We start from the raw sequence: 113,519 nt of genomic DNA, 5'->3' as shown, positions 1-113,519 counted from the left end.
CTTTGACGATGTGCGCCGGAACGATGTTGTTGAACAGTTCCCGCCACGCCGGGTACGGCTTGGCGAAGGTGACCACCACCTGCTTGCCGCCTTCGACGGAATGCACTCCGGTGATCAGGTCATAACCCGCCGGGTCGACGACACCGGGCTGGGTGACCATCTGCTGCCACAGGTACCAGAAGTCGTCGGCGGCGATCGGCGCGTTGTCGGTCCAGGAGGCCTCGGGCCGGATTCGGTAGGTCACCGTGAACGGTGCCTCGGAAGTCACGGCGGCCGACACCAGCAGCGTCGGGTCCATCTCCCACCGCGAACCGGTGGGGGTACTGGAGTCCGGGACTGGCCGAAACGCGCTGGGCAGCACCAGCGCGCTGATCGCCGCGGTGACCGCCGACAGGTCCGAACGCAGGTGGGGGTTGAAACCGGCCCCGATGGAATCGATGCCCATGATGATCTGGCTGATCCGCGGCGGCGGCGGGGCTGTGACCTTCGGCGTCTCGGTGCTCTGCGGCGCCGGCGGCGGGTTCACCGTGCACGACGAGATCGCCTGCGTCAGGACCAGCATGGTCACCGAAACCAGTGCCCCCGCCGTGACATGGGCGCGGCGGGCTGGTCTCGGCACGACTACCAGGGTATCCGGGCGGCGATTTGGGCGCGCAGACCGTCGAGCAGCGCGCAAAGCCGCGCCCAACCCTAGAGGTTCTTGGCCCGGGAGCGGCTGCGCGCCCGCAGCGTGGAGTCCAATTCGACCTTGCGGACCCGGACCACTTCGGGGGTGACTTCGACGCACTCGTCGGCCGCGCAGAACTCCATCGCCTGCTCCAGATCGAGCTCGATCGGACGGGCCAGCGTCTCCATCACATCGGCCGTCGACGACCGCATGTTGGTGAGCTTCTTCTCCTTGGTGACATTGATGTCGAGATCCTCGGCCCGAGGATTGATCCCCACCACCATGCCCTGGTAGGTGTCCTGGCCCGGCTCGACGAAGAACTGCCCACGGTCGGCCAACTGGATCAACGCGAACGGCGTGATGGACCCGGCCCGGTCGGACACCAGCGACCCGGTGTGCCGGGCGCGGATCTCGCCGGCCCACGGCTGGTAACCCTCGAACACCGCATTGGCGATACCGGTGCCGCGAGTCTCGGTGAGAAAGTCGGTGCGCCAACCGATCAGCCCGCGACTGGGGATGATGAACTCCATCCGCACCCACCCGGTGGTGTGGTTGGCCATCTCGGTCATCCGGCCCTTACGGCCCGCCGCCAGCTGGGTGATGGCGCCGACATACTCCTCGGGGCAGTCGACGGTCAGGTGCTCGAACGGCTCGTGCACCTTGCCGTCGATCTTGCGGGTCACCACCTGAGGCTTACCGACGGTCAGCTCGAAGCCCTCCCGGCGCATCTGCTCGACGAGGATGGCCAGCGCCAACTCGCCTCGGCCTTGGACCTCCCAGGCGTCGGGGCGACCGATGTCGACCACCCGGATCGACACGTTGCCGATCAGCTCGGTGTCCAGACGTGACTTGACCATCCGCGCGGTCAACTTGTGGCCGGAGACCTTGCCCGCCAGCGGCGAGGAGTTGGTGCCGATGGTCACCGAGATCGCCGGCTCGTCGACGGTGATGCGCGGCAGTGCGACCGGAGCGGCCAGATCCGCCAGCGTGTCGCCGATCATGATGTCGCTGATCCCGGCGACGGCGACGATGTCGCCCGCGCCGGCCTCTTCCGTCGGGGTACGTTCGACACCCTCGGTGACCAGCAGTTCGGTGATCTTCGCCGTGGTGGTCACCGGTTCACCGTCGACCTCACGCATCCAGGCCACCTGCTGGCCTTTGCGGATGCGGCCGTTGTAGACCCGGATCAGGGCGAGCCGGCCCAGGAATGGCGAGGCATCGAGGTTGGTGACCAACGCCTGCAGCGGCGCCTCCGGGTCGCCCGACGGCGGCGGGACGTGCTCGAGCAGCACGTCGAACAGCGGGTCGAGGTTGTCGGCATCCGGAATCTGGCCGTCGGCGGGCGCGGTGGTGCTGGCCACCCCGGCCCGGCCGGAGGCGTACAGCGTAGGCAATCCCAGGGCGTGTTCGGCAGCGGCCTGCGCCTCGTCGTCAAGGTCACTGGCCACGTCGAGCAGCAGGTCGTGGCTGGCGTCGACCACCTCGGCGATGCGGGCGTCGGGCCGATCGGTCTTGTTGACCACCAGGATCACCGGCAGGTGCGCGGCCAGCGCCTTGCGCAGCACGAATCGGGTCTGCGGCAACGGCCCCTCGGACGCGTCGACCAACAGGACCACGCCGTCGACCATGGACAGCCCGCGCTCCACCTCCCCGCCGAAGTCGGCGTGACCCGGGGTGTCGATCACGTTGATGACGGTGACGGTTCCATCGGGGTGGTGGCGATGCACGGCCGTGTTCTTGGCCAGGATCGTGATGCCCTTTTCCCGCTCCAGATCCCCCGAGTCCATGACGCGCTCTTGCGCCTCACCGCGTTCCTGCAGGGCGCCCGACTGGCGGAGCATGGCGTCGACCAGAGTCGTCTTGCCGTGGTCTACGTGCGCGACGATGGCGACGTTACGAAAGTTCACCGGGCGATTCTGCCAGCGCACCCTGTCAATCGCGAAAACGTGAAGCCTAGAGCAATGAAGGTCACAGCCCCAGAGGGGACTCCGCGGAGAACCTCTCGAGCTCCTTGAGGTGCAGTTCGGTCAGCGACTGCAGACATTGCGCCGCCGTTTCGGTGAGCTGCAGCCGGATCACCCGCTGGTCGTCGCTGTCGCGGACCCGGGTGACCAGGCTGGCGGCTTCGGCGCGCTGGATCAGCTCTCCGGCGCTGTGGTGGCGCAACAGCAGGTAGTCCGCGATGTCGCCGACGGTTGGCCCACGCGAGTCGCTGTGGCCGCGCACCGCCAGTAGCAGCTGGTGCTGCGCGGGGGTGAGTCCGGCCGCTTGCGCCTGGTCGGCGCTCCACCGCTCAAAGCGCCGCAACCGCGTGCGGAACGCAAGCAGTCGGGAATAGACCTCGTCAGGCAGTGGCACGTCTGTAACTTTATGCCGAGCACCGCCGACGCGCCCAGCTCAGCTCAGCCTGCTCGGGAACCACGACTTCATCGTTGTTTCTAGGCGCCGCTGCGCACCAACTGATCGGGGCAGTACAACTGGGCGGCGATCCCCACGAACTGCGAGCCGTGCTCGGTCGTCAGGCCCGGGTTCCGGGCCTTGAGGCCCTCGAGCACCTGCGGGCTGGGCTGGCCCTCGGCGATCAAACCGCACACCATCTTCGCGGTGACGATGGCCTGGTCAGCGTTGTTGTAGGTGATGCCGGCCGCCCGCAAAGACACCAGGAAATTGGTGTCGGTCTCGGAGGGATCGGCCTGAGCCGGCGCCGCCAAGCAGACACAGCCGAGCGTGCCGAGCAACGCCGTGCGGATCCTCACCAGCCCCTCCGTTGCGGTCGTGAACCCATCGGCTGATTCCTCCTAGCGACGTCGCGGCTGCGGTAGACGATGTACGGCCGAAACAGATACCCGATCGGCGCGCTGAATGCGTGCACCAGACGAGTGAACGGCCACAGCGCGAACAATGTCAACGCAATCATGACGTGAACCTGGAAATACAGCGGCGCCTGCAGCATCAAATCGCCCCGCGGATCGAACGTGAAGATCGACCGGAACCAGACCGAGACCGTCTGGCGGTAGTCATGCGCCTCGCCGTAGGCGGTGGTGCCCATCAGGGTGCAACTCATCCCGGCCACCAGCGCACACACCAGCACCGCATACATCAGCTTGTCGTTGACGCTGGTGGCCTTGAACACCGAGCGCTCGGTGCGGCGACGGTAGATCAGCAACCCGACCCCGATCAGGGTGGCGATGCCGGCGGGCAGGCCCAGGACCAGCGCCTGCAGATGGTAGAGCTGGTCGCTCATGCCCAGCGCCTCGGTCCACGACTCCGGGACGAAGAGTCCCATGATGTGTCCTGCGATCACCACGAAGCTGCCGAAGTGGAACATCGGGCTGCCGATCCGCAGCAGCTTGGACTCATACAGCTGAGACGAGCGGGTGGTCCACCCGAACTTGTCGTACTTGTATCGCCACCAGGTGGCGACGCCGGCGATGGCCAGTACGAAATACGGCACGATGTCCCACCACAGCTCGGCGGGGTTGATCAGGGTGACGTCCGTCATCGGGTCGGCACCTTCGGCATCCCGAGCGAAACGGCTGCCGTGAAGGGTTGAAGCCCAACAGCTTCCGCGGGCGGCCCGGATGCCATCAGCTGACTCACGTTCTGCACCTCCTGATCGGTTGCCGAAGGGAGCGTCTCGCAGACTGCGCCCACGGCGAAGGCATACGGCGACTTCGCTTCACTCAACGCACGGTGCAGCACGTCGATCGGTGTGCGGTGCGCCAGCAGCAACCGACGGCCGGCCTGCGGATCCACCGTCGCGGCGAACTCCAGGACCACCGGCAGGTGGTCGGGCGCCTCCCCCACGGGCGGCTCGGCGCCGGCTTGGCGGTAGGCGGTGGCGAAGGCCAGCATCTGCATCCCGCGGTTGCGGGTGTCGCCACCGGTCCAGTAGGTCAGAAACATCGTCGAGCGCCGCCTCATGTCGAAGGTTTCGACGTAGTCGACTGCGGCCGTCATCGGGTCAGCTGCGCGCAGCGCGGCGACCGTGCGCCGCAACAGATTCGCCGTCGACGAGTCGGCGTGGGCCAGCAGTTCCTCCACGGTGTCGAGCCGCTGGGACAGCTGCTCGTCGGGGTAGGACAGCAGCAGCGACGCCGCCTGCCACACCGCCCGCTCGGCGGGTCCACCGGGCGGTCGTCGTAGGGAATGAATGAACCGCTTCACTGATGCTCCGGGAACATCTCCGGCACGGCCCGCTCCCCGCCACCCCAGTTGAGCAGGTTGGTCCGGCCCGGTGGCCGCTGCGCGTGCCCGTTTTCGACCAGATGGAACGATGTCTTCGCGACGTCATCAGAGCCGACGAATGGGTCCTCATACCCTTCAGGTCCGCCGGTGATCGAGCAGCCCATGTGTTCGAGGTCGTGCGCCTGCTGGCTGTAGGCGGTGGGAATGACGTAACGCTCTTCGTATTTGGCGATCGCGAGGAGCCGGTACATGTTGTACATCTCTTCCTCGGTCATGCCGACCGAGGCGGGTATGTGCGGTTGGGTCTCGCGGCCCAGACTGATGTCGCGCATGTAGGAGCGCATCGCTGCCAGCCGGCGCAGCACACCCTCGATCACGCCGGTGTCACCGGCGGTGAACAGCTCGGCGAGGTAGGCCATCGGGATACGCAAGGCGGACAGCGCCCCGAACAGGTTGCCCAGGTCTTCGCCGTCGTGCCCGTCGCGGCCGACGGCATCGACCACCGGGGACAGCGGCGGGATGTACCAGACCATCGGCATGGTCCGGTACTCCGGATGCAACGGCAATGCCACCTTGTAAGTGTTGATCAACGCGTAGATGGGCGAACGCTGCGCGGCCTCGATCCAGGCGTCCGAGATCCCCTCAGCGCGTGCGCCCGCGATCACCTCCGGGTCGGTCGGGTCCAGGAACACGCCGCGCTGCGCCTCATACAGGTCAGTGTCGTTGTCGACCGAAGCCGCCTCGAGCACCTTGTCGACGTCGTAGAGCACCAAGCCGATGTAGCGCAGTCGGCCGACGCAGGTCTCCGAGCACACCGTCGGCAAGCCGACTTCGATACGCGGGTAGCAGAAATGGCACTTCTCGGCCTTGCCGGTCTTGTGGTTGAAATACACCTTCTTGTACGGGCAGCCCGAAACGCACAGCCGCCAGCCACGACAGCGGTCCTGGTCGACCAGCACGATGCCGTCTTCTTCACGCTTGTAGATGGCCCCGGTGGGGCAAGACGCCACGCACGACGGATTCAGGCAATGCTCACAGATCCGCGGCAGGTAGAACATGAAGGTCTCTTCGAACTCGCTTTTGACCTGGTCACTGACCTTCGCCAGAATCGGGTCGTTGACCAGGGTCTCCGGCGCCCCGGCGAGATTGTCGTCCCAGTTGGGTCCCCACTGGATCTTCATCGGCTCGCCGGTGATCGAACTCTTCGGTGCCGCAACCGGAATGGTGTCGCCCAACGGGGCAGCGGTCAGGTTCTCGTAGTCGTAGGTCCACGGCTCGTAGTAGTCCTTCAAGCCGGGCAGGTTGGGGTTGGCGAAGATGCTCAACAGCTTGTGGAGCCGGCCGCCGGCCAGCAGATGCAGCCGGCCTTTGCGGTCCAGCGTCCAACCGCCCTTCCAGCGATCCTGGTCTTCATAGGTCCGTGGATAGCCACCGCCGGGGCGCGTTTCGACGTTGTTGAACCAGACGTACTCGGTGCCCTCACGGTTGGTCCAAGCCTGTTTGCAGGTCACCGAACAGGTATGGCAGCCAATACATTTGTCCAGGTTCATCACCATGGCCATCTGCGCCATTACTTTCATCGTGCTAATACCTCACGTCCTGGCTGCGGCGCCGCACCACCGTCACCTCGTCGCGCTGATTGCCGGTCGGTCCCAGGTAGTTGAATGCGAACGCGTGCTGGCCGTAGCCACCGGCCAAGTGGCTGGGCTTGACCCGGATCCGGGTCAACGAGTTGTGGGTGCCGCCACGTTTGTTGTTGGTCTCGGCCCGCGGAGTGTCAACGGTGCGCTCCTGGACGTGGTAGACGAACACCACCCCGTCCGGCATCCGCTGACTGACGATCGCGCGGCCGACGAAGACGCCGTTGACGTTGACGGCTTCGATCCAATCGTTGTCCTTGACACCGATTTTCGCGGCGTCGCCCGGGCTCATCCACATGGTCGGGCCGCCGCGCGAGAGCGACAGCATGTACAGGTTGTCCTGGTAGGTGGAGTGGAACGACCACTTCGAGTGCGGAGTCAGGTACCGCACGGTGATCCCGATGCCGTCACCGGTCTCGCCGAGTTCGGGGGCGTCGAAGAGCCGCGCCATGTCCAGCGGCGGACGGTAGACCGGCAGATGTTCGCCGAGTTCCTCGATCCAGTCGTGCGCGGTGTAGAAGTGCATCCGGCCGGTCAGGGTGTGGAACGGCTTGAGGCATTCGATGTTGATCGTGAACGGGGCGTACCGCCGTCCCCCGGTCTCGCTGCCGGACCACTCCGGGCTGGTGACCACCGGCACCGGCCGCGCCTGGGTGTCGGCGTAGGTGATCCGTTTTTCCTCACTGCCCTCGGACAGGTGCGCCAGTCGCTGTCCGGTGCGTTTCTCCAGCTCCCGGAAGCCCTCCGTCGCGATTCTGCCGTTGGTGGTGCCCGACAGCGCCAGTACCGTGTCGGCCATCCGGGTGGCGGTGGTGAGCGCGGGGCGCCCGGCGCCGGCGCCGGATTTCATCACCCCGAACTTGGCGGCCAATTCCTCGACCTCTTCGTGCGGAAACACGGTGTAGCCCTTGGTGGTCATCCCCAGGGTGTCCACCAGCGGGCCAAGTGTCTGCCACATGTCACCGATGGCGGTGTAATCACGCTCCACCACAGTCACTTTGGGCATGGTCTTGCCGGGAATCGGCGTCTCGCCGTTGCGCAGCCAGTCACGCTCGGTGCCGTCGGGGTAGGCCATCGCATCTGCGGTGTCGTGCTGCATGGCCGTCAGCACAACGTCTTTGCGGACGCCAAGGTGCTTGACCGCCAATGCGCTGAACGTTCGGGCGATCGCACCGAACGCTTCGTAGTCGCTGCGGGTCTCCCAGGGCGGGTCTATCGCCGCGCTGAACGAGTGCACGTAGGGGTGCATGTCGGTCGACGACAGGTCGGCCTTCTCGTACCAGGTGGCGGCCGGCAGCACGACGTCGGACATCAGCGTGGTGGATGTCATCCGGAAGTCGATCGACATGAGCAGATCGAGCTTGCCCTCGGGGATGTCATTGGACCAGTTGACATCCTGCGGCTTCACGCCGCCGGCGGGCACCTCGCCCAGCACGCTGGCGTCGGTGCCCAGCAGGTGCTTGAGGAAGTACTCCCCGCCCTTGCCAGACGCACCGATGAGGTTGGCCCGCCACACCGTGAGCACACGCGGCCAGTTCACCGGGTCGTCCGGATCGGTGACCGACAGCTTCAAATCACCGGCTGCGAGTTGCTCGGCGACGTATTCTCCCGCGTCCCGTCCTGCTGTGTCGGCCTCGTCGGCCACATCCAGACTGGAGCGGTCGAACTGCGGGTAGAACGGGCTCCAGCCCATCGCGGTGGCCGACGCCAGGATGTCCATGGTGTGTCGTCCGTCGAATCGGCCGCGCCCGAGCGGGGTGGTCAGCTTCTCCGCCCCGTACGCGTCATAGCGCCATTGGTCGGTGTGGGCATACCAGTAGGAGGTGCCCGGCACCTGACGCGGCGGGCGCGTCCAGTCGCTGCCGGCAGCCATCGTCTGCCAGCCGGTCAGCGGACGCACCTTCTCCTGGCCGACGTAGTGCGCCCAGCCGCCGCCGTTGCGTCCCATCGAGCCGGTGAGCATCAGCAGCGCGAGTACCGCCCGGTAGGTGGCGTCGCCGTGGAACCACTGGCAGATGCCGCTGCCCATGATGATCATCGACCGGCCGCCGGATTCTTCTGCGTTGCGCGCGAATTCGCGCGCAATCCGGATCGCCTGGGCGGCCGAGACCCCGGTGATCGACTCCTGCCACGCCGGGGTGTTGACCTGTGTGCCGTCGTCGTAGCCGGTCGGCCATTCGCCGGGCAGCCAGGGCCGTCGTACCGAGTAGTTGGCCAGCATCAGGTCGAACACCGTGCAGACCAAGTGCTCACCGACCTGGCGCACCGGCACCCCGCGCTGCACGACGGTGCCGTGACCGGTCACGGTGTCGAAGCCGGGCAGTGAGACCAGTGCGGCGGGCTGATCGCCGTTGAGGAGCTTCGGGTTCTTGACGGTCAATGCCGGCCGCAGCTCGCCCAGGTCCAGGTTCCACTTGCCGATGCCATCGTCGCCCCAGCGGAAGCCCAACGAGCCATGGGGTACCACCACGGTGTCGGTGGCCTCATCCAACAGGGCCGGTTTGAACGCCGCGTTCTCGACGTCCGCCAGTTCCCCGCCCAGGTCGGCGGCGGTCAGGTTCTTTCCGGGAACCAGTCGCCCGTCACGCTCTTCCAGCTTGATCAGGAACGGCAGGTCGGTGTAGCGACGCACGTAGTCGGTGAAGAACGGCACCTCCTGCTTGACGTAGCACTCGGTGAGGATGACGTGGCCCATCGCCATGGCCAGTGCGCCGTCGGTGCCGGCCGCACACGGCATCCACTCGTCGGCGAACTTGGTGTTGTCGGCATAGTCCGGGCTGACGGTGACCACCTTGGTGCCGCGGTAACGGACCTCGGCCATCCAGTGCGCGTCAGGCGTGCGGGTGATCGGGACATTGGAGCCCCACATCATCAGGTAGGCCGCATCCCACCAGTCGCCGGATTCCGGCACATCGGTCTGATCGCCGAACACCTGGGGTGAGGCCACCGGCAGGTCGGCGTACCAGTCGTAGAAAGACGTCATCACCCCGCCGAGCATCTGGATGAAGCGTGACCCGGCGGCGAACGACACCATCGACATCGCCGGAATCGGAGAGAACCCCGCCACCCGGTCCGGGCCGTAGGTCTTGATCGTGTGTACATGGGCGGCAGCGATCATCTCGGTGGCTTCGGCCCAGCTCACCCGTACCAGACCGCCCATACCGCGGGCCTGCTGGTAGCGCCGGCGACGCTCGGGGTCGGCCTGAATGTCCGCCCAGGCCAGCACCGGATCGCCCAGGCGCGCCTTGGCCTCCCGGAACATCTCGACCAGCGCCCCCCGCGCATAGGGGTAGCGCACCCGGGTGGGCGAGTAGGAGTACCAGGAGAACGAAGCGCCTCGCGGGCAGCCGCGGGGCTCATATTCGGGGCGGTCCGGGCCCACCGAGGGGTAGTCGGTGGCCTGGTTCTCCCAGGTGATGATGCCGTCCTTGACGAAGATCTTCCAGGAACACGACCCGGTGCAGTTGACGCCGTGGGTGGACCGCACCACCTTGTCGTGACTCCAGCGGTCCCGGTAGAACAGATCGGCCTCGCGTCCGCCCCGGCGGGTGACGGTGCGCAGGTCCGGCGAGACCTGGCCCCGGGTGAAGAACCGGCCGCTGCGTTCCAGCAGTTCCTCGAGTGGGCCACCGATTCCGGGCGGTCGCGCTGCGCGTGTCATTACGGATTCTCCTTCGCGGGTCGCCGCGCTCCGACGGATTTCAGGAGGCCGGAGCCGCCGCCGCACGCCATAACAGCCCGAAACACCAGCGTAGCGGGATATATCGCCCGACGACCTAATCCTCCGGCAAGAATTAACAGAGCCTTTTCACCAGAGTGCCCGAGCCAGCTCCGGCAGCCAAGCTCGATCAGCAGGTACCCAGTCAACGTCCGGTAGTTGTACAGCCGTCACCCAGCGAAGGGCTTGATGGTCATGGGGCTGGGGCTCGCCGCGCATCAGACTGACCAGGTAGGCGCGCAAGGTCATCGCCGTGTCCAGCACCACGTCAGCGCCGAGGCGCTCCCCCACCGTGATGGCACCCGGGTCCAGCCCCAGCTCTTCGCCGAGTTCGCGGGCCAACGCGGCGGGCTCACTCTCGCCGGGCATGACCTTGCCGCCGGGCAGTTCCCAGCGACCGGCCAGCTCTGGCGGGCGGCGCCGCTGCGCGATCAGCACCGTGCGCCCGGCCGCGGTCTCGGCGAGGACGGCTCCGGCGACGACGATCTGAGGCGACATGGCGTGTGAGGCTATACCGTCCTACCGTCGGGTATGGCTTTGTTGACTGACGATCAGGTGAATGCGGCGCTGCCCGAGCTCGAAGGCTGGGAGCTCGCCGACGGAACGCTGCGGCGCTCGGTCAAGTTCGGCTCTTTTCTGGCCGGCATCGACGCGGTGCGTCGGGTCGCCGAACGTGCCGAAGCGGCCGATCACCACCCCGACATCGATATCCGCTGGCGAACTGTGCTGTTCGTGCTGGTCACGCACTCCGAAGGCGGGATCACCGACAAGGATGTGGCGATGGCGGGCGAGATCAACCGGGTTCTCGCGGCGTGACCCGCGTGGTCGCCATCCAGCCCAAGGTGACCAGCGCGCCGACGATGTAAACCAGGCCGGCCCATGCCAGATACCACGGCCGGCCGTCCTGCCAGATCGTCGGCTGGAAGAAGCTCAGCAGCCACGGCACGCCGATGAGGGTGAGCGTAAGCCAGACCCAACCCAGGGTGCGGGCGCCCGGGCGATCCGAGGACGGCCCGTAGAACAGCCAGATCATCAGGGGCAGCAGCCACACCCAGTGATGGGTCCAGGAGATCGGTGACGCCAGCAGCCCGAACAGCTCGACGACCAGCAGCGAGCCCAGGACGTCGGGTCCGGTGGGAGTACTGTTCAGCGCCCGCCAGGCGAGCACGGCCAGCACCGCGGTGACGACGATCGCGACCAGCACCGGCGGGCTGTAACCGGCGTCGTGTCCAAGGATGCGGGAGATCCCGCCCCGCCAGGACTGGTTGAACGACGTTCCGATCGGGCCTACCCGGTGAGCGTCGCCCAGCAACTCGGTGAAGTAGCGGCGGGCCTGATCACCGGTGGCCCACACCGACACCGCGATGGTGCCGGCGAACACCACGGCCGAGAACACCGCGGCGGCCCAGCGCCGCGCTCCGGCCAGATAGACCCCGGCGATCGCCGGGGTCAGCTTGACCCCGGCGGCCAGTCCGACCAACAGCCCCGACACCCACCACCGCCGGCTGTAGACCGCGTAGAGCACCGCCAGCACCAGGATCACGTTGATCTGGCCGTAGTCGAAGGTGCTGCGCAACGGTTCGGTCCAGATCCCGGCTGCCGTCCACAACATCGCGGCCCGGCGGTTCAGCGAGGCTCGACGAAGGAGAGGCGAAGCTGGAACCGCCGCATCAATTCCGCGGTTCAGCGAGGCTCGACGAAGGAGAGGCGAAGCTGGAACCGCCGCATCAATTCCGCGGTTCAGCGAGGCCGACCCGCCGAGCAGTCGCTGGCACAGCCGCACCACGCCGTACAGCGCGGCCATCGTGCCGATCTGCCACAAGAGCGCGACCAACCCGAACGGCAGGAAATGCAGCGGGTAGAACACCACCGCGGCGAACGGCGGGTAGGTGAACGGCAGCGGGAAGTCCGGGGTCTGGTCGGCGTAGACGTAGTCATACAGCGCGCCGGGCTGTGTCAGCGCGGCCGCGCCGCTGATGTAGACGTGCAGGTCGACGAAGTTTGCGCCGTGTGGAGTGAGGTAGGTCCACGCGAGTCGCGCCGCGATGCTGACAACCAGCAGCAAGGGTGCCCACGCAGTCAGGCGAGTCGTCAGCGAACGCGCAGGCGGGGTGTCGAGGGTGGTGTCTACCGGCACAACATTAGCGAACGGGCGCCAGATCACCGTCGCGGTTCGGCTCCGTAACGGTTCTATAAATGACACACGTGTCACTTGAGCCTCACCAGCAACAAGCTAGCTTCAGTTTTCAGCAAGCCATTGCCGACGATTGGGGAAGTCATGTCGCGCCTCCGGACGCTGTTCGCCACCACGCATTTCACGACGCAGCGTGCCACCGCCGCCAAAGCGGCCGTCGCAGCCGGGTCATCGGCCCTGCTGGTCTTCGGCAGCCTGGGGGTGGCCAGTGTGGCCACAGCCGACCCGGCCATGCCGGCGCTTCCGTTGCCCACCGCCGGATTTCCCGGGCTGCCCGCCATCGAGCAGTTGAGCCCGGTGATCCAGCAGGCCGCCGCCGACCCCGCCGGGGCGACCTCGCTGCTGATGGCCGCGGCCGCCGCGTTCACCGGCAACTCCAACACGCCCGCCGGCGCGCGGCAGGTGGCCGACTCGGTGGCGCAGTTCGTGCAGTCGCCGCCCGAGGCCCTGCCGAGCAATCACGTGCCGACGGCCGGATCAGCCCCCGGACTGGTGGCCCACCTGCCCAGCGGCGTCGACCCGGCCAAATCGGTGGGACCGATGCCGCAGGCCGCACCGAATGCGCCCGAAGCCCTGCCCGCGCCCGCCGAGGCCCTCCCCGACGCGGCCCCGGCAGCCCCCGAAGCCGCCTTCATCGCCCCGGCACCCGACGCGGCCACGGCTGCCACGGCGGCCACTCCCGGATTCGGCCCCGACGCCCCGCCGACCCAGGACTTCATGTACCCCTCCATCGGCCAGAACTGCCAGGCCGACGGCGGCAACGTCATCGCCACTGCGCTGTCGGTGGCCGGCCCGGCCACGATTCCGACCCCCGGCCCCAAGCCCGGCCAGACCGCCTACGTGTTCACCGCCATGGGAACCCCCGGCCCGGCCGAGACGCAGAAGCTGCCGCTGAACGTCACGTGGGTGAACCTGACCACCGGCAAGTCCGGGAGCGCCACCTTGCAGCCGCGCACCGACATCAACCCCGAGGGGCCGACGACGCTGACGGCGATCGTCGACACCGGTTCGGGCAGCATCATGTCGACGATCTTCGGTCAGGTCAGCACCAAGGACCACCAGTGCAACTTCCTGCCCACCATCGGCTCCACCGTGGTGCCCTGACCAGCTGATTCTGCGCGTCGACCCCGGTCCGAGCGGCGATAAGGTTGTGGCCATGACCGTCCCCCGCACGTCGGCGACGTGGACGTTGTTGATCGGCTTGGCTGCCATGTTGGTCCTGGCGATGAGCGGTTGCGCCGGGGGCCGGAACTCGGCGGAACGGTCGCCGTCGGATGCCGCGGTGTCCGCGCCGGCGCCGATGAGCCCGCCGAATCAAACCGTGCAACGGGATGTCGTGACCACCGGCAGCCTCAACATCGCGGTGACCGACGTCGGCGGGTCGGTGGACCGGCTCATCGATCTGGCCACCGGGCTCGGCGGCCGCGTCGATGACCGCACCGAAAGCACGGCCCCGGGTCGTTCCCACACCGCCGAGCTCACCCTGCGCATACCGTCAGCAAAGGTCGATGAGTTCCTCGACGGTGCAAGGCAACTCGGGGATGTCTCGTCGATCGCGTTGCGGCACGACGACGTCACCGGGCAGCGTGTCGACCTCGATGCGCGGGTTGCTGCCTTGCAGGCGTCGGTGGACCGGTTGACCTCGCTGATGAAGTCCGCCTCCACCACGGCCGATCTGCTGCAGGCCGAGAAGGAGCTGACGTCACGGCAGGCCGACCTCGACAGCCTGCGGGCGCAGCGCACCCAACTCGGCGACCAGATCAGCTACGCGACACTCACCGTTTCGCTGGCCTCCGAGTTCGAGTCGACCGCACCCGGATTCGTCGCGTCGGTTCGCCACGGCTGGCATGCCCTGCTGTCGTTCACCCACGGCCTGGTCTCGGTCGCAGGCTTCCTACTGCCCTGGCTGCCGGTGATCGTGGTGATCGCGGGCGTCGTGATGGTCCTGCGCCGCAGGACCCGACGTCGGCGTCAGTAGGCCATGAACAAGATGGCGTCCCGGTCATAGTTCATGCCGGGATGCGCATCCGCAAGGTGCTTCTGGGTCAGGTCGACCAGATCGTCTTCGTCTTTGCCGACGATCGCCTCGCCACACGGACAGTTCAGGTGAGTTTTCATGTCGTCGCCTTTCCCTTACTGACTTGGGCCTGTTTCGCAGCCAATTTCTGGGCCTTCTTGGTGGACCGCACCTGCTGCAACGACGACGCGTCCACGACGTCAGCGATCGACAGGTGTGTTCCAGGCTCACCGTATGCCCCGGCAGCCTCCCGCCACCCCGACGGGGTCACGCCGTACTGCTTGCCGAGCAGGGCCAGAAAGATCCGGGCTTTCTGCTCCCCGTAGCCGGGCAGTGCCTTGAGGCGTTTCAACACCTCGGCGCCGTCGGGCTCACCGGCGGTCCACAATGCGGTCGCGTCGCCGTCGTACTGCTCGACCACCGCTTTGGCGAGCGCTTGAACCCGGCCCGCCATCGACCCCGGAAACCGGTGCACCGCAGGCTTTTCAGCGAACACTGCGGCGAACTCGTCCGGGTCGCGTGCGGCGATGTCGTGCGGGTCCAGTCCGCCCATCCGTTGCGCGAGCTTCTGCGGGCCGGCGAACGCGACCTCCATCGGAATCTGCTGATCGAGCAGCATTCCGACCAGCAGCGCGAACGGGTCTCCCGAGAGCAGCTCGTCAGCCTCGGGGTCTTGAGTGAGGCAGAGTTTCGGAGTCACCAACCACCTCTCGACAAGGAGCGGACGGTCCAACGTCCGCGTTACACCACTGAGAGAGATGGTAGCCATCCTCGAATGCGTGACACTGCCGTCCCGCTTTTTCGGACCGGTCCCGCACCCCCAGGACCGCAACCACGGAGATAGGAGCATTCGACCTGAAGCCCCCTTGGGGGAGCGCACAGTTGGTCATGGCCGGTCTGCACTCACTCGGGGTCTTCGTCATCCCAGATGCTCTGGTTCGGCCTCAAACCACCGGGTGCATACGGGCCGGTGTTGAGCGAAGCGCAGGTCCCGAACGGGCCGACCCAGCTACCGCTTTCCGGGCAGTAGGTCCGGCTCCCGAAATCGTCAGAGCACAACCGGGCATCGAAGCAATACGGCTCAATCGGATCTGCGCCGGCGACCGCAGCCGGTGTAATGGCGACAGCGGCCATGGCTGTGAGGATCAACCCGGTAAGCAAACGTTTCATAACCGTCTACGCCCATCCTTCGAAGTAGCCACGCTCTGCCCCGCGGCCCAGCAGGTACCGCAACCCTGCATCAAAACAGAGCTGCCGTCGACTTTCCTCTGATGCGGTTAACCATGCCTCCCGCTTGACCTGGCCGGCCTCCTCGATCATCCACCCCAAAGCTCGACTCGGCCTGGCTGCTAGCTGATCGCGTTTGGCGACCCGAGCCCTGCCGCGCATGGGTGACCTCCGACGCTTGTCGGACCCAAGGTTCACAATCGCGGGCACCCCCATGAGCGCGAAAGAGGCCCACCAGATGCTCAGAGCTATTGCCGCCCTAGTCCTTACCGCCGCAGGGCTGACACTGCTGCCGGCACCGCACGCTGAAGCCGTACCCTGCCTGCACCGAGGCAGGCAGCACGTCACCCAGCACGCCAACGGAAACACCGACGCCGACTCGCGACGGCACGTCCTACTCGGTGAGCGTCCGACGTGCAGCACCGACGGGGGCTCCAAGGACACCGACGACACCTGGACGCGTCGACAAGATGACATCGACCGAGAACGTCACCGCTGGTGAAGACCGTCCGCAGCGATAAGAACTGCCCCGGGCCCCGCGAACTGACCTGTCGCCGGCGGCCCGGCCCTTACCTGTCGAGGCCTGGTCGACCCGTGGGGTCCACCCCAGCCGACCAAAACGTTCCGGTGGTCTGTGTCAGTGGCGTGTGCAACGGTAGAGGCCATATCCAGCGAACGCACCCCTGCAGGAGAAGGACCATGAGACGTGTAGCGGCAGCACTGTTCACCGCGGTGGTTTCCGCCGTAGCCCTGGCCGCCACGGCCGGGGCGATACCGGAGCAGGGCACCCCGGAGTTCGACACGTACATGCAAGGCCTGGAGCGCAACGGGTTCAACCTCAATCCCGACACCGCCTGGCGCGTAGCGCATCAGGCGTGCGAAGGCGGACTTCCCGGCTTCATCGGGTGGGAACTCATGGCACAAGGAGTCGTCGGGCCCGGAGCGGACCAGCGGCTGATGGACGTGGCCCGCAAATACGCCTGCCCGGTGCAGTAACTGCCCGAACTAGCCGCTCTTGCGGCGGAACTCCCGGCGGCTCTCCACCGGTCCGTGCGACCGCGACTGCTTGGCGCCGCCGTCCTTATGGTCGGAGCCGCCCGCCGCCTTCGCCTTCTTACGCTCCAGCGCCTCCCGGAACTTGCGCTTGTTCTCGTCTGCGGCGGAATCTGATTCGGGCATACCCGGGAGCCTAGCTCAGCGCCGGGCATACCGGTGGGAGATGTTCAGCGCACTCCCGGCGGCATGCCGTAGAGGTGCTGGATCGGCAGTGTCACCAGCACGCGGCGGTCGGTCACCATAGCCTGGCGGTACTCGTCCCAGTCCGGATGCTCCCCGGCGATATTGCGGTACAACGCAATCAGTGCCTCGACGGTGTCGTCATCGGGCGCAGCGGCCGGCGGCGTCAGCTGGGCATCTCCCTCGGCGACGGCATAAGACCAGCCGTCGTCGGAATCGACCAGCAGCGACGCTCTGGGGTCACGGCGCAGATTGCGGGTTTTGGCCCGCGGTTCGGTGACCGACACCTGCACCACCAGCGACCGCGGGTCGAAGTAGTACTTCACGTTCGACAGTTGGGGGCGTCCGTCTTTCTTGAGGGTGGCCAAGACGCCGAGCGAGTTCCCGCTGATCAACGCAAGCAACTTGTCGTCGAATACCTGGCGTCCCATGATCGAAGCCTACCGACGTGTCCGCTTATTGCCAGCGTTGTTCCACCGATTGGAGGCCGTCTCATGACCCGGTATGCCCTGTTTCTGCGCGGCGTGAATGTCGGCGGGGTCAACCTCAAGATGGCCGAGGTCGCTGCCGCGCTGACCGCTGCCGGATTCTCCGAGGTCCGCACCCTGCTGGCCAGCGGCAACGTGCTGCTGGACTCGCCCGCCGATGCCGCGGCGGTGCGCGCGACCGCCGAGGCAGCGTTGCGGAAGCGCTTCGGCTATGAGGCCTGGGTGCTGGTCTACGACGTAAACACCGTGCGCGACATCGTGGCGGCGTATCCCTTCGAACCTGAGGTCGCAGGCGTGCACTCCTATGTCACGTTCGTCGCCGACGACGCGGCGCTGACCGAATTGGCGAAACTGGCAGCAGATGCCGACGACAAGATCGCCCCCGGTGGCGGGGTGATGTACTGGCAGATCCCCAAGGGCGACACCCTGACCAGCGCTGTGGGCAAGACGATGAGCAACAAGCGGTACAAATCCGCCACCACCACCCGCAACCTGCGCACGCTGAACAAAATGCTGCGCTGAGCCGCACACCGGTAAGGTCGCAGGCGTGAGCCAGGCACACAAAGTCACCCTGACCGGGGTCTCCGAAACCGCGTTGCTGACCTTGAACGCTCGGGCCAGAGAGGCCCGCCGTCCCGACGGGATCATCGAAGACCCGATGGCGATCAGCCTGGCCGAGTCGATCGACTTCGACTTCGCGAAATTCGGGCCGACGCGCCAGGACATCGCGCTGCGCGCCTTGGCCTTCGATGAGCAGACCCGCCAATTTCTGCGCCAGCACCCGTCGGGCACCGTGGTGGCCCTGGCCGAGGGTTTGCAGACCAGCTTCTGGCGGGTGAGCGCGAGCGTGCCCGACGCCGCGTTCCGCTGGCTCACCGTCGATCTCCCGCCGATCATCGACATCCGCGCCCGGCTGCTGCCGGCGTCGCCGCAGATCTCGGTGTGCGCCCAATCCGCGTTGGACTACAGCTGGATGGACCAGGTCGATCCGGACAAGGGCGTGTTCATCAGCGCCGAGGGCCTGCTGATGTACCTGCAGCCTGAGCAGTCGCTCGGGCTGATCGCCGAGTGTGCCCGCCGCTTCCCGGGCGGGCGGCTGCTCTTCGATGTGCCGCCGCCGTTGATGGCGATGCTGATCCGCCGCGGGGTGTGGACCTCGCTGCGGTACAAGGCGCCGCCGATGCCGTTCAACCTCTCGGTGAGCGAGGCTGCTGATCTGGTGAACACCATGCCCGGCATCCGGGCCGTTCGAGATCTGCCGTTGCCGGCCGGGCGCGGTTGGCTGTTCAACACCCTGCTCTCGAGCGCCTACCGGCTGCGCGTCCTGGATCCGGTCCGTCCGTCCCTGACCCTGCTCGAATTCGGCTAAGAAGCACCGCTTCCGGCGCTGTCGAAGGCCGTGTCGAGGTAGCGCAGCGCATCGGCCTTGCCTAAACCGACCGCGCGGGCCGTGGCCACGAAAGCGGCCGCCGCCTGGGTCATGGCCGCCTCGGCCGGGTCGCTGCTTGCCACGAAGGTGCCGAATCGGCCTCGCGTTTCGACGACGCCACCGGCCTCCAGCTCGCGGTAGGCGCGTGCGACGGTGTTGACCGCCAAGCCCAGTTGCTTCGCCAGTTCGCGCACCGTCGGCAGCCGGGTTCCCGCGGGCAGTGATCCGGCCCGGACCGCCTCGATCAGCGCAACCCTGATCTGCTCGAACAGCGGCACGTCGGCATGCACGTCGGTTACCAGCAGGTCGGCAAAGTCCATTTGGCCAGTATCCCGCTATCTTGGTGGCGTGCGGGTGGTGGTGTTCAGTGGCGCAGGGATCTCAGCAGAGAGCGGGATACCTACCTTCCGTGACGACGAGAAGGGCCTCTGGTCGCAGTACGACCCTTACGAGGTCTCCAGCATCGACGGCTGGAATCGACAGCCAGAGCTGGTCTGGGGCTGGTATGTGTGGCGCTGCCAGCTGGCCCGCCGCTATGAGCCGAACCTGGGCCACACCGCGATCGCGGATTGGGAACAGCACGCCGACGTCCAGGTCATCACCCAGAACGTTGACAATCTGCACGAGCGCGGCGGCAGTTCCTCGGTTCACCATCTGCACGGCCGGATGTTCACCTTCCGCTGCTCGGACTGCGAGCAACCGCACGACACGCAGCTGCCGGAGCTGGCAGAGCCGGTACTCGAAATCATGCCCCCGCAGTGCGAGTGCGGCGGCTTGATCCGCCCGGACGTGGTGTGGTTCGGCGAACAGCTACCCGACGAGCCGTGGAACGCAGCGGTCGAGGCTGTCGACGCCGCCGATGCGCTGATCGTGGTCGGCACATCCGGCGTGGTCTACCCGGCGGCCAGCCTGCCCGAACGAGCGCTGGAACTGGGCAAGACCGTCATCCAGGTGAACCCGGAGCCGACGCCGCTGTCGGAGCGGGCCACGGTGTTTCTGCAAACCACCGCCTCGGCAGCACTGCCGGGAATGGCACAGCGGCTGCCGTTCCTGTTGGGCTGACGCTGATTCAGGCCGGGCGGCTGGCCGAGCCCAGGGCGAACTCCGATACCGGCACCGGGGCCCATGCCGGGAATTGATGCCCGCGCCGCGCCCGGTCGACGACGAAGCCGGCAGCGGTGATCATCTGCTCGGTCTCGCGGTGGGTGTGGCAGTTGCCGAACAGTCGGGGCCAGAAGGTGGCGTCGGCCAGCCGTTGCAGCCCGCCGCGCACCCCGGCGCTGGCGACATGCTCGAAGTAGCGCAGCTCGCCGCCGGGCTTCAGCAATGCGAACAGCTGACGCAGCACTTCCTCGGGACGGTCGACCGAGCACAAGACCAGCGAGCACACGATCGCGTCGAACCGCTCCCCGGAGTCCAGGGCCTCGACGGTGCTCGCCAGCACGGTGATCGGCACCGGCGCCGCCGCCGCGGCAGACACGGCGGCATCCCGCAGCCGTGACTCCGGTTCGGGGGCCACCACCTCGGTCACGGTGTCGGGGTAGAAGCCGAAGTTGCTCCCAGTGCCGGCTCCCACCTCCAGCACACGCCCGGACAGACCTTCCAGGTTCTCCCGGCGGCGGTCCCGCAACCAGTCGGTCTCGCGGCTGGACATGAAGGTCCAGATCCGGGCGAACAGCGGGTTGTCCAGGGTGTCCGATGCGCTCATGGCAGCCACCCTAGCCGGGCGCAGCGGAGGCGCACACAGCTCCTGCAGCGCCGGCCGCACCAAACGCTACCGGCCAGTAATATTGCCACCATTTCCCGAAACGTGACTCAATGATTCCTTAATAGCGGCCCATAGGCTCAGGGTCATGTGGATCGACGACTCAAGTGCCGACGTCATCAAGGTCGACTTCGAGGCCCTGTACCACGGCGATTTCCTCGTCGAGGGCGACACCTCGGAGCAGGTCGAAGGCTTGCATTCGCTGGCCAGCTGATTGATCGGCGCCGCGACAGCGGCGCCTTTCACGGTCACGCTGTTGCGTGGCGATGGCCGCCCCCTGTAAGCGGGCCGCCCTCTTTGAGTCATCCCATTTCTCTGACATTCAGACTCGGTTCGGCCGTGCCGTAAACGGACAACGCCGAACGTGTAATCAGGCCGGAAAATCTGCGGATTTCCGGCCTGATCGCACGTTCGGCGTCGTTAAGCCCTCAGCCGCCCTCGTCAGGCGACGTTCTCCTCGTCGTCGTCCTCGACCATGTTGCCCAGCCGTCCGAGGATGATCTCCTCGGCCTCGGACACCATCCGCGACACCAGCTCGTCGACGGTCGGAATGTCGTTGATGAGCCCCATCGCGGTGCCCACCGTCCAGATCCCGGCGTCGACGTCGCCTTCGTCGAAGACGCGGCGGCCGCGCACACCGGCCACCAGCTCTTGGACGTCGGGGAACTGACCGCCGTTGTTGAGGATCTCGACCACCTCGCGGGACACCGCGTTGCTAGCCACCCGGGCGGTGTTGTGCAACGACCGGAAGATCAGCTCGGTGCCGCGCTCGTCGCCGGCGACGATCGCTTCCTTGACGTTCTGGTGGATGCAGGACTCCACGGTGCACATGAACCGCGAGCCCATGTTGACGCCGTCGGCACCCAGGGCCAGCGCCGCGACCAGGCCGCGGGCGTCGGCGAAACCGCCGGAGGCGATCATCGGGATCTCGATCTGCGCCGCGGCGGCCGGGATCAGCACCAGGCCCGGGATGTCGTCCTCACCCGGGTGGCCCGCACATTCGAACCCGTCGATGCTGATGCCGTCCACGCCCAGGCTCTGCGCCTTGACCGCGTGCCGCACCGAGGTGCACTTGTGCAGCACCTTGATTCCGTTGTCGTGAAACATCGGCAGATGCGGCGCCGGGTTGGATCCGGCGGTCTCGACGATCTTGATGCCGGCGTCGACGATCACCTGGCGGTACTCGTCGTAGGGCGGCGGGTTGATCGCCGGGAGGATGGTCAGGTTCACCCCGAACGGCTTGTCGGTGAGATCCCGGGTCTTGGCGATCTCGTTGGCCAGGTCGGCCGGCGTCGGCTGGGTGAGCGCGGTCAGGAAACCCAGCGCCCCGGCGTTGGCGACCGCGGCCACCAGCTCCGCGCGACCCACCCACTGCATGCCGCCTTGGGCGATGGGATGCTCGACCCCGAACGTCTCGGTGAACTTCGTTGTAATGGCCATAAGGACTCCTAGCTCTGCTTAATGCTCTTCGCGCAGGAACTCATCGGGGTGCCATCCGGATGGCACCGTCGAGGCGGATGACCTCGCCGTTGAGCATCGGGTTGTTGATGATGTGCTCGGCCAGGGCGCCGTACTCGTCGGGGTCACCGAGCCGCGACGGGTGCGGCACCTGCGCACCCAGCGACTTCTGCGCCTCCTCGGGCAGCGAGCCCAGCAGCGGCGTCTTGAACAGGCCCGGAGCGATGGTGCAGACCCGGATCAGTTCACGCGACAGGTCACGGGCGATCGGCAGCGTCATACCGACCACGCCGCCCTTGGACGCCGAGTAGGCGGCCTGCCCGATCTGGCCCTCGAACGCCGCGACCGAGGCGGTGTTGATGATGACGCCACGCTCGCCGTTGATCGGCTCGGTCTTGGCGATCCGCTCGGCCGAGAGCCGCAGCACGTTGAAGGTGCCGATCAGGTTGACCTGGATGATCTTGCTGAAGGCATCCAGCGGGAAGGCGCCGTCCTTGCTCAGCGTCTTGATCGCGTTGCCGATTCCCGCGCAGTTGACGTTGATCCGCACCGGGCCAAGAGATTCCGCGACGTCCAGGGCCGCGCTGACCGCCTCGGGGTCGGCCACGTTGGCCTCCACGAAGCGAGCCCGGTCACCGAGCTCATTGACCACGTCCTCGCCCTTGAGGTCGATCACCACCACCTGGCCGCCGGCGTCCAGCAGGCGTTTTGCCGTCGCCAATCCCAACCCGGAGGCACCGCCGGTGACAACGGCTACCGCGTCCTTGATCTGCACTCTCTTGGCCCCTCTCGATCCCAACCGTCTGGTTGGTCGGGACTATACCCAGTCGCTCCGGATGGACTCGTTGTCGGCTCCCAGAACGGCCGGCGGGGTCGGGACATCGGGAACGCTGCGGGAGAACCGCGGCGCCGGCATCGGCTGCAGGTAACCGTCGACGTCGTAGAAGGTGTCGCGCTCGGTGATGTGCGAATCGGCCTGCACCTCGTTGAACGCCAACACCGGCGCCACACAGGCATCGGAGGTGGCGAACACCTTGGCCCAGTGGTCGCGGTCGTGGGCGGCGAACGCCGCGGTCAGCTTCTCCCGCAGCACTGGCCAACCGCTGACGTCGTTCTGCGCCGGCAACTCGGCGGGGTCCAGCTCCAGCTTGGCCAGCAGTTCGGCGTAGAACTGCGGCTCGATCGAGCCGACCGAGACGTACTTCCCGTCGGCACATTCGTAGGTGTCGTAGTAGGGCGCACCGGTGTCGAGCATGTTGACGCCACGCTCGTCGCTCCACAGGCCCTGCGAGCGGAAGCTCCACATCATCGCCGAGAGCACACTGGCCCCGTCGACCATCGCCGCATCGATCACCTGCCCCTTGCCGGAACGCTGCAGCTCCCACAGCGCGGACAGGATGCCGACCAGCAGGAACATCGACCCACCGCCGAAGTCACCGGTCAGGTTCAGCGGCGGCACGGGGCGCTCCCCCTTGCGACCGATGGAGTGCAAGGTGCCGTTCAGCGAGATGTAGTTGATGTCGTGGCCGGCCTGCTGAGCACGGGGGCCGGTCTGTCCCCAGCCGGTCATCCGGCCGTAGATCAGCCGCTCGTTGACCTTGGCGCAGTCCTCCGGGCCGAGGCCGAGTCGCTCGGTGACGCCGGGCCGGAAGCCCTCGATCAGCACATCGGCCTTGGCGACCAGCTGCAGCACCAGGTCGCGGCCTTCCTGCGACTTCAGGTCAGCGGTCACCGAGCGCCGGTTGCGCAGCATGGTGTCCTTGCTGGGACCGCCGCCGAATTTCGGTGGCCGCTCGACGCGGACCACATCAGCGCCCAGGTCGCCGAGGATCATCGCTGCGTGCGGACCCGGCCCGATCCCGGCCAGTTCGATGACCCGCAGCCCCGCCAGTGGTCCCGCCATATCTGCCTCCTCGTCGTGTGCCTGTGTGATGTGCATCCTAGGGTGAGGGCCATGACTGCAATCGACTCCGGCATCGACTCTGTGGCCCCCGTGGCCGGACTTTCCGTCACCTTGGCCGATGGGGTGCTCTCGGTGACCATCGACCGACCCGACAGCCTCAACTCGGTGACCACCGGAGTGCTGGCCGGTATCGCCGACGCCATGGAAGCCGCTGCGCGTGACCCCCGGGTGCGCGCGGTGCGGCTCGGCGGCGCGGGACGCGGTTTCTGCTCGGGAGCGGGGATCAGCGCCGAGGACGCTACCGACGGCGTTCCCACCGAGATCATCGTCGAGGCCAACCGCGCAATCCGTGCGATGGTCGCGTTGCCGCGGCCGGTGGTGGCCGTGGTGCAGGGTCCGTGTGCCGGTATCGGCGTGTCACTGGCCCTGGCCTGCGACTTGGTGGTGGCCTCGGACAAGGCCTTTTTCCTGTTGGCGTTCACCAAGATCGGGCTGATGCCCGACGGTGGCGCCTCCGCGTTGGTGGCCGCGGCCGTGGGCCGGACCCGCGCCATGCGGCTGGCGCTGCTGGCCGAACGACTGTCCGCGGCCGACGCCCTGGATTGGGGTCTGATCAGCGCGGTGTACCCGGCCGAGGAGTTCGACGCCGAGGTGGACAAGCTGCTGGCCGGCTTGCTGGCCGGACCCGCCGCAGCGTTCGCCAAGACCAAGCACGCCATCAACACCGCGACCCTGACCGAGCTGGACGCCACCCTGGACCGCGAATACGTCGGGCAGTCAATCCTGTTGAACGCCCACGACTTCCGTGAGGGAACCCGCGCTTTTCAGGAGCGCCGTTCGGCCAATTTCACCGACTCCTGAGATCGGTGCCTACATCCCGAAGACCGGGGGCAGCGCCAGCACCATCATCAGCCCCCACACCAGGTGGGTCAGCACCGGAGCCAGCACGCCACCGGTAGCGCGGCGCTCGAAGGCACAGACGGTACCGAGTATCAGCGCGGCCAACCCGACCATGAGGTTGCCCGCGGCCATCATCGCCGCGACGTAGAGCAGGGTGGAGAACACCAGCGGGGAGCGACGACCGAAGGCGCTGAACAGTGCGCCGCGGAAGAACAGCTCCTCGGCGATCGCGTTGACAAGTGCGATCAGTACTACCAGCCGCCACGAAGCTTCGGTGGTGTAGGCCAGGATCGCGACCACCTGATCGGCCAGCGGCGGAATGCCTTGCACCGCAAGCCCGCCCAGCAGGAACACGCCGCCCAGTACCAGGCCGACGCCGGTGCCGGTGAATACCGGCCGCTCGTTGCGTCCACGGAACCGCAACACGCCCAGGTGCAGCGGTCCGGCCACCACCGCCCCCACCGTCCAGACCGCGGCCAAGACCAGCGAGAGCCAGTAGAACGACGGGTCGCCGGGAAGCTTGCTGTGCATGGCGACCAGTACCGCTGCGCCGATCAGCACGACCACTCCGACCACGGCGCGCCGCCGCTGCACCACTGCCCGTGGTTCGTGATAGGGCGGGGCGACCCGGCTCATGATGTCGGTGATCTCACGCAGCAGGCCGGGGCGAGTTGGACTGATCTGGGTCATAGGAGGACGTCCCCTCAGCGGCGGGTTGAGCAACGTCCCTAAAACGTAGCGGCGAAACGGCGGCCGGTGGCCCAAATGCGTTAGTTCGCTCGATGGACTTCGATCAGTCGCCGGTATGCCGCGGCATTGTGCCGATTGTTGCGGACCTCGGCCTCGCTCAGGTCGCGCCGCACCCGGCCCGGAACCCCCGACACCAGTGACCGCGGCGGCACCACCATCCCCTGCGGGATGACGGCACCGGCCGCGACCAGCGAGCCCTCCCCCACCACGGCGCCATTGAGGACGATCGCTCCCATGCCGATCAGGCAGTCGTCCTCAATGGTGCAACCGTGCAGCACCGCGTTGTGCCCGACGCTGACGTGCGCCCCCACCCGACAGGGGAACTCCTTGTCGACGTGGATGGTCACGCCGTCCTGGATGTTGGTGTCGATGCCGATCTCGATCGGTTCGACCTCGGCACGCAGGGTCGCCGAGTACCAGACGCTGGCCCGGGCGGCCAGGCTGACCTGGCCGATCAGGCTGGCGTTGGGCGCCACCCAGGACTCCGGGTGTAGCTGCGGGGCGCGCCCGCGGATGGAGATGAGAAGCGGCTCGGGCACGCCGCTCAACGCGCCTTCCACACTGGTGCACGCTTCTCGGCGAACGCCCGGGGTCCCTCCTTGGCGTCCTCGGACCGCAGCACGGCGGAGAACTCCCGGCCGGTGCGAGCCCAACCGTCGACTTCGCCGGGGATGGCGCCGTCATCGACGCCGTAGGCGATCCGCTTGCTGGCCCGCACCGACAGCGGCGCGTTGCTGGTGATCCGTTCGGCCAGCTCGAGTGCTGCCTGCAGCGCCCCGCCGTCCTCGACCACCCGGTTGACCAGTCCCCAGCGGGCCGCGTCGGCCGCCGAGATGGGCTCCCCGGTGTAGAGCAGTTCCAGCGCGATCTTGCGGGGCAATTGGTCGACGATGCGGAACACCCCGCCGGCACCGGCGATCAGGCCACGCTTGACCTCGGGCAGCCCGAACTGGGCGCGCTGCTCGGCGATCACCAGGTCGCTGGCCAGCGCGATCTCGGTGCCGCCGCCCAGCGCGGTGCCGTTGACCGCCGCGATGACGGGCTTGTCGATGAAGTGCTGCACGAAGCCGGCGAAACCCCACTCCGGGTGCTCCGGGTGGTAGATGTTCTCCCGGTTGGCGATCGCCTTGAGGTCGGCTCCGGCACTGAACGACTTGTCGCCGGCGCCGGTGAGCACGACCGCGCGTACCTCGTCGTCGTCTTGAGCCTGCGCCAAGGCGTCACCGATGCCGGCACTGACGGCGCCGTTGATCGCGTTGCGGGCGTCGGGCCGGTTGATCGTGACCACCAGTACGCCGCCGTCGCGCCGTTCTACCAGAACGGCCTCTTCACTCACAGCGGCTTCCGCACTCACAGCAGCTCCAAGATGGTGGCGTTGGCCTGGCCGCCGCCTTCGCACATGGTCTGCAGTCCGTAGCGAATCCCGTTGGCGCGCATGTGGTAGAGCATGGTGGTCATGATCCGGGCGCCGGAGCCGCCGAGCGGGTGACCCAGTGCGATCGCCCCGCCGTTGGGGTTGAGCTTCTTCGGGTCGGCACCGATCTCGGCCAGCCACGCCATCGGCACCGGGGCGAACGCCTCGTTGACCTCGAACACCCCGATGTCGTCGACGCTGAGGCCGGAGCGCTGCAGCGCCTTCTGGGTGGCCGGGATCGGCGCGGACAGCATCATCACCGGGTCGGCACCGGCCAGTGTCGCGGTGTGCACCCGTGCCAGCGGGGTCAGGCCCAGTTCCTTGGCCTTCTCCGCCGACATGAACAGCAGCGCGGCCGAACCGTCGGAGATCTGGCTGGAGTTACCGGCGTGAATCACGCCGTCCTCCTTGAAAGCAGGCTTGAGCTGCGCCATCTTCTCCAGGGTAGTCCCCCGGCGGATGCCCTCGTCCGCACTGATGACGTTGCCCTCGGGGTCGGTGATCGAGACGATCTCGTCCTTGAAGGCGCCGGCGTCCTGTGCGGCGCCGGCCTTGTCGTGCGACGCCAGCGCGAACTCGTCGAGCGCGGTGCGGCTCAGGCCCCACTTGGTGGCCATCATCTCCGCACCGATGCCCTGGTTGGGGGTCTGGCTGTAGCGCGCCTTGAAGGAGTCGCCGTAGGGGCGCCCGCCGTTGGCCAGCGACGAACCCATCGGGGTCCGTGACATCGACTCGACGCCCCCGGCCACCACGACGTCGTAGTGCCCGGCGACCACACCGGCCGCGGCGAAGTGCACCGACTGCTGGCTGGATCCACACTGGCGGTCCACGGTCACCGCGGGCACCGTCTCCGGCCAGCCCGCGCTCAGCACCGCGGTGCGGCCGATGTCCAGGGCCTGCTCACCGGCCTGCATGACACAGCCCCAGATCACGTCGTCGACCAGCGCCGGGTCCACGCCGGCCCGGTTGACCAGCCCGTTGAGCACCTGGGCGGACAGTTCGGCCGGGTGTACCCCGGACAGTCCGCCGTTGCGCTTGCCGATCGGCGCGCGCACCGCTTCGACGATGACGGCTTCAGCCATGGGTGCTCCTTAGTTCGTTCGGGGTCTTGTTGCCTCGATTGTCGACGGGCGCGCCCGGCCGGTGTCAGCGGGGGTCACTCCGGGCTCCCGCGTACCGTCGATTCCATGGCACGCATTGTGATCATTGGTGGCCACGGCAAGGTCGCCCTGCTGCTCGCCCCGATTCTTTCCCAAACCCGCAACCAGGTCAGTTCGGTGTTCCGCAACCCCGACCACGCCGAGGAGGTCGCGGTCACCGGCGCGGTCCCGGTGGTGGCCGACATCGAGCAGCTCGACACCGACGGCCTGGCGCGGCTGGTGGCCGATCACGACGCGGTGGTGTTCTCCGCCGGCGCCGGTGGCGGGAACCCCGCCCGTACCTACGCCGTCGACCGCGATGCCGCCATCCGCACCATCGACGCCGCCGCGCAGGCCGGCGTGCGGCGCTTCGTCATGGTGTCCTACTTCGGCGCCGGCCCCGATCACGGTGTGGCCGAGGGCGACCCGTTCTATCCGTACGCTCAGGCCAAGGCCGCCGCCGACGCCCACCTGCGCGCCACCGACCTGGACTGGACGGTGCTGGGACCCAGCCGGCTGACCCTTGAGCCGGCGACCGGCCGGATCGCCGTCGGCCCCGACCCCGGCAAAGGGCAGGTCTCCCGCGGCAACGTCGCGTTGGCGATCGCAGCCTGCCTGGCCGACAACTCGACCATCGGCCGCACCATCGAATTCAACGACGGCCAGAGCCCGATCCCGGAGGCACTCGCGGCCGGCCGAGCCGAGTAACCTCGATCACGCAACTGGTTTGCCGTTGTCGCCGCCAGGCGGCCTCGGCATCGAGCGCACCGCGGTTTACGCAGTTTTCCGTGGAGCGCAAGAGGGAACCCGGTGAGAATCCGGGACTGTCCCGCAGCGGTATGCAGGAACGACCGCCGTCATAAGCACTGGTCACGGGTTCGCCCACCGACTGGGAAGCGACGGCCATTAGGAGCACCTCGGTGCGTGCCTGCGAGTCCGAATACCTGCCCGTTGTGCTGGGCGCGCCGCGCCCGGCGGATCAACGCCTCGCGGAATAGGCGTCTGGTTTTGAGGGTTATAGTGCTTTATATATAGGCACGGGACCGGATCAGCTGGGCGGCTGCTGGCGTTGACCCACCCTCGTCGATCGAAGGATCAAATCGTGACCGTTCAACCTTTTACCGCCACCGTTCTCGGCTCACCGCGAATCGGGCCGCGACGCGAACTCAAGCGCGCCACCGAAAGCTACTGGGCCGGACGGATCGGCCAGGACGAACTGAAGAAGGTGGCCGCCGGCCTGCGCCGGGACACCTGGGCACAGCTGGCCGCCGCGGGGCTCGACTCGGTACCGGTGAACACGTTCTCCTACTACGACCAGATGCTCGACACCGCGGTACTGCTGGGCGCACTGCCGGCCCGGGTGGCCGGCGTCGCCGATGAGCTGGACCGCTACTTCGCCGCCGCCCGGGGCAACGCCGAGATCGCTCCGCTGGAGATGACGAAGTGGTTCGACACCAACTACCACTACATCGTTCCCGAGATCGGCCCGGACACGAAGTTCTCGCTGAACCCGGCCAAGGTGCTCTCCGAGCTCGCCGAGGCCCAGGAGCAGGGCATCAACGCTCGTCCGGTGATCATCGGGCCGGTCACCTTCCTGCTGCTGAGCAAGGCCGTCGACGGTGCGGACGCACCGATCGCCCGCCTCGATGAGCTGAGCGACATCTACGCCGAGTTGCTGGGCAAGCTGGCCGACGCCGGCGCACAGTGGGTGCAGATCGACGAGCCGGTGCTGGTGACCGACATCTCGGCGGACGCCCCCGCGTTGGCCGAGCGGGTCTACAACCGTCTCGGCGGGCTGAGCAAGCGGCCGGCGATCTTCGTGGCCACCTACTTCGGTGACCCCGGCGCCGGGCTGCCCGCCCTGGCCCGCACTCCGGTCGAGGCGATCGGCGTCGACCTGGTCTACGGCGCGGACGCCAAGATCGCGTCGGTGCCGGAGCTGGCCTCCAAGATGCTGGTTGCCGGTGTGGTCGACGGCCGCAACATCTGGCGCACCGACCTGCAGGCCGCGCTGGCCAAGCTGGCGTCACTGCTGGGCCCCGCCGGGGCGGTGGCTGTCTCTACGTCGTGCTCAACGTTGCACGTGCCCTACTCGCTGGAGCCCGAGACCGGCCTGGACGACGCACTGCGCAGCTGGCTGGCGTTCGGCGCCGAGAAGGTGACCGAGGTCGCCACGCTGGCCCGTGCCCTGCGCGACGGCCGCGAAGCCGTCGCCGAACAGATCGCCGCATCCAACGCCGCGGTCGCCTCCCGCAGGACCGACCCGCGGCTGAACAACGCGGCACTGCGCGCGCAGATCGCCGAGATCACCTCGGCCGGCGTCCAGCGCGGCTCGGCTCAGGAGCGTCGCGCCGCCCAGGACGAGCGGCTGCACCTGCCGCCGCTGCCGACCACCACCATCGGTTCGTTCCCGCAGACGGTGGAGATCCGCAAGGCGCGCGCCGCCCTGGTTGCCGGGGAGATCGACGACGCCGAGTACACCAACCGGATGAAGGCCGAAGTGGCCGCCGTCATCAAGCTGCAGGAGGAGCTCGGCCTGGACGTGCTGGTGCACGGCGAGCCCGAACGCAACGACATGGTGCAGTACTTCGCCGAGCAGCTGGAGGGCTTCTTCGCCCCCAGCAACGGCTGGGTGCAGTCCTACGGCAGCCGCTGCGTGCGTCCGCCGGTGCTGTTCGGTGACGTCACACGCCCCACGCCGATGACGGTCGAGTGGGCCACCTACGCCCAGTCGCTGACCGACAAGCCGGTCAAGGGCATGCTCACCGGGCCGGTCACCATCCTGGCCTGGTCATTCGTCCGTGACGACCAGCCGCTGGCCGACACCGCCTATCAGGTGGCGCTGGCGATTCGCGAGGAGACGGTGGACCTGGAAGCTGCCGGCATCGCGGTGATCCAGGTCGACGAGCCGGCCCTGCGTGAGCTGCTGCCGGTGCGCGACGCCGACAAGGCGGCCTACCTGGAGTGGGCGGTCGGCTCGTTCCGGCTGTCCACCTCCGGCGTGTCCAACGCGACGCAGATCCACACGCACCTGTGCTACTCGGAGTTCGGTGAGGTGATCGGTGCGATCGCGGACCTGGACGCCGACGTCACCTCGATCGAGGCGGCCCGCTCGCACATGGAGGTGCTCGACGACCTCAACGCGATCGGGTTCTCCAACGGTGTCGGGCCGGGCGTCTACGACATCCACTCGCCGCGTGTTCCCAGCACCGACGAGATGGCGTCGTCGCTACGCGAGGCACTGAGTGCCGTTCCCGCGCAACGCCTCTGGGTCAACCCGGATTGCGGCCTGAAGACCCGCAAGACTGACGAGGTCACCGCGTCCCTGGCCAACCTGGTCGCTGCAGCGAAGGAAGCCCGCGCCGGCCTGTGACCGTCTGACATGTTGCGCCCCAGAGCTTTTCTGGGGCGCAACATGTCCGTTCCCCTCTTGAGATACGGAGTTCCCTGGTGCCGCTGAACACCATTGCACTGGAGTTGGTGCCGCCCAACACCGACCGCGGGGTCAAGCAGGCCCGCGAAGAGGCCCACAAGGTCCTGCAGTTATCCGCCCAAGCGGGCATCGCGGGCCGGATCGGTCACGTCATGATCCCCGGGTTGATCCCCGAAGACGACGATCGGCCGGTCGAGATGCACCCCAAACTCGACGTGAGCGACTTCTGGTCGGTCATCGGTCCCGAACTGCCCGGAGTGCGCGGACTGTGCACGCAGGTCACCGCCTTCCTCGATGAGTCCGCGCTGCGCACACGACTGTCGGGGCTGCGCCAGGCCGGGTTCGACGGAATCATCTTCGTCGGTGTCCCCCGCACGCTCAACGACGGAGAGGGCGGCGGCGTCGCACCCACCGACGCCCTGTCCAAGTTCGACGATCTCGTGGACAACCGGGGAGTCATCCTCATCCCGACCCGAGACGCCGAACAGGATCGCTTCGCCTTCAAATGCGAGCGGGGCGCCACGTTCGGGATGACGCAGCTGCTCTACTCGGATGCCATCGCGGGATTCCTGCGCGACTTCGCCCAGGCCAGCGACCACCGGCCCGAGGTCCTGTTGTCGTTCGGCTTCGTGCCCAAGATGGAGTCCAAGGTCGGGCTGATCGACTGGCTGATCCAGGACCCGGGCAATGAGGCCGTCGCCGCCGAACAGGACTTCGTGCGGACTCTGGCCGCGGGCGAACCCGACGCCAAACGCCGCCAGTTGCTCGATCTCTACAAGCGGGTGATCGATGGCGTGGCCGAATTGGGGTTCCCGTTGAGCCTGCACTTCGAGGCTCCCTACGGTACTTCGAAGCCGGCTTTCGACACCTTCGCCGAGATGCTCGCCTACTGGTCGCCGCCGGCATAAACCGGAGGAGGCGGCCCAGATCGGTTGGAAGGGGCAGTAATTCACCGACACTTCAGGTCGAGTCTCGGCGGCGTTCAGCCGACAGCTGCTTACCGGCCCTAGCCTCGGACGCGAAGGGGAGTAGTTCCTACCCGCCACACCGGTGGTGGATGTGAATGGTCGTCAATACGGCGGTTGCACCCGCCCGGTCATTCAGCGGACCTGGACTTTCGCGAGCGAGACCTTCGGACGATCAATCATGTCGACCGAAGGTTCCGCGGGCTGTCTCCACGGCTTCGGTCGCCGAGCGAAGGAGACCGATGCCCCCCTCGATAGCTGCCTTGGCCGACGATGTCGAGCCGGACTATGAGGTGGTTGCCGACCCACCGGCGGAGGCCGACCGCCCACCCCGACACCTTCGCCCGGCCCCCGAACCCGGCGATGGTCTGATCGCGGTCAGCAGCGCCGCGATGGCCGGCATCAATGCCGTCGGCCTGGGTCTGGCAGTTGCCAGTCGCGTGCTGCGGTTTCGCCGGTTGCCCTCCAGCCTCCAGGGCGCGGTGATCACCCTGGACCACCAGCCGCAACTGCGCCGCATGCTGGAGGAACGAATCGGCAAGCGCGCCACCGCCACCGCGTTGGGGATGGCGACCACCGCCGTCAACGCCCTGGCCGCGGCGCCGTCGATGCTGGCAGTGGACCTGGCGATCAACACCATCAGGGCCGCCGAAGCGCGCGCGGACACCCGGGCCTGGGCGCGGCGCGAGCCGGAACTGGCCCGCCCGGCTGCCCGGCCGGCCCAGCGCACGACCGAATCCCCGGAGAGCTCGGTCGACCACAACCTCCAGCGCGGGACCTGGATTCAGGCGATCGGCGCCGCCGTCGTCGCCGCGACCAGCCGCGACCCGGAACTGGCCGGCAATGCCGCGTTGGTCGCGGTGCCCAAAGCCACCCGGGCCACGCACGAATCATTCGCCGCCACATTGGGCCGCGGGCTGGCCAACCGGGACGAAGCACTGCAGGTCGACCCGGATAGCCTGCGTCGACTGGACCGCATCGACGTGGTGATCCTCGATCCGCGCGTGCTGCGGACCGCAGCGCTGCGCCTGGCGGGACTGCGCGGCACCGACGAGAAGGATCTGACCGCCTGGGAAAGCGCCCGGGAGATGCTCGCGGCAGGTGACCTGCGGCCAGGGTGGCATCCCGTCCCCGGCCGCCCCGGCACCGAGGCACTGGTTGCTCCGTCGCCGCATCCCCTGGCGGCCGCGACGCTCGCCGAGACACAGCGCGCCCAGGTGCGCACGGTGACCGTGGACGACTCCACCGGCCTGGGAGTGCTGCGGCCCGCATTCGACGAAATCGCTCCCCTGACGGGCGATTCGATCGACGTCACGCTGCTTCATGCGGTGCGCGACTACCAGCAGGACGGCCACACCGTGGCGGTGGTCTCCTCTGCGGCCGCCCAGGCGCTGTCGGCGGCCGACCTCGGGATCGGCATCCTGCCCGACGACGGCGAGCCGCCGGTGGCGGACCTGATCGTCGATGACCTGTCCGGGGTCTGGCGGGTATTGCATGCCCTGCCCGCAGCCCAGGAGGCCACCCGTCTGGGTATCGCCTTGTCCACCGGCGCTTCGGCATTGGGTTCGATGCTGCTCATACCCACGGTGCGAGGACGCGGTCCTGAGCCGGTGGCGCTGGGCGCGGCCGTGGGTCTGGTGTCGGGCTACTGGACGGCCCGCCGGGTGATCACGGCGCCGCTGCCCCGGCCGGTCCCCGTCGAGGAGTGGCATGCCATGTCGGTCGAGCAGGCGCGTGCCGCCCTGAGCTCGCTGTCGCGGCCCGACGTCGCGCCGGACACCGGCATCGCCGGGCGGCACGTGGTCTGGCAGTTCCTGGACGCGGTGCGTGATGAACTGTCCGATCCACTGACACCCGTCCTGGGACTGGGCGCCGCTGCCACCGCGCTGCTGGGCGCACCCCTCGACGCGCTCATGGTCGGCTCTGTCCTGGTCAGCAATGCGGTCCTGGCGGCCGGTCAACGGTTGAGCGCCGAACTGCGGCTGGATCGGCTTCTGGCCGAGCAGATCCCGCCCGCCTGGAAGGTGACGATCCGGCCCGATGGCACCCGCGACCGCGTCCAGGTGCTTCCCGAGCAGCTGCAGCGTGGCGACCTGATCGAGGTGGGTCCCGACGATGTGGTGCCCGCCGACGCCCGGTTGGTCGAGCTGGAGAAGCTGGAGGTCGACGAGTCCTCGCTCACCGGTGAGTCGTTGCCGGTGGCCAAGCAGATCGATGCCACCCCGGGCGCCGAGCTGGCCGAGCGTCGCTGCATGCTGTTCGCGGCCACCACCGTGGCCTCCGGGAGCGGTCTGGCGCTGGTGACCGCGGTGGGCCCCGACACCGAGGTGCGGCGCGCCGCTGACCTGGTCACCAGCCGGCACGGGGATATCGGGCTGACCCATCAGCTCGGACAGATCACCACCCGGACTTGGCCGCTGAGCCTGATGGCCGGCGGTCTGGTCAGCGTGCTTGGCGTGTTGCGGGCCACCCGGCTGCAGCAGGCGGTGGCCAACGGAGTGTCGGTGGCGGTGGCCGCTGTCCCCGAGGGCATGCCGGTGGTGGCGACGCTGGCTCAGCACGCCTCGGCCCAGCGTCTCACCAAATCCGGTGTGCTGGTGCGGGTGCCCCGCTCCGTGGAGGCCCTGGGCCGCGTCGACGTGGTGTGTTTCGACAAGACCGGCACCCTGAGCGAGAACCGGTTGCGGGTCACCGAGGTGCGTACGGCGGCCGATCATTCCCGTGACGAGGTACTGCGGTGCGCGGAGCGTGCGACGGCGTCGGCCAAGGGGCAGAGCCATGTCGACGCGACCGATGCGGCGATCGTGGCGGCGGCAGCCCAGGTGCCCGGAGCCGTCGCTTCGGGGACAGCCGATGCCCATCTGCCGTTTCGCTCCGGGCGGCCGTTCGCGGCGTCGGTGTTCGGCGCCGAGTTGACCATCAAGGGTGCACCGGAGGTGGTGTTGGCCGCCTGCGGTGACGTCCCGGCCGACATCCACGATGTGGTGGAGCAGCTGGCCGACGAGGGCCTGCGGGTGCTCGCGGTAGCACGACGCGAGCTCAGTTCCGCTCAGGTGCAGTCGCTTTCGGCAGATCCGGACGATCCCGAAGCCCAGCTCGCGACGCTGGCGCAGCAGTGCGCCGACGGTTTGACGCTGGTCGGGTTCGTCGGTATCGCCGACACGCCACGCGCCGGGTCGGCGGGGCTGCTGGCCGAGCTGGACCGCCGGCAGGTGCCCATTCGGATGATCACCGGCGATCACCCGACCACCGGCCGTGCGATCGCCCGCAAGATGGGCGTGCAGCTGTCCGCCGATCAGGTGATCACCGGCACGGAGTGGGAGGCGCTGTCGGGCACGGAGCAGGAACGCGCGGTGTCCGAGCGGGTGGTGTTCGCCCGTATGTCGCCGGCGAACAAGGTGCAGGTGGTTCAGGCACTCGAGCGCAGCGGCAAGGTCTCGGCCATGGTCGGTGACGGCGCCAACGACGCCGCCGCCATCCGGGCCGCCACCGTCGGGATCGGTATCGTCGCGCAGGGCAGCGACGCCGCCCACACGGCCGCCGACGTGGTGCTGCTCGACGGGAAGATCGAGACCCTGCTGGACGCCCTCAACGAGGGCAGCCAGCTGTGGCAGCGGGTGCAGGCCGCGGTGGCGGTGCTGCTGGGCGGCAACGCCAGCGGCGCGTTGTTCGCGATCATCGGCAGCGCGCTGACCGGTCAGGCACCGTTGACCACCCGCCAGCTGCTGCTGGTCAATATCGTGACCGACGCGTTCCCGGCCACCGCGCTGGCGATCAGCCAGCCTCGGCGTCCCATGCCGTTCGGGGGACGCGGGCCCGATGAGAAGGCGCTGCTGCGCGCGGTGACCCTACGGGGCACCACCACGGCCAGCGCCACCCTCGCGGCGTGGTTCATGGGTCGGCTCACCGGTTTGCCACGGCGCGCGTCCACGGTGGCACTGGTCGCCTTGGTGAGCACCCAGTTGGCGCAGACCCTGCTGGAGTCACGCTCGCCGATGGTGCTGGCCACAGCCGGCGGGTCGTTCGCGGCGCTGGCCCTGCTGATCAGCATCCCGGGGATCAGTCAGTTCATGGGTTGCACGCCGCTGGGCCCGATCGGCTGGGGTCAGGCGTTGGGGTCGACGGCGGCCGCCATCGCCGGGGCGGCCATCGTGCCCCGCTTCTTGTCGCGCGCCGAGGCCCACTAGCCTCGGGGCGATGGAGTTCACCACGCTGCGCCATGAGGTCGAAGACGGCATTCTCACCGTGTATTTGAACCGGCCGGACAATCTCAACGCCTTCACCGTCGAGATGGCCGAGGAGCTGGAGCGAACTTTCGTCGACGTCAATAACGACGACGCCGTCCGCGCGGTGATCGTCACCGGCTCCGGGCGCGCCTTCTGCGCGGGCATGGACCTGTCCAGCTCCGGCAACGTGTTCGGCCTGGATGAGTCCAAGTCGCCATCGCTGGCCGACATGGCCGACCTCGACGACCCCGAGCTGGCCCGGGTGCGCGACACCGGCGGTCGGGTGACCTTGGCGATCTACAACTGCCGTAAGCCCGTGATCGCCGCGGTCAACGGGCCCGCGGTCGGGATCGGGGCCACCATGATGCTGGCCATGGACGCCCGGCTGTTCTCCACCAAGGCGCGTTTCGGTCTGGTCTTCGGCAAGCTGGGTATCACTCCCGAGGCGTGCTCGACGTGGTTTCTGCCCCGGATCGTCGGCATGCCGACCGCCCTGGATCTGCTCTACCGCGCCGACATCCTCGATGCCGAGGGGGCACTCGGCTGCGGGATCGCGGGGTCGCTACACGAGCCCGAAGCACTGTTGGCTGACGCGCGGGCGCTGGCCGATGCCTGGACCAAGGGCCGCTCGCCGGTGTCGTTCGCGCTGATCCGTCAGATGCTCTACCGCAACTCCGCGCAACCGGACCCGGTGGAGGCGCACCGGGTCGATTCACTGGCGATGTTCTACACCAGCATCGGCGACGGGGCCGACGGGGTGCGGGCGTTTTTGGAGAAGCGCGACGCCCAGTTCACCGGCCGGGCCTCGCAGATGCCGCCGTTCTACGACGAGTGGGTCACGCCCGGCGCCTAAGCTGCCGGTTGCCATCCCGGGCCGCGAAAGAGGTGGCCCCACACCGCACGCCAACTGCGAGCCGCACGGATGTCGCGCCAGATGGCCACGTATTCGTGGGTGGCCACTCGCACCGGATTGAAGGTGTCGATGTTCTTGGTCAAGCCGTAGACGACGCGCTCGTCCTCGGGCTGGAAGGTGCCGAACAGCCGGTCCCAGACGATGAGGATTCCCCCGTAGTTCTTGTCAAGGTATTGGGCGTTCGCCCCGTGGTGCACCCGGTGGTGCGACGGGGTGTTGAAGATGAATTCGATTGGCCGCCAAAGTTTTCCGACCCGCTCGGTGTGGATGAAGAACTGGTAGAGCAGGCTGACCGACTGCTGCAGCAGGATCATCCACGGGGCGAATCCGGCGAACGCCAACAGTATCCAGAACGGCACCGCGGTGAACGGTGTCCAGGTCTGGCGCAGCGCGGTGGACAGGTTGTAGTGCTGACTGGAGTGGTGCACCACGTGGCTGGCCCAGAACACCCGGATGGTGTGGTGCGTGCGGTGGTACCAGTAGTAGGCGATGTCGTCGGCGACGAACAGTGCGATCCAGGTCAGTGGGTTGCTGGCCGGCAGGTGAACCGGTGCCAGCAGATAGGCCCCGCTGAAGATCGCCAGCACCACCAGCTTCCAGCCGATGTTGATGATGACGTTGCCGATGCCCATCGTCAGGCTGGTGCCGGTATCGCGGAGTTCGTAGCCGCGCTCGTCGTCGTCGGGCCGCACGGCGAACGACACGGCTTCCAGCAGCAGGCAGAGCACGAAGACCGGGATGGCGTGCGCGATGAGGTCGAACATACGGCTACTCCTCTCCCTCGGTGCCGGCCTGGCAGGCCGTGACGAACCGGGTCAGCAGTTCGTCGGCGAGGCGGTACGCCGCGTCCTCGTCGGCGGCTGCGATCGCGGCGGCAAGGTCGATGTGGGAGCTGCGGTCGGCGAACTCGGCGGCTCCCAACGCATAGATGGCGTCGCGGCCGATCTCGTCGTAGGCGGCGACCAAGGTGTTGAGCGCCAGCCGGTAGGCAATATTGCCGGATGCGTCAATTACGGCGATCCAGAACGCCAGGTCGGCGTCGCTGACCGCCGCAAGGTCCCCGGAGATCGGGTAGTCCGCGGCGGCCGCGGTGATCGCGGCCCGCTGTTCGGCCGAGGCGTTCCGCGCGCAGAGTCGTGCGGCGTCCGCGGCGATCGAGCGGCGCATCACCGCGACGTCGCCGATGATCTGGCGCGCCGGAATCGCCCCGGCGACCGCCAATCCGGTCAGCGCGTCCAGGCCGGCGCTTTGCCGCCAGTCCAGCACCCGGGTCTTTCCGCCGTGGCTGATCCGGACCAGTCCCGCCTGCTGCAGCCGCTTGAGCGCTTCGCGCACCGCGTGCCGGTTGACCTGCAGGGTCAGCGCCAGTTCGCGTTCGGACGGAAGCGGCCCGCCGGCAGGCAAGCGTCCGGTCAGGATCTCTTCGACGAGCCGCACGAAGATCGTGTCGGAGAGCGCGGTGCGGGAGATGGGCGCCAGATCCATGGTCTCCATGGTCAGGCGCCCACCCCCACTGGTCAACTGGTTGGACCAGTTATCTAGGTCACACCGAGGCGGCGCCGTCGACGTAAATCGGCAGATCGTCCTGCCATGGCTGGCGCTCCAGCATGTCGGCCACCTTGACGTGGCCGCGCTCGAACTCCCCGGTGGCGGCGTCCACCAGCCGGTAAGCCTGGGTCTGCCGATGGATCGGCTGCGCATCGAGAATCACCACCCGCACCTCCCCCGGCTCGAATCCACAGCGCTGCTGCAAGGCCTCGATCAGCTGCTCATTGGTCATGTGGCCGTCGCCGAAGTTCCAGCCGATGGCCGTCGAACAGATCCGCTCGCCGTCGGTCAGCGCGTAGTCGCTCTCGTCACCGTCAGCCATCGCCCGGTGCGCCAGGCTGAACAGCGCCCGGCCGTGGGTGTTGAAGCCGCGGAACGCATACCCCATGTAGATCGGGATCTGAGCGGCCTCGGCACTTCCGTAGAACCGTTCCAACTGCGCGGCGGGCATACTGGCGATCGCGACAATCCCGCGCGCCATCTTCTCTTCCGCCGACGGCTTCAGGCACCACAGGGTGGTGTCCCAGTTTCCGGCGTAGTACCGCATGCCGGGCAGGAAGGAAACATTGTGCGGGAACAGGTTGCCCGCCACCACCGTGCCCGCGCTGATGGCGAACAGCAGCGCCACCGCCAGCGGGTTGTTGAGGTCGGACAACCCGAGATCGGCGTGTGCGACGAACAACGACAGCACCCCGAAGATCATGAAGACGTTCCACTCCAACGGCACGCCCATCGGGATCGCCGCCAGGATCCCCAGGTGGAAACAGACCATGACAAAGGCCGCGATCGCGGTGGGCAGGCCACCGTGGCAGAAGAACAGTGCCAGTGGCACGAGCATCTCGATCGCCGTGCTCACATGCGCCAGCGCCTTGGATGGACCGCCGGGGCGCAGGTCTTCGGGGAAGTTCTTGAAGAAGGCGCGCTTGAGCGGCTTCGGCCGGATCAGCGGGTTGTTGCTCATCATCGTCGAGATGACGAATGGGAAATGGTGGTTGAGTTTTGAAGTCGCCGCGCCCATCCAGATCACCATGAAGATCGCTTTGGCCGCAATGATCATGTCGACCCCGGTGAACAGGAATGCCGCCGCCAGCGGGGCGTAGACCTCGCCGCGGGCCGCCAGGAAGATCACCTTGTCGCGCAACCCGATCGTGGCCAGGATCCCCAGAATCGTCAGGATCTGCCAGTGCGGCAACACCCCGACGTTCGTGTGCAGCGCGGCGATGGGGCCGGTTCCGTCGGAGACCAGCGCGACCACCAGCATCACCAGCAGCGCCGCATACAGGGCGGCGTCCACCGGCGTGCGGTTGGTGCCGGCGGTCAGCGGGATGCGCCGCGGCCATGGTGGCAGCCGGATGGTGCCCGGCCGCAACCAGTACAGAATCGATCCCATCGGCGGGAAGAACCGGTTGTTGAGCGGGCCGAAGCCGCAGCCCAGGCCGATCACCTCGAACAACATCGTGTAGAGCACGACCTTCTCGAAGACGATCGGTTCGCTCCACCACTGCCGTACCTCGGTGAATCCGTCGACCCCAGCGGTGCTCAGCGCAAACAGCCAGGCGCCCAGGATGTAGAGGCCGATCTTGAGCACATAGAACAGGTGCAGCACCACCGGCGTGCCGAAACCCACCTCTGCCCAGTGCCGGGCCATCGGCCGGATCTTCTCGCTGCGCGTGCCCTTGCTCCATTCGGCGAAGTCGACAACGGGCAGTTCAGGTTTGAGAAATCCCATGACGGCCAGACTAGAACGTGTTCTAGGTCTGCGCGGCGAAACCGTCCCCGGCGAAGGCCGGGGCGACGAAGCGCTCCAGAATCTGCTGCTCGGCCGCGGCGTCCTCGATGGGCCAGCACAACAGCGAAAGCAGCACCCGCACGACCCACTGCGCGGCCAGCCGATCGTCCTCGCTCAGGCCGCTGAGATCGCGGGCGAAACCGGCGACCATGGGCGATGCGGCCAGTCGGGTCATCTCCTGCGCGCCCCGCACCGAGCCGACCATCGGTTGGACGAGTGGGTCCGAGCGGATCCGCTGCAGTGCCGCCGCCATCGCGGCCACCACCCGATCGGCCCCGCTGCGTCCGGCGACCGCCTGCCGCACAGTGTCCACAATGCGGGCGGCCGCCCGCGCCAGGACGGCATCGCGAATCTCGGCCTTGCCGCCGGCATGCCGATAGATGGTGGCGCGCGAGCAGTGCACCCGGGCAGCCAAGACGTCGATGTCGAGGGCATCGATCCCCTCGCGAATCACCAGATCCATGGCGGCGGCGTAGATGCGTTCGGCGCCGGCGGCACGGCGGTCCTCTCCCACCAGCCAGTCATGCCCCGTCATCGCAGACTCCTTCCGCCTGCAAACTTTATCTCAGTGTGAGACATAAATGGACAGAATTCTCACCGTGTCTGCAGGTCCGCGGCGCGCTCTGAGACGATCCCCGGCCACCGGCTCCGACCGCGGCTTTCAACTTCGGGCAGCGCATTGACGCAGGTAGCGCACCTTGAGCAGCCTAGAGCCATGCCAGTAGAGACAGACCAGATGGGCCTGCGCCTGTTCGACGACGCGTGCATTCAGGACCCGTACCCGTTGTACGAGCGGATGCTGGCGCACGCCCCGGTGCACCCGATCGGTGATTCCGGGTTCTATGCGGTGTGCGGCTGGGATGCGGTCATCGAGGCGGTGGCGCGAGTGCAGGACTTCTCCTCAAACCTGACCGGGACCATGCTCTATCAACCCGACGGCACGGTGGCCACCTTCCCGATGCCCGGACTCGAAGACCCCACCCATGTGCTGGCCACCGCCGACGACCCGGCTCATGCCGCGCACCGCAAGATGCTGGTGCCACAGCTGGCGGCCAAACGGATTCGCGCTTTGGAGCCGTTCATCTCCGAGACGATGGACCAGCTGTGGCACGACGGCGTCCGCGATGGACGCATCGAGTGGATGAGCGCCGTCGCCAACCGGCTGCCGATGATGATCGTGGCGCGGCTGATCGGTGTGCCCGACGAGGACGTGGATCAGCTGGCGGCATGGGGTTACGCCGGCACCCAAGTGGTGGAGGGGCTGGTCGACGCTGACCAACTGGCCCGCGCGGGTATCGCCGTGATGGAGCTCGCGGGTTACATCAACGACCACTTCGCGCGGGCCGCTCTCGATCCGCGCGACAACCTGCTCGGCGACTTGGCCACCGCATGCGCCTCCGGCGCACTCGACAACCTCACCGCCCAGGTCATGATGATTACCCTGTTCAGCGCCGGCGGTGAGTCGACGGCATCGCTGATCGGTTCGGCCGCCTGGATTTTGGCGACGCGCCCGCAGGTTCAGCGTCGGGTTCGCGACGCACCGGAGCTGTTGGGCCCGTTCCTCGAAGAGGTGTTGCGGTGCGAGTCGCCGTTCCGCGGTCACTACCGCCATGTCCGGCGCGACACCAGCCTCGGCGGGGTGAATCTGCCGGCTGGATCACGGCTGCTGTTGCTGTGGGGCGCGGCCAACCGGGACCCGTCGCGGTTTGCCGCGCCGAACGAGTTCCAGGTGGACCGCCCTGCGCAGAGTCACCTGGCATTCGGAAAGGGCGCGCACTTCTGCGTCGGCGCCGCCCTGGCGCGGCTGGAGGCCAGGATCGTGATCGGTGAACTGCTGGCACGCACATCGCAGTTCGGCATCGCCGAGGCCGGCCGCTGGCTGCCCAGCCTGCTGGTGCGCCGCCTCGAGCGCCTGGAGCTCACCGCGCTCGGCTGATGCCTCAACGTGCGCCGACGACGCGCTGGGGACTTCCCGAATAGGCACTCAGCGGACGGATCAGCGCGTTGGACGCGGTCTGCTCGATGATGTGCGCGGTCCATCCGGTGATTCGGCTCATCACGAACAGCGGGGTGAACATCGGGATGTCGAAGCCCATCAGGTAGTAGGCCGGCCCGGTCGGGAAGTCCAGGTTGGGCAAAATCCCTGTGGCGGCGAACATCTCGGCCTCCAGGATGCGATAGATGTCCAACCAGCGCTGGCCGCCGCGGGCCGCCACCACCCGTTCCAGCGCCGCCTTCATGGTCGGCACCCGAGAGTCCCCGTGCTTGTACACCCGGTGGCCGAACCCCATCACCTTGTCCTTGCGAGACAGCTTGCCGTGCAGCCACTCTGCGGCCTTCTCCGGCTCACCGATCTCGATCATGTCGTGCATGACCGCCTCGTTGGCCCCACCGTGCAGCGAGCCCTTGAGTGCGCCGATGGCCGCGGTGACAGCACTGTAGATGTCGGACTGGGTGGAGGTGACCACCCGAGCGGCGAAGGTGGACGCGTTGAAGCTGTGCTCCGCGTAGAGGATCATGGACTGCTCGAAGGCCTCCACAATGACCGACTCGGGCACCTCACCGAAGCACATCCGCAGGAAGTTCTCGGAATAGCCGAGGTGGCTGTGCGGTGCGATCGGGTCCAGGCCGCGCCGGCGGCGCATGTCGGCCGCGACGATCGTCGGCAGCACCGCGAACATCCGCAGCGCCTTGGCGAAGTTCGCGGACTCGGAGGGATCGTCCTCTTCCGCGTCCTCGGCACCCAGGTAGCTGATCGCGGTGCGCACCACATCCATGGGGTGGCAGTTCTCCGGGAGCTTGTCCACCAGCGACAGCAGCGACCGGTCCGCTCGCCGGGCCGCCCGCTCCCGTTGGCAGAACAACGCCGACTCGGCGTCGGTGGGCAGCTCACCGTGCCAGAGCAGGTAGGCGACCTGCTCAAAGCTCACACGCGCCGCCAGGTCCTGCACGGGATAGCCGCGGTAGGTCAGCGAGTTGGTCTCCGGCACGACCTTGGAGATGGCGGTGGTGTCGACGACGACGCCGGCGAGGCCCTTGTGAATATCCGCGGTGGTCACCGTCTGCCTCCTTGAATGGTGAAGTTGAAGATGTCATCGTCGAACTGGTTGTACTCGGCGTACCGCAGCAGCTCGTAGAGCCGACTGCGGTGCTGCATCTGGTCGAGCAGTCCGGCTTGCGTTCCAGCCGAGTCGATCTCGCGCAGGCCCACTTCGACGGCGAACATCGCCAGCCGCAGCGTGGTCACCGGGTAGATCACTGCGTTGTAGCCGAGGTCGGACAGTTGCGTGGTAGTGAGCAGTTCCGACTTGCCGAACTCGGTCATGTTGGCCAGCAGCGGCACATCGACTGCGGCACGGAACTTTTCGAAATCATCCGGGCCCTGTAGCGCTTCGGTGAAGATGAGGTCGGCACCGGCGTCTGCGTAGGCCTTTGCACGCTCGATCGCGGCGGGAAGCCCTTCGATGCCGGCGGCATCGGTGCGGGCGCAGATGACGAAGTTCGGGTCCCGGCGCGCGGTGATCGCGGCCCGCAGCCGTTTGATCATCTCGCTGGTGGGCACCACGGCCTTGCCGTCGAGGTGTCCGCACCGCTTGGGGTTGACCTGGTCTTCGAGGTGGCATCCGGCCAGCCCGGTATCTTCGAGCACGGTGATGGTGCGGGCAGCACTCATGGGTTCACCGAAGCCGGTGTCGGCGTCGATGAAGGTGGGCAGGCTGGTGGCGGACGCGATCTGGGCGCCGCGTCCGGCCACCTCGGTCAGCGTGGTCAGCCCGATGTCCGGCAGCCCCAGGTCGGCCGAGAGCGCCGCGCCGGAGACGTAGACGCCCTCGAATCCGATCTCGGCCACCAGCTTGGCGACCAGCGGCGAGAACGCGCCCGGGAACCGTTGCAGCTGACCAGAATTCAGACCCGAGCGAAACGCCACCCGCTTGTCCGACGGGGCCGCGGCCGCCCCGAGCAGCCCACTCACCGGAAAATCCCGTTGGGAGTCGCCGGCGCCTGGTCCAGCACCGCGGGCTCGACGACGATGTTGAGTCCGCGGAGTTCAGAACCCGCCAACCCCGCTAGACCTTCTGCGGCGGCCAGGAACCGCTCCTGTTCAGCGGTGGTGGCGATGCCCTCGGCGAGCTCGGTGAACTTGCCGATGTACTGCTTGCGCTCGAACGGCCGGGCCCCCAGCGGGTGCGCATCAGCGATCGCCAACTCGTCGGTGATCACTTCCCCGCTGGCCAGCGTCACCTCGGCGCGCGCCCCGAAGGCCTTCTCATTCGGGTCGGTCGAGTGGTAGCGCCGGGTCCACTCCGGGTCCTCGACGGTGGAGATCTTGTGCCACAACGCGATGGTGTCGGGAAGGTGGGCGCGCTCCGGGGAGTACGACCGCATGTGGTGCCAGCTGCCGTCCTCCAGGGCGACGGCGAAGATGTACATCACCGAGTGGTCCAGGGTTTCCCGCGACGCGTCCGGGTCGAACTTCTGCGGATCACCCGAACCGGTACCGATCACGTAGTGGGTGTGGTGGCTGGTGTGCAGCTTGATGGTGGCCACCTGGCTCAGGTCGCCGATCCGCTCCCGGAGCCGCTTGGCCAGGTCGATCAGCGCCTGGCTCTGGTACTCCGCGGAGTACTCCTTGGTGTAGGTGTCCAGGATTGCGCGCTTGGCCTCGCCGGGGCCGGGCAGCGGCACCTGGTAGGTGTGGTCTTTGCCCGACAGCATCCAGGCGATGACGCCGTCCTCGCCCTCCCAGATTGGGGCCGGAGCACCCTCACCGCGCATCGCCCGGTCGACGGCCTCGATGCCGACCTTGCCGGCCCATGCCGGCGCGAAGGCCTTCCAGCTGGAGATCGACCCCTTGCGGGACTGGCGGGTGGCCGTGGTCAGGTGCAGCGCCTGGCCGACCGCGGAGTAGATCACCTCGGGGTCGAGCTTGAGCATGGTGCCGATGCCGGCGGCCACCGACGGGCCGAGGTGCGCGACGTGGTCGATCTTGTGCTCGTGCAGGCAGATGCCCTTGACCAGGTCGACCTGGATCTCGTAGGCCGTGGCCAGGCCGCGGATCAGGTCGGCGCCGGACAGGCCGAGCTGCTGGGCGACCGCCACCAGCGGTGGGACGTTGTCGCCGGGGTGCGAGTACTCCGCAGCCAGGAAGGTGTCGTGGAAGTCCAGTTCGCGCACCGCGGTGCCGTTGGCCCAGGCCGCCCACTCGGCGGAATAGGTGCCCTCGATACCGAAGACCGCAGCGCCCGGCTTCGACGGGTGCGCCTGAGCCTGCCGGCGAGCCACCGTCACCGGCCGGCGCAGCACCGAGGCAGCGCTGACGGCGGCGTTGTCGATGATCCGGTTGATGACCATTGCCGCGGTGTCATCGGGAACGGCCACCGGGTCGGCGGCCACCTGTGCGATCTTCCAGGCGAGATGCTCGGAGCGGGGAAAGTCATCGGCACTGCGGCGGGTCTTCACGTCATGTAGCTGCATGTTCCACACCCTACGCACGACCGGTAAACACCGATATGCATGGGAAATGCGTATTACTGCGTCCTAAGTTGGCCAGAATTGCGAACCTTGCGAATGCATTCGCGGGTTACGCTGCACGACATGGCACCCACCACAACCCGGACCTTCGCCGGGGCCCGGCTGCGACGCCTGCGTGAGGATCGCGGCCTGACCCAAGTGGCCCTGGCACGCGCCCTGAACCTGTCGACCAGCTATGTCAACCAGCTCGAGAACGACCAGCGGCCGATCACCGTACCGGTGCTGCTGGCGCTCACCGACCGGTTCAGCCTGCCCGCGCAGTACTTCTCCGGGGACGCCGATGCCCGGCTGGTGGCCGACCTGCGCGACATGTTCACCGCCACGGCCGGCGAACACGCCGCCAGCGACAGTCAGATCGAGGAACTCGTCGCGCGGATGCCCGATATCGGCAACAGTCTGCTGACCATGCATCGCCAACTACGCGGGGCCACCGAGGAATTGGAGTCCTACCGGTCACAGATCTCGGGCGACTCGACGCAGACCGTGGCGCGGCCGATGCCGTTCGAGGAGGTCCGTGACTTCTTCTACGACCGCAACAACTACATCGGCGAACTCGACAACGCCGCAGAGCGACTGTTCGTCGAGACGGGGATGCGCTTCGGCGGCTTGGATATTCAGCTGTCGGCGCTGATGGCCGACCGGTTCGACATCACTGTGGCGATCGTCGACGACCTGCCCGCGGGAACCAAACGGGTCTTCGACCCGACGACTCGGGTGCTGCGAATCGCGCATTGGTTGCTGGCCGGCCAGCGGGCCTTCCAAATCGCCACCCAACTGGCACTGCTGACCCAGCAGGAGTTGATGTCGGACATCGTGGCGCAAGACCAGTCGTTGAGCCCGGAGTCCCGCGGGGTGGCCAAGATCGGGTTGGCCAACTACTTCGCCGGAGCGTTCCTGTTGCCGTATCGGCAATTCCAGCGTTCCGCCACCGATCTGCGCTACGACATCGACCTGCTGGGACGCCGCTTCGAGGTCGGCTTCGAGACGGTGTGCCATCGCCTGTCGACCCTGCAGCAGCCCGGACGTCGCGGGGTGCCGTTCATCTTCGTGCGCACCGATAAGGCGGGCAACATCTCGAAGCGCCAGTCAGCTACCGCGTTTCACTTCAGCCGGGTGGGGGGTAGTTGTCCGCTTTGGGTGGTGCACGACGCGTTCAGCCAACCTGGCCGGATCGTCACTCAGGTGGCGCAGATGCCCGACGGCCGCAAGTACTTCTGGATCGCCACCACGACGCCGCCCGAGGGGCGCGGCTATCTGGGCCAGCACAAGACTTTCGCCGTCGGGTTGGGTTGCGATCTGGCGCATGCCGACAAGCTGGTGTACTCCACCGGCGTCGCCCTGGGCGACGCGGACACCGTGGTACCGATCGGTGCGGGTTGCAAGATCTGCGAACGCGAAGCGTGCCCGCAGCGGGCGTTTCCGTTTCTGGGCCGGCGGGTGGTCGTCGACGAGAACGCCGGCAGCGGGTTGCCCTACTCGCCGGTCGCGTTGGTTCCGCCCGGACGGTAGAACAGTGCCAGCTGGCCGATGGCGCCCGCCAGCCCGAGGCCAACCGAGATCCACAGGCCCGGCCAGCCGTTCTTCCAGCAGTGGCAGAAGATCTGGTGGTCCGCGCTGAGGTAGCCCGGCCCGAGCATCGCCACCACGACGGCGCCGGTGGCCAGCACCAGGTTGTACTCCCAGCCGTTGGTCAGCACGAAGAAGCCGTTCGTGCGGTGCACGGTCCACACCGCCACCGCCATCAGGGCCACGAATCCGGCGGCGGCGATCGGGGTCAGCAGGCCCACCGCCAGCCCCAGCCCGGCAGCGATCTCGGCGGTTGCCGCCGTCACCGCCTGGAGCTTGCCGTACTTCATGCCGATGCTCTCGAACCATCCCGCGGTGCCGGGGATTCGGCCTCCACCGAAGAACTTGTTGAACCCGTGCGCCGCCATGGTCAGTCCGAGAACCAGGCGCAGGAGCAGCAATGCGACATCAGCAGCAGTGACCATCTGCTCAAACTACAACGCGGCGTCCAGCAATCGCAGATATACCTCGATATCCCTGACCGCCGACTCGGCGGAATGCACGCTGACGACCACCGTGTCGCCGATGCCGTGCACCCCATGGGTCAACCCCATCGCCTGGGACAGCGCCGGGAACCCCGCAGTGAGCAGTACCGGCACCGCACCGAAACGCAGGTCCGCGGCGCCCCGGTGCACGCTGGAGACCACGGTGTTGCCGGTCACCCGCGCCGGCCGGGCGTCGGGGTCGAAATGGTCGATACCCCAGCGCAGCAGCGCCGCGGGTGTCGCGGCGAAGGCCCGATCGGCCGCGGCCGCCGCCGGGTGGCGGCCGCGCAACCGGCCCCCGGCGATGTCGGCGGCGATCCGTTCGCAGCGTGCATCATGGCCCAGCAGTGGGTAGAGCCCGACCGGAATATTGCCGAAGTGGTTGTGCGCTTGGCGCTCACCGGATTTGGCCATCGGAACCTCAGCACCCAGTTCGTCGCACGGTTCGTCGAGATACTCCGACAGCGCCGCTGAGACCGCTGACAGCACCGCCACGGTGACGGTCGGTCCGCGCAGTTCGGTGCGCTGCCGCACCAGGGTGCGCAGTGTCCGGCCACCGGCCGGCCGGTTATTGGTGGCCAACGGGGGGCGGTCACCGACCGGGGGCGGCAAGAGTCCCGCCGCAGTGTCATCGACTCGGCTGCGGTGGGTGCGCGCCGCGACAACCGCACGCCACGGCAGGAAACCACGGCCCGGTGGCCGCACCTCGCCCACCGGTGCGGTCCGGCCGAACAGCCAGGCGGCCAACGCAGAAGCCCGCCCCCCGTCGGCGAGGGCATGCGCCACCTGCAACACCGCTACCGTGGCCGCGCCGCGGTGCCCGGGAATGTCGTGGACCGGCGCGAACACGTGCAACCGCCAGGGCGCCACCCGGACATCAAGCTGATCGTCGGTCAGGCGCGCCACCGCAGCTAGGCAACCGTCCCAGCTGTCACCGGGGGCCCGGATCGCGGCTACCTCCTCGCTGGGCTCGGTGCATGGCACCCACCGCGGGTAGCGCAGCGCCCCGGCATCGGCGACCCGGATGTTCAGGTCCGGGATCATTCGGGCTCGGTCGAGCACGTCTGCGATCGCGTCGTCGAGGTCGGCGGGCACCCCGGCGAAGGCGTACAGCAGGAATTGGTCGCTGGGGATCTTCGCGGACATCCAGTAGAACTGCGCGTCGATCGCGGTCATCCGCTCGCCGCGCGTCAGGTCAAAAATCGCAGCACCCGATCGGCGATCTCGTCTGGCTGCTCGAGTTGCAGGAAGTGGCCGGCGTTTTCGACGACGGCGGCGTCACTGCCCGGGGGCAACGCCGGCTGCACCCACCGCGTGAACGCCGGCGACATGCAGCCATCGGTGCGCCCGTGCAGGTACAGCGTCTGCAACAGTGGCAGTTGCAGCCAGTGCCGGTGCAGGTCGGCATAGCGGTCGGGAACCCGCAGGCTGCGCAGCGCCCGGTAGGGCCCGAGCGCGGCACGCCAGCCCTCCGGCGTTCCGATGGCCGCGTCGACGTGGCGCAGATCCTCCTCGGCCGCATACCCGGGCGACCACCGCCGCCACAACAACGGCAGCACCCAGGACGCGGACCGGTCGGGCAGCCACGGCAACTGGAAGTAGCTGATGTACCAGCTGCGCACCAGTTGCGCCGGCAGGAGGCCGGCCAGGGTGAACCGGTCTGTCCCGCGGACCGCGCGCAGCGATGCCGGCGGCGGCACCGACATGATCACCGCCTTGGTGAACGGACTGTCCGGCAACGCGGCCAGGCCGGTGGCGACCATCGCGCCCCAGTCATGACCGATCACCACGTCGCGACCGGTCCCGCCGACGGCGGCGTACACCCGCAGCGCGTCGTCCATCAGAGCGCCGATGTGGTAGCTGCCGTCGGAGGGGATCGACGACGGCGCGTAACCGCGCATGAACGGCGCCACCACATGCCAGCCGGCCGACACCAACTGCGGCGCCAGGCGGCGCCATCCGTAGGCGGTGTCGGGAAACCCGTGCAGACACAACGCCACCGGGTCACCCGGTGTGCCCCAACTCAATGCCTTGAGCGCGACCCCGGGCGTAGCCACGTCGATCCACCGCGGTTCACTCATCACACACCCCCAGGCCGGGCCAAGCAGGCGTTTCTGTCCGCCCTGTCGTCCAAACTATCTACCATCTTGAGATGCGCACAGCCCAGACCGTCGCGTACGACGGCGTCGGCGGAGTAACACTGGTCGCCGACGAATGGAACCGGGGCGCCACCGAAGCCGCCGAACATCCGACGATCGTGATGCTGCACGGCGGTGGACAGAATCGGCACTCCTGGCACAAGACCGGCCAGATCCTGGCCGACCGCGGCTATCACGTCGTCGCACTGGACACCCGCGGCCACGGCGACAGCGACCGCGCACCCAATGCCGACTACGCCATCGAGACGCTCACCGCCGACGCCGTCGCGGTGATCGACGCGATCGGCCGGCCGGTGGCCCTGATCGGGGCCAGCATGGGCGGGCTGACCGGCATTCTGGTGGCCGATGAGGCCGGCCCGCAGCGGGTGACCAAGCTGGTGTTGGTCGACGTGGTGCCGCGTTACGAGAAGGACGGCAGCGCCCGGATCCGCGACTTCATGTTCAGCCACATCGATGGCTTCGACTCCCTGGAGCAGGCCGCCGACGCGGTGGCCGCATATCTGCCGCACCGGGCCAAGCCCCGCAGTCCCGAGGGGTTGAAGAAGAATCTGCGGTTCCGCGACGGGCGCTGGTACTGGCACTGGGATCCGGCGCTGATGACCAAACCCGGCGACGATCCGGCGTTGCGCACCGAGAAGATCGAGACCGCCGCCATGGGACTGCAGATCCCGATCCTGCTGATCCGCGGCAAGCTGTCCGACGTGGTCAGCGCCGAGGGTGTCGCGGATTTCCTGTCCAAGGTCCCGGGCGCGCGTCTGGTCGAGTTGTCTGACGCCGGCCACACCGCAGCCGGTGACGACAATGATGCCTTCAGTGCGGCCGTCGTCGAGTTCGTGTCGGGCTGAATGTGTTCGGGATCGGATGGCTGACGCCGACGCTGCTGGCGGTCGGTGTGCTGGCGGCGGTGGCGGTCACCGAGGCCGTCGCCCTGGCGGTGTTGACCCGACAGTTGCGGATGGCCCGAGCCGAGATCGAGGCGCTGCGCGGTCGGGTCGACACCCGCAACCTGTTGCTGGCCGGCGGGCGTGAAGCCGTCAAGACCGTGTGGCAGACCGCGAACCTGGTGCGCAAGGAGGGGTTTGGCGCGGCTGTGCGCAGTTCGATCGAAGACCTCGCCGACTGGGCGGAAGTCGAACGTCCCGATCTGGCGCGCCTGACCCCGAATGGGCATGTGGTGGTGCTGTTCACCGACATCGAGGGTTCCACCGCGCTCAACGAGCGGATCGGCGACCGGGCCTGGGTGAAGCTGATCGCCCGGCACGACGAGATGGTGCAACGTCTGGTGAGCCAGCACGCCGGGCATGTGGTCAAGAGCCAAGGCGACGGGTTCATGATCGCCTTCGCCCAACCCGAACAGGCGGTGCGCTGCGCCATCGCGATCCAGCACGGGCTGGCTTCGCGACGCGGGCGCAAACCGCAGCACCCGATCCGGGTCCGGATCGGGGTCCACATGGGCCGTTCGGTACGCCGCGGCGATGACTTGTTCGGACGCAACGTGGCGATGGCCGCTCGGGTGGCCGCGGCCGCCGAGGGTGGCCAGATTTTGATCAGTGGGCCGGTGCGCGACGCCGTCAAGGAATGCGACGACATCGCCGTCGGTGCCGGCCGCGACGCCGAACTGAAGGGTTTCGCCGGCACGCACCGGCTCTATGCCGTCGACGCCGCCACGGAGTGATCCGCTTCAGGCCGCGTTAATCCGAGCCACCGGCCTCGGCCAGCCGCTCGTGCAGCCGGGCGCGGATCTCCTCGGGTGTGTAGGCCCGTCGCCGCCGCTGGTCTCGCACCACCAGCACTCCCCCGGCGGCGACCCCGACTACGCCCGCCAGGCCGATCCATTTCCAGATGCTGCGCACGCTCACACTTTAGGGTGCTGAGCGTGGACGAACACACCGTGACTTTGGAACGTGCGCTGGCGGAGACGCGCACCGGCGACATCTGGCTGTTCCGGGGCCGCTCCGGCCCGGACCGCGCCATCCAAACGCTGTCCAACTCTCCGGTGAACCACGTCGGGATGACGGTGGCCCTCGATGACCTGCCGCCGCTGATCTGGCATGCCGAGCTCGGCGACAAGCTGCACGACTTCTGGACCGGCACCAATCACCGTGGCGTGCAGCTCAACGACGCCCGGGCCGCCGTCGAGCAGTGGATGGGCCGCTACGAGCAGCGCTGCTGGTTTCGCCAGCTCAGCGGGACCATCACCCGCAAGCAGGAGAACCACCTGCTGCAGGCGATCGCGCGGATGGACGGCGCCGCGTTTCCCACCACCGCGCGGCTGACCGGCCGGTGGCTGCGCGGGCGGTTGCCGACGGCCAGCGACTGGACCCGGGGCATTCCGTTTCTGGACCGCAAGGTTCACGAGATCAGCCAGCGGCGCAAGGCCCGCAACAGCAAGGTCGCGTTGCAGACCGCGTACTGCGCCGAGACGGTGGCCATCACCTATGAGGAGATGGGACTGCTGTCGACCGACAAGAATTCGAACTGGTTCGACCCCGGGTCATTCTGGAGCGGCGACATCTTGCCGTTGACCCCCGGCTATCAGCTGGGCCGGGAGATCGTCGTCGTGCGTTAGGTCGGTCCGTCGACGCTCAGCTCGCCCATCAACGACCAGTCCGTCGCGTCGATCTGCTGGCTGATGATCTTCGGTGTCGACACCAGCGCCTGCGGCATGTCGGCCATGGCCTGCTTGAAGTGGTCGCTGTTGACGTGCGCGCCGCCGGCCTCGCCGTCCCGGAAGGCCTCGACGAGTACGTACTCGCATGCGTCGTCCAGGCTGCGCGACCAGTCGAACCACAGGTTGCCCGGCTCGGCACGGGTGGCCTCGGTGAAGCCGGCCACCAGCTGCGGCCAGCGCTCGGCCCACTCCGGCTTGACCGCGAACTTGACCACGATGAAGATCATCGCGGCTACTTTACCTCCAGGGTGCTGTGGACTGGGGTGACATTGGTGGTCAAATCCAGTACCGGGCAGTGCTTTTCCACCGTCTGGTGCAGTTCGCGGTAGCGCTCCTCGGTTTCCGGGCCGGTCACGGTGATGACCACCCGCACCTGCTTGAACCCGGGGCGCACCGAATCGTCCAGGCCGAAGAACCCGCGCACGTCCAGGTCGCCTTCGGCGCGCCCGGTGATCTGATCGACGGCGATACCCAGCTTCTCGGCCCAGTACCGCCAGGTGACCACCTGGCAGGACAGCAGCGATGCCAAGTAGTACTCGACCGGGTTAGGCGCGGTGTTCTCACCGCCGAGCGCCGGCGGCTCGTCCACTTCGACGCTGTACTGACCCAGGGTGACGGTGCTGGCGACCGCGTCGTGCGCGACGGCGGAGGCACGGAAGACCACCTGCGAACCGGCAGGATCGGCGGCGGCGGGGTCACTGGTGGCGGCGACGACGGCGGCCAGTTGAGTGGTGGAGGCTGTCATGGCGGTAAGGGTAGAGACCCCGGGCCGCGTCGGCGAACGTCGCGACCGCCAGGACGCCGGAAGGAATACCATTTGCCGCCGCCAGCGGCTAGCCTGAGCGACGTGGAGGTACTACGGCACGTAATAGTTCTGCTGCACATCGTCGGATTCGCGGTGACTTTCGGGGCGTTGATCGCTGAAGCCGCGGCACGGCGCTTCCAGCTCACCCCGGTGATGGACTACGGCGTGGTGCTGTCGCTGCTCACCGGGCTTGCGCTGGCTGCGCCCTGGCCAGCCGGCATCGTGCTCAACTACCCCAAGATCGGCACCAAACTGGTGATCCTGATCGCCCTCGGTGCCGTGCTGGGCATCGGCCGGGCCCGGCAGCGCAAGTCGGGTGGGGAAGCCCCTCGCCCGCTGTTCTATGCTGCAGGCGCTTTAGTGCTGACGGCCGCGGGGCTCGCCGTCATCTGGTAACCGGGTGCGGTTCAGGCATTCGATCTGACTGATCCCAATCGGGCGAAAAGCCGATACCGTCGTTAGCATGGCCGATCACGCCGGCATCCGCGCCGCGCTCATGGCGCACTGGGCGTCCTAGGATGCGAACGACTTCGACGCCGAACACCGGATCTACCGGGCCGATGCGGTCCTCGAATACCCGCAGTCGGGTGAGCGGATCCGTGGCCGCGATCGCATTCAGGCGTCGCGGGAAGCCCAGCCGAATGCCAAGCGCTTCACGGTCCGCCGCATCCGCGGCGGTGGTGATCTGTGGATCAGTGAACTGGTGCTCACCTACGACGGCCAGCCGTCGTATGTGGTGAGCGTGATGGAGTTCGTGGACGGTGTAGTCGTTCGTGAGACGCAGTATTTCGGCGATCCCTTCAGCCCGGGACCGTCTCGCGTGCAATGGGTGGAACCCCTCGACTGACCGCGGGACTTACCCGTTGAACTGGAATCCGCTGCGCTAACCGCTTCTTTCAGCCGGCACTCACCAGGGTGATGGCAATCGGCGGAAGCATCGGGCACTGATAACTACCGGTCAGCGAGCCTCGTCCAGAGTGGTCTGGCAACCGCCGGTGGTGGTGCCCGCCCACTCCCTGCCTTGCCGGTGCAGTTGCCCGGATGGCGCAATGTTCAGGCAGTCCGAACCGCACGAGCTGAGTTCCCAGTAGAAATCATCCTGTAGCCCTTGCCCGGTTACCTGGTACCGACCGCTCGGCGGATCGGCGTAGGCCGGGCCGGCCAGCACCATTGAACCGCCAGCTAACACTCCCGCCAAAATGGCAATTCGTTGACCTCGCATTTTCATCTCCATCGCGACAGTTGGGCCAACTTTTTGCCCACCTTTTCGGAGCCTAACAGCGGCTGCCGAACCTGGTGGCGGATCGCGATTTAACCGTCCGACGCGACGGCGTCGGCCTGTCGGATCAGGCCGACCAGCTTTGGAATCAACGCCACTACGTGGTCGTAATGGTCGCGCCAGTTCACCTGGGCAAGGCCTAGATAATCCTGCCCGGCCAGCTCCAGCAGGGCACGATCGTGTCCCGTCAATCTCGGTGCGACCCGTTGCGCGGCAATGTCCTTGGCGACGATCTGCCCGGTCTCGATCGTGACCAGCATGCGAGCCAAGGTCAGCAGGAAGAACCTCTCCTCGCCCGCCGGGTCGTTCATGAGCTCGGGCAACAACGCGAGCTGGGCTCGCCGGAGCCGCTCGGGCGGCACCGGCGCGACCAGATCCTCGAGCGGCTGGCCGCGCAACACCCGGCGAGCGCTCTGGGCGGTGGCCAGCAGCACCACCACGTCGGGATCGGGAACGGCAGTCGGGACGTGGCCGTCCAGCAGCTCCGCGCGCAACCATTCGCCGAATTGGAAGTCGCGGCGGGGTGTCTGCGGCAACGGATCAACGTCGGCCACGACGAGGCTGGTCAGCTCCAACGGCCGACGGTTGGCAACCTCGGGGAATTGGGCGGCATGCCCGCTCCACCCGGACACACCCAACAGAATTGCCACCAGCGACGCCCGCTCGGCCTCCGACAGCGACGTACGTGTGAGAACCAGCAGATCGACGTCGCTGTCCGGCCGCAGCCCGGCCGCGGCCGCCGACCCGTAGAGATAGGCTCCGGCCAGATCTCCCGGCCGATCCTCGTCCAGATAGCTCAGGACCGGCGTGAGCAGTGCCTCCATGTGCAGCAACGGATATGGCCGACCCGCCTCATCAAGCTCACTGCGGCCGGCGACAACAAAACCGCGCCGAACGTAGAACTCGACCGCCTGCTCGTTCTGCTCATTGACGTCCACCAAGCGGATTCCCTGCTCGGCGATCACGTGTTGGAGTAGCGCGCTTCCGACCCCGTGGCCGCGAGCGTCGGCGTGGACGAACAACATCTCCAGGTGCTCCCCCGCCGTGCCGGCGAAACCCACCGGGTCTCCGTCGATCTCAGCGACGGTGAGGCAAACGGCCGGGAAGTAGACATCGGCCAGTTGACTCTCGATGTCCGCGCGATCTGCATCAGCCAGAAAGTGGTGGGTCGCGTCGACGGCGCTGCGCCAGATCGCCACCAGCCGGGGATATTCGGCAGGCCCCACGCAGTCACGAATCCGCACCGCGGTCAGATTACCGATCGAGGGCCTCCACGCGTCGATACCCTGTAGCCGATGGACGCGATCGAGGAAGCGGGCCCGTTCTTTCACGGCACCAAGGCCCAACTGATGGTGGGTGACCTACTCAGCGCGGGCTTCCGGTCCAACTACCGGCCCGAGCTCGTGATGAACCACATCTACTTCACCGCGCTGCTCAGCGGTGCCGGGCTAGCGGCCGAGCTCGCCGCCGGCCACGGGGAACCGCGGGTGTATCGCGTGGAGCCCACTGGCGCGTTCGAGAACGACCCCAACGTCACCGACAAGAAGTTCCCCGGCAACCCGACCCGCTCCTATCGCAGCAGTGCACCGCTGCGCGTCGCCGAAGAGATCATCGACTGGCCGCGACTGACGCCCGAGGCACTTCAGGAGTGGCGTGATCGGCTGGCCGCGCTGCGCGCTGACGGGCTCGACGAGATCATCAACTGAGCGACGCTCCCGAGGACGCCGCCTCCGGCAACCGCACGCTGAAGAACGGCGGCACCGACGGCGGCCACTGCCCGGTACGGGCTGATGGCGTGCTCGATGGACAGCCGCAAGGTGTCGATCAGCCCGGTCACCTGGCGGCGCCTGGCACGAAGCTTCACCAGGTAGTGGCCTCCGACGCACGCCGCGGCCACCACCACAACAATCCACAGCACAGCCGCGACCAGGTAGATCGCCTCAACCACCGACATGAGGATGAGCCTCCCCTATCGCCGTCGCGGTGAGGTCACCGGCGAGACACACGTCGGCGACTTCGGTGTCTCCGCGTTCCTCGGCGAAGTGATCGCGTGATCTCGAGCGATCAGACGTTGAACCGGAACTCCACCACGTCCCCGTCGGCCATCACGTAGTCCTTGCCCTCCATGCGCACCTTGCCGGCGGCCTTGGCCGCAGCCATCGATCCGGCCTCGACCAGGTCGTCGTAGGAGACCACCTCGGCCTTGATGAAGCCCTTCTCGAAGTCGGTGTGAATCACCCCGGCCGCCTTGGGCGCGGTGTCGCCCTGGTGAATGGTCCAGGCCCGCGCCTCCTTGGGCCCGGCGGTCAGGTAGGTTTGCAACTTCAGGGTGTGAAAACCCGCCCGCGCCAACGCATCCAGGCCGCGCTCGCTCTGCCCGATCGACTCCAGCAGCTCCATCGCCGACTCGTCGTCGAGCTCGGCGAGTTCGGCTTCGATCTTGGCGTCGAGGAACACCGCGTCGGCCGGGGCCACCAGCTCCCGCAGCGCGGCGACCCGCGCGGCATCGGTGAGCACCGACTCGTCGGCGTTGAACACGTACAGGAACGGCTTGGTGGTCAGCAGGTTCAGCTCGCGCAGCGGCGCGGTGTCCACCCCGGCAGCGAACAGGGTCTTGCCGGTGTCGAGGATCGCCGCGGCGGCCACCGCAGCCTCGTGCATGGGCTTGCGGTCCTTGTTGTTGCGGGCTTCCTTCTCCAGCCGCGGGACCGCCTTCTCCAGGGTCTGCATGTCGGCCAGGATCAGCTCGGTGGCGATCACCTCGATGTCGGCCTCGGGGTCCACCTTGCCGTCCACGTGCACCACGTCGTCGTCGGCGAAGACCCGCACCACCTGACAGATGGCGTCGCACTCCCGGATGTTGGCCAGGAACTTGTTGCCCAGGCCGGCCCCCTCCGAGGCGCCCTTGACGATGCCGGCGATGTCGACGAACGTCACCGGCGCCGGCAGGATCCGCTCGGAACCGAAGATCTCCGCCAGCTTGGCCAGCCGGGGGTCGGGCAGCGGCACCACGCCCTCGTTCGGCTCGATCGTCGCGAACGGGTAGTTGGCGGCCAACACATCGTTGTGTGTCAGCGCGTTGAACAGGGTCGACTTACCAACGTTGGGCAACCCCACGATTCCCAGGCTCAGGCTCACGGGTAGCCAAGTCTAGAGCCCGGGGCGTGCCGCCGTGCGCCCCCGCCGCCGCCAGCCGGTACCTTCAGTGTGTGGCAGTAGCGCGGGAGAAGTCGGCAGTGGCCGCTGACCACCGTTCGATCTTGCCGAGCATCGCCGGTTTGCCGTGGTGGAGTGCGGTGGCAGTGGCGGTGGTCGCGACCGCGGTCGGAGTGGCCTTCGACGCCGGCTCCGGCGACAAAGAACTGTCCATCGTCTTCTCCGCCCTCTACGCGATGGGCTGTATCGCCGCGGTTCTCATGGTGCAGCAATCGGCGGTGTTCACCACGGTGGTCCAGCCGCCATTGATCCTGTTCGCCACCGTGCCCGGCGCGTACTGGATGCTGCGCGGCGGCGGGTTCCCGGGCCTCAAGGCCATCGTCATCAACTGCGGCTACCCCCTGATCGAACGTTTCCCGCTGATGCTGTTCACGGCCGCGGCCGTGCTGCTGATCGGGATGGTCCGGTGGTATCTGGGGATGCTGGGCGGAACCGCGAAGCGCGAGACCCGCGATAGCGAAGACGACGCCACCCCGAAGCGGGCCACATTCAGCGACCGCATCGGCGCCATGCTCACCTCGGCCCTGACCCGCAACCCCGCGCACGCCATCGAGAAGCCGGCCTCCCGCGGCGAGCGCCCGGGTCAGCGCCCGCGTCGCGCCACCGCAGAGTCCCGGCGGGCCGCGCGTGGGGGTTCTGGGGCCCGATCACGGACCCGCTCCACCGAGCGCCGCGGTGCTTCCAACGGCTCGGCGCCGACGCGTTCGCGGCACGTTCGGCCGGATCTGGATGCCCGCGCAGCGGAGCACCCGCGCCCACGCCGCCGTCCGGCAGCCGAGGGACGCGACGAACCCATCCAGCGGCGGCGACGCCCGGCTCCCGAGGCGCACGACGAACGCCAGCCCCGCCGGCGCCCGGCGCCGGACTGGCAAGACGAGCCGCGACGGCGCCCGCGCCCACCCCAGGACCCGGCGCGCTCAGCTGACCCACTGTCGAGGACTAACCGGGATCCGCATCCGCGCAGCTACCGCCCCTCCGACGCACCCGAATCGATGCCCCGGCGCCGACCGGCTCCGACGGGCGCCGAGGGGCGCGGCAACGGAACCGGCACTCGGCACCCCGTTTCCCAGGTGCGCTACCGCAGGTCAGGAGCCGACGAGGCCGACGCGGCGCCCCGCAACCGCTCGCGTCAGCCGCGCGACGGAGCCGACTCCTGGGAGTTCGACATCTAGCCAAGGCGACTCAAGCCGCTTGCGATCGGCACTTAAGCCTCGATCCGCCGATGAAACGGGGGCTGCTGAGTTGTCGAAACGACCAAAAGCCCGCGCAGCTACACCGACGCCTTGAGAAAAGCCTATTCCGATGTCTCGAACACCAAAGCTGCTCACTTGCTGTGAGCATAGCTGCCAACTTGCTGTGAATGCGATATAGCGTCGTGCCCTGCGCTCATGCCAGGAATGAACGCGTTCAAACGGGCGCTGACGGGCCTGTAACCGCGGGGTTGACCCAACCGCCCACAGGCGGATCTACGCATGTCAACCGATGCATTCGGCACGGTCCACCGTGATAGCCGTGATGACCATCAAGCTGGCGCCGGTGCGGGCCGGGCTGGGGTCGATCGTCGTATCGGCCCGACAGTTCGGCGTTTACCGCAGGGCGGATTTTCTGGTGACTGCCGTTCAAGTGGCGAATTCCGCGGCAACGGCTATCATGCGGTTTGTCCGCCCCGCCCCCCGTATTGCCGTCCTCCCGTCATGAATTCGGGTTGACGCTGCGCGTATTTCGGCAGCGCTTTACCCCCACTCTTTAAGCCGCCGCCGGAGAGCTGATCCATGCCACAGAATCTGACCGTTCCGACCGAAAAGCCGCGCAATGGTCTGGCCGGTCTCAAACATTGGCGCTATGACCTTCGGTCGGGTTTCACGGTGGCCATGATCTCGCTGCCGTTCTCGATGGGTATTGCCATCACCTCGGGCGCGCCGCCGATCTGCGGGATTGTGTCGGCGATCATCGCCGGTTTTGTCCTGCCGTTTTTGGGCGGCTCGTATGTGACCATCAGCGGCCCGGCAGCGGGACTGGCGCCGGTCCTGTTCGCCGGCATGATCACGCTGGGACAGATCCGCCTGGGCGAGGGCGCCTCGGAATCCGAGTTGCTTGCGGTGGGATACCCCCTGGTTCTGGTTGCGATCGCCATTGCGGGCGTGGTGCAGTTGATCCTTGCCAGGTTGAAGGTGGCCCGTCTGAGCGCCATCTTCCCCGCTGCGGCCATTCAGGGCATGCTGGCCGCGATCGGCCTGATGATCATCGCCAAGCAGATCCCGCTGTTTATGGGCGTGCCGTTCGAGGGCCGCGAATTCTGGGCGATCCTGGCCGAAGTTCCCCGCCATGTCGGGTCGATGAACCTTCAGGTTTTCGTCCTGGGGATCGGTTGCCTGGCGGGGCTTTTCGTGCTGACGGCGATGCCCGGGCGAATGCTGAAAGTGATGCCGCCTCCGGTCTGGGTGTTCTTCGCCGGCACGCTCGCCAGCGTATTCATCCTGAAGCTGGACAGGCACTACCTGATCAACGTCCCCAATTCGGTGATGGACGGGGTTGTCATGCCTCAGTTCGGAACCGTGCTCGCCCATCCCGAACTATGGCTGGCGCTGGCCTACCTGGTCATCACGCTGGTCTTGATCGACGGGGCCGAGTCTCTGGCCACGATCGCGGCCGTGGACAGAATCGATCCCTTTCGGCGCCGCTCGGACCCGGATCGGACCCTGCAGGCCATGGGCGCGTCTAACGTCGCCTCCAGCGCGCTCGGTGGATTGACCATCATCCCCGGCATGATCAAGAGCACCGCCAATATTCTGGGCGGCGGCCGGACCCAGTGGGCAAACTTTTACAACGCCTGCTTCCTGCTGCTGTTCGTGCTGCTGTTCAGCGACCTGATCAACATGGTCCCTTTGACCGTGTTGGCCGCCGTCCTGGTGTTCATCGGCTACAAACTGTGTAAGCCCGCGGTTTGGCTCAATGTTGCCCGGGTGGGGGCGGAGCAGTTCGCCGTCTTCGTGATCACCTTGCTCGTGACGTTGACGACGGACCTGCTCATCGGCCTTCTCGCCGGCGTCGCCGTGAAATTGGTGCTGAATTTGTGGTTGGAGAGTCTTTGGCACACGCTGCGCAACCGCTCGGATTCCGCCAATCCGACTCTTGTCGGCCGCTTGTTCAGTCTTTTCCGCAATCCCGTGTCGCAAAGGGGTTTCGATGAGGGTGCGTACCACCTGTATTTGGATGGTTCCCTGGTGTGTTTCAACCTGTTTCACGTAATTCGGGAGTTGGGGCAGTTTCCGCCGGATACACAGACGGTGCAACTGCACTTGAGCTGGCGCGTGCCCCTCGTCGATCACACGACGAATGAGACCCTTCGATATTTCCTGGAGGAGTTCAGCGGCCAGGACGACAGTCCGACGCTGGTGATTGAGGGATGGGACCGCATGCGGCCTCTTTCCAATCACGAGACAAGTACGCGGATCGCCCTGGCCAACCTCGATGCGTTAGAGAGTCCCAAAACAACGGATTGACGGCCGACAACTCCGCGTGTGATTGCGATGCTGAGCCGATGGCGCCGACCCGCAGCGCAGGGTTGACGCCGCGCCGGCGATCGGCGCTACCGGCGGCTCGGCCGGATCTCGCGCGGCAACGCGAACACCAAGGTCTCGTTGGCGGTGGCCACCGGGTACACAGTCCCGTAGCCGTACTCGCCGAGACGCTCCAGCACACCGCGGACCAGGATCTCCGGCACCGACGCACCCGAGGTGACGCCGATGGTCTGCACCTCGCCGGCCTCGGGAGCCAGCCACGCCGGGTCGATGTCTTCGGCGTAGTCGACCAGGTGGGCCGCGCGGGCACCGGCACCCAGCGCCACCTCGACCAGTCGGCAGGAGTTCGAGGAGTTCCGCGAGCCCACCACGATCACCAGCTCGCACTCCGGGGCCATCGCCTTGACCGCGGTCTGGCGGTTCTGGGTGGCGTAGCAGATGTCGTCGCTGGGCGGATCCTGCAGGTTCGGGAACCGTTCACGCAGCTTGAGCACTGTCTGCATGGTCTCGTCGACGCTGAGCGTGGTCTGCGACAGCCACACGATCTTGTTCTCGTCGCGGACGGTCACCGCGGCTACCGCATCTAAGCCGTCGACCAGCTGCACGTCGTTGGGCGCCTCGCCGATGATCCCGACGACCTCTTCGTGGCCGGCGTGGCCGATCAGCAGAATGTCGTAGCCGTCTCGGGCGAACCGCTTGGCCTCGTTGTGCACCTTGGTCACCAGGGGGCAGGTCGCGTCGATCACCCGCAGGTTGCGGTCCGCGGCCGACTCGTGCACGGTCGGCGCCACGCCATGCGCGGAGAACACCACGATCGCGCCTTCGGGGACCTCGTCGGTCTCGTGCACAAAGACCGCGCCCTTGTTCGTCAAGGTGTCGACCACATGCTTGTTGTGCACGATCTCGTGCCGCACGTATACCGGGGCGCCGTGCTTCTCCAGCGCCCGCTCGACGGTCTCGACTGCCCGGTCCACGCCCGCGCAGTACCCGCGCGGCTCCGCCAGCAGCACCCGCTTGCCCGCGGGGGCGCCGTTCACCCGTGCTGCTGAACTGTAGGCGATCTCCACGTCGACGGTTTCGGGCATGGCAACCAGCGTACGGTCTGCCGACACGAGACCGCCAGCTCGCGTCATGCCGGTCAATACTTGGAGATGACCGGCGGGTAAGGCAGGCTGGGGGCCATGGCAACTGCACCCTTTGGAGTCCGGCTTCTGGTCGGCGCGGCCACCGTCGCGGTCGAAGAGACCCTGAAGCTGCCGCAAACCATCCTGACCTACCCGATGACGCTGGCCAGCCAGGCCGCGCACGCGGTGATGCGCTGGCAGCAGGGTGTCGCCGAGCTGGTGAACAAAGGCGACACCACTCTCGAGTCGCTGTTCCCGCCGAAAGACGAGCAGCCGGAGTGGGCAACCTTCGATGACGACATCGAGGACCGTTTCGACGGCGGTGCCGCGGTCTTCGACGACGACGACGCCGACCCACGCACCGAAGGGCGCTTCGCCCTGTATTCGTTCAGCGAAGACGGGGCCACCCCGCCGAGCGCACCCGCCGACGCGGCCCCGGCCGGCCGCAACGGGGCCGCGGACTCTGCCGTGCCCACCCCCGACCTGGTCGATGAGCTCGATTACGGCTCGTTGACCCTGGCCCAGCTGCGGGCCCGGCTGGCCTCGCTCAGCCTCGACGAGCTGGAGACCCTGCTCGCCTATGAAGAGGCCACCAAGGCCCGGGCACCGTTCCAGACGCTGCTGGCCAACAGGATCACCCGCACCACCGCGAAGTGACCGCCCCCGCGCCGGGCGAATCCGCCGAAAACCCGTTCCCGGTCCGCGCGGTTGCCATCCGGGTCAAGGGCTGGATCGACCGGCTGGGTTCGGTGTGGGTGGAAGGGCAGCTCACCCAGATCAACCTGCGCCCGGGCGTGCGGACCGTGTTCATGGTGTTGCGCGATCCGGCCGCCGACATGTCCCTGACCGTGACGTGCAGCCCCGAAATGGTGGCTTCGTCGCCGGTCAAACTGACCGAAGGCACCCAGGTGGTGGTCTGCGGTAAACCCAACTTCTACACCGCCCGGGGCACCTTCTCGCTGCGCCTGAGCGAGATCCGCGCCGTCGGGATCGGTGAACTGCTGGCGCGCATCGAGCGGCTACGGCGGCTGCTGGACGCCGAGGGATTGTTCGATCCGCGCCTGAAGCGGCCGCTGCCGTTCCTGCCAGGCACCATCGGGCTGATCACCGGTCGTGCCAGCGCCGCCGAGCACGACGTCATGACGGTAGCCGGCACCCGGTGGCCGGCGGTGCGCTTCGCGGTGCGCAACACCGCCGTGCAGGGACCGACCGCCGTCGCCCAGATCGTCGAGGCGCTGCGCGACCTGGACGCCGACGAAGCCGTGGAGGTGATCGTGCTGGCCCGCGGCGGCGGCAGCGTCGAGGATCTGCTGCCGTTCTCCGACGAAACCCTGTGCCGGGCCATCGCGGCGTGCCGCACCCCGGTGGTCAGCGCGATCGGCCACGAACCCGACAGCCCGTTGTGCGATTTGGTCGCTGACCTGCGCGCGGCCACCCCCACCGACGCGGCGAAGCGGATCGTTCCGGACGCCGCCGCCGAACAGGCGCTGGTCGATGACCTGCGGCGACGCAGTGCGCAGGCGGTACGTAACTGGGTGGTGCGTGAGGACCGCGTGCTGATGCAGCTGCGCAGCCGACCGGTGTTGGCCGACCCGCTGCGCGCGCTGACCGAGCGCGGCGAGGAGGTCCAGCGCGCCCTGGCCGCGGTGCGCCGCGATGTCACCCGGCTGATCGCCGTGCAAAGCGAACGGCTGGGGCATCTGGCGGCGCGGCTGGCTACCCTGGGCCCGGCCGCGACATTGGCGCGCGGGTACGCGGTCGTCCAGACTGTCGGCGCAGCGGGGCCGCACGTACTGCGGTCGGTCGACGATGCGGCGGCCGGGACCCGACTGCGAATCCGGGTGGCCGACGGGGCCGTGGCGGCGACGAGTGAGGGGCGACTTCTTGAAGGACCCAGCGATGGCAGCTGAGCAAGCCGATCCGGTGACACCCGTTAGTGAGCTCGGCTATGAGCAGTGCCGCGACGAGCTGATTGACGTGGTGCAGCGTCTGGAGCAGGGCGGAATGGATCTCGACGCGTCACTGAGCCTGTGGGAACGGGGCGAGCAGCTGGCCAAGCGGTGTGAAGAGCACCTGGCCGGAGCCCGGCGCCGGGTGCAGGAAGCGCTGGACGCCGAGCCCGCCGACGACGACCGCGGGTGACCTCCCCCTGGGCAAGACCACGGGAACTGAAACACGTTCAGTTATGCTCGCCCGATGGGTGATCCATCACTGACTACGGAACTCGGCCGGGTACTGGTCACCGGGGGCTCCGGCTTCGTAGGAACCAACTTCGTCAGGACACTGCTGGAACGCGGCTACCAGGTGCGCTCCTTCGACCGCGCACCGTCGAGCCTGCCCGACCACCCGAACCTGGAGAAGCTCGAAGGCGACATCTGCGACCCTCCGACGGTGGCAGCGGCGGTCGCCAACATCGACACCGTGTTCCACACCGCGGCCATCATCGATCTGCAGGGCGGTGCCAAAGTCACCGACGAGATCCGCCGGCGCAGTTTCGCGGTCAACGTCGACGGCACCAAGAATCTGGTCCAGGCGGCACAGCGGGCCGGGGTGAAGCGGTTCGTCTACACCGCCTCCAACAGTGTGGTGATGGGCGGCAAAGCCATCTCAGGCGGTGACGAAACCATGGCCTACACCACCAAGTTCAACGACCTCTACACCGAGACCAAAGTGGTCGCCGAGAAGTTCGTGCTGGGCGAGAACGGCATCGACGGCATGCTCACCTGTGCGATCCGGCCGTCGGGCATCTGGGGCGACGGTGACCAGACCATGTTCCGCAAGCTGTTCGAAAGCGTGGTCGCCGGTCACGTCAAAGTTCTCATCGGCAGTAAACGAGCCAAGCTCGACAACTCCTACGTGCACAACCTGATTCACGGCTTCATCCTGGCCGCCGAGCACCTGGTTCCCGGCGGATCGGCGCCCGGTCAGGCCTACTTCATCAACGACGGCGAACCGATCAACATGTTTGAGTTCGCGCGGCCGGTCGTCGAAGCGTGCGGCGAGCACTGGCCCCGGCTGCGGGTTTCCGGACGCATGGTGCGCGACGTGATGTTCGCCTGGCAGTGGCTGCACTTCCGCTTCGGCCTGCCCGAACCGATGTTGGAACCCGGTGCGGTGGAGCGGCTTTACCTGAACAACTACTTCTCGATCGCCAAGGCCGGCCGCGACCTCGGCTACCGGCCGCTGTTCACCACCGAGCAGGCGATGGCCGACTGCATGCCGTACTACAAAGAGCTGTTCGAGCGGGTCAAGGCCGAGGCCCAGCCGCACCTGGCGACCGTGGTCGCCGAGCCGCACCCGGAGTAGCGCCCCTCTTCGCGAAAGCCGCTATCCCGCCGTGGGCCACGGTGACACGATAGCGGTGTGAACGGCGTTGGGCCGCTGTCGGAACTGCCAGCCCTGGTGTGCAGTTCATGCGGCACTGGCCTGCCCGCAACCTTCAGGTTCTGCAACGAATGCGGAACCGCGGTTGCTTCTGTACCGACACCGGCCGAATACAAGCAGGTGACGGTGCTGTTCGCCGACGTGGTGCATTCCATGGAGATCGCCACGACGGTGGGCGCGGAGCGGCTACGCGAGATCATGGCCGCCCTGGCCGACCGCTGTGCGGCCGTGGTGCGGCGTTACGGCAGCACGATCACACAGTGGACCGGTGACGGGATCATGGCGGTGTTCGGCGCCCCGATCGCCCTGGAAGACCACGCCGTGCGGGCCTGCCTGGCGGCCTTGGAGCTTCAGCAGGAAGCCGCCGGCCTTGCAGTCGACGTCGGCAAGCGTGACGGCATCGAGTTGCAACTGCGGGTTGGGCTGAATTCCGGGGAGGTGATCGCGGGCGGTATCGGCTCGGGACAGTTCGGCTATGCCGCCGTGGGCGAGCAGGTGGGCATGGCCCAGCGGATGGAAGCGGTCTCTCCGCCCGGCGGGATCATGCTCAGCGCGTCGACGGCGCGGCTCGTGGAGGGCCAGGCCATGTTGGGTGCGGTGCAGCCGGTTCAGATCAAGGGCACCGCAGAACCCGTGCCCGCAAGCCGGCTGTGGGGCATGGCCGACCGGCACCGCGCCATCCGGCGCTCGGAGTCGCGTCTGATCGGCCGGCACGGGGAGTTAGCCGTTGTGGAGGCGATCCTCGATCGCGCGATCGGAGGGCACGGCGGAGTGGCCACCGTGGTGGGACCACCCGGCATCGGCAAGAGTCGGATGGCTCGGGAGGCCGCCGCGGCCGCGGCCGCTCGCGGAGTCGAGGTGGTGTGGACCTTCTGCGAGTCACATGCCAACGAGGTGCCGTTCCACGCAGTGTCCACGCTGCTGCGGGCCAGCATCGGCGTGACCGACATGGACGGCGAGGAAGCCCGCACGCGGGTCCGCGAGCACGTTCGGCACGCCGATCCCCAGGACCTGTTGCTGCTCGACGATCTGCTGGGTATCGCCGACCCTGATGTGGCACTGCCCCAGATCGACGCCGATACCCGCCGCGACCGGCTGACGGCTCTGATCAACTCGGCGTCGTTGGCCCGCACCGAACCAACTTTATTCATTATCGAGGATGCGCACTGGATCGATGCCGTCAGCGATTCTCTGATCGCGGACTTCTTGGCAGTTCTCCCCCGCACCCCCTCGATGGTGCTGATCACCTACCGCCCCGGCTACCGCGGCGCGCTGACCCAGCTACCCGATGCACAGAAAATAATCCTTGCCCCGCTAGATGATTCGGACATCACGGCGCTGACCGGCGAGCTGTTGGGATCGGATCCGTCGGTCGGCGAGCTGACCGCGATCATCGCCGGGCGAGCCGCCGGGAATCCGTTCTTCGCCGAAGAGATGGTGCGCGAGCTGGCCCAACGCGGGGCGCTGGACGGCGAACACGGCGGCTACGTCTGCCGCACGCGTGCCGCGGACGTCACGGTGCCACCCACGGTGCAGGCGGCCATTGAGGCGCGCACCGACCAGCTCAGCAGCGGGGCCAAACGAACATTGAACGCGGCCTCGGTGATCGGAGCACGCTTCGGCCCGGAGCTGTTGCCCACACTGGGCGTCGATGCGGTGTTCGACGAGTTGCTCGACGCGGAGCTGATCGACGAGGTCGATCTCACCGCGAGTGCCCAGTACGCCTTTCGGCATCCGCTGATCCGCACGGTGGTCTACGAGTCGCAGCTCAAGTCCGATCGCGCCCGCTGGCACCGGAAGCTGGCCGCAGCGATCCAGGAGCGTGCGCCTGGGTCGATGGACGACAACGCGGCGTTGATAGCCGAACACCTGCAGGCTGCGGGCGAACTGCGCGAGGCGTACGCCTGGCACATGCGGGCCGGGGCATGGTCCACCAACCGCGATCTGGTCGCGGCCCGGGGCAGCTGGGAGCGGGCGCGCCGCATCGCCGACGCGCTTCCGGCAGCCGACCCAGAACATTTGTCGATGCGCATCGCTCCGCTAACCATGCTGTGCGCCACCGACTGGCAGGCCCGAGAAGTCCAGGAGAGCCGCAGTCGCTTCGAGGAACTGCAGGAGTTGTGCGGCGCGGCCGGCGATCAGGTGTCGCTGGCCATCGGGATGACCGCCCTGGCCACCGAGCTGCTTTACGCGGGCCGATCACGTGAAGGCGCGCAGCTGGCATCCCAGCAGATGGCATTGTTCGAGTCGATCGGCGATCGCTCCCCGACCATGGGCTTGGCGTTCATGGCGTTCGTCAACTGGCTCTGTGTCGGTGAATTCAATGAGATCTTGCGGTGGTCGCAGACCATCGTCGACCTGGCCGAGGGCGACCCCGCCAAGGGTGCCAACTTCGGTGTGGGATCACCTCTTGCGATCGCACTGGCATGGCGGGGCAGTGCGCGGTGGTGGCTGGGCCGTGCCGGATGGCGCCAAGACCTCCACGATGCCGTCGCGATGGCCCGACGCAGTAACGCGGAAACTCTCGGCAGCACCGTGGCCTGGACCTACGGTTTCGCGCTGCAGTACGGGGCGCTTCGGCCCAGCGACGCGGCGGAACGCGCGTGCGAGGACGCGGTGCGATCCGCTCAACGGGCCAGCAGCGATCGCGCACTTGGCTTGGCCGGGTACGCATTGGCCGTCGTGCTACTCAATCGCGACAACGTCGCCGACCGTCATCGGGGACTCGAACTGATGATGCAGACCCGCGACATTTGGCTGCGCAAACGCGCACTGTTCCTCATCCCGGTCACCGACGTGTGGGCCGCCCGCGAAACGGCGCGCAACGGCGACCCCAACGCCGCCATTGCGGAGATGCGCCAAGCTGTCGCCGACTTGCGCCATGCCGAGAACCTCTTCTACGGCGTCTGGGCCACCGGCGTCCTGGTAGAGACGCTGCTGGAGCGCGCCGCCGACAGCGATCTGGCCGAAGCCGAGGAGGCGATCAACTGGTTGGCGAGCCTTCGGGCATGCCAAGAAAGCTCGGCAATGTGCGAAATCATGCTGCTGCGGTTGACCGCGCTGCTCTACCGTGTGCGCGGTGGCGGCGACCACGCCGAAGCGGTGAATCGTTATCGCGCCCTGGCGGAATCGCTCGGCTTCGAAGGGCATATCGACTGGGCGACGGCGCTTACGAGAACAGCTCCATGAAGTTGTCCAGGGTGCCGATGGCCGCGAACAGTGCCGGTGGAGCACCGAGCAGCAGATCGAACGGGACCAGACCTGAATAAGCCGCCAATGGAAGCCCGATCGCGTCAACAAGATCCCCTGCCAGAAGCTGGTCGACAAAGATGTTCGCGGCGTACGCGGGGAGGCTGGTGAACAGCGCACTGACCGCGTCGGCGGCGGGCAGCAGCGCCGAGTAGTCGTAGGCCAGCGTGCTGTTGATCATGGTGATGATGTCGGCCACCGGTGAATTGAGCGTCACGTCGGAAACCGGGAAGCCAGCCAGTGTGAGAAGCCCCTCCATCACACCGTCAAACGTCGGGTTCTCCGGCGCGAATCCGTGGGTGTAGATCGAGTCCGCGAACGGCAACCAGGGCGCGACCTGCTCTTCATAGCTGACGGGATTCGCAATGGCGTTGAGCGCGTCGTTGATGCCCTGCTGCAAGCCGTTGCCCAGTGCCGTAGAAAGCTGCCCCGGGTCGATCTGCGGGAACAACCCGAACGTGGTGGGGACATTCGCCGGCCCCTGATCCCATCCTTCATCGATGCTGCCGTAGCCCAGGTTCACCAGGATCCGGGTAACGGGTTCCAACAAGTCATACAGGGGTTTTCCGATCCCGGGGAGGAACAGCAGCGGCATCAGCAACGGCAGGTTCGCGCTCGGGATCATGTAGTAGTCGGTGAGGCCTTCACCGGACAGCGCCGCGGATCCCGGTAGCAGAATCGCACTTTCGACCTGCTCCGGGGTGAGGTTGGCATAGATGAAGTGCTGGGTGAAATTTCCTACCAGGGCGTTGAGGACCGACAACAGATTGAGCGGGTAGTGCGGGAAGTCGGCGCTGGCGTCGTATTCGAGGCTGTAGATGTCGGTCGGATACAGATCCGACGGGGTCGCGGGGCTGAACGGGAAGTTCGCGGCGGTGAAGGCCCAGCTGTTGCCGGCCGGAAAATCGAAGGTATTCAACAGGCCGCCGTTGGGGTTGTTGACATCACCCACCAGCACGAAGTGCACCAGGTCGCTGGGGACACCCGCATCGCGCAGTTGCGGCATGACCTGCGAGGCCACCGCGGCGCTCTGCGAGTAGCCGAAAACCACCAGGGGATTCTCCGACGTCACACCGCCGGCGGCGATCTGATTTTGGATGTCGGAGAACATGATCGGTTGGCCGTGGCTCACCGACACCCCGAATCCCATGCTCTTGACACCGGTGATCGGATAGAGCTCGTTGGGCAGCAGCGCGGCCTGCATCGTGCCGGTGAAGCCGCCGGGCTGCAGATACAGCGTGTTGATCGCATCGAGAAACTGCGGGGACGGCAGCATCGGACCTCCGCTGCCGTCATAGACCAACGCCGTGCCGCCGGCGGTGAGTTGGATGTCCCCGGCCTGCGGGGCGGGCGATGCCGCCACCGGGGGGACGGCGATCAGGCTGGTGCCGGCCACGGTGGTACTCATGGCGAGTAAGGCGACCGGCAATGCCGGTGTACGCCTCATCGTCCTTCGCGCCGTCACAGTCGGCGCATCTCTCGTGCCAACGCGGCATTCTCGAGAAAGGAGGTGAGGTCCGGCGGATAGTGGATCCGTTCCGGCCGAGTTCCCATGTGGAACATCGCCACGACGGCTTCGATCGCATGAAGGTGCTTGAGGTGCGGCACGTGCAACGGATGGGCGTGTACCGCAGACAACGTGGACATGATGGGTCTTCTTTCTGCTGCACTGTGATCGGAAAATCGTGACTCTGTTCCGATACGCAGTACGCAGTAGAGGACTACTGCAATCTCCCCCGGTTGCACTGGCGCAATACCGAGCTCATCCCCGGCACCGACGCGACGATCTTTCTCGGACGGATGCGCGAAACGCGGCGATCCACTTCAGCGATGACGAAGTCACCCGCATGCGTGATGGGACCGGCCTTTCAACAATGTCGCTACCGCCCAAGGAATTCGAGGCTGACCGCCTATGCCTGCGCCCACTGCGATGCTGTCCGGTGCACCTCGTCAACGGAGCCCCTGAACAGCTGGATGACTTGCAGATTCAGGTCATAATGCGTCGCGACCCAGCCGATACCGCGTTCGCAATCAACGCGCAGCAAGGTGCCGTCTTTGGCCCAATCGTGACCGCACGATCGTGGGGCAATCATGTCAACCCTCCCCGCTTGGCGTCTGGTAACGAGGCATCCATATCAATCATCACGGGCATGGGGCGGCTGTAGTTCAGTGGTGCACTACTGCAGTCTCCGGACCTACGGGCGGTGGGGTCGCAGGGCTGCGAGTTCGTCACGGCAGTTGGTGTCCGTCTTCAACATCGCCCGGTAGATGTGGCTTTCGACAGTGCGAACGGAAACGGTCAGCCGCTCGGCAATCTCCCGGTTGGACAATCCCGCGCTGATCAACATCACGATCTCTTGCTCGCGATCGGTGAGAGGCAAGGGCTGCGCGGCCTGGCGCAGCGCCGGGGTGCTCGCGCCACCGCATTGTTCGGCCAGAGCGGCGGCGCGGGTCGAGCAGACCAACGCTGTTCCGCGCAGGTCTTGGCGGCGGTACTCGATCGCTGCCTGGGCGGCAGCATCGACCGCGGCAACCAGGTCCCCCATACGCTCGAAGTCCAGCGATACCACGGCCATTTCCCCGGCATCTCCGTCGCGTAGCGCGGCGGCGAACCGGGCTGCCAGGCCTACCCGCGGCCCCTCGACGACATCTTCGAGCTCGCGCAGCCGGGCGGCACCGGTGCGATCCCCGAATTGAGCGGCGGTCTGCAGACAGATCACTTCCGCCGCGAACTGCCCTTTGGCCGCGGCGGCCTGGGCCGCCGATCTGACAACGGCGACCGCCTCCCTGACTGCGCCCTGGCCGGCGACCACCCACGCCCGGGCCAGGCTCCGGTCACAATCGAGCAGGCGGAAAGGACGTGGCGGCGTGTCGAGCGTGGCGAGAGCAGCGGCAGCCTCATCGGTTGCACCACGCATGGCTGACGCGGTGATGCCCGGCACGAGATAGCGGTATCCCCAACCGATGGCATGGCTGGCGGACAATCCTGCTTCCGCCTGCTCCAACAGCCGGCACGCGGCGTCCAGGCGGCCCGCCCCCAGGGCCGCCAGGCCCGCCACGGCGACACCGAGCGACCCCGCCGCCCCGGGTAGCTGGGCGGCCTGCCGACGGACCCGCTCGGCCGCCTCGACGGCATCGCCTACCCGTCCCGCCATCAGCAAGGCACCGATGTGTGCATCGGCGATGTTGAAACTCATCTGCGGAGCGTCAAGAGAACGAGCCGCGACGCCATACCCGGCCTCCGCGGTGGCCAGGGCCTCGGCCGTTCGCCCCGCGTCCGCGGCGATGGAGGCAAGCACCCAGGCAATCTCGGCGCCGACAACGGCGGGCAACTCCTGCGCGTCGAGCACTTCGGCGGCCTGCCTCGCCGCATCCGGGCGGTCCACGGCAAACCAGTACACCGTGAGGAAGGCATCGATGTAACGGCGAGCCTGCCGCGGCACGGTGCGCGAAGCCTCATCGATGATTTCCTTCGCCCGCGCGGGTTCACCGAGCGCCCAGAGCATGTTGCTGGCCCGCAGAAACGCCAACCGGGCCCGCTCGCCGTCGGCCAAGTCGCTGGCGGCGATCTCGGCGAGCACACTGTCGGCCTCCCGGCCACGGCCCAGCCACGACAATGCGTGTGCACGAACGAAACTCGACTCCGGCCCGCCACCGGCGCGGATCGCCGCTCCGGCAAGTCGTTCGGCGAGAGGCAAGTCCGCCAGCCAGACGGCGCCACGCGCCGCCCGGACCAGCAAATCGGCATCGGGGGTGAGGTCGGAGTCGAGACTCAGGCTAGCTCGGCGCACCAGCACGTGGATGTCGTCTCGATCATCGGCCCTGGCGAGTTCAGCGGCCACCACTCCGCGCAACCGCCGTAGCCGGGTGGCCGGCGCACGGGTGCGGCGCACTTCACCGTAGAGCGGATGCGCGACCCGCACCTGAACACCTCCGACACTGAACTCCAGCGTGATCAGGCCGCGGGTATCGGCCTCCTCGACCGCGACAGGGTCGGTGATCCGGGTCAGGGCGGCCAGATCGATCGGCTCCCCGACTGACAGCGTGTCGATCACATCGCTGATCGGCCCGGGCAGGGTTCCGAAGCGACTTTCGATGAGCTCGACCAGGCTGAGCGGCATGATTGGATCCCCAATCCACCGCCAGTAGCCGCGCAGTTGCGCGATCCGGCCGTCGGCGACCTCCTGCTCGACGATGTGACGCAGATACAACACGTTGCCGTGAGTCAGCTTCCAGAGCCGCTGAACCGCATCAGGATCCACCGGTCCCGCCATCGCCATCGCCAGCAACGTGGTGGTCTCCTCGATCGACAACGGCCGCAGATCGAGCCTTTCGAACCGACCAGAGGCCCAAATCTCATGCACCGCAGCGGGAATTGACTCGCCCTCACGTACGGTGAGAATCACCCTCGCCAGGTTTCGCTGCACGATCTGGAGCACGACGAAGGCCGACAGGTCGTCGAGCAGATGCGCGTCATCGACGCCCACCACAACCGTGGCGCCGGCAGGGGCGGCCACCAGCGATTCGATCACCCCCCGCAACAACTGAACCGTGTCGGTGACACCCGGCGGCATCCACGCCGTGAAGGCGCCGAGTGGAATTGCGCGCGCCGCAGATGTGCCTACCGCCCAACGTGTTTCACTGCCCCGCGACTCGGCAGCCGACAGTGCCTCACGTGCGATCCGGCTTTTCCCCACACCCGAGGCGCCATGGACAACGATTCCAGCGACATCCGAGGCCACGAGGGCAGTCTCGAGAGTCCGCATCTCCGCCGGACGGGCGGTCAAAGGCCACGACAAACGCACGATCCCGCCCCGATTGTCACGCTCATCGCTACGCCGCCGATCCGGAATACATCCGATCGGAAAAGAATAGACTTATCCACCCTGACCAGCTGCTTATCGGGAAATTAGGCCTCCGGCAGTAACGAGATCCCAGACCGCCCGCATCCTTCCCGACGCGACATTCCGCGAGGTGTTTACCCGGAAGATCGGCCGCCGAGCCGAGTTTCCCGGCAAAATCGCGGGAACACTTCCAATCGAGAGGTCTCATGGACACGGTTCTCGTCACCGGCGCTTTCGGGCTGGTCGGTTCGGCGGTGGTACGGCAGCTGGCGGCCGACGGCCGCACCGTCGTCGCCACCGACCTCGATATCCCGGCCAACCGCAAGGCGGCCACTGCCCTGCCGGCGGCGGTGCAGGTGCGCTACGCCGACCTGACAGATTCGGTCGCAGTGGCCGCCCTGGTCGACGCTGTCCGGCCCGCGGCGATCATCCACCTGGCCGCGGTGATCCCACCGTTCATCTACACGCGCCGTGACCTGGCGCGCCGCGTCAACGTGGAGGCCACCGGGCATCTGTTGGCGGCGGCCGCCGCCGCGACCGAACCGGGGAGGTCACCCCGATTCGTGCAGGCCTCCAGCATCGCGGTGTACGGGTCGCGCAACCCCCACACCGTCTCTGGCGTGCTGACCGCCGACACCCCGACCAACCCCGCCGACGTCTACGGCGACCAGAAACTGCAGGCCGAGCAGTTGGTGCGCGCCTCGCAACTGGATTGGGTCATCCTGCGGTTGGGCGGGGTGCTCACCGTCGACCCGGGTTCCTACATGAAGCTCGACAACTTGTATTTCGAGCAGCTGCTCCCCACCGACGGCAGGCTTCAGACCGTCGATGTGCGTGACGTCGCAGCCGCGTTCGTCGCCGCCACCACCGCGCCCGTGATCGGGGAAACCCTGCTGATCGGCGGAGACGACTCGCACCGGCAGGTTCAGGGCGACGTCGCGCCGGCGACGGCCGCTGCCATGGGGTTGGTCAATGGTCTGCCCGCCGGCCTGCCCGGCGATCCCGGCCGCGACGAGGGCTGGTTCAACACCGACTGGATGGACTCCAGCCGCGCCCAGGAGGCCCTGGGCTTTCAGCACCACTCCTGGCCGGACATGCTGGCCGAGATCGCGGCCGGAGCCGGCGCGCAGCGCTACCTGCTGCGGGCGATCGCTCCCCTGGCCCGCGCCGTGCTGCGCACCCGCTCCCCCTACCACCGCACCGGCCAGCGGTTCGCCGATCCGTGGCAGGCCATCACCGACAGATGGAGTAACCCACGCCCATGAACCACGAATTCACCCCCGCCCAACGACGGGCACTGGCGGTCTTCACCGTGATCGCGCTGATGTTCGGCGCTTATTTCCTGCGCACCTACTTCGTGCTGATCGTGGTGGCCGCAGTCGGCGCCTACCTGTTCACTCCGTTGTTCCGGCTACTCAACCGGCGGGTGTCCACCGGACTCGCGGCCACCGGGACCCTGTTGGCGGCCCTGGTCGCCGTGATCGTCCCGGTCGGGCTATCGGTCTTTCTGGCCGTCGCGCAGATCTCCCGCACTGTTGGCGAGGTCGCCGAATGGGTGCAGGCCACCGATACCAACGCGCTGGGCGACAAGGTGCTGAAGTTCGTCAACGGCGCGCTGGCCAAGGTGCCGTTCGTGCACGTCGAGGTGACCATGGAAACGCTGCGCGGAGCCATGGTGAACGTGGCGCAGAAGGGCGGCGAGCTGCTGCTACACGTGTTGCAGGGCGCCGTCGGTGGAGTGGTCGGCGCGGTCACCTCGGCGATCATCTTCTTGTACGTGTTCCTGGCGCTGCTGACCCACCGCGAGGAGCTGCACACCCTGATCCGACGGCTCAACCCGCTCGGCGCCGAGGTGACCGATCTGTACCTGGCCAAGATGGGCTCGATGGTGCGCGGCACGGTCGGCGGGCAGTTCGTCATCGCGTTCTGTCAGGGAGTGGCCGGAGCCGCCTCCATCTACATCGGCGGATTTCACCAGGCGTTCTTCATCTTCGCGATCCTGCTGACCGCGCTGTCGATCATCCCGCTCGGCGGGGGCATCGTGACCATGCCGTTCGGCATCGGCATGGCGCTGTTCGGCAACGTCATCGGCGGGCTGTTCGTGTTCTTCTTCCACCTGATCGTGGTGACCAACATTGACAACTTCCTGCGCCCGGTGCTGGTGCCGCGCGACGCCCGGCTCAATTCGGCGCTGATGCTGCTCGCCGTTTTCGCCGGGATCGCCATGTTCGGCTTCTGGGGCATCGTGATCGGTCCGGTGCTGATGATCATCATCGTCACCACCATCGACGTCTACCTGGCGGCGTTCTCCGGCGAGGAGACGAGCGAGGAACTGCTCGCAGACGGTTAGCGGGTCGCTGGCAGCGGCGGCTGCGACTGCACGGCCGCCGCCATCGTCCGGAACAGCTCCGGGCCGCCCGCGCCGGAGATCGCCAGCTGCGCCGCCCCGGCCTTACCGGCCAACCGGGTGGTCCAGACCGGGTCGCCGTCGCCCTGGTACACCACCCAGCGGGTGCCGTCGACGTCTTCGCTCCCGGTCGGGCGCAGTCCGGGGCTGATGGAGGCGACCAGCGGGACCTCGTCGGCGTTGCTCTGGGTCAGGCTGACGTACATCCCGGTCGGGCTGACGTAGCCCACCCGCGAGGTGACCGCGCGCAGCCGCTGTCCGTCAGCGTCGCTGCGCCCGTCGGTGATGCTGCCGCGGGTGCCGGAGTTGGGCTGCCAGCCCTCAGGAAGCTGCGGCAATCGGACCGGGAAGCCCAGGGTCTGCGCATCGGCCTTGAGCGCCGCGGCGGCGTCGTAGGACGGCACCGGCCCGGCGGTGATCCCGCCCGGCCGAAAAGCGCACGTCCCGGCCAGACCGGCCAGCGCAACGCAGGCTATAACCAGCGGCACGATCGACCAGAACATGTCGCGCCAGTCCTGCAAAATACGTGGTTTGGCAGGCTTGGGCGCCGGCTGGGGCTCGTTGGTCACGGGAGCCAGTATCCCAGCTCAACAGTGCGGATCCGGCTCTGGGAGAATCAACAGCCGTGACTGGCATGACGGGACCCACGCGACGCGAAGCCCCAGACCGCAACCTGGCCTTGGAGCTGGTGCGGGTGACCGAGGCCGGTGCCATGGCATCCGGCCGCTGGGTGGGACGCGGAGACAAGGAGGGCGGCGACGGCGCCGCCGTCGACGCGATGCGCGAACTGGTGAACTCGGTGTCCATGCGCGGCGTCGTGGTGATCGGCGAGGGCGAGAAGGACCACGCGCCGATGCTCTACAACGGCGAAGAGGTGGGCAACGGCGACGGCCCCGACTGCGACTTCGCCGTCGACCCGGTCGACGGCACCACCCTGATGAGCAAGGGCATGCCGAATGCGATCTCGGTGCTGGCGGTGGCCGAGCGCGGCGCGATGTTCGACCCGTCGGCGGTGTTCTACATGAACAAGATCGCCGTTGGCCCCGAGGCCGCTGACGTCCTGGACATCACCAAGCCGATCGCGGACAACATTGCCGCGGTGGCCAAGGTCAAGGGACTGTCCGCTCGGGACATGACGGTGTGCATCCTGGACCGGCCCCGGCACGCCCAGCTGATCGCCGACGCACGGGCCACCGGCGCCCGCATCCGGCTGATCACCGACGGCGACGTCGCCGGCGCCATCTCGGCGTGCCGGCCCGACTCGGGCACCGACATGCTTGCCGGGATCGGCGGCACCCCCGAGGGCATCATCGCCGCCGCAGCAATCCGCTGTATGGGCGGAGCGATCCAGGCCCAGCTGGCGCCCACCGATGACGCCGAACGACAAAAGGCCATCGACGCCGGCTACGACCTGGACGCGGTGCTGACCACCGAGGATCTGGTCTCCGGCGAGAACGTCTTCTTCTGTGCCACCGGCGTCACCGACGGCGACCTTCTCAAGGGGGTTCGCTACTACCCCGGCGGCTGCACCACCCAGTCGATCGTGATGCGCTCCAAGTCCGGCACCGTCCGGATGATCGAGGCCTATCACCGGCTGTCGAAGCTCAACGAGTACTCGGCCGTCGACTTCACCGGCGACTCCCACGCCGCCTACCCCCTGCCCTGACCGTCAAGCGAGGACCTAACAGCTATGAGCGAGATCGAATACCGCATCGAACACGACACCATGGGCGAGGTCCGGGTGCCGGTGACCGCGTTGTGGCGCGCCCAGACCCAGCGCGCGGTGGAGAACTTCCCGATTTCCGGGCGCGGCCTGGAACGCACCCAGATCCGGGCGCTGGGCCTGCTCAAGAGCGCGTGTGCGCAGGTGAACGCCGACCTGGGTCTGCTGGCCCCGGAGAAGGCCGCCGCCATCAAGGCCGCTGCCGCCGAGATCGCCGACGGCAAGCACGACGACCAGTTCCCCATCGACGTGTTCCAGACCGGCTCGGGCACCAGCTCGAACATGAACACCAATGAGGTGATCGCTTCGATCGCCGCCGCCAATGGCGTGACGGTACACCCCAACGACGACGTGAACATGTCGCAGTCGTCCAACGACACCTTCCCGACCGCCACCCACATCGCGGCCACCGAAGCCGCAGTGCGCCACCTGATTCCGTCGCTGCAGGTGCTGCACGACGCGCTGGCCGCCAAGGCCGCGCAGTGGCGCACCGTGGTGAAGTCGGGCCGTACCCACCTGATGGATGCCGTCCCGGTCACCCTGGGTCAGGAGTTCTCCGGCTACGCCCGCCAGATAGAGGCGGGCATGGAAAGGGTGCGCGGGTGCCTTCCGAGGCTCGGTGAGCTGGCCATCGGCGGCACCGCCGTCGGCACCGGACTGAACGCCCCGGACGGCTTCGGCGCCAAGGTGGTCGAGGTGCTGGTCGCCGAGACCGGCATCACCGAGTTGCGGACCGCGGCCAACTCGTTCGAGGCCCAGGCCGCGCGCGACGGCCTGGTCGAGGCATCCGGTGCGCTGCGCACCATCGCGGTCTCGCTGACCAAGATCGCCAACGACATCCGCTGGATGGGTTCGGGTCCGCTGACCGGCCTGGCCGAGATTCAGCTGCCCGACCTGCAGCCGGGCAGCTCGATCATGCCGGGCAAGGTGAACCCCGTTCTGCCCGAAGCGGTCACCCAGGTGGCGGCGCAGGTGATCGGCAACGACGCGGCCATCGCCTGGGGCGGCGGCAACGGCGCCTTCGAGCTCAACGTCTACATCCCGATGATGGCCCGCAACATGCTGGAGTCCTTCACGCTGCTGTCCAACGTCTCGCGCCTGTTCGCGGAGCGCTGCATCGTCGGGTTGGTCGCCAACGAGGAGCACCTGCGCGAACTGGCCGAGTCCAGCCCGTCGATCGTGACGCCGCTGAACTCCGCGATCGGCTACGAAGAGGCCGCCGCGGTGGCCAAGCAGGCCCTCAAGGAGCGCAAGACGATCCGCCAGACGGTGATCGACCGCGGCCTGATCGGCGACAAGCTGTCCGAGGCCGAGCTGGACCGCCGCCTCGACGTGCTGGCCATGGCCAAGGTGAAGGACTGATCCGCCAAAGCCGCGGATGAACCCTGACCCCGCCCTGGCTGCGCTGGGCCGGGCGACACTGACCAAAGTCTCTCGTCGGCTCATCCCGTTCCTGGCGCTGCTGTTCTTCGTCAACTACCTGGACCGGGTCAATATCAGTTTCGCCGGGCCCAACGGGATGAACGCCGAACTCGGCCTGTCCGCCACCACGTTCGGGTTCGCATCGGGGATCTTCTTCTTCGGCTACCTGTTGCTGGAGATACCCAGCAACATCGCGCTGCATAAGTTCGGCGGTCGACGCTGGCTGGCCCGCATCATGTTGACCTGGGGAATCGTCAGCACCGCAATCGCTTTCGCGCCCAACGCGGCTACGCTTATTGCACTGCGGTTTATGCTGGGCGTAGCCGAAGCCGGCTTCTTCCCGGGCATCATCCTGTACCTCACGTTCTGGTTCCCGCAGCAGCACCGATCCCGGGCGGTCTCGCTGTTCATGGTGTCGGTGCCGGTGTCGACGGCCATCGGCTCCACCCTGTCTGCACTCGTCATCGATTGGGGCCACGGTGTTTTCGGCTTGGCCGGATGGCGCTTCATGTTCCTTGTCGAGGGGCTGCCGGCCATTGTGCTGGCGTTCGTCTGCTGGCTGTACCTGACCGATCGCCCGGCTCAAGCCGATTGGCTCGACGCCGACGAGCGGCAATGGCTGGAATCGACCTTGGCCGACGAGCGTGCGGCGGCCGAGGCCGGTCAGCACTGGCCGCTGTGCAAGGCGCTCAGCCACCCGAGAATCCTGGGCCTGGCGTTCGTCTACTTCGGGATCGTCTACGGGCTGTACGCCGTTGGGTTTTTCCTGCCGACCATTATCGCCGGATTCCAGCAGCAGTACGGCAGCCACCTGAGCATCATCGGGCGCGGCCTGGTGACCGCCATTCCCTACGCCATCGCAGCGATCGTGATGGTGCCCTGGGCTCGCCACGCCGACCGGACCGGAGAGCGCGTCTGGCACGTGGCGATCCCGGCGATCGCCGGCGGGATCAGTGTTCCGGCGGCGCTGTATATGGCCAACCCGTACCTGGCGATGGTCGCGATCACCGTGACGACGTGTTCGATCATGTGCGCCATGCCGGTCTTCTGGGCGCTGCCCTCGACGTTCCTCACCGGGACGGCGGCCGCCGGTGGCATCGCGTTGATCAACTCGCTGGGCAACATCAGCGGTTTCGGTGGTCCCTACGTCACGGGTTGGCTGACCGATCTGACCGGCGACGGCAAAGCCGCACTGTGGGTGGTCGGGGCATTCTCGCTGGCCTCGGCCGGGGTCGTTCTCCGACTGGGTTCCACCCCTACCAGACCAGCGGTGCCAGAAACCTCTTCGCATAGGCACTGACCGCTTCGTCATCACCCGGGTCGAGCACCGGTGTCGACACCTGGGCAATCGACGCGGCCAGGCGCACATGCAACTCGGCGGCAGCCACCAAGTCGGCGTCGGGCATGCTGGCCCCGGCGGCACGCAGTGCCTTGGCCATCGCAGCCGACGCGCTGGCCAGAAACGCTTCGGCCTCCTGGTACACCCCGGCCATCGTCGGGACACCGGCGTCAAGCCGGAGCAGCTTCCGCACGACGGGATCGGTGGTGAGTAGCCGCAACCCGGCACGAAACGCCGCAACCGCGGCGTTTTTCGGCCCGGAGTCCACCGCGACGGTGCGCAGCTGAACCATCGCATTGTCGAAGGCCTGGCGGCCCAGCTCGGTGATTAGGACGTCCCGAGTCGGGAAGCGCCGATACAAGGTGCTGCGGCTGACCCCCGCCTGGCGGGCGATGACATCGAGACTGGCGCGCCCCACCCCGACCAGCCCGACTTCTTCGGCGGCCGCTTTGAGGATGGCCGCCTCTTGCTCGGCGGGGCTCGCGGTGCTGCGTCGCGATGTCATCGGCACCAGTGTGTCATCCCATCGGGCAGCCGGCCGGCGCAAAGGATTCCAGCGCGACCGAGCGGTGCATCTTCACCAGCTTCTCGTACTGCAGACGGTTGTACGCCAGCGGCACCAGCACCACGCGATCGGGCAACACCCGCCACGCCATCTGCAGCAGCTGAGTGTAGAAGTTGAATTCGACGTCGTGGTGCGGCTGCCACCGGAAGCCGGTCAGGTCCCGGACCCCGGGATGCATGATCCCGAACGAACAGATCTTCACCACCCGACCGGCCCCCGCGCTGACCACCGACCACAGTGGACCGGCTGCGGCCCGCACCGGGGCGGGCAGCGCCGACGGCAGCGGCAGCTTGCCCAGGCCGGCGGTGACCCGGTCCAAGAACGGGTTGGCCGCCAGGTCGCTCTGCACCATCTGGTCGTAGTACTCGGCAGCCTCGGCGTAGGTCGCAGGGAACTTGCCGGCCTTGCCGGGCAACTCGAGGGCGCGGAATGCCTCGACCAGTTGCTGGTAGGCCGCCTCCCGCTCGGCGTCGTTCCAATTGATGCCGGTGACCGGGGTGAACGAATTGAGTGTCACGAACATGCCGCTGACGGCAATCCAGTTCCACAACCGGGGGTTCAGCGCGCTGTAGCGGACGTCGGCGAAGTCGCCTTTGCCGTGGCCGTGCACGTCACGGTGCAACCGCTTGAGGCGATCACCTTCGGCGGCGCGGTCCTCGGCGTCTCCCCAGATGGCAAGCAGGGCAGAGAATCCGCTCCGAATAGCGCGGTCGGTGAAGTTGCGTTCAAAACGCCCGGTCTTGTCCACCGCGGCGGCCACCGGCACCAATGCCACCTCGTCGAACGCCGCCGCGCCGAACAAGCCCGACAGCACGCTGCCCGAATGCCTGCGGAACTGGGCCATCACCTCGGGTCGAACCCGAGCGGCAGGGGCGATGCTGGTGACGCGACTGGTCACTGCCGTCATCTGTGGCCTCCTCGGCTCGCTTGACACAAAGAATAGCTTTTTGTGTCAAAGTGTCAATAACCGTGGCGTGACAACGTCATCACGGCCACAATGTGTCGCCGCCCGGGCCCCCGGGAATTATTCTTCGACTTATGCAGCCGGATGGTTTAGGCGGTACGGAACACGACTCCGAACTCGACCAAGCACTCACGGGCGGCCAGGCGCATACCGTCGGCCGATTCCAGTTCTTCATCGACCAAGAGCGCTGGGAATGGTCACCGGAAGTGCAGCAGATGCACGGCTACGCACCCGGCGAGATGCCGAACCCCACAACGGCGCAGGTGTTGTCGCACAAGCACCCCGACGATGTCGATCACGTCTTCGGCGCACTGGAGGACACCCGCCGCACGCGGGCTGCCTTCAGCACCCGTCACCGCATGATCGACACCGCAGGTCGCACCCACCAGATCACTGTGGTCGGCGACCTGATGCGCGACGACCGGGGCGCAGTGGTCGGCACCGAGGGTTTCTATATCGATGTCACCCCCGCCGCAGCGGCATATCAGGACCGCATCTCAGAAGATGTTGGCGCCATTGTGGACCAGCGAGCCGTGATCGAGCAGGCCAAAGGCATGCTCGCTGTGGTCTATGGACTCGAAGACGCTGCTTCGTTCGAGTTGCTGCGCTGGCTTTCCCAGCGAACAAACATGAAGCTCAGGACACTGGCTGAGCTACTGGCGGCGCGGTTTCGCGCACTCAGCGCTCCCGTACTGCCGGAAAGACACGAGTACGACAACGCATTGATGTCTCTGGCGCCCCCAGAAGGGCCGTAGCGCCCGCCTCACGCCCCGTTGTTGGGGCCCCCGGAATTCGCCCCGGCAATGTCGGTGATCGGGAGGTTCGGCATCGGCGGTGGCGACGGCGTCGCCGGCAGTCCGGGGATGTCGGCGGGCGGAATGTCCTGCAGCTCGTTGACCGGCGGGCCGTTCTCCCGGCTCCCGTAGACGCTGCCCGGCGCGCGCGGGCCGAGCAACTGGCTGACCGTCACCACGTGGTAACCATTGGCTTTGAGCACCGGCAGGAACTGGTAGACCAGATCCACCGTGGACGAGTAGGTGTCGTGGAACAACACCACCGACCCTGGCTTGATCTGGGTCATCAGCATGTAGCGGCTGGCATTGGTGTCGGCGTCGTTGATCCAGTCGAACGGGATGACGTCCCACAGGATCGCGGCCTGTCCGGCCTCGGCGGCCCGCGCGTTGACCGCCGCGTCGGTGAGCCCGCCGGGTGGGCGCCACAACGTCGGCGTGACCCCGGTGGCGGCGCGGATCGCGTCGGTGGCCTTGGAGAACTGCGCGGGCACATCCGCAGCCGGGATCGTGGTCATGTTCGGGTGTTCCCAGGTATGACTGCCGATCTCCATGCCGGCATCGGCGATCCGCTTGGCGCCCGCCGGGTCGGCCGCCACCTTGTTGCCGATCAGGAAGAACGTGGAGCGCGCACCGGCGTCGTTCAAGATCCCCAACAGCCGGTCGGTGTAGGGCGAGGGACCGTCGTCGAAGGTCAGCGCCACACACTTGACCACGGCGCAGTCCACCGGTTCGGCCGACGCCTCGTGAACATGGCTGGTGCAGGCGCCGAGCACCGCAACGGCCATCGCAACAACACCGACATGCCAGGGTTTTGCCACCCCGGCAGCCTACCGGGGGCTCAGCTCAGGTCAGGTCCGCTGATCTCCTCGAGCATCTCGGTGACCAGGGCGGCGATCGGCGAGCGCTCACTGCGCGTCAGGGTGATGTGGGCGAACAGTGGGTGGCCCTTGAGCTTCTCGATCACCGCGGCGATGCCGTCGTGCCGACCGACGCGCAGGTTGTCCCGCTGCGCGACGTCGTGGGTGAGCACCACCCGCGAGCCGGTGCCCAGCCGCGACAACACGGTCAGCAGCACGTTGCGCTCCAGCGACTGCGCTTCGTCGACGATTACGAACGAGTCGTGCAGCGAGCGGCCGCGGATGTGCGTCAGAGGCAGAACCTCCAGCATGCCGCGCGAGAGCACCTCTTCGAGCACCGCCGGGCTGGCCAACCCTTCGAGGGTGTCGAATACCGCCTGGGCCCAGGGGCCCATCTTGTCGCTCTCGCTGCCGGGCAGGTAGCCCAGTTCCTGTCCACCGACGGCGTACAGCGGGCGGAACACCACCACCTTGCGCTGGGTGCGCCGCTCCAGAACGGCTTCCAGGCCGGCGCACAGCGCCAGCGCGGACTTGCCGGTGCCGGCCTTACCACCCAGGGAGACGATGCCCACCGATTCGTCGAGCAGCAGATCCAGCGCCACCCGCTGCTCGGCGGAACGTCCGCGCAGGCCGAACGCCTCCCGGTCGCCACGCACCAGCTGCACCCGCTTGGCGGCATTGACCCGGCCCAGAGCATGCGAGCTACCAGCGAGAAGCCGGATTCCGGTGTGGCAAGGCAGATCCCGAGCCACAGCCAAGTCGATCTCACCGTCGTCGAACAGCGCGTCGACGTCCTCGACAGACGCCTCGACCTCGTCCATCCCGGTCCAGCCGGAGACGATGACGTCCTGGGCGTGGTACTCGTCGGCGGCCAGGCCCAGCGCGGCGGCCTTGACCCGCAGCGGAATGTCCTTGCTCACCAACGTGACCCGGCGCCCCTCGGCCGCCAAGTTGGCCGCGCAGGTCAGGATCCGGGAGTCGTTGCTGTCGGTGCGGAACCCGGTCGGCAACACCGCGGGATCGCTGTGATTGAGCTCGACGTGCAACGTACCGCCCTGCGTCCCAACGGGAATGGGCTGATCAAGCCGCCCATGTTCTAGCCGCATGTCGTCGAAAATGCGTAGCGCCTGGCGGGCGAACCAGCCGAGCTCATGGTGGTGGCGCTTGGCCTCCAACTCGCTGATTACCACCAGTGGGACGACAACCTCGTGTTCGGCGAACCGGGTGCAAGCCCACGGGTCCGACAGCAGCACGGAGGTGTCGAGCACGTACGTCCGGATTTCAGGCACTAAGCGCTCCAGCGGTGAGGGCACGCGCGACCCCGCGCGAACATTTCGACGGGGGGCACGGCACAGAACCGGGGCCGGTCCTGTCGTAATCACGACCGGTGGTGCCGATGAGACAGCGAAGCGTGTGGCTAGCCATCGATTGCGACGGTACCCCCGTCGGCGCGTGCGCGCTGCGCAGGCGCGCCGGAGTTCTCAGCCGATGACGAACGGCTTCAGATCGGGGTTGGCGGCCAAGCCCCAAGCGCTGATTCGGTCGGAGATCACCCGACGCAACTGGTCGGGTCCGAAGATGCCGGCCTCGGCGATTGCGGCCTGCCGGTCGGCGTAGGCATCGATGTCGGCGCCGACGACCTTGAGCTCGGCGGACCGGGCGACGATCGCGGCCACCGTCTCGTCGTGCACGTAGTCCAGGCAGTGCGCGACCAGATTTGCGAAGAACTCCTCGTGGCGCTCCTCGTCACCGGCAATCCGGCCGATCAGACCCTTGAGCACCGGCTCCTCGGTCTTGTCGGCCAGATTGCGGCAGAACTCGGCGCAGGCACGCTCGTAGAAGGCCATGAACACCAGCGTCTCGACCTGGCTGTAACGGTCGGCGCGGTAGCCCTTCTGCACGTGCTCCATGCGCACCCGCTCGTTCTCATCGGGGTCGATCTCCCGGGTCACGATGAGGTACTCACGCAGCGCGATGGCGTGCAGGTGCTCCTCAGCGGTCCACCGGCCGATCCAGCGTCCCCACTTGTCCTCGAGGATGAAGTGCTCGACCAGCTCACGGTGGTAGCCGGCCAGGCTGTCCTTCTCGACAAGCAGGATCTCGCAGGCGTCGGTGATCACCTTGGGCAGCGTGACCTGCGACGGGTCCCAGTCCTTGCCGCCGAGAAACGCGAAGTTCTGGCCCTGCTCGAACGGGACGAAGTCGTGCGCGTACCACGGGTCCACCGTGTCGATGTGGCGGACCAAGTTCGCGTCAACCACCGGTTCCAACTCGCGGATCAGTGCATTAGCAACGGGACGTTCAGCCATGAAAGTAACTGTAACCCGAATTCACACTATCCTGTCAACTCGGGGTGCGGCGTGTTCCCGGATCAGGCGAGCTTCCAGTCCTCCAGGCCCTCGTACAGCGGGAAATCCTGCGCCAGCTTGGCAACCCGAGCTCGCAGCGCCGGCACGTCAGCGGCCGAACCGGCCGCCAGCGCGGTGGCGATCACGTCGGCGACCTCGGTGAACTCGGCGTCGCCGAAACCACGGGAGGCCAGCGCCGGGGTCCCCACCCGAAGCCCGGAGGTGACCATCGGCGGCCGCGGGTCGTTCGGGACCGCGTTGCGGTTCACGGTGATACCGACCTCGTGCAGCAGGTCCTCGGCCATCTGGCCGTCCAGCGGTGAGTCGCGCAGGTCGACGAGCACCAGGTGCACGTCGGTACCTCCGCTGACCACCGAGACTCCGGCCTTGGCCACGTCGGCGGCCAGCAGCCGCTCGGCGATGATCTTCGCGCCGGAGAGCACCCGCTGCTGACGCTCGGCGAACTCGGCCGTGCCGGCGATCTTCAGCGCGACGGCCTTGGCGGCGATGACGTGCATCAGCGGGCCGCCCTGCTGTCCCGGGAAGACCGCCGAGTTGATCTGCTTGGCGAATTCCTTCTTGCCGACGATCAGACCGGACCGCGGGCCGCCGAGTGTCTTGTGCACGGTGGTCGACACCACCTGGGCGTGCGGCACCGGCGACGGGTGCAGCCCCGCGGCCACCAGCCCGGCGAAGTGCGCCATGTCCACCCACAGCGTCGCGCCGACCTCGTCGGCGATGGACCGGAACGCCGCGAAGTCGAGGACACGCGGGTAGGCCGACCAGCCAGCGATGATCACCTTCGGCTTGAACTCCAGCGCCTGGGCGCGCACCACGTCCATGTCGACGCGGTGAGTGACAGGGTCGACGCCGTAGAAGGCGTTCTCGTAGAGCTTGCCGGAGAAGTTCAGCCGCATCCCGTGGGTCAGGTGTCCCCCGTTGGCCAGATCCAGGCCCAACAGCCGATCACCGGGCTCCATCAGCGCCTGCAGCACCGCGGCGTTGGCCTGGGCACCCGAGTGCGGCTGGACGTTGACGAACTCGGCACCGAACAGCTCCTTGGCGCGGTCACGGGCGATGTTCTCCACCACGTCGACGTGCTCGCACCCGCCGTAGTAGCGCCGGCCCGGCAGGCCCTCGGCGTACTTGTTGGTCAACACACTGCCCTGTGCCTGCAGTACCGCCCGCGGCACGAAGTTCTCCGAGGCGATCATCTCCAGCGTGTCGCGCTGACGGCCCAGTTCCTTGCCGAGCAGCTCGGCGATGTCGGGGTCGAGTTCGGCCAGCGAGGTCGACATGGTGGACGCGGGGCGGGTGTTCGGTGCGGCAGTCACGCCCTCCAGTTTGGCACGCGGAACTTCACTCGATTGCCGCAGGCCAGCCATCACTCCCCTGGCGCCGACTGTGCGGATTTATCCGCAAATCACGAGGTCCGCTGTGTAAAACCGCACACTCACCCGCCCCGCCCGGTCTCCGGGGCGCCGTCGGCTCGCAACGCCGACGGGGTCAACGGTTCGTCGAGCAGCCGGCGGAACCGCTCGGTGAGGCTCACCCCGGGGGGCGCGGCGTCCAGCCAGCCCCGCAGCAGCCGGTAGCCCTCCACGTAGGTCGAGGTGTAGGCCCGCCACAGCGGCGAGGACAGGAACCGCAGCGTCTGGCGGGCCCGGTCATCGGTGACCAGCAACCACCGGCGCAGGTAGTCGGCCACCTCGTCGGCATCGCGATGCTCGTCATGCAGCATCAGCGCCGCATCCTGGCGGACGTCGGCCAGCGCCGCGGCCGCCTCGGAGATTGCTTCAGCCCGCACACCGTCGAACTGCAGACCGAGGTCGGCGTAGATCTCGGCGGCCCAAGTACCCCAGCCCGGCCCGACCGCGGCATATAGCGCCAAGTCGGCCAGGCCCTCGGCCATCAGGCACTGCGGAGTGTTGACCAGGAAGATGGTCTGCTCGGCCTGGCCGAGCTGCTCGACCAGTCCGGCCTCTTTACGGCAGTGCTCGGTGTGATGGCCCGGGTAGGACTCGTGGGCCACCAGCCGCGGCAGGTTCGACGTCAACTGTTTGAGATCTGCGTTGACCGCCACCGTGGAGCGGTAGTCGCCGCGGTAGTAGTTGAATCCCGACCACGGCTTGTCGGTGACCACCTCGTAGGTGATGGTCTCGGACTCCGGCAGCGGGAAGTCCACCCGCACCCGGTCGCGCAGTGCCGAGGAGAAGGCGTGGATGGCCGCTTCCAACCGCTCCGGCGGAATCTCCTCGGCCCGCCGGTGCGCGGCCATCCGCTCGGCCAGCGGGCCTGTGCCGCCCAGCGCTTCATCCAGCCGGGCGTGGGCGTGGCGATAACGGTCGGTGTCGCCCTTGACGATGTCGACGTCGAAGTAGTCGCGCACCTCTTCGACGAAGCCGACCTGCTCCCCGGCGAACTTGCGCCCGGCGCACGCCAGCGCCCGCAGATGCACCCGCAGGTACTCGGCGCGCGCCGGATCGAGACCGCCGGGCAGTGCCGCGACCAGTTTCTCGGCCTGGCGGGCCAGGTCGGACGGGTTGGGCCTCGGCTCGTTCGCGACAAGCCGCTGCAGCTCGGGGTCGCCGGTGAAGGCGTCGACGTAACCCTGCTCGATGCGGTCAAAGCGCAGACCGAGCAACAGGTACTCACGGATCAATTCGGCGGGCTCCATACCCGATCAGGCTAACCGTCGCGGCTCCTGCAAGACTGTATGGTCATGCGGCGGCTTAGCGAGCCGACTCCCTACGTGGAGTTCGACCGACGTCAATGGCGGACACTGCGTATGTCTACGCCGATGCCGCTCACCGAAGAAGAAGTCGTCGCACTGCGCGGCCTCGGCGAGCAGGTCGACCTGCTGGAGGTCGAAGAGGTCTATCTGCCCCTCGCGCGTCTGTTGCACCTGCAGGTCGCGGCCCGCCAACAGCTCTTCGCCGCCACCGCGGAATTCCTGGGCGCCGAGAACGACCAGAATCCCGATCGGCCGGTGCCCTTCGTCATCGGGGTGGCGGGCAGCGTGGCGGTGGGTAAGTCGACGACGGCCCGTGTGTTGCAGGCGCTGCTGGCGCGCTGGGACCACCACCCGCGGGTGGACCTGGTCACCACCGATGGATTCCTCTACCCCAATCACGAGTTGCAGCGCCGGAACCTGATGCACCGCAAGGGGTTCCCGGAAAGCTACAACCGCCGCGCACTGATGCGGTTTGTCACCTCGGTGAAGTCCGGTGCCGACTACGTGTGCGCGCCGGTCTACTCACACATGAGTTACGACATCGTGCCCAGCGCCAAGCAGGTGGTCCGCCACCCCGACATCTTGATCCTCGAAGGTCTCAACGTGCTGCAGACCGGGCCGACGCTGATGATCTCTGATCTGTTCGACTTCTCGCTGTACGTCGACGCCCGGGTGGAGGACATCGAACACTGGTATGTCTCGCGCTTCCTGGCGATGCGTTCCACCTCGTTCGCCAACCCCGACTCGCACTTCCACCACTACGCGGCCCTGAACGACCAGCAGGCGGTGGCTGCCGCGCGCGACATCTGGCGTTCGATCAACCGGCCCAATCTGATCGAGAACATCCTGCCCACCCGGCCGCGAGCGACCCTGGTGCTGCGCAAGGACGCCGATCACTCCATCAACAAGCTGCGGCTGCGCAAGCTCTAGCTAGCGGGCGCAGCGGGTCCCCGCCGTCTGCGCAACGCTAGGGCTGCGTAGCGGTGCCCGGCTGCGGCTGCCCTGGCGGGGGCGCCGGCTCCGCCGGCGGTGGTGGCAGCTCGCCTGCGGGTGCGGGTCCGGGCTCGGGCGGCGGTAGGAAACCCGGAGGGGGCGGGAAACCGGGCGGCGGCGGGAAGTCCGGCGGCGGTGGGAAACCCGGAGGTGGCGGGTCGGCCGGCGGCGGAACCTCAGACCCTGGCGGCGGCGGTTCGCCGGCACCCGGCGGCGGCACGGCCGGCGTCGGGTTGGCGGCGGGCGCCAAGGTGTCCGGGCACATTTCGCGTTGCGCCCCGTCGATCATGACCTTGGTGACACCGTCGACAACCTTCGTGCCGAACCGGTCCTTGGCCGGGCGACCCTTCCGCAGGTTCTCGCAGATGATCTTGCCGAACTGCACCGCACCGGACGGGGTGGTCAGCCCGGGACTGTTCTGATACTTGAAGCCGTGCGACTCAAGGTAACTGAGGTAGCTCTTCTCGTCGGCCTGTGCCGGCGCCGCGGCGTAGATCAGGATTCCGGGGATCAGCGTTGTCGCCGCCAGCCGCCACTTCATGGGACAGAACTGTAGACGGTGACGGCCGCGGCGACACGTTGAGTGGGCTGCGTCTCAGCCCAGGCGGCGCAGCCCGCGGTACTGCATCGCCGCGAAGAACGCCGTGTAGACCGCGCTCGCCAGCATCGCCACCACGCCGATTCCGGTCAGCGGCAGCACGCCGGCCTCGACCACTCCGATAGCGGCAATGGTGCATGCCACATTGGCGGCGATCACGCCGATACCGGCGCGACGCAGGTCCGGCAGCGCGGACAGGAAATAGACCACGACGCCATAGAGGATGCAGAAGGCGGCCAACGCGTATTCGTGAGCCACTGTGAGGCCCTCCAGGGCTGCCATGGGGCGAGCGGCGAACACACCGGCCAAGCCGATGGTTCCGGTGACGGCGGCGTCGGCGCGAAGCGCGAAGCGCAACAACGAGTCGGTCGAGTCGGACAAGACCGGGGTGGTGATGGCGGTCATGAGGAAATCCCTTCGGGTGTGGTGCGGACACCCTCGACCTTCCGGCGCAACCGCTGCCACATCGACCCGTGGCACTGCCAAGCACTGCCAAACGCAGGTCAGAGAGCCGGCGACACCGTCATCCGGCCGCGCAGGTCGGCGGCGATCACCCGGGCCCCGGCGTTCTGCCAGTTGTGCAGCGAACGCTGCGGCACCTCGGTGACCAGCCACTGCCAGGCCTGGCGGGCGGTGGGGTCCAGTCCGGCCGCGGTGGCGTTCTGCGCGTAGGCACGCACACCGACCACGTAAGGGAAATACAGGGCGTTGTAGTGCCGCCACTGTTCGGTGGTGCCGAACTCGCCGCAGTCACGCGGCTTTAGCGCGGCGATCCGGTCGGCCAGCAGAGCCTTGAGTTCGTTGGCTCGTTCCAGCGGCGCATCGGGCGCGCCGCGGGCGGCCAATCGCTCGTCGATGACCGGTAACGCGGTCAAGGGGCTGGCGACAAGCTTCGACAGGTCCCCGTAATGCCCCAACGCCCGGCGGGTCAGCCGGACGAAGGTCTCCTCATCGAGCTCATCGAGCGGGCCGGTCGAGCGCAGGGCCAGCGCCGCCTCGGTGCCGCGCAACACCGCGCGATCGGCGCGCAACGCCGGGGAGCGCCAAAACGCCAGCCGGTCCCACAACCCGGCCAGCCGATCGACGAACACCTGGACCTCGATCCCCACCGCGATCGTGGTGAACAGCAGCACCGTCAGCGCGGTCTGCGCCACTGGCTCGGGCCGGGTCAACCACAAACCGATCAGCGCCTGCCCACCCAGCAATGCCGCCATCGCGACGCAGGCAAGAAACGACCGCAGCATGTCCAGCCGCAGTGCCTGCCCCTCGTCGAAGGCGTCCCAGAGCGCCACCGCCAGGCCCAGCAGCAGCACGTCGACACCGGTGCTGGCCAGTGCGATCCCACTGGGCACCACGCCCAGCGGGATGATCAAGATCGCATTGGCCAAGGCGAAGAACAGCGTCGCGACCGCAGCCACCCCCAGCACCGAACCGGGCTGCGCGGGTCGGATCAGTGCCTTGACCATCGCCGCCAAGGTCGACACCGAGATCACCACGAACAGCAGCCAGTGACCGGGCCCCGGCGGGCCTTCGACGCTGCCGGCCCAGGTCGCTCCGATCAGTGCCGCAGCCGCAACCACGCCGATGAACGTCACGTCGCGCGCGCGGCCGGTCCAGCGATCACACGGCCGGGCCAGCTCCAACAGCACCGCGAACCAGGCCACCCCGGGAACCACCGCCAGGTAGATCTCTACCCGCCCGAGCAGCACCGGATGCCACACCGCACGGATCGCGTCGGCGGCCACCACGGCAGCAAAGCCGCACAACCCGACCGCGGCCAGCACCAGCACCGGTTTGCGCGGGTCGCGCGCCAACAGATACATCCCGAGCCACCAACTCAGGGTGAAGACCAGCGCCGATAACACAACCACGGCTCGCTACTGTCCAAATCTCCGGTGCCGCACGCTGTAGTCGCGCAGCGCTCGCAGGAAGTCGACCCGGCGAAACGCCGGCCAGTGCGCCTCAGTGAACCACATCTCCGAGTAGGCGCTCTGCCACAGCAGGAAGCCGGACAGCCGCTGTTCCCCGGAGGTGCGGATCACCAGGTCCGGGTCGGGCTGGCCCGAGGTGTAGAGGTTTTCCGAGATGCCCTCGACAGTCACCGCGTCCACGAGTTCCTCGGCCGTGGCGCCGTTGGCCAGCTGCTTGCCGAGCAGGCCACGCACCGCGTCGACGATCTCCTGCCGGCCGCCGTAGCCCACGGCGACATTGACGTGCAGACGCGAGGCACCGCCGTCGTTGCACGCGGTGCTCTCTACGGCCTCACGCAGTCGACGAGCTGGTTCTTCGCCCAGCAGCGCCAGGTCGCCGACGGTGCGTACGCTCCATCGGTTCGCGGGCGCGCAGATCTCCTCCACCACGTCGGTGATGATCTCGATGAGCGCAGCCAGTTCGGCGGGGTCGCGCTGCAGGTTCTCGGTGGACAGCAGGTAGACGGTGGCCATCTCGATGCCCGCGTCGGCGCACCAGCGCAGCATCTCGGCGATCTTGGCCGCGCCCATCCGGTAGCCGTAGCTGACGTCGCGGTAGCCGGCATCGCGCGCCCACCGCCGGTTGCCGTCGCAGAGGACGGCGATGTGGCGGGGCAGATTGGACCGCGACGCCGCCAGGCCCTGCCGGAGGCGCAGTTCGTAGATCCGGTACAGCGGCTCCTTCAAGCGCGCCGGGATGATTGCCACAAAAACCCAGACTACTGTGATCTCCAAGCAATGACGGGAATCAGTCCGGGATCCGCGTGGAGTTCAGGAAGGCCCATGAGCACCCACACCGACACCATCGCCGAGCCGAATCCGAACGATCTGCCGGCCGCGCCGCACACCAAGCCGCGGGCGCGCGGCTGGATCCACTTCGTGTCGGCCATTGTGGCGCTCATCGCCGGAACCACCCTGACCGCGGTGGCCTGGTCACTGGCCGGGCTCGAGGCCGGCCTGGCGACACTGGCCTACTCCATTTCGGTGGTCGGCATGTTCGCGGTCAGCGCGACCTATCACCGGATCACCTGGAAGTCGGTCGCCGCCCGTATTCGGATGAAGCGGCTCGACCACGCGATGATCTTCATTTTCATCGCCGGCACCTACACCCCGTTCGCACTGCTGGCGATGGACCACGGCGCCCAGGAACGGCTGGTGATGGCGATCGTGTGGGGCGGTGCGCTGGCCGGCGTGGTGCTCAAGCTGTGCTGGCCGACCGCACCGAAGTGGGTCGGGGTGCCGCTCTACCTGCTGTTGGGCTGGGTATCAGCGTTTTTCATCGCGACGATCATGCACAACGCCGGCGTCTCGGCAATGGTGCTGCTGGCCGTCGGTGGCGCGCTCTACAGCATCGGCGCGATCATGTACGCGCTGAAATGGCCGGACCCGTGGCCCGCGACGTTCGGCTACCACGAGTTCTTCCACGCCTGCACCGCCGTGGCCGCGATCTGTCAGTACATCGCGATCTGGTTCGCGGTGCTCGCGTAGCGGCGGAGGCCTACAGCTGGGTGATGTTCTCCGCCGACCAGTAGGCCTTCATCCCGGCGATTTTGCCGTCGCCGTCGAACACCATCACGTCGATCGGCTCGATCCGCATCCGGTGGTCACCGTTGGTGATGGTCAGCGCGAAGTGGAACGCCGCCTCGTTGCCGGCGACCCGCAGCGTCACCAGCTCCGACTTGCGGTCCAGACCGGTGATGGCCGAGTAGAAGTTGCGAATGGCCTGGTGGCCGATGTGCACCTCGCCACCCACCGGGTCTTCCAGGGTGGCGTCGGACGCGTAGAGCGCGACCAGCGCGTCGGCGTCGCCGCCACCGACCAGCTCGATGTAGCGGTGGACGGTCTCGGTGATGGCCTGTGCCCGCTCGGGTGCGCTCGTCATGTGCCGCACGTTACACGGATGACGGATTCGCGTTCACTTCAAGGGCTACGCCAAGTGCGGAGGCCAACTCCGCAGCGGTGCGCACCGGCAGGTCGCACACCGGCCCGCGGCAGACATACGCCGCGTCGGCGCCGTTGACCCGGTCTCGCCCGGCCAGCAGCTCCGATGAGTCAGCCACCCCGCCGACCACGATCGTCCCGCCGGGGGCCAGCCGACGCGCCTGCTCCAACAGCGCGGAGTCCGGGCCCTCGCAGGCCACCGCGACCTGCAACGGACCGCGTATGTAGGCCTCGGCGATGCCGAGCCAGTGCCCGACCGCGCGGGGCACACGCTCGAGCAGCGCGGCGTGCGCGGCCAGCGCGTCGGTCGCCGCCTGACGGTAGCGCTCGCTGCGGTCGGCGGCAGCCAGGTGGGCCGCGGTCAGCAGCGCCTCGGTGATCAGTGCCGCGCCCGAGGGGGTGGCGCCGTCCATCGGATCGCTGGGGCGCAGCATCAGGGCTTCGGCGTCGTCGGCACTGTCGAACCATCGGCCCGGTGAGTCCGGATCCGCGAAGTGGGCCAGCGCGGTGTCCAGCAGGCCGGTGGCCGCATCGAGCAGTCGCTGCTCGCCGCTGAGCTGATGCAGGCTGAGCAAGCCGGTGGCCAGCGCGCCGTAATCCTCCAGGATCGCGGCGCTGTCTCCCACCCGGCCGCCCAGGCTGGCCCGCCGCAGCCGGCCGTCCACCAGGTGCAGGTCGAGCAGCTTGCCGGCGCACTGTTGCGCCGCAGCGCTCAGGCGCGGATCGCCCAGTGCCACAGCTGCTTCGACTAACGCGGTGATCGCCATCCCGTTCCAGGCCGTGACCACCTTGTCGTCGCGCCCGGGCTGGGGCCGGGACCGCCGGGCGTCCAGCAGCCGCTGGCGCACCCGATCCAGCCGCTGCTGATCGTCGGGATCGACCGAAAGCTGCAGCACCGACGTGCCGTGCCCATTCGACGGTCCCAGCTTCCCCTCTCCTTCGTCGAGCCTCGCTGAACCGCCGGATTCAAAGGTGCCACCCGAAGTGACCCCGAAAACGTCTGCCGCCCATGCCCCGTCGTCGGCACCGAGAACCTCGGCCAGCTGCTCGGGCGTCCACACATAGGTCAAGCCCTCCTGGCCGTCGGCGTCGGCATCCAGCGACGAGATGAACATCCCCCGATCGGAAAGATCTTCCAGCAGGAATCGGGCCGTTTGGGCGGTCACCCGCATGGCCAGCGGATCACCGGTGCGCCTGGCCCAGTGTGCGTAGGCCCGCAGCAGCAACGCGTTGTCGTAGAGCATCTTCTCGAAATGCGGTACCACCCAGGCGTTGTCGACGCTGTAGCGGGCGAATCCGCCGGCGAGCTGGTCGTAGATCCCGCCACGGGCCATCGCCGAGCCAGCGCGCGTCACCGCATCGAGCGCCGGACGGGTCGCGGTCCGCTCGTGATGACGCAGCAGGGTTTCCAGCAGCGCCGACGGCGGGAACTTCGGCGCACCACCGAACCCGCCGTGCGTGATGTCCTCGTCACGCAGCACCGCGGCCACCGCGGCGTCGCAGAGCATCGCATCGACCGGCGGCCCCTCCCCCGGCAGTCCGGCAGCCATCGAGCGCAGCTCGGCGGCAATGTTGTCCGAGGCCTCCTCGACTTCGTCGCGGCGCTCGTTCCAGGTGGCGCTGATCGCCGAAAGTAAGTTCAGGAATGCGTCTTTGGGGTAGTACGTGCCACAGTAGAACGGTCGGCCGTCGGGGGTCAGAAAGCAGGTCATCGGCCAGCCGCCGCGCCCGGTGAGCGCCTGGGTGGCGGTCATGTAGATCGCGTCGATGTCCGGGCGCTCCTCCCGGTCGACCTTGATACACACGAAGCCCGCGTTCATCGCCGCGGCAACCTCGGCGTCCTCGAACGAGCCGTGCGCCATCACGTGACACCAGTGGCAGGCCGCGTAGCCGACCGACAGCAGGATCGGCACGTCGCGTTGCGCGGCTTCGGCTAGCGCCTCAGGCGTCCACTCCCACCAGTGCACCGGGTTGTCGGCGTGTTGACGCAGATATGGGCTGGCGGACGCTGCGAGACGGTTGGCCATCCCGCCACGCTAATCCTGTTCATCATGCGCGGGCCCGCAGCACCTGCGGCGGCTATGCCGGCCCGTCGTCGCCCGGAAGATCGCCTGACGAAGCCGACCCGACGGTTCCCTCGTCGGCGGCTTGATCGGCGTCGGGGTGCTCGGGGTCGAAAGAGTCCGGCAATTTCTTGAGCTGGCGATTCATCGACCACACCAGCCCGAACGTGCCGAGCATCAACAGCACGATGACCAACAGCCCGAACGGGCTGGCCTTGCCGAAGTCCGGCCCGGTGTCGCGCGGCACGTCATCGGCCACAATCCACAGCACGGTCAGCACAGCGTGGTTCATCCGTTGTCCTCGATCCCGGCGAACAGGTCCGCCTCCGGCAGCGTAACCGGCACCCGGGACCGAGCCAGCTCGAACTCCTCGGTCGGCCAAAGCCGCTGCTGCCACTCGATCGGCGCGGCGAAAAAATCGCCGTTCGGGTCGATCTGCGTGGCGTGCGCACGCAGCGCGTCGTCACGCTGGCCGAAGAACTCGGCACATTCGACGCGGGTGGTCACCCGGTCGGCGAACACGTCGTGGTCGGGCTGCCAGTGCTCGAGCCATTTGGCGAACGGACCGACCTCGCCGTTGCGGGCGAACTCGTCCTGCAACAGCTGCATCCGTTGCCGCAGGAACCCGTGGTTGTAGTAGAGCTTGGAGACGCTCCAGGGCTCACCGGCCTGTGGGTAGCGGCGGTGGTCGCCGGCGGCCTCGAACGCTGCCACCGACACCTGATGGCATCGGATGTGATCGGGGTGCGGATAGCCGCCGTTCTCGTCATAGGTGGTCATCACATGCGGACGGAACGTGCGCACCGCCCGCACCAGGGCCTCGGTGGACACCTCCAGCGGCACCAGCGCAAAGCAGTCCTCGGGCAGCGGCGGCAGCGGGTCGCCCTTGGGCAGACCCGAGTCGACGAATCCCAGCCAGTGGTGTTCGACCCCGAGGATCTCGGCGGCCTTGGCCATCTCGTCGCGCCGGACCTCGGCGATACGGCCGTGCACATCGGGCAGGTCCATCGCGGGGTTGAGGATGTCGCCGCGCTCGCCGCCGGTCAGAGTCACCACCATCACCCGGTGCCCCGCGGCGGTGTAGCGGGCCAGGGTGGCCGCGCCCTTGCTGGACTCGTCGTCGGGGTGCGCGTGCACCGCCATCAATCGCAGCCCACTCATGCGCACATTCCCCGTTCCCTCCAGGTTCCTCCTGCCGAAACCCCGGACCGGACGCCTATAGTTCCAGATGGATTCCGGCTCCCATCGTTACACCACCTGCGGCGGGCGCGGTAATCGCTCCCGCCTCCACCGTTGACCATGGGACCCACCTCACGATGACCGATTCCAAGCCAGCCAGGTACGGGGATACCCGGGGCAGTGCCCTGCCCCGCCGGTTGCTGGCGATCGCACTGGCCGCGCTGGCGATCGCCACCGTTGGTGCCATCGCGATGTTGGGCTACCAGCGCTTCGCGACCGCCGAGGTCAAGGGTGAGCTGTACGGCTACGAGGTGCTCGACCACCAGACGGTCACGGTTAGGTTCAGCGTGACTCGATCAGACCCGTCGAGCCCTGCGGCCTGCATCGTGCGGGTCCGAACCAGCGACGGCAGCGAGACCGGCCGGCGTGAAGTGCTGATTCCGCCGTCGGAGTCGTCCACCGTTCAGGTGACCACGACGGTGAAATCTTCCCAGCCGCCTGTCATGGGCGACGTCTACGGTTGCGGCAGCGACGTCCCCGATTACTTACTATCGCGTTGATGCCGCGGTGGTACCCTGTATGGATACACGGTTCCAGCTGGGACCGTGTATTGCTGCATTAGAACGATGTCGCCCCCGCTGCCCGACGGCGCCGGATCCGACGACTAGGAGCACAGTGAGATGACGGACACCCAGGTGACCTGGTTGACGCAGGAGTCACACGACCGGCTCAAGGCGGAGCTCGACCAGCTGATCGCGAACCGTCCGGTGATCGCCGCGGAGATCAACGACCGCCGCGAAGAAGGCGACCTGCGTGAGAACGGGGGCTACCACGCCGCGCGCGAGGAGCAGGGCCAGCAGGAGGCCCGCATCCGGCAGCTGCAGGAGTTGCTCAACAACGCCAAGGTCGGCGAGGCTCCCACCCAGTCAGGTGTGGCACTGCCGGGCTCGGTGGTCAAGGTCTTCTACGACGGCGACAAGTCCGACACCGAGACCTTCCTGATCGCCACCCGCCAGGAGGGCGTCAACGACGACAAGCTCGAGGTGTATTCACCGAACTCGCCGCTGGGCCACGCCCTGCTGGGCGCCAAGGTGGACGAAGAGCGCAGCTACACGGTGCCCAGCGGCAAGACCGTCAAGGTGACCCTGGTCAGCGCGGAGCCCTACCACTCCTGAGCTCCGCTTCGGGGGCTCGTCGCGTCAGTCCAGCGCCTGCTTCAAGTCGGCGATCAGGTCGTCGATGTCCTCGATGCCCACCGACAGGCGCACCAGATCGTCGGGAACCTCGAGTTGCGAACCCGCGGTCGACGCATGCGTCATGGCGCCGGGTAGTTCGATCAGCGACTCCACCCCGCCGAGCGACTCGGCCAGGATGAAGATCTCGGTTCCGGCGCAAAGCTTCTCGGCGGCGGCTCGGCCACCCCGCATCCGCACCGACACCATGCCGCCGAATCCGCGCATCTGCGCTGCGGCGACGTCGTGGCCCGGGTGCTCCGGCAGGCCCGGGTAGAGCACCCGGCTGACCGCGGGATGGCGAGAGAGGAATTCGGCGACGGCTCCGGCGTTCTCGCTGTGCCGCTGCATCCGCAGCACCAGGGTCTTCAGGCCGCGCAGGGTCAGGTAGGCATCGAAGGGACCGGGGACCGCACCGGCCCCGTTCTGCAGGAACGCGAATGCCGTGTCGAGCTCTTCGTCGTCGGTAACCAGCGCACCGCCCACCACGTCGGAGTGTCCGCCGATGTACTTGGTGGTCGAATGCAACACCACGTCGGCGCCCAGTGTCAGCGGCTGCTGCAGCGCGGGCGAGGCGAAAGTGTTGTCCACCAGGACCTTTGCGCCGGCTTCTTTGCCGATGGCAGCGATGCCCGCGATGTCGGCGATCGACAGCAGCGGATTGGTCGGGGTCTCTACCCAGATCAGCCTGGTTTTGTCGGTGAGCGCCCCGCGGACCGCGTCCAGGTCGGACAGCGCGACCGGGGTGTGCGCCACACCCCACTGGGTGAAGACTTTGTCGATCAGCCGGAAAGTGCCGCCGTAGGCATCGTCGGGAATGATCAGGTGATCACCGGGACGCAGGATCGACCGCAACGCGCAGTCCGTGGCGGCCATCCCCGAACCGAATGCCCGACCGAATCGACCCCGTTCCACCGCGGCCAGCGCCGTCTCCAGTGCGGCCCGGGTCGGGTTGCCGGTGCGCGCGTATTCGAATCCGCCGCGCAGGCCACCGACGCCGTCTTGGGCGAAGGTGCTGCTGGCGTAGATCGGTACGTTGACGGCCCCGGTTGCCGGGTCCGGACGGAATCCGGCGTGGATCGCCGTGGTGGACAGGCCCGTGTTGCCGTGCGGTTGCTTCTGACTCAACGGATCGGCAGGCAGACGGTGGTCATGATCTTGTCGGCGATCGTCTGGCGTTTGGCGTCCCACAGCGGGAACAGGTAGCCGATGCAGAAGATCGCGCCGTCGATGATGTGTGCCAACTGGCGCACGATCGACATCCCGAAGCCGATGGGCTGGCCGCTGGCTTCGGAGACCACTTTGAACTTCAGCACCGATTTACCGATGCTCGATCCGGTGGTGCCCTGCCGGTAGCCGAAGTTCCAGATCCCGTAGGCGAGCGCGGCCAGCCAGCCGATGAACATCAGCGCCGCGCCGGTGCTCGACGGCGTGACCGTGCAGGCGAAGCCGTCGGCGTCGGTGATGCACTCCTTGTCGGCGGTGGTTCCGGCGATCATCGACGGAATGCCGTAGAGCACCAGGATCGGCAGGAAGTCGACGAAGTAGGCGCCGACGCGAGTCAGCCACGAGGTGTAAGCGTCTTGCGGCAGCTGGCCCACCGGGCTTCCGACCGCACCGGGGTACGCGCCGTAGCCCGGAGGGGGCGGCGGGTAGTTACCCGGTGGCGGCGGGGGGTAGTTCCCGGGCGGTGGAGGCGGGTAGTTGCCCGGGGGCGGCGGAGGGTAATTGCCGGGGGGCGGGTAGTTGCCGGGAGGCGGCGGAGGGTAATTGCCCTGCGCCGGGTAGTCACCGGACGGGGGTGGGTAGTTGCCCTGCGGGGGCGGCGGAAAGTCGGTCATCTCCACCCTTTCGGGTCGTGTCGGTGAACGGTGCAAACGCTACCGCAGGTCGGCCTACGTCAACGCCTTATCGGCGGCGTGGCCCGTCGGACAAGAAGCCCAACAGGTCGTGGCGAGTGATGACCCCCACCGGTTTGCCGTCCTCGACCACCATCACCGCGTCGACCTCGGCCAACGTGGTGGCGGCGACGCCGACAACCTCGCCGGATCCGATCAGCGGCAGCGGCGGTCCCATGTGCTGCGAGACCGCGTCGGCAAGCTTCGCGCGGCCCTCGAACACCGCGGAGAGCAGATCGCGCTCGGACACGCTGCCGGCCACCTCGCCGGCCATCACCGGCGGTTCGGCGCCGACCACGGGCATCTGCGACACCCCGTACTCGCGCAGGATCCCGATGGCGTCGCGCAGGGTCTCGGCCGGGTGGGTGTGCACCAGGTCCGGCAGCACCCCCGACTTGGCCCGCAGCACGTCGGCGACGGTGGGCTGCACCGTCGAACCGTCCAGCCGCGAGCGCAGAAACCCGTAGGACGACATCCAGGAGTCGTTGAACAGCTTCGACATGTAACCGCGGCCGCCGTCGGGAAGCAGGACGACGACAAGCGCGTCGGGGCCGGCTTTGACGGCGGTCTCCACCGCCGCCACCACGGCCATCCCGCAGGAGCCGCCCACCAGCAGCGCCTCCTCCCGGGCCAGGCGCCGGGTCATATCGAACGAATCGGCATCCGACACCGCGATGATGCCGTCGGGGATGCTCGGGTCGTAGGCGGCCGGCCAGAAGTCCTCGCCGACCCCTTCCACCAGATACGGCCGACCGGTACCGCCGGAGTACACCGAGCCCTCGGGGTCCGCGCCGATGATCTGCACCCGGCCTTCCGACACCTCTTTGAGGTAGCGGCCGGTGCCGGTGATGGTGCCCCCGGTTCCGATCCCGGCGACGAAATGGGTGACCTGGCCGTCGGTGTCGGCCCAGATCTCCGGACCTGTGGTCTCGTAGTGACTCTCGGGACCTGCGGGGTTGGAGTACTGATCCGGCTTCCAGGCTCCGTCGATCTCCTCGACAAGCCGGTTGGAGACGCTGTAGTAGCTGGCCGGGTCGTCCGGCGGTACCGCCGTCGGGCACACCACGACTTCGGCGCCGTAGGCCCGCAAGACGTTCTGCTTGTCCTCGCTGACCTTGTCCGGGCAGACGAACACGCACTTATAGCCGCGGCGCTGCGCCACCAGCGCCAGACCGACGCCGGTGTTGCCGGAGGTGGGTTCGACGATGGTCCCGCCGGGCTTGAGTGCGCCGCTGGCCTCGGCCGCGTCGATCATCTTCACCGCGATGCGGTCCTTGGAGCTCGCACCCGGGTTGAGGTACTCGACTTTGGCCACCACCCGGCCGGCGCCGGGGGGAACGATCGAAGTCAGCTCGACGAGTGGGGTGTTGCCGATGAGGTCACTGATGTGGCTCGCTATCCGCATGCCTGCCATGGTCTCAGGCGGTCGCGCTGCGCGGGCCGGGGCCCGCCTAACCGGTGGCTTCCCGGATGTATTCGCCGATCTGGCGCAACGAGCGGGTGGCCTCCGGCACGAACGGAGCGGCGATCTGGAAGACGTGAATCTGGCCCGGCCATACCCGCAGCTCCACCGGGACACCGGCAGCGGCGAGCACCTTGGCCCCCAGCCGGGCGTCGTGCAGCAGAACCTCGGACCCGGAGACATGGATCAGGGTGCGCGGAAGTCCGGGCCGGACGTGCTGCAGCGGCTCGAGAACCTCACTGCCGTGGGTGCGGTCGCGACGGGCCGCGGCTTCCACCAGCTCCACCAGCGCGTCAAATGCCTTGGGCGGGAACATCGCCCCGGTGTGGATGTTGGGGTGCGCCTTCTTGGCTTCCTTGGCGATCTCCAGCAGCGGCGACATCGCGACGATCGCCGCCGGCATGTCTTCGTCACCCTCCTCCAACAACCGCTCAGCCAGCGCCAGCGACAGATAGCCGCCCGCCGAGTCGCCGGCCAACACGATCTGGTCCGGTTCGTAACCCTGGCGGCGCAGCCAGCGGTAGCCGTCGTAACAGTCGTCGACGGCGTCGGCGATGGAGTACTTGGGGATCATCCGGTACTCCACCACCAGGACCGGGCTGTCGGCGTACTTCGACAACTTGGTGACGAGCCGGCCGTGGGTGTTCGCCCCGCAGGTCAGAAAGGCCCCGCCGTGCATGTAGAGCACCACGCGGCGGGTGCCGTCGGCCGGCAGGACACCGGCGGCGCGCACCATCTGCGCCTTGCAGCGCGGCAACCGGATGGTGGCGCGGATGGTGCCTGGCGCCGGCAACATCGCCTTCGCGGCGAAGTCGAGCAGCCCGAACGGCCACGGCATCCGCGGAAGGTAGCTGCCGACCGAGAGAACCGGCCGAATGGTGGCCCGGGCCGCCAGCCACGCCATCCGCCCCTCGACGCTGGTCGACTCTTCGGAGACCTCGACGGGCAGGCCGTCATGACGGCCATAACGATGGGGTCGCGAACTGGGGTGCAGACGGGTTCGAACACGTAACGAGCTGGGAATTGTGTCGGGTGCGGTCATGATGGACACTCCCTCCAGCCGGCCCGGGCCGGCACAGCCAACGCGGTAACTCGTATCGTCACACGCGAAAAATTGAGAAGAAATCTTATGATCCGTTCCGATACTGCATCGGGTCCGCTTCGTGACCATATTTGTTTGCTGCGCTCAGGTGACACGGGCGTCCTTTCCCTAGAATCACCGACATGGCGATCGGGGCAACGCGACGTTCGGCGGTCACGCTGGCCACTGCGGGCGTGTTCGCTTTCAGCGGCACCCTCTATGTCGGGGTGCGCAATCTTCTGGCCGGCCAGGCCGACCGGGCCCGCCAGACGATCCCCAAGGCATGGGACCTTCCACCCCGTGCTGATGGTTTATACGGTCCCGACGACACCGAAGTTCAGCCCTTTCACCGCGGGGACAACGTCGATCTGCACCTGATGGTGTTCGGCGACTCCACCGCGACCGGCTATGGCTGCCTTTCCGCGGGCGAGGTTCCCGGCGCGCTGATCGCCAGAGCGCTGGCGGAGCGCACCGGCATGCGGATCCGGTTGAGCACCAAGGCAATTGTGGGCGCCACCTCCAAAGGCCTGGCCGGGCAGGTCGACGCGATGTTCGTCGCAGGTCCGCCACCGGACGTGGCGGTGATCATGATCGGCGCCAATGACGTGACCGCACTGCACAGCATCGCCGGCTCGGTGCAGCGGCTGCGCGCCGCGGTAAAGCGTCTGCGGGCCAGCGGCGCGGTGGTGATCGTGGGCACCTGCCCCAAGTTCAGGGCGATCAGCGCGATACCGCGGCCGCTGCGCTGGTTCGCCCACGCCCGCGCATGTCAGCTGGCCCGGGCGCAGACCATGGCGGTCAAAGCGACCGGCGGCATCGCCGTGCCCTTCGCCGACTTCCGGGCCCGGGAGTTCCACGACAGTCCCCACCTGCTGTTCGCCGCCGACCAGTACCACCCCTCGGCGGCGGGTTACGCCCTGGCGGCGGGCCAAATGATCCCGGCACTCTGCGCTGTGCTGGACCGGCCCGATTCCCGCGTGGTGGCCTCGTCGGGCTAGATTCGGCTCTAACTACCCGATCTCAAGGAGCCCGAAGTGCCTGAAGCTGTAATCGTCTCAACTGCGCGTTCGCCGATCGGCCGGGCCGGCAAGGGATCGCTGGTCACCATGCGGCCCGACGACCTGGCCGCCCAGATGGTGCGCGCCGCCCTGGACAAGGTGCCTGCGCTGGACCCGCGCGACATCGACGACCTGATGATGGGCTGTGGCCAGCCGGGCGGCGCCTCTGGCTACAACATCGGGCGCGTGGTCTCGGTGCTGCTCGGCTACGACTTCCTGCCCGGCACCACGGTGAACCGGTACTGCTCGTCGTCGCTGCAGACCACCCGGATGGCGTTCCACGCGATCAAGGCCGGCGAGGGCGACGCGTTCATCTCCGCCGGTGTGGAGACCGTCTCCCAGTTCGCCATCGGCGCGGCCGACGGCGCCCCGAACAGCAAGAACCCGCTGTTCGCCGACGCTCAGGCCCGCTCCGAGGCTGCCGCGGCCGGCGCCGAAGAGTGGCACGACCCGCGGAACGACGGCCTGCTGCCCGATGTCTACATCGCGATGGGCCAGACCGCCGAGAACGTGGTGCTGCATACCGGGATCAGCCGTGAGGACCAGGACCACTGGGGTGTGCGCAGCCAGAACCGCGCCGAGGAGGCCATCAACAGCGGCTTCTTCGCTCGCGAGATCTCCCCGGTCACCCTGCCCGACGGCACCGTGGTGAGCACCGATGACGGCCCGCGTGCCGGCACCACCTACGAGAAGATCAGCCAGCTCAAGCCGGTGTTCCGGCCCAACGGCACGATCACCGCCGGCAACGCCTGCCCGCTGAACGACGGCGCCGCTGCCGTGATCATCACCAGCGATACCAAGGCCAAGGAGCTGGGCCTCAAGCCGCTGGCCCGGATCGTGTCCACCGGGGTGTCGGGCCTGTCGCCGGAGATCATGGGCCTGGGCCCGATCGAGGCCGTCAAGAAGGCGCTGGGCAACGCCAAGATGTCGGTCTCCGACATCGACCTGTTCGAGATCAACGAGGCATTCGCGGTGCAGGTGCTGGGCTCGGCGCGCGAGCTGGGCATCGACGAGGACAAGCTCAACGTGTCCGGCGGGGCGATCGCCTTGGGTCACCCGTTCGGTATGACCGGCGCGCGGATCACCGCCACCCTGCTGAACAACCTGGCCACCCACGACAAGCAGTTCGGCGTGGAGACCATGTGCGTGGGCGGCGGCCAGGGCATGGCCATGGTGGTCGAGCGGCTGTCCTAGTTTTCGTCTAGTTCGTTGACGCTGCGCTCGGAGCGGGATAGTTCGAGTAACCCCCGCCCTGGGCGCAGCGTCATTTTCGGTTCAGGGCACCCGGCCGTTCGGCAGGACCGCGGTGTGGGCCTGGCGCAGCTCGTAGCGGCGCAAAGTGCCGGCAGCTAATGCCTCACCGCCGATGAGGGGTTCTCCCCTGTCGGCATGCTGCCCGGGCCACCGACCACAAAAAATGACTCTGCGCTGAGGGCGGGTGCTACTCGCACTTTTGCGCCCCTCAGCGCAGAGTCAACGGGGAAAGCTAGCGGGTCACTCGCTCTGGAAGTAGCTGAGCAGACGCAGGATCTCCAGGTACAGCCAGACCAGAGTCACGGTCAGGCCCAGTGCGATGCCCCAGGCGGCCTTCTCCGGCGCGCCGGCGCGGATCAGCTGGTCGGCTGCGTCGAAGTCGATCAGGAAGCTGAACGCGGCGATGCCGATGCAGACCAGCGAGAAGATGATGGACAGCGTCCCACCGCTGCGCAGGCCCAGGCCCTCGCCGCCGCCGACGCCGAACAGCGACAGCACCAGGTTGCCGATCATCAGGGCCAGCACACCGAACATGCCGGCGACGAGCATCCGGGTGAACTTCGGGGTAACCCGAATGGCGCCGGTCTTGTAGACCACCAGCATGCCGCCGAACACGCCGAGGGTGCCCATCACGGCCTGACCGATCATCGAGCCGGCGTTGCCGGTCCCCACCGTGAAGGCGGTCAGCACCCAGGAGATGGCGCCCAGGAACAGGCCCTCGAGCACCGCGTAGCTGAGCACCACCGCTTTGTTGTCCTGCTTGCGGGCGAACATGGCCACCAGGACCACGCCAAGACCGCCGAACGCGCCGATGAAGGTCAGCGGCCCGGCCAGTGCCTGGTTGGACGAGACCATGAAGAAGGAGATGATCGCCGCCACGCTCAGCACGCCCAGCGTGATGCCGGTCTTGGTGACAACGTCATCGATGGTCAGCGGGCGAGTGACTTCCCGCTGCTGGTACTGCGCCGACGACGGGTCGACCCGGTAGGCCTGACCCATCTGCTGAGTCGCACCGGCTGTGGCCTGTCCTAAGCCGGTTCCGAACTGCGCGTAGCCGCCCTGCTTGGGCAACGAACGAAATACCGGGTTGCTGGTCTCCCGCACCGTCCCGATCCTCTCCTGGGGCTGTGAAGCGAAGGGTTACGAACACTGAATCAACGTTTCCCGACTCGCCGGAGTTCCCGACGGCGTTCGGGCCGCTCTGCTGCCAAACCTTACCCGCGGATCAGTGACCGTGCGTAGGGATCTACATTGCGAAAGCGTGACAGGTGAATCTGACGAGGTCCTGGCCCACGTTGACAACGGGGTCGGCCTGCTGACACTCAACCGTCCGAAGGCGATCAACTCGCTGAACCTTCCGATGGTGACCGCCATGACCGCGACGCTGTCCACCTGGGCCGAGGATCCGGCGGTCACGGCGGTGGTACTCGCCGGGGCCGGCGAGCGCGGACTGTGCGCCGGCGGCGACGTCGTGGCGATCTATCACAGCGCCAAAGCCGACGGCGCCGATGCGCGACGCTTCTGGTACGACGAGTACCTGCTCAATGCACAGATCGGCGGATTCGGAAAGCCGTACGTGTCGTTGATGGACGGCATCGTGATGGGCGGCGGCGTCGGAGTCGGGGCGCACGCCAACACTCGAGTGGTCACCGACACCACCAAGATGGCCATGCCCGAGGTCGGTATCGGCTTCATCCCTGATGTCGGCGGCACCTATCTGCTCTCGCGCTCCCCTGGCCGGCTCGGCCTGCATGCAGCACTGACCGGCGCACCGTTCTCCGGTCCGGATGCCATTGCGCTGGGTTTCGCCGACCACTACGTGCCGCACGCGGCGCTGGAGGCCTTCACCGCGGCGATCATCGCCGACGGAGTGGACCGTGCCCTGGCCGCACACGCCGTCGAGGCGCCGCCGAGTCAGCTTGCCGCACAGCGTGACTGGATCGACGAGTGCTACGCGCGCGACACCGTCGCCGAGATCGTGGATGCACTGGCCGGCCACGCCAGCCCCGAGGCCAACGCGGCAGCCGAACTGATCGGCACCCGATCCCCGGTCGCGTGCGCGGTGACCTTGGAGGCGGTGCGCCGGGCGGGCCGGCTCGCCACCTTGGAAGACGTTCTGATCCAGGAGTACCGGGTGTCGTGCGCATCGCTGCGCTCGCATGATCTGGTAGAGGGGATCCGTGCCCAGCTGGTCGACAAGGACCGCAATCCGCAATGGTCCCCGGCGACGCTGGCCGAGGTGACCGCCTCCGACATCGCAACGTATTTCGTTCCCGCCGAGCCCGATCTGTCCTTCTAAGGAGAACCCATGACCTACGAAACGATCCTCGTCGACCGCGACGGTCGCGTCGGCACCATCACCTTGAACCGGCCGCAGGCGCTCAACGCCCTCAACAGCCAGGTGATGAACGAAGTCACCACCGCCGCAGCTGAATTCGACGCCGACCCGGGCATCGGCGCCATCATCATCACCGGTAGCGCCAAGGCGTTCGCCGCCGGAGCGGACATCAAAGAGATGGCCGATCTGAGCTTCGCCGAGGTGTTCGCCGCGGACTTCTTCGCCGCGTGGTCGAAGCTGGCCGCGGTACGCACCCCCACCATCGCCGCGGTGGCCGGACACGCCCTGGGCGGCGGCTGCGAACTGGCGATGATGTGCGACCTGCTGATCGCCGCCGACACCGCCAAGTTCGGCCAGCCGGAGATCAAGCTGGGTGTACTGCCCGGCATGGGCGGCTCCCAGCGCCTGACCCGGGCCATCGGCAAAGCCAAGGCCATGGATCTGATCTTGACCGGCCGCACCATCGACGCCGCCGAGGCCGAGCGCTCCGGCCTGGTGTCTCGCGTGGTGCCGGCCGACGACCTACTGGCCGAGGCCGGCAAGGTCGCCGCCACCATCGCCGGGATGAGTTTGTCGGCGGCCCGGATGGCCAAGGAAGCCGTCAACCGGGCCTTCGAGTCCACCCTGGCCGAAGGGCTGCTCTATGAGCGCCGGCTATTCCACTCGGCATTCGCCACCGACGACCAGACCGAGGGCATGGCGGCGTTCACCGAAAAGCGCGCACCGAATTTCACCCACCGCTGAGTAGCTCCCGATGAGCGCGCCAGCCGCCGACACCGCCGCCGCCACCGCGGAAACACCCCCGGCGGAAGCGACCGCGCGCGAACCCTGGTGGGTCCGGCACTACACGTTCACCGGCACCGCGGTGGGCCTGGTGTTTCTGTGGCTGTCGCTGACACCGTCGCTGCTGCCACGCGGGCCGCTGTTCCAGGGTCTGGTCAGCGGCGGCTCGGGCGCCATCGGCTACGCCCTGGGGGTGTTCAGCGTCTGGCTGGTCCGCTACATGCGCTCGAAGGACACCAGTCCGCCGGCCCCGCGGGGGGCGTGGCGGGTGCTCATCCCGACCGCGGTGGTCATCCATCTCTGGGTGGTGTGGACCATCCACGGCTGGCAGGACCAGATGCGCGATCTGATGGGCGTGCCGCGGCTGACTTGGTACAACTACCCCCAGGCCGGCGTGATAGCGGTGATCACGCTGTTCATCCTGGTCGAGATCGGCCAACTGATCAGGCTGCTGATCCGCTTTCTGATGCGCCAGCTCGAACGTGTTGCGCCGCCGCGGGTTTCGGCCGTGGTCGCAGTGTCGTTACTGGTAGCTCTGGTTGTGGCGGTGCTCAACGGTCTGGTGCTCAAGACCGCGATGCACGTCATGAACAGCACCTTCGCCTCGGTCAACGAGGAGACCAGCCCCGACCGAGCGGCCCCGTCGACCCGGCTGCGCTCCGGCGGGCCGGAGTCGCTAGCCTCCTGGGAGTCGCTGGGCCATCAGGGCCGTATCTTCGTGGCGAATGGACCGACCGTCGCCCAGCTCAGCGCGTTCAACGAGAAACCGGCCACCGAACCGATTAGGGCCTACGCCGGCCTGAATTCGGCCCACGGGATCAAGGAGACCGCCGAGCTGGCGGCGGCCGAATTGGCCCGCACCGGCGGACTGAGCCGCGCGGTGGTGGCCGTGGCCACCACGACGGGCACCGGCTGGATCAACGAGGCGGAGGCCTCGGCCCTGGAATACATGTTCAACGGCGACACCGCGATCGTGAGCATGCAGTATTCGTTCCTGCCCAGTTGGCTGTCTTTCCTGGTCGACAAGGAGAACGCTCGCCAGGCCGGCCAGGCGCTGTTCGAAGCCGTCGACAAGCAGGTGCGGGCCCTGCCGGAGGCCAAGCGCCCCAAACTGGTGGTGTTCGGGGAAAGCCTCGGCTCCTTCGGCGGCGAAGCCTCCTTCATGAGCCTCAACAATGTGCTGGCGCGCACCGACGGTGCGCTGTTCTCCGGCCCGACGTTTCAGAACACCATCTGGACCGACCTGACCATCAATCGCGATCCCGGTTCCCCGCAATGGCTGCCGATCTACCACGACGGCCGCGCCGTGCGGTTCGTCGCTCGCCCGGATGACCTGGCACGCCCCGACAACCCTTGGGGCGCAACGGATACGCCGCGGGTGGTATACCTACAGCACGCCTCGGACCCGATCGCCTGGTGGCATCCCGATCTGCTGTACCACAAGCCGGACTGGTTGAAAGAGCCCCGAGGCTACGACGTGCTGCCGCAGGTGCGCTGGACTCCGATCGTGACGTTCCTGCAGGTCTCGGCCGACATGGCGGTGGCTATCGACGTGCCCGACGGCCATGGCCACAGCTACGTCGCCGACGCCGCCGATGCGTGGGCGGCGATCCTACATCCAGCGGCGTGGACCCCGGAGAAGACTGAACGGCTCCGACCCCTGCTGCACTCCAACGCTTAACGCCGCGAGCGGGGCCGGCTCCACCAGCTCGCCGACGGCGGCCAGGGCGTGATAGCCGCCGATGACGTCGGTGGCGCGGTGTAGCCCCAAGTCCTGCAGCGCCGCCGCGGCCAGGCTCGAGGTGTAGCCCTGCGAGCACAGGATGATCCACTGCACGTCGTCGTCGACCGCCTGCGGCAGCCGCGCGTCGCTGGTCGGGTCGCAGCGCCACTCCAGCACGTTGCGTTCGATCACCAGCGCTTCGGGCACTTGGCCTTCCTCCGCGCGCTGGGCCGCCGGCCGGATGTCGACTAGGTATGCGCCGTTGCGCAGCGCCTCGGGCACCTCATCAGCGGTCAGCCGGTGCAGCTTGGCGCGGGCGGCCTCCAACACCCGGTCAATGCGGCTGGTCACGTGCGTTGTGGTCATGACGCCTCCGGGTGCGAAGTGAGTTCGGTGCGCTGCCTACGCAAAGTATGGTCCTGCGCGACGTCGTAATAGGACATTTCCGCCAGTGGCGGCGAGTAGGCGTGCACGCTCAGCGTCGGGGCGGCCGGTTCGAACTGGTTTGCCGGCGGCGCCCAGACGACGTCGTGCACCCAGCCCTGGGTGAACGCGGCCTGGTCCCCGGCGTCCAGGCGTCGTTGCGCCAGCTCGCGACCATTCCAATGGAACTCGTCCAATGAGCCGGACAGCACGGTCAGCGCGCCCAGCGAGTCGCCGTGATCGTGCAGTTCGGTGGCGTGCCCGGGGACCCAGCTGATCAGCCATATGTCGTGCCGCTCGTCACCGTGAATTCGGGCGAACCAACGCTGGTCGTCGGGAAGGCCGGAGGCGGGCAGCAGGTGGTTGTAGCGGCCCTGCAGCACAGCGTCGGCGGCCAGGTCGGTGGTCTGCAAGAGGTCGGGCAGGCGCAACGCGCGGGGCCGGGCGCCCGGGCGGCGCAGCGCGATGGGGTCAGCGATAACCATGGTGAGAACTCCAAAGAGGATGGGCTGGATTCAAGAAAGGGTCGGCGGCAGCAGTCAGCTGCGGCAACAACAACCCTGGAATCGCACGTGCTCCATCACAGCGGCCATGGTATCCGGGCGCCGCGCCGCACGCACCGGCGCGTCAGTTGCGGGGCGGAGGTTCCGGCCCACCCAGCACAGAGATACCCACTGCGACCTGCTGTTTCCTGTCGGTATTACGGTTGTAATCGCAATGACGGAAAGAACCGGCGGGGTATAGCCCGCAAAATGGTGGCTATGACTTCTGCTGCGGAATCCCGCGGGGCCCGGGCGCCCCGCGTGGCGCTGGTGCTGGGCAGCGGCGGCGCGCGCGGCTATGCCCACATCGGGGTGATCGCCGAGCTGCGCGACCGCGGCTACGACATCGTGGGGATCTCCGGGTCGTCGATGGGTGCACTGGTGGGCGGCCTGCAGGCTGCCGGCCGACTCGATGACTTCGCCGAGTGGGCCAAGTCGCTGACCCAGGGCGCGGTGCTGCGCCTGCTGGATCCGTCGTTCACCGCGGCGGGGGTGCTGCGGGCGGAGAAGATTCTCGATGTCGTCCGCGACATCTTGGGCAACATCAATATCGAAGAGCTGCCGGTTCCCTATACCGCGGTGGCGACGGATCTGATCGCGGGGCGTTCGGTGTGGCTGCAGCGCGGCCCGGTCGATACCGCCATCCGCGCCTCGATCGCCATCCCCGGGGTGATCGCTCCGCACGTGGTCGATGGACGCCTGCTCGCCGACGGCGGCATCCTCGACCCGCTGCCGATGGCTCCGCTGAGCGCCGTCAACGCTGATCTGACGCTGGCGGTGAGTCTCAACGGCGGCGACCCGACCGCCGCCGGGCCGGCCGCTGACGATTCCGAGCGGGACGTGCCGGCCGGCCGGTTGAATCGCATGTGGCGCAGTACGTCTGCGCTACTGGACACCAGTGGGGCGCGGTCCCTGCTGGACCGGCCGACGGCGCGGGCGATCCTGGACCGGTTCAGCAGTGGTGAATCTGAACCCGGCGGTTCAGC

General features: G+C 67.5%; 114 protein-coding genes and 1 riboswitch (1 of these 115 running past the window's edge). Of the genes, 47 read left to right on the top strand and 67 right to left on the bottom strand.

From position 1 onward, the window contains the following. From N416_RS0105820 to N416_RS0105780, 9 genes are all read right to left on the bottom strand, one after another. On the bottom strand, positions 1-619 hold the start of the coding sequence (locus N416_RS0105820; RefSeq protein WP_024441179.1) for an ABC transporter family substrate-binding protein. 1,289 nt of this gene lie to the left of the window's left edge; the window shows 619 of its 1,908 coding nt (coding positions 1-619); it begins with the start codon at positions 617-619; its stop codon lies off the left edge, out of view. A gap of 71 nt (positions 620-690) precedes the next feature. After that, the gene (gene typA / locus N416_RS0105815) at positions 691-2,574 is read right to left on the bottom strand and encodes a translational GTPase TypA (RefSeq protein ID WP_024441178.1); all 1,884 of its coding nucleotides are present in this window, start codon (positions 2,572-2,574) and stop codon (positions 691-693) included. 61 nt (positions 2,575-2,635) lie between these two features. Continuing rightward, on the bottom strand, positions 2,636-3,025 hold the full coding sequence (locus N416_RS0105810) for a MarR family winged helix-turn-helix transcriptional regulator (protein ID WP_024441177.1): 390 nt from the start codon (positions 3,023-3,025) through the stop codon (positions 2,636-2,638). Between the two features lie 80 nt (positions 3,026-3,105). Continuing rightward, positions 3,106-3,423, bottom strand: a complete 318-nt coding sequence (locus N416_RS0105805; protein WP_024441176.1) for a DUF732 domain-containing protein — start codon at positions 3,421-3,423, stop codon at positions 3,106-3,108. Beyond that, positions 3,420-4,169 (bottom strand): respiratory nitrate reductase subunit gamma, encoded by a 750-nt coding sequence (gene narI / locus N416_RS0105800; protein WP_024441175.1) that lies wholly within the window; start codon positions 4,167-4,169, stop codon positions 3,420-3,422. Before narI ends, N416_RS0105805 begins: the two co-directional genes overlap by 4 nt. After that, positions 4,166-4,834: a nitrate reductase molybdenum cofactor assembly chaperone gene (gene narJ, locus N416_RS0105795; RefSeq protein WP_024441174.1), complete on the bottom strand. Its 669-nt coding sequence runs from the start codon at positions 4,832-4,834 to the stop codon at positions 4,166-4,168. Before narJ ends, narI begins: the two co-directional genes overlap by 4 nt. Next, positions 4,831-6,435: a nitrate reductase subunit beta gene (gene narH / locus N416_RS0105790; RefSeq protein ID WP_024441173.1), complete on the bottom strand. Its 1,605-nt coding sequence runs from the start codon at positions 6,433-6,435 to the stop codon at positions 4,831-4,833. The genes narJ and narH overlap by 4 nt, the downstream gene beginning before the upstream one ends. Positions 6,436-6,439: 4 nt before the next feature. Beyond that, a complete protein-coding gene (locus N416_RS0105785) occupies positions 6,440-10,156 on the bottom strand; it encodes a nitrate reductase subunit alpha (protein WP_024441172.1) in 3,717 nt (1,238 codons plus the stop codon). Positions 10,157-10,303: 147 nt separating this feature from the next. Next, entirely contained in the window at positions 10,304-10,711 is a 408-nt protein-coding gene (locus N416_RS0105780) for a (deoxy)nucleoside triphosphate pyrophosphohydrolase (RefSeq protein ID WP_024441171.1), read from the bottom strand. Between the two features lie 33 nt (positions 10,712-10,744). Here N416_RS0105780 and N416_RS0105775 point away from each other — a divergent pair, with 33 nt between their 5' ends. Further along, positions 10,745-11,029: a 4a-hydroxytetrahydrobiopterin dehydratase gene (locus N416_RS0105775; protein ID WP_024441170.1), complete on the top strand. Its 285-nt coding sequence runs from the start codon at positions 10,745-10,747 to the stop codon at positions 11,027-11,029. Here the strand turns inward: N416_RS0105775 and N416_RS0105770 are convergent. Then, complete coding sequence (locus N416_RS0105770; protein WP_024441169.1) at positions 11,007-12,350, bottom strand: mannosyltransferase; 1,344 nt, start codon at positions 12,348-12,350, stop codon at positions 11,007-11,009. The two genes, N416_RS0105775 and N416_RS0105770, sit on opposite strands and share 23 nt — an antisense overlap. A gap of 141 nt (positions 12,351-12,491) precedes the next feature. Between N416_RS0105770 and N416_RS0105765 the strand changes: the two genes are divergently transcribed. Both N416_RS0105765 and N416_RS21330 read left to right on the top strand, forming a co-directional pair. Further along, positions 12,492-13,511, top strand: a complete 1,020-nt coding sequence (locus N416_RS0105765) for a hypothetical protein (protein ID WP_024441168.1) — start codon at positions 12,492-12,494, stop codon at positions 13,509-13,511. A 52-nt stretch (positions 13,512-13,563) separates the two neighbouring features. Beyond that, positions 13,564-14,385, top strand: a complete 822-nt coding sequence (locus tag N416_RS21330; protein ID WP_024441167.1) for a DUF4349 domain-containing protein — start codon at positions 13,564-13,566, stop codon at positions 14,383-14,385. Here the strand turns inward: N416_RS21330 and N416_RS22410 are convergent. From N416_RS22410 to N416_RS0105745, 3 genes are all read right to left on the bottom strand, one after another. Further along, positions 14,379-14,525, bottom strand: coding sequence for a DUF1059 domain-containing protein (locus N416_RS22410; protein ID WP_081654466.1), 147 nt, complete (start codon positions 14,523-14,525; stop codon positions 14,379-14,381). The genes N416_RS21330 and N416_RS22410 overlap by 7 nt on opposite strands. Beyond that, the gene (locus N416_RS0105750) at positions 14,522-15,124 is read right to left on the bottom strand and encodes an HhH-GPD-type base excision DNA repair protein (RefSeq protein ID WP_024441166.1); all 603 of its coding nucleotides are present in this window, start codon (positions 15,122-15,124) and stop codon (positions 14,522-14,524) included. Before N416_RS0105750 ends, N416_RS22410 begins: the two co-directional genes overlap by 4 nt. A gap of 203 nt (positions 15,125-15,327) precedes the next feature. Then, positions 15,328-15,558, bottom strand: a complete 231-nt coding sequence (locus tag N416_RS0105745) for a hypothetical protein (protein WP_036457346.1) — start codon at positions 15,556-15,558, stop codon at positions 15,328-15,330. Positions 15,559-15,865: 307 nt separating this feature from the next. Between N416_RS0105745 and N416_RS23130 the strand changes: the two genes are divergently transcribed. Further along, entirely contained in the window at positions 15,866-16,153 is a 288-nt protein-coding gene (locus N416_RS23130; RefSeq protein ID WP_155943325.1) for a hypothetical protein, read from the top strand. A gap of 197 nt (positions 16,154-16,350) precedes the next feature. Further along, entirely contained in the window at positions 16,351-16,647 is a 297-nt protein-coding gene (locus N416_RS0105740) for a hypothetical protein (protein ID WP_024441164.1), read from the top strand. Between the two features lie 9 nt (positions 16,648-16,656). On the opposite strand, the gene N416_RS23125 is transcribed toward N416_RS0105740, so the two are convergent. Next, positions 16,657-16,830, bottom strand: coding sequence for a DUF5302 domain-containing protein (locus tag N416_RS23125; RefSeq protein ID WP_125079853.1), 174 nt, complete (start codon positions 16,828-16,830; stop codon positions 16,657-16,659). Between the two features lie 44 nt (positions 16,831-16,874). Next, the gene (locus N416_RS0105730; RefSeq protein WP_024441163.1) at positions 16,875-17,318 is read right to left on the bottom strand and encodes a PPOX class F420-dependent oxidoreductase; all 444 of its coding nucleotides are present in this window, start codon (positions 17,316-17,318) and stop codon (positions 16,875-16,877) included. A gap of 63 nt (positions 17,319-17,381) precedes the next feature. Here N416_RS0105730 and N416_RS0105725 point away from each other — a divergent pair, with 63 nt between their 5' ends. Then, positions 17,382-17,897 carry a DUF1697 domain-containing protein gene (locus tag N416_RS0105725; protein WP_024441162.1) on the top strand — a complete coding sequence of 172 codons (516 nt, stop codon included), beginning with the start codon at positions 17,382-17,384 and terminating at the stop codon, positions 17,895-17,897. A gap of 25 nt (positions 17,898-17,922) precedes the next feature. Beyond that, entirely contained in the window at positions 17,923-18,744 is an 822-nt protein-coding gene (locus tag N416_RS0105720; RefSeq protein ID WP_024441161.1) for a class I SAM-dependent methyltransferase, read from the top strand. Here N416_RS0105720 and N416_RS0105715 read toward each other — a convergent pair. Further along, positions 18,741-19,124 (bottom strand): GntR family transcriptional regulator, encoded by a 384-nt coding sequence (locus N416_RS0105715; RefSeq protein WP_024441160.1) that lies wholly within the window; start codon positions 19,122-19,124, stop codon positions 18,741-18,743. The genes N416_RS0105720 and N416_RS0105715 overlap by 4 nt on opposite strands. Positions 19,125-19,152: 28 nt before the next feature. Between N416_RS0105715 and N416_RS0105710 the strand changes: the two genes are divergently transcribed. Next, entirely contained in the window at positions 19,153-19,866 is a 714-nt protein-coding gene (locus N416_RS0105710) for an NAD-dependent deacylase (RefSeq protein ID WP_024441159.1), read from the top strand. A 7-nt stretch (positions 19,867-19,873) separates the two neighbouring features. On the opposite strand, the gene N416_RS0105705 is transcribed toward N416_RS0105710, so the two are convergent. Further along, positions 19,874-20,512, bottom strand: a complete 639-nt coding sequence (locus N416_RS0105705) for a class I SAM-dependent methyltransferase (RefSeq protein WP_024441158.1) — start codon at positions 20,510-20,512, stop codon at positions 19,874-19,876. 145 nt (positions 20,513-20,657) lie between these two features. On the opposite strand from N416_RS0105705, the gene N416_RS24120 reads away from it, so the two are divergent. Continuing rightward, a complete protein-coding gene (locus tag N416_RS24120) occupies positions 20,658-20,783 on the top strand; it encodes a hypothetical protein (RefSeq protein WP_255341877.1) in 126 nt (41 codons plus the stop codon). Positions 20,784-21,010: 227 nt separating this feature from the next. Here the strand turns inward: N416_RS24120 and N416_RS21320 are convergent, their stop codons facing one another. Genes N416_RS21320 through N416_RS0105685 form a run of 3 tightly spaced genes read right to left on the bottom strand, consistent with a single transcriptional unit; the run spans position 21,011 to position 23,930 of the window. Further along, the gene (locus N416_RS21320) at positions 21,011-22,009 is read right to left on the bottom strand and encodes a nitronate monooxygenase family protein (protein WP_036457322.1); all 999 of its coding nucleotides are present in this window, start codon (positions 22,007-22,009) and stop codon (positions 21,011-21,013) included. Between the two features lie 40 nt (positions 22,010-22,049). Further along, positions 22,050-22,802, bottom strand: coding sequence for a 3-hydroxyacyl-CoA dehydrogenase (locus N416_RS0105690; protein ID WP_024441157.1), 753 nt, complete (start codon positions 22,800-22,802; stop codon positions 22,050-22,052). Between the two features lie 42 nt (positions 22,803-22,844). Continuing rightward, on the bottom strand, positions 22,845-23,930 hold the full coding sequence (locus tag N416_RS0105685; RefSeq protein WP_024441156.1) for a CaiB/BaiF CoA-transferase family protein: 1,086 nt from the start codon (positions 23,928-23,930) through the stop codon (positions 22,845-22,847). A 51-nt stretch (positions 23,931-23,981) separates the two neighbouring features. Here N416_RS0105685 and N416_RS0105680 point away from each other — a divergent pair, with 51 nt between their 5' ends. Further along, positions 23,982-24,791, top strand: a complete 810-nt coding sequence (locus N416_RS0105680) for an enoyl-CoA hydratase (RefSeq protein ID WP_024441155.1) — start codon at positions 23,982-23,984, stop codon at positions 24,789-24,791. A 9-nt stretch (positions 24,792-24,800) separates the two neighbouring features. Here N416_RS0105680 and N416_RS0105675 read toward each other — a convergent pair whose 3' ends face one another. The 4 genes from N416_RS0105675 to N416_RS0105660 form a co-directional block, all read right to left on the bottom strand. Continuing rightward, a complete protein-coding gene (locus N416_RS0105675) occupies positions 24,801-25,520 on the bottom strand; it encodes a CPBP family intramembrane glutamic endopeptidase (protein WP_024441154.1) in 720 nt (239 codons plus the stop codon). 80 nt (positions 25,521-25,600) lie between these two features. Further along, a complete protein-coding gene (locus tag N416_RS0105670; protein ID WP_024441153.1) occupies positions 25,601-26,119 on the bottom strand; it encodes a gamma carbonic anhydrase family protein in 519 nt (172 codons plus the stop codon). A 5-nt stretch (positions 26,120-26,124) separates the two neighbouring features. Then, a complete protein-coding gene (locus N416_RS0105665; RefSeq protein WP_024441152.1) occupies positions 26,125-26,916 on the bottom strand; it encodes a crotonase/enoyl-CoA hydratase family protein in 792 nt (263 codons plus the stop codon). A 14-nt stretch (positions 26,917-26,930) separates the two neighbouring features. Then, entirely contained in the window at positions 26,931-28,076 is a 1,146-nt protein-coding gene (locus N416_RS0105660; protein ID WP_024441151.1) for a thiolase family protein, read from the bottom strand. A gap of 105 nt (positions 28,077-28,181) precedes the next feature. On the opposite strand from N416_RS0105660, the gene N416_RS0105655 reads away from it, so the two are divergent. The 5 genes from N416_RS0105655 (at position 28,182) to N416_RS0105635 (ending at position 37,610) form a co-directional block, all read left to right on the top strand. Then, positions 28,182-28,841, top strand: coding sequence for an SDR family oxidoreductase (locus tag N416_RS0105655; protein ID WP_024441150.1), 660 nt, complete (start codon positions 28,182-28,184; stop codon positions 28,839-28,841). A gap of 46 nt (positions 28,842-28,887) precedes the next feature. Beyond that, positions 28,888-29,100: riboswitch (cobalamin riboswitch) on the top strand. Positions 29,101-29,235: 135 nt separating this feature from the next. Further along, positions 29,236-31,506, top strand: a complete 2,271-nt coding sequence (gene metE, locus N416_RS0105650; protein WP_024441149.1) for a 5-methyltetrahydropteroyltriglutamate--homocysteine S-methyltransferase — start codon at positions 29,236-29,238, stop codon at positions 31,504-31,506. Between the two features lie 77 nt (positions 31,507-31,583). Continuing rightward, positions 31,584-32,474: a mycobacterial-type methylenetetrahydrofolate reductase gene (locus N416_RS0105645; protein WP_024441148.1), complete on the top strand. Its 891-nt coding sequence runs from the start codon at positions 31,584-31,586 to the stop codon at positions 32,472-32,474. A gap of 299 nt (positions 32,475-32,773) precedes the next feature. Further along, on the top strand, positions 32,774-36,718 hold the full coding sequence (locus N416_RS0105640; RefSeq protein WP_036457320.1) for a cation-translocating P-type ATPase: 3,945 nt from the start codon (positions 32,774-32,776) through the stop codon (positions 36,716-36,718). Between the two features lie 10 nt (positions 36,719-36,728). After that, on the top strand, positions 36,729-37,610 hold the full coding sequence (locus N416_RS0105635; RefSeq protein ID WP_024441146.1) for a crotonase/enoyl-CoA hydratase family protein: 882 nt from the start codon (positions 36,729-36,731) through the stop codon (positions 37,608-37,610). On the opposite strand, the gene N416_RS0105630 is transcribed toward N416_RS0105635, so the two are convergent. Genes N416_RS0105630 through N416_RS0105615 form a run of 4 tightly spaced genes read right to left on the bottom strand, consistent with a single transcriptional unit; the run spans position 37,607 to position 41,542 of the window. Further along, on the bottom strand, positions 37,607-38,434 hold the full coding sequence (locus N416_RS0105630) for a sterol desaturase family protein (RefSeq protein WP_024441145.1): 828 nt from the start codon (positions 38,432-38,434) through the stop codon (positions 37,607-37,609). The genes N416_RS0105635 and N416_RS0105630 overlap by 4 nt on opposite strands. A 4-nt stretch (positions 38,435-38,438) precedes the next feature. Continuing rightward, the gene (locus tag N416_RS0105625) at positions 38,439-39,155 is read right to left on the bottom strand and encodes a FadR/GntR family transcriptional regulator (RefSeq protein WP_024441144.1); all 717 of its coding nucleotides are present in this window, start codon (positions 39,153-39,155) and stop codon (positions 38,439-38,441) included. Between the two features lie 58 nt (positions 39,156-39,213). Beyond that, a complete protein-coding gene (locus tag N416_RS0105620; protein WP_024441143.1) occupies positions 39,214-40,947 on the bottom strand; it encodes a DUF3556 domain-containing protein in 1,734 nt (577 codons plus the stop codon). Positions 40,948-40,969: 22 nt separating this feature from the next. Further along, a complete protein-coding gene (locus tag N416_RS0105615; protein ID WP_024441142.1) occupies positions 40,970-41,542 on the bottom strand; it encodes a TetR/AcrR family transcriptional regulator in 573 nt (190 codons plus the stop codon). Between the two features lie 180 nt (positions 41,543-41,722). Between N416_RS0105615 and N416_RS0105610 the strand changes: the two genes are divergently transcribed. Continuing rightward, a complete protein-coding gene (locus N416_RS0105610) occupies positions 41,723-42,943 on the top strand; it encodes a cytochrome P450 (protein ID WP_024441141.1) in 1,221 nt (406 codons plus the stop codon). Positions 42,944-42,947: 4 nt separating this feature from the next. On the opposite strand, the gene N416_RS0105605 is transcribed toward N416_RS0105610, so the two are convergent. Genes N416_RS0105605 through prpD form a run of 3 tightly spaced genes read right to left on the bottom strand, consistent with a single transcriptional unit; the run spans position 42,948 to position 46,482 of the window. Further along, complete coding sequence (locus N416_RS0105605; protein WP_024441140.1) at positions 42,948-44,066, bottom strand: bifunctional 2-methylcitrate synthase/citrate synthase; 1,119 nt, start codon at positions 44,064-44,066, stop codon at positions 42,948-42,950. Further along, entirely contained in the window at positions 44,063-44,980 is a 918-nt protein-coding gene (prpB, locus tag N416_RS0105600) for a methylisocitrate lyase (protein ID WP_024441139.1), read from the bottom strand. The genes N416_RS0105605 and prpB overlap by 4 nt, the downstream gene beginning before the upstream one ends. Continuing rightward, positions 44,977-46,482 (bottom strand): 2-methylcitrate dehydratase PrpD, encoded by a 1,506-nt coding sequence (gene prpD, locus N416_RS0105595; protein ID WP_024441138.1) that lies wholly within the window; start codon positions 46,480-46,482, stop codon positions 44,977-44,979. Before prpD ends, prpB begins: the two co-directional genes overlap by 4 nt. Positions 46,483-46,602: 120 nt before the next feature. On the opposite strand from prpD, the gene N416_RS0105590 reads away from it, so the two are divergent. Next, entirely contained in the window at positions 46,603-48,048 is a 1,446-nt protein-coding gene (locus N416_RS0105590; protein WP_024441137.1) for a short-chain fatty acyl-CoA regulator family protein, read from the top strand. On the opposite strand, the gene N416_RS0105585 is transcribed toward N416_RS0105590, so the two are convergent. From N416_RS0105585 to N416_RS0105575, 3 genes are read right to left on the bottom strand one after another with little or no spacing between them, the layout of a single operon-like run. Then, positions 48,012-48,530 carry a DoxX family protein gene (locus tag N416_RS0105585; RefSeq protein ID WP_024441136.1) on the bottom strand — a complete coding sequence of 173 codons (519 nt, stop codon included), beginning with the start codon at positions 48,528-48,530 and terminating at the stop codon, positions 48,012-48,014. The genes N416_RS0105590 and N416_RS0105585 overlap by 37 nt on opposite strands. A 9-nt stretch (positions 48,531-48,539) precedes the next feature. Next, entirely contained in the window at positions 48,540-49,766 is a 1,227-nt protein-coding gene (locus N416_RS0105580) for a hypothetical protein (protein ID WP_036457317.1), read from the bottom strand. Between the two features lie 14 nt (positions 49,767-49,780). Next, the gene (locus N416_RS0105575; RefSeq protein WP_024441134.1) at positions 49,781-50,671 is read right to left on the bottom strand and encodes an alpha/beta fold hydrolase; all 891 of its coding nucleotides are present in this window, start codon (positions 50,669-50,671) and stop codon (positions 49,781-49,783) included. Between the two features lie 71 nt (positions 50,672-50,742). On the opposite strand from N416_RS0105575, the gene N416_RS0105570 reads away from it, so the two are divergent. Both N416_RS0105570 and N416_RS0105565 read left to right on the top strand, forming a co-directional pair. Next, positions 50,743-51,594 (top strand): alpha/beta fold hydrolase, encoded by an 852-nt coding sequence (locus tag N416_RS0105570; RefSeq protein ID WP_024441133.1) that lies wholly within the window; start codon positions 50,743-50,745, stop codon positions 51,592-51,594. A gap of 11 nt (positions 51,595-51,605) precedes the next feature. After that, a complete protein-coding gene (locus tag N416_RS0105565) occupies positions 51,606-52,424 on the top strand; it encodes an adenylate/guanylate cyclase domain-containing protein (protein ID WP_125078721.1) in 819 nt (272 codons plus the stop codon). A 16-nt stretch (positions 52,425-52,440) separates the two neighbouring features. Here N416_RS0105565 and N416_RS23120 read toward each other — a convergent pair whose 3' ends face one another. Continuing rightward, on the bottom strand, positions 52,441-52,602 hold the full coding sequence (locus tag N416_RS23120) for a hypothetical protein (protein ID WP_152664719.1): 162 nt from the start codon (positions 52,600-52,602) through the stop codon (positions 52,441-52,443). A gap of 23 nt (positions 52,603-52,625) precedes the next feature. Here N416_RS23120 and N416_RS0105555 point away from each other — a divergent pair, with 23 nt between their 5' ends. Continuing rightward, the gene (locus N416_RS0105555) at positions 52,626-53,318 is read left to right on the top strand and encodes a guanylate cyclase (protein WP_036457340.1); all 693 of its coding nucleotides are present in this window, start codon (positions 52,626-52,628) and stop codon (positions 53,316-53,318) included. Here the strand turns inward: N416_RS0105555 and N416_RS0105550 are convergent. Together N416_RS0105550 and N416_RS0105545 are read right to left on the bottom strand one after the other, a co-directional pair. Then, positions 53,315-53,647 (bottom strand): putative quinol monooxygenase, encoded by a 333-nt coding sequence (locus N416_RS0105550; protein ID WP_024441130.1) that lies wholly within the window; start codon positions 53,645-53,647, stop codon positions 53,315-53,317. The two genes, N416_RS0105555 and N416_RS0105550, sit on opposite strands and share 4 nt — an antisense overlap. Positions 53,648-53,652: 5 nt before the next feature. Continuing rightward, positions 53,653-54,165, bottom strand: a complete 513-nt coding sequence (locus N416_RS0105545) for an OsmC family protein (RefSeq protein WP_024441129.1) — start codon at positions 54,163-54,165, stop codon at positions 53,653-53,655. Between the two features lie 102 nt (positions 54,166-54,267). On the opposite strand from N416_RS0105545, the gene N416_RS0105540 reads away from it, so the two are divergent. Together N416_RS0105540 and N416_RS24345 are read left to right on the top strand one after the other, a co-directional pair. Beyond that, positions 54,268-54,621, top strand: coding sequence for a hypothetical protein (locus N416_RS0105540; protein WP_024441128.1), 354 nt, complete (start codon positions 54,268-54,270; stop codon positions 54,619-54,621). Between the two features lie 151 nt (positions 54,622-54,772). After that, complete coding sequence (locus N416_RS24345) at positions 54,773-55,072, top strand: nuclear transport factor 2 family protein (RefSeq protein WP_196805100.1); 300 nt, start codon at positions 54,773-54,775, stop codon at positions 55,070-55,072. Positions 55,073-55,536: 464 nt separating this feature from the next. Here N416_RS24345 and N416_RS23730 read toward each other — a convergent pair whose 3' ends face one another. Then, on the bottom strand, positions 55,537-56,748 hold the full coding sequence (locus N416_RS23730) for an acetyltransferase (RefSeq protein WP_369797569.1): 1,212 nt from the start codon (positions 56,746-56,748) through the stop codon (positions 55,537-55,539). Positions 56,749-56,799: 51 nt separating this feature from the next. Between N416_RS23730 and arr the strand changes: the two genes are divergently transcribed. Further along, positions 56,800-57,210, top strand: coding sequence for an NAD(+)--rifampin ADP-ribosyltransferase (gene arr, locus N416_RS0105515; protein WP_024441125.1), 411 nt, complete (start codon positions 56,800-56,802; stop codon positions 57,208-57,210). Here the strand turns inward: arr and N416_RS23455 are convergent. Together N416_RS23455 and ychF are read right to left on the bottom strand one after the other, a co-directional pair. Beyond that, entirely contained in the window at positions 57,147-57,458 is a 312-nt protein-coding gene (locus N416_RS23455) for a hypothetical protein (RefSeq protein WP_024441124.1), read from the bottom strand. The two genes, arr and N416_RS23455, sit on opposite strands and share 64 nt — an antisense overlap. Before the next feature lie 110 nt (positions 57,459-57,568). Further along, positions 57,569-58,642 (bottom strand): redox-regulated ATPase YchF, encoded by a 1,074-nt coding sequence (gene ychF / locus N416_RS0105500; protein ID WP_024441123.1) that lies wholly within the window; start codon positions 58,640-58,642, stop codon positions 57,569-57,571. A gap of 71 nt (positions 58,643-58,713) precedes the next feature. Between ychF and N416_RS0105495 the strand changes: the two genes are divergently transcribed. The 3 genes from N416_RS0105495 (at position 58,714) to N416_RS0105485 (ending at position 62,223) form a co-directional block, all read left to right on the top strand. Next, a complete protein-coding gene (locus N416_RS0105495) occupies positions 58,714-59,892 on the top strand; it encodes a DUF6542 domain-containing protein (RefSeq protein WP_024441122.1) in 1,179 nt (392 codons plus the stop codon). Between the two features lie 340 nt (positions 59,893-60,232). Next, positions 60,233-60,418: a hypothetical protein gene (locus N416_RS0105490; RefSeq protein WP_155943324.1), complete on the top strand. Its 186-nt coding sequence runs from the start codon at positions 60,233-60,235 to the stop codon at positions 60,416-60,418. A 74-nt stretch (positions 60,419-60,492) separates the two neighbouring features. Then, entirely contained in the window at positions 60,493-62,223 is a 1,731-nt protein-coding gene (locus tag N416_RS0105485) for a SulP family inorganic anion transporter (protein WP_024441120.1), read from the top strand. An 86-nt stretch (positions 62,224-62,309) separates the two neighbouring features. Here N416_RS0105485 and N416_RS0105480 read toward each other — a convergent pair whose 3' ends face one another. Next, a complete protein-coding gene (locus N416_RS0105480; RefSeq protein ID WP_024441119.1) occupies positions 62,310-63,326 on the bottom strand; it encodes a 4-hydroxy-3-methylbut-2-enyl diphosphate reductase in 1,017 nt (338 codons plus the stop codon). Between the two features lie 96 nt (positions 63,327-63,422). On the opposite strand from N416_RS0105480, the gene N416_RS0105475 reads away from it, so the two are divergent. Genes N416_RS0105475 through N416_RS0105455 form a run of 5 tightly spaced genes read left to right on the top strand, consistent with a single transcriptional unit; the run spans position 63,423 to position 69,938 of the window. Further along, positions 63,423-64,022 carry a lipid droplet-associated protein gene (locus N416_RS0105475; protein ID WP_024441118.1) on the top strand — a complete coding sequence of 200 codons (600 nt, stop codon included), beginning with the start codon at positions 63,423-63,425 and terminating at the stop codon, positions 64,020-64,022. Further along, the gene (gene xseA, locus N416_RS0105470; RefSeq protein WP_024441117.1) at positions 64,019-65,275 is read left to right on the top strand and encodes an exodeoxyribonuclease VII large subunit; all 1,257 of its coding nucleotides are present in this window, start codon (positions 64,019-64,021) and stop codon (positions 65,273-65,275) included. The genes N416_RS0105475 and xseA overlap by 4 nt, the downstream gene beginning before the upstream one ends. Continuing rightward, positions 65,265-65,507, top strand: coding sequence for an exodeoxyribonuclease VII small subunit (locus N416_RS0105465; protein ID WP_024441116.1), 243 nt, complete (start codon positions 65,265-65,267; stop codon positions 65,505-65,507). Before xseA ends, N416_RS0105465 begins: the two co-directional genes overlap by 11 nt. A gap of 54 nt (positions 65,508-65,561) precedes the next feature. Beyond that, entirely contained in the window at positions 65,562-66,671 is a 1,110-nt protein-coding gene (locus N416_RS0105460; protein ID WP_024441115.1) for an NAD-dependent epimerase/dehydratase family protein, read from the top strand. A 57-nt stretch (positions 66,672-66,728) separates the two neighbouring features. Beyond that, positions 66,729-69,938 carry an adenylate/guanylate cyclase domain-containing protein gene (locus tag N416_RS0105455; RefSeq protein ID WP_369797568.1) on the top strand — a complete coding sequence of 1,070 codons (3,210 nt, stop codon included), beginning with the start codon at positions 66,729-66,731 and terminating at the stop codon, positions 69,936-69,938. Here N416_RS0105455 and N416_RS0105450 read toward each other — a convergent pair. The 3 genes from N416_RS0105450 to N416_RS21300 form a co-directional block, all read right to left on the bottom strand. Continuing rightward, complete coding sequence (locus N416_RS0105450; RefSeq protein WP_024441113.1) at positions 69,919-71,406, bottom strand: PE-PPE domain-containing protein; 1,488 nt, start codon at positions 71,404-71,406, stop codon at positions 69,919-69,921. The genes N416_RS0105455 and N416_RS0105450 overlap by 20 nt on opposite strands. A 53-nt stretch (positions 71,407-71,459) precedes the next feature. Further along, positions 71,460-71,645, bottom strand: a complete 186-nt coding sequence (locus tag N416_RS0105445; RefSeq protein WP_024441112.1) for a hypothetical protein — start codon at positions 71,643-71,645, stop codon at positions 71,460-71,462. A 548-nt stretch (positions 71,646-72,193) separates the two neighbouring features. After that, positions 72,194-74,764, bottom strand: coding sequence for a LuxR family transcriptional regulator (locus tag N416_RS21300; protein WP_196805099.1), 2,571 nt, complete (start codon positions 74,762-74,764; stop codon positions 72,194-72,196). Positions 74,765-75,048: 284 nt separating this feature from the next. Between N416_RS21300 and N416_RS0105430 the strand changes: the two genes are divergently transcribed. Together N416_RS0105430 and N416_RS0105425 are read left to right on the top strand one after the other, a co-directional pair. Continuing rightward, complete coding sequence (locus tag N416_RS0105430) at positions 75,049-76,107, top strand: NAD(P)-dependent oxidoreductase (RefSeq protein WP_024441110.1); 1,059 nt, start codon at positions 75,049-75,051, stop codon at positions 76,105-76,107. Next, positions 76,104-77,192 carry an AI-2E family transporter gene (locus tag N416_RS0105425; RefSeq protein WP_024441109.1) on the top strand — a complete coding sequence of 363 codons (1,089 nt, stop codon included), beginning with the start codon at positions 76,104-76,106 and terminating at the stop codon, positions 77,190-77,192. The genes N416_RS0105430 and N416_RS0105425 overlap by 4 nt, the downstream gene beginning before the upstream one ends. On the opposite strand, the gene N416_RS0105420 is transcribed toward N416_RS0105425, so the two are convergent. Next, positions 77,189-77,818 carry a DUF4245 domain-containing protein gene (locus N416_RS0105420; RefSeq protein WP_024441108.1) on the bottom strand — a complete coding sequence of 210 codons (630 nt, stop codon included), beginning with the start codon at positions 77,816-77,818 and terminating at the stop codon, positions 77,189-77,191. The genes N416_RS0105425 and N416_RS0105420 overlap by 4 nt on opposite strands. 65 nt (positions 77,819-77,883) lie before the next feature. Between N416_RS0105420 and glpX the strand changes: the two genes are divergently transcribed. From glpX to N416_RS0105405, 3 genes are read left to right on the top strand one after another with little or no spacing between them, the layout of a single operon-like run. Then, complete coding sequence (gene glpX, locus N416_RS0105415; protein ID WP_192830883.1) at positions 77,884-78,915, top strand: class II fructose-bisphosphatase; 1,032 nt, start codon at positions 77,884-77,886, stop codon at positions 78,913-78,915. A 24-nt stretch (positions 78,916-78,939) separates the two neighbouring features. Then, complete coding sequence (locus N416_RS0105410) at positions 78,940-80,334, top strand: class II fumarate hydratase (RefSeq protein ID WP_024441106.1); 1,395 nt, start codon at positions 78,940-78,942, stop codon at positions 80,332-80,334. 16 nt (positions 80,335-80,350) lie between these two features. Continuing rightward, positions 80,351-81,694: an MFS transporter gene (locus tag N416_RS0105405; RefSeq protein ID WP_024441105.1), complete on the top strand. Its 1,344-nt coding sequence runs from the start codon at positions 80,351-80,353 to the stop codon at positions 81,692-81,694. Here N416_RS0105405 and N416_RS0105400 read toward each other — a convergent pair. Together N416_RS0105400 and N416_RS0105395 are read right to left on the bottom strand one after the other, a co-directional pair. Then, entirely contained in the window at positions 81,651-82,238 is a 588-nt protein-coding gene (locus tag N416_RS0105400) for a TetR/AcrR family transcriptional regulator (RefSeq protein ID WP_024441104.1), read from the bottom strand. The genes N416_RS0105405 and N416_RS0105400 overlap by 44 nt on opposite strands. Positions 82,239-82,251: 13 nt before the next feature. Then, entirely contained in the window at positions 82,252-83,205 is a 954-nt protein-coding gene (locus tag N416_RS0105395; RefSeq protein WP_024441103.1) for an oxygenase MpaB family protein, read from the bottom strand. 131 nt (positions 83,206-83,336) lie between these two features. Here N416_RS0105395 and N416_RS0105390 point away from each other — a divergent pair, with 131 nt between their 5' ends. Next, on the top strand, positions 83,337-84,017 hold the full coding sequence (locus tag N416_RS0105390; RefSeq protein ID WP_024441102.1) for a PAS and ANTAR domain-containing protein: 681 nt from the start codon (positions 83,337-83,339) through the stop codon (positions 84,015-84,017). Between the two features lie 8 nt (positions 84,018-84,025). On the opposite strand, the gene N416_RS0105385 is transcribed toward N416_RS0105390, so the two are convergent. The 5 genes from N416_RS0105385 to N416_RS0105365 all read right to left on the bottom strand — a co-directional run bounded on the left by N416_RS0105385 (position 84,026) and on the right by N416_RS0105365 (position 89,938). Next, positions 84,026-84,841 carry a polysaccharide deacetylase family protein gene (locus N416_RS0105385; RefSeq protein WP_081654462.1) on the bottom strand — a complete coding sequence of 272 codons (816 nt, stop codon included), beginning with the start codon at positions 84,839-84,841 and terminating at the stop codon, positions 84,026-84,028. 53 nt (positions 84,842-84,894) lie between these two features. Next, positions 84,895-86,202 (bottom strand): PhoH family protein, encoded by a 1,308-nt coding sequence (locus N416_RS0105380; protein WP_024441100.1) that lies wholly within the window; start codon positions 86,200-86,202, stop codon positions 84,895-84,897. A 192-nt stretch (positions 86,203-86,394) separates the two neighbouring features. After that, positions 86,395-87,222 (bottom strand): acyl-ACP desaturase, encoded by an 828-nt coding sequence (locus tag N416_RS0105375; RefSeq protein ID WP_024441099.1) that lies wholly within the window; start codon positions 87,220-87,222, stop codon positions 86,395-86,397. Positions 87,223-87,284: 62 nt separating this feature from the next. Further along, complete coding sequence (gene glyA / locus N416_RS0105370; RefSeq protein WP_024441098.1) at positions 87,285-88,559, bottom strand: serine hydroxymethyltransferase; 1,275 nt, start codon at positions 88,557-88,559, stop codon at positions 87,285-87,287. 155 nt (positions 88,560-88,714) lie between these two features. Beyond that, positions 88,715-89,938, bottom strand: a complete 1,224-nt coding sequence (locus N416_RS0105365) for a hypothetical protein (RefSeq protein ID WP_024441097.1) — start codon at positions 89,936-89,938, stop codon at positions 88,715-88,717. Positions 89,939-89,983: 45 nt separating this feature from the next. Between N416_RS0105365 and coaA the strand changes: the two genes are divergently transcribed. Continuing rightward, positions 89,984-90,925, top strand: a complete 942-nt coding sequence (coaA, locus tag N416_RS0105360; RefSeq protein ID WP_024441096.1) for a type I pantothenate kinase — start codon at positions 89,984-89,986, stop codon at positions 90,923-90,925. Positions 90,926-90,962: 37 nt separating this feature from the next. Here the strand turns inward: coaA and N416_RS0105355 are convergent, their stop codons facing one another. From N416_RS0105355 to N416_RS0105340, 4 genes are all read right to left on the bottom strand, one after another. Continuing rightward, on the bottom strand, positions 90,963-91,529 hold the full coding sequence (locus tag N416_RS0105355) for a DUF732 domain-containing protein (protein ID WP_024441095.1): 567 nt from the start codon (positions 91,527-91,529) through the stop codon (positions 90,963-90,965). A gap of 54 nt (positions 91,530-91,583) precedes the next feature. Continuing rightward, positions 91,584-91,991, bottom strand: coding sequence for a hypothetical protein (locus N416_RS0105350; protein WP_024441094.1), 408 nt, complete (start codon positions 91,989-91,991; stop codon positions 91,584-91,586). 98 nt (positions 91,992-92,089) lie between these two features. Further along, positions 92,090-93,457 carry a hypothetical protein gene (locus N416_RS0105345; RefSeq protein ID WP_024441093.1) on the bottom strand — a complete coding sequence of 456 codons (1,368 nt, stop codon included), beginning with the start codon at positions 93,455-93,457 and terminating at the stop codon, positions 92,090-92,092. Positions 93,458-93,463: 6 nt separating this feature from the next. Next, complete coding sequence (locus tag N416_RS0105340) at positions 93,464-94,264, bottom strand: (2Z,6E)-farnesyl diphosphate synthase (protein ID WP_024441092.1); 801 nt, start codon at positions 94,262-94,264, stop codon at positions 93,464-93,466. Between the two features lie 75 nt (positions 94,265-94,339). Between N416_RS0105340 and N416_RS0105335 the strand changes: the two genes are divergently transcribed. Next, positions 94,340-95,044, top strand: coding sequence for a hemolysin III family protein (locus N416_RS0105335; protein WP_024441091.1), 705 nt, complete (start codon positions 94,340-94,342; stop codon positions 95,042-95,044). Positions 95,045-95,054: 10 nt separating this feature from the next. Here the strand turns inward: N416_RS0105335 and N416_RS0105330 are convergent, their stop codons facing one another. The 4 genes from N416_RS0105330 to mca are packed head-to-tail and all read right to left on the bottom strand — an operon-like array spanning position 95,055 to position 98,721. Next, positions 95,055-95,438, bottom strand: coding sequence for a nuclear transport factor 2 family protein (locus N416_RS0105330; RefSeq protein ID WP_024441090.1), 384 nt, complete (start codon positions 95,436-95,438; stop codon positions 95,055-95,057). A gap of 10 nt (positions 95,439-95,448) precedes the next feature. Then, positions 95,449-97,524: a thioredoxin domain-containing protein gene (locus N416_RS0105325; protein ID WP_024441089.1), complete on the bottom strand. Its 2,076-nt coding sequence runs from the start codon at positions 97,522-97,524 to the stop codon at positions 95,449-95,451. Positions 97,525-97,576: 52 nt separating this feature from the next. Next, a complete protein-coding gene (locus N416_RS0105320) occupies positions 97,577-97,852 on the bottom strand; it encodes a hypothetical protein (RefSeq protein ID WP_024441088.1) in 276 nt (91 codons plus the stop codon). Beyond that, positions 97,849-98,721, bottom strand: coding sequence for a mycothiol conjugate amidase Mca (gene mca / locus N416_RS0105315; protein WP_024441087.1), 873 nt, complete (start codon positions 98,719-98,721; stop codon positions 97,849-97,851). The genes N416_RS0105320 and mca overlap by 4 nt, the downstream gene beginning before the upstream one ends. A 155-nt stretch (positions 98,722-98,876) precedes the next feature. Here mca and N416_RS0105310 point away from each other — a divergent pair, with 155 nt between their 5' ends. Both N416_RS0105310 and greA read left to right on the top strand, forming a co-directional pair. Continuing rightward, the gene (locus N416_RS0105310) at positions 98,877-99,299 is read left to right on the top strand and encodes a DUF4307 domain-containing protein (protein WP_024441086.1); all 423 of its coding nucleotides are present in this window, start codon (positions 98,877-98,879) and stop codon (positions 99,297-99,299) included. Between the two features lie 120 nt (positions 99,300-99,419). After that, complete coding sequence (gene greA / locus N416_RS0105305; protein ID WP_024441085.1) at positions 99,420-99,914, top strand: transcription elongation factor GreA; 495 nt, start codon at positions 99,420-99,422, stop codon at positions 99,912-99,914. 24 nt (positions 99,915-99,938) lie between these two features. Here greA and N416_RS0105300 read toward each other — a convergent pair whose 3' ends face one another. The 4 genes from N416_RS0105300 to N416_RS0105285 all read right to left on the bottom strand — a co-directional run bounded on the left by N416_RS0105300 (position 99,939) and on the right by N416_RS0105285 (position 104,373). After that, the gene (locus N416_RS0105300) at positions 99,939-101,099 is read right to left on the bottom strand and encodes a cystathionine gamma-synthase (RefSeq protein WP_024441084.1); all 1,161 of its coding nucleotides are present in this window, start codon (positions 101,097-101,099) and stop codon (positions 99,939-99,941) included. After that, positions 101,096-101,812 (bottom strand): RDD family protein, encoded by a 717-nt coding sequence (locus N416_RS0105295; RefSeq protein WP_024441083.1) that lies wholly within the window; start codon positions 101,810-101,812, stop codon positions 101,096-101,098. Before N416_RS0105295 ends, N416_RS0105300 begins: the two co-directional genes overlap by 4 nt. Before the next feature lie 67 nt (positions 101,813-101,879). Next, positions 101,880-103,274 carry a cystathionine beta-synthase gene (locus N416_RS0105290; RefSeq protein ID WP_024441082.1) on the bottom strand — a complete coding sequence of 465 codons (1,395 nt, stop codon included), beginning with the start codon at positions 103,272-103,274 and terminating at the stop codon, positions 101,880-101,882. A 46-nt stretch (positions 103,275-103,320) separates the two neighbouring features. Further along, positions 103,321-104,373, bottom strand: a complete 1,053-nt coding sequence (locus N416_RS0105285) for an alpha/beta hydrolase (RefSeq protein WP_024441081.1) — start codon at positions 104,371-104,373, stop codon at positions 103,321-103,323. 182 nt (positions 104,374-104,555) lie between these two features. On the opposite strand from N416_RS0105285, the gene N416_RS0105280 reads away from it, so the two are divergent. Both N416_RS0105280 and N416_RS0105275 read left to right on the top strand, forming a co-directional pair. Continuing rightward, a complete protein-coding gene (locus N416_RS0105280; protein WP_024441080.1) occupies positions 104,556-105,410 on the top strand; it encodes an SGNH/GDSL hydrolase family protein in 855 nt (284 codons plus the stop codon). Positions 105,411-105,446: 36 nt separating this feature from the next. Beyond that, positions 105,447-106,664 carry an acetyl-CoA C-acetyltransferase gene (locus tag N416_RS0105275; RefSeq protein WP_024441079.1) on the top strand — a complete coding sequence of 406 codons (1,218 nt, stop codon included), beginning with the start codon at positions 105,447-105,449 and terminating at the stop codon, positions 106,662-106,664. Between the two features lie 300 nt (positions 106,665-106,964). Here the strand turns inward: N416_RS0105275 and N416_RS0105270 are convergent, their stop codons facing one another. After that, a complete protein-coding gene (locus N416_RS0105270) occupies positions 106,965-107,828 on the bottom strand; it encodes a Bax inhibitor-1/YccA family protein (protein ID WP_024441078.1) in 864 nt (287 codons plus the stop codon). Between the two features lie 157 nt (positions 107,829-107,985). Here N416_RS0105270 and N416_RS0105265 point away from each other — a divergent pair, with 157 nt between their 5' ends. The 3 genes from N416_RS0105265 to N416_RS0105255 are packed head-to-tail and all read left to right on the top strand — an operon-like array spanning position 107,986 to position 111,526. Next, on the top strand, positions 107,986-109,023 hold the full coding sequence (locus N416_RS0105265; RefSeq protein ID WP_024441077.1) for an enoyl-CoA hydratase/isomerase family protein: 1,038 nt from the start codon (positions 107,986-107,988) through the stop codon (positions 109,021-109,023). Positions 109,024-109,032: 9 nt separating this feature from the next. Continuing rightward, a complete protein-coding gene (locus N416_RS0105260; protein ID WP_024441076.1) occupies positions 109,033-109,806 on the top strand; it encodes an enoyl-CoA hydratase in 774 nt (257 codons plus the stop codon). 10 nt (positions 109,807-109,816) lie between these two features. Continuing rightward, the gene (locus N416_RS0105255) at positions 109,817-111,526 is read left to right on the top strand and encodes an alpha/beta-hydrolase family protein (protein WP_024441075.1); all 1,710 of its coding nucleotides are present in this window, start codon (positions 109,817-109,819) and stop codon (positions 111,524-111,526) included. Here the strand turns inward: N416_RS0105255 and N416_RS0105250 are convergent. After that, complete coding sequence (locus N416_RS0105250) at positions 111,458-111,934, bottom strand: rhodanese-like domain-containing protein (protein ID WP_036457306.1); 477 nt, start codon at positions 111,932-111,934, stop codon at positions 111,458-111,460. The genes N416_RS0105255 and N416_RS0105250 overlap by 69 nt on opposite strands. Continuing rightward, on the bottom strand, positions 111,931-112,476 hold the full coding sequence (locus tag N416_RS0105245; RefSeq protein ID WP_036457304.1) for a cysteine dioxygenase family protein: 546 nt from the start codon (positions 112,474-112,476) through the stop codon (positions 111,931-111,933). Before N416_RS0105245 ends, N416_RS0105250 begins: the two co-directional genes overlap by 4 nt. Before the next feature lie 276 nt (positions 112,477-112,752). Between N416_RS0105245 and N416_RS0105235 the strand changes: the two genes are divergently transcribed. After that, positions 112,753-113,519 (top strand): patatin-like phospholipase family protein (locus tag N416_RS0105235; RefSeq protein WP_051190186.1); only part of this gene is annotated, 767 nt, incomplete at its 3' end.

This window comes from Mycobacterium sp. UM_WGJ, assembly GCF_000455125.1.
In the GTDB taxonomy this organism is placed as follows: Bacteria; Actinomycetota; Actinomycetes; order Mycobacteriales; family Mycobacteriaceae; genus Mycobacterium.
This window is presented reverse-complemented; position numbering and strand designations above follow the sequence as displayed.

Coding starts and splice junctions, on each gene's coding strand:
- narI (WP_024441175.1), bottom strand. CDS start 4,169: ATGACGGACGTCACCCTGATCAACCCCGCCGAGCTGTGGTGGGACATC.
- narH (WP_024441173.1), bottom strand. CDS start 6,435: ATGAAAGTAATGGCGCAGATGGCCATGGTGATGAACCTGGACAAATGT.
- N416_RS0105785 (WP_024441172.1), bottom strand. CDS start 10,156: ATGACACGCGCAGCGCGACCGCCCGGAATCGGTGGCCCACTCGAGGAA.
- N416_RS0105780 (WP_024441171.1), bottom strand. CDS start 10,711: ATGTCGCCTCAGATCGTCGTCGCCGGAGCCGTCCTCGCCGAGACCGCG.
- N416_RS0105775 (WP_024441170.1), top strand. CDS start 10,745: ATGGCTTTGTTGACTGACGATCAGGTGAATGCGGCGCTGCCCGAGCTC.
- N416_RS0105765 (WP_024441168.1), top strand. CDS start 12,492: ATGTCGCGCCTCCGGACGCTGTTCGCCACCACGCATTTCACGACGCAG.
- N416_RS21330 (WP_024441167.1), top strand. CDS start 13,564: ATGACCGTCCCCCGCACGTCGGCGACGTGGACGTTGTTGATCGGCTTG.
- N416_RS22410 (WP_081654466.1), bottom strand. CDS start 14,525: ATGAAAACTCACCTGAACTGTCCGTGTGGCGAGGCGATCGTCGGCAAA.
- N416_RS0105745 (WP_036457346.1), bottom strand. CDS start 15,558: ATGGCCGCTGTCGCCATTACACCGGCTGCGGTCGCCGGCGCAGATCCG.
- N416_RS23130 (WP_155943325.1), top strand. CDS start 15,866: ATGAGCGCGAAAGAGGCCCACCAGATGCTCAGAGCTATTGCCGCCCTA.
- N416_RS0105740 (WP_024441164.1), top strand. CDS start 16,351: ATGAGACGTGTAGCGGCAGCACTGTTCACCGCGGTGGTTTCCGCCGTA.
- N416_RS23125 (WP_125079853.1), bottom strand. CDS start 16,830: ATGCCCGAATCAGATTCCGCCGCAGACGAGAACAAGCGCAAGTTCCGG.
- N416_RS0105730 (WP_024441163.1), bottom strand. CDS start 17,318: ATGGGACGCCAGGTATTCGACGACAAGTTGCTTGCGTTGATCAGCGGG.
- N416_RS0105725 (WP_024441162.1), top strand. CDS start 17,382: ATGACCCGGTATGCCCTGTTTCTGCGCGGCGTGAATGTCGGCGGGGTC.
- N416_RS0105715 (WP_024441160.1), bottom strand. CDS start 19,124: ATGGACTTTGCCGACCTGCTGGTAACCGACGTGCATGCCGACGTGCCG.
- N416_RS0105705 (WP_024441158.1), bottom strand. CDS start 20,512: ATGAGCGCATCGGACACCCTGGACAACCCGCTGTTCGCCCGGATCTGG.
- N416_RS24120 (WP_255341877.1), top strand. CDS start 20,658: ATGTGGATCGACGACTCAAGTGCCGACGTCATCAAGGTCGACTTCGAG.
- N416_RS21320 (WP_036457322.1), bottom strand. CDS start 22,009: ATGGCCATTACAACGAAGTTCACCGAGACGTTCGGGGTCGAGCATCCC.
- N416_RS0105685 (WP_024441156.1), bottom strand. CDS start 23,930: ATGGCGGGACCACTGGCGGGGCTGCGGGTCATCGAACTGGCCGGGATC.
- N416_RS0105680 (WP_024441155.1), top strand. CDS start 23,982: ATGACTGCAATCGACTCCGGCATCGACTCTGTGGCCCCCGTGGCCGGA.
- N416_RS0105675 (WP_024441154.1), bottom strand. CDS start 25,520: ATGACCCAGATCAGTCCAACTCGCCCCGGCCTGCTGCGTGAGATCACC.
- N416_RS0105660 (WP_024441151.1), bottom strand. CDS start 28,076: ATGGCTGAAGCCGTCATCGTCGAAGCGGTGCGCGCGCCGATCGGCAAG.
- N416_RS0105655 (WP_024441150.1), top strand. CDS start 28,182: ATGGCACGCATTGTGATCATTGGTGGCCACGGCAAGGTCGCCCTGCTG.
- N416_RS0105640 (WP_036457320.1), top strand. CDS start 32,774: ATGCCCCCCTCGATAGCTGCCTTGGCCGACGATGTCGAGCCGGACTAT.
- N416_RS0105635 (WP_024441146.1), top strand. CDS start 36,729: ATGGAGTTCACCACGCTGCGCCATGAGGTCGAAGACGGCATTCTCACC.
- N416_RS0105630 (WP_024441145.1), bottom strand. CDS start 38,434: ATGTTCGACCTCATCGCGCACGCCATCCCGGTCTTCGTGCTCTGCCTG.
- N416_RS0105625 (WP_024441144.1), bottom strand. CDS start 39,155: ATGGATCTGGCGCCCATCTCCCGCACCGCGCTCTCCGACACGATCTTC.
- N416_RS0105620 (WP_024441143.1), bottom strand. CDS start 40,947: ATGGGATTTCTCAAACCTGAACTGCCCGTTGTCGACTTCGCCGAATGG.
- N416_RS0105615 (WP_024441142.1), bottom strand. CDS start 41,542: ATGACGGGGCATGACTGGCTGGTGGGAGAGGACCGCCGTGCCGCCGGC.
- N416_RS0105610 (WP_024441141.1), top strand. CDS start 41,723: ATGCCAGTAGAGACAGACCAGATGGGCCTGCGCCTGTTCGACGACGCG.
- prpD (WP_024441138.1), bottom strand. CDS start 46,482: ATGCAGCTACATGACGTGAAGACCCGCCGCAGTGCCGATGACTTTCCC.
- N416_RS0105590 (WP_024441137.1), top strand. CDS start 46,603: ATGGCACCCACCACAACCCGGACCTTCGCCGGGGCCCGGCTGCGACGC.
- N416_RS0105585 (WP_024441136.1), bottom strand. CDS start 48,530: ATGGTCACTGCTGCTGATGTCGCATTGCTGCTCCTGCGCCTGGTTCTC.
- N416_RS0105580 (WP_036457317.1), bottom strand. CDS start 49,766: ATGACCGCGATCGACGCGCAGTTCTACTGGATGTCCGCGAAGATCCCC.
- N416_RS0105575 (WP_024441134.1), bottom strand. CDS start 50,671: ATGAGTGAACCGCGGTGGATCGACGTGGCTACGCCCGGGGTCGCGCTC.
- N416_RS0105570 (WP_024441133.1), top strand. CDS start 50,743: ATGCGCACAGCCCAGACCGTCGCGTACGACGGCGTCGGCGGAGTAACA.
- N416_RS0105550 (WP_024441130.1), bottom strand. CDS start 53,647: ATGATCTTCATCGTGGTCAAGTTCGCGGTCAAGCCGGAGTGGGCCGAG.
- N416_RS0105545 (WP_024441129.1), bottom strand. CDS start 54,165: ATGACAGCCTCCACCACTCAACTGGCCGCCGTCGTCGCCGCCACCAGT.
- arr (WP_024441125.1), top strand. CDS start 56,800: ATGGACGCGATCGAGGAAGCGGGCCCGTTCTTTCACGGCACCAAGGCC.
- N416_RS23455 (WP_024441124.1), bottom strand. CDS start 57,458: ATGTCGGTGGTTGAGGCGATCTACCTGGTCGCGGCTGTGCTGTGGATT.
- N416_RS0105485 (WP_024441120.1), top strand. CDS start 60,493: ATGCCACAGAATCTGACCGTTCCGACCGAAAAGCCGCGCAATGGTCTG.
- N416_RS0105480 (WP_024441119.1), bottom strand. CDS start 63,326: ATGCCCGAAACCGTCGACGTGGAGATCGCCTACAGTTCAGCAGCACGG.
- N416_RS0105475 (WP_024441118.1), top strand. CDS start 63,423: ATGGCAACTGCACCCTTTGGAGTCCGGCTTCTGGTCGGCGCGGCCACC.
- N416_RS0105465 (WP_024441116.1), top strand. CDS start 65,265: ATGGCAGCTGAGCAAGCCGATCCGGTGACACCCGTTAGTGAGCTCGGC.
- N416_RS0105460 (WP_024441115.1), top strand. CDS start 65,562: ATGGGTGATCCATCACTGACTACGGAACTCGGCCGGGTACTGGTCACC.
- N416_RS0105450 (WP_024441113.1), bottom strand. CDS start 71,406: ATGAGTACCACCGTGGCCGGCACCAGCCTGATCGCCGTCCCCCCGGTG.
- N416_RS0105445 (WP_024441112.1), bottom strand. CDS start 71,645: ATGTCCACGTTGTCTGCGGTACACGCCCATCCGTTGCACGTGCCGCAC.
- N416_RS21300 (WP_196805099.1), bottom strand. CDS start 74,764: ATGCGGACTCTCGAGACTGCCCTCGTGGCCTCGGATGTCGCTGGAATC.
- N416_RS0105430 (WP_024441110.1), top strand. CDS start 75,049: ATGGACACGGTTCTCGTCACCGGCGCTTTCGGGCTGGTCGGTTCGGCG.
- N416_RS0105425 (WP_024441109.1), top strand. CDS start 76,104: ATGAACCACGAATTCACCCCCGCCCAACGACGGGCACTGGCGGTCTTC.
- glpX (WP_192830883.1), top strand. CDS start 77,884: ATGACGGGACCCACGCGACGCGAAGCCCCAGACCGCAACCTGGCCTTG.
- N416_RS0105410 (WP_024441106.1), top strand. CDS start 78,940: ATGAGCGAGATCGAATACCGCATCGAACACGACACCATGGGCGAGGTC.
- N416_RS0105405 (WP_024441105.1), top strand. CDS start 80,351: ATGAACCCTGACCCCGCCCTGGCTGCGCTGGGCCGGGCGACACTGACC.
- N416_RS0105400 (WP_024441104.1), bottom strand. CDS start 82,238: ATGACATCGCGACGCAGCACCGCGAGCCCCGCCGAGCAAGAGGCGGCC.
- N416_RS0105395 (WP_024441103.1), bottom strand. CDS start 83,205: ATGACGGCAGTGACCAGTCGCGTCACCAGCATCGCCCCTGCCGCTCGG.
- N416_RS0105390 (WP_024441102.1), top strand. CDS start 83,337: ATGCAGCCGGATGGTTTAGGCGGTACGGAACACGACTCCGAACTCGAC.
- N416_RS0105385 (WP_081654462.1), bottom strand. CDS start 84,841: ATGGCCGTTGCGGTGCTCGGCGCCTGCACCAGCCATGTTCACGAGGCG.
- N416_RS0105375 (WP_024441099.1), bottom strand. CDS start 87,222: ATGGCTGAACGTCCCGTTGCTAATGCACTGATCCGCGAGTTGGAACCG.
- glyA (WP_024441098.1), bottom strand. CDS start 88,559: ATGTCGACCTCGCTGGCCGAACTCGACCCCGACATCGCCGAGCTGCTC.
- N416_RS0105365 (WP_024441097.1), bottom strand. CDS start 89,938: ATGGAGCCCGCCGAATTGATCCGTGAGTACCTGTTGCTCGGTCTGCGC.
- coaA (WP_024441096.1), top strand. CDS start 89,984: ATGCGGCGGCTTAGCGAGCCGACTCCCTACGTGGAGTTCGACCGACGT.
- N416_RS0105355 (WP_024441095.1), bottom strand. CDS start 91,529: ATGAAGTGGCGGCTGGCGGCGACAACGCTGATCCCCGGAATCCTGATC.
- N416_RS0105350 (WP_024441094.1), bottom strand. CDS start 91,991: ATGACCGCCATCACCACCCCGGTCTTGTCCGACTCGACCGACTCGTTG.
- N416_RS0105335 (WP_024441091.1), top strand. CDS start 94,340: ATGAGCACCCACACCGACACCATCGCCGAGCCGAATCCGAACGATCTG.
- N416_RS0105330 (WP_024441090.1), bottom strand. CDS start 95,438: ATGACGAGCGCACCCGAGCGGGCACAGGCCATCACCGAGACCGTCCAC.
- N416_RS0105325 (WP_024441089.1), bottom strand. CDS start 97,524: ATGGCCAACCGTCTCGCAGCGTCCGCCAGCCCATATCTGCGTCAACAC.
- N416_RS0105320 (WP_024441088.1), bottom strand. CDS start 97,852: ATGAACCACGCTGTGCTGACCGTGCTGTGGATTGTGGCCGATGACGTG.
- mca (WP_024441087.1), bottom strand. CDS start 98,721: ATGAGTGGGCTGCGATTGATGGCGGTGCACGCGCACCCCGACGACGAG.
- N416_RS0105310 (WP_024441086.1), top strand. CDS start 98,877: ATGACCGATTCCAAGCCAGCCAGGTACGGGGATACCCGGGGCAGTGCC.
- greA (WP_024441085.1), top strand. CDS start 99,420: ATGACGGACACCCAGGTGACCTGGTTGACGCAGGAGTCACACGACCGG.
- N416_RS0105295 (WP_024441083.1), bottom strand. CDS start 101,812: ATGACCGACTTTCCGCCGCCCCCGCAGGGCAACTACCCACCCCCGTCC.
- N416_RS0105290 (WP_024441082.1), bottom strand. CDS start 103,274: ATGCGGATAGCGAGCCACATCAGTGACCTCATCGGCAACACCCCACTC.
- N416_RS0105285 (WP_024441081.1), bottom strand. CDS start 104,373: ATGACCGCACCCGACACAATTCCCAGCTCGTTACGTGTTCGAACCCGT.
- N416_RS0105280 (WP_024441080.1), top strand. CDS start 104,556: ATGGCGATCGGGGCAACGCGACGTTCGGCGGTCACGCTGGCCACTGCG.
- N416_RS0105260 (WP_024441076.1), top strand. CDS start 109,033: ATGACCTACGAAACGATCCTCGTCGACCGCGACGGTCGCGTCGGCACC.
- N416_RS0105255 (WP_024441075.1), top strand. CDS start 109,817: ATGAGCGCGCCAGCCGCCGACACCGCCGCCGCCACCGCGGAAACACCC.
- N416_RS0105250 (WP_036457306.1), bottom strand. CDS start 111,934: ATGACCACAACGCACGTGACCAGCCGCATTGACCGGGTGTTGGAGGCC.
- N416_RS0105245 (WP_036457304.1), bottom strand. CDS start 112,476: ATGGTTATCGCTGACCCCATCGCGCTGCGCCGCCCGGGCGCCCGGCCC.